Origin of the sequence: Ruminococcus sp. 5_1_39BFAA (assembly GCF_964240875.1) — a bacterium.
Classification (GTDB): Bacteria; Bacillota; Clostridia; order Lachnospirales; family Lachnospiraceae; genus Blautia_A.
Genome location: NZ_CAXSVO010000003.1, coordinates 1 through 115,343 on the forward strand (window position 1 = coordinate 1; position 115,343 = coordinate 115,343).

Below are 115,343 nucleotides of genomic sequence, written 5' to 3' on the forward strand. Positions count from 1 at the left end.
TTCAGAAGTGTGTATACATCTGCAACGCTACTAATGTTGTTTTCTGAGATAATCTGTCGAATTTGTTCCTTTGCAACTGCCATAAAAATACTCCTTTTCGATAAGAATTGTCATATCTGAATTCTTACCAAAAAAGAGTTATTTTTTACCAGAAACACAAACTATTTTACACTACCTCATAAATATAAAGCCGCCTTGGACTGCACCTCTAAGGCACACGCAAAAGCACTTGCTGCATTGGTCTTTTTCCCAAAACAGCAAGCGCTTTTTATGGCTCTTTTTATACGAGATTATCCTTTTTTCCTGTTCTCCTGCGTCTGGGATATCCAGAAAAACATCCCCTTTATTCTCCTTCCACCATATATCCAGTTCCATATACATTCTGTATATACCGCGGGTTTTTGGTATCATCCCCCATTTTCTTTCGCATGCGATGGATGTGTGCCATGATGTTCCTATCATCATAGATATACTCTTTCCCCCATACCGCCTCATAAAGTTCCTTATAAGAAAAAGCCCTATTCAGATGCAGAATCAGGTAATTCATGATAGCAAACTCTGTCTTCGTAAAAACAAGTTCTATCCCATCCATAAAGATCTTCCGTACCTGCGCATTGATCTGAAACCGTTTCCCACTAATATCCAAGGTAAAATTTCCTTTCCAGTGAACCCTCCGCAATAAGGCTCTCACACTGGCTAAAATTTCTTCATTCGTCTGTGGGTATGCCAGATATTCGTCTGCTCCAGAATCAATCGCATAGATTTTTTCCTCAATCTGCCTGATTCGGTCCTCTGCTCGGGAAATGAAAAGAATATATCCTGAAAATGAATATAATTGAATCTGTCTGACTATTCTAATGTTCTCGCTGAAACGGTCCTCTGTTTCTATAATTACAAGCATAACTCTATCGAGAACAGTCTGCAACAGCTTTTCCTTCTTGATATCCCATTCATTTTTCCTATAAGTCTCTACTTCATACTCTGCTTCAAAATGATGTATGAGTAAATGATATAGTTCCAACTTTTCCGAAAGAATTAAAAGTTTATTACGTGCAACCATATCTTCAATCCAATATTTAATCAAAGTTTTTATTCAAACTACACTTAGTTCTGTCTGCTTTCTCACAGCTACATGCTTATACCTCCGCATAGATTTCCCCATCTTCCACCGTAAAGAGAATCACCTCTGAATATGCACTGTCATTTCTGAAATCCACCAGTTCAAACATCATAGCAAAAGTTCCATCTCCCAGTTCTGCCTCTTCAAAAAAAGTATCTTCTGTAACAGTAAAGGTATCCACCTCTACCATCTGCAGCTCATCATCATCTGACAGACTGGCGCTGTAATGCAGCGTAGTAATTTCGTCTCCTGCTTTGAGCTTCACAAGGTTCCGATCTGGCATTCCATTGTCATCCAATCCTTTTCTTGCACCTAATATTTCGAACTCTTCTGTTGTATAATCGTAAACCACTCTGAGCTGGTATTCCTCACCATTTAGCAGGACAGGAACACTGTACAGATTATAATCCTCACCTTCATAGATAACCTCCATATAACACAGACAGCCGTCTATCGAGCCCCAGACACCCCGGAAATTATCTGTAAAAATGCCATTTTCCCAATCCATGCTGATATCATTATCGCGTCCAAGATAAAGCATAATATCCTCATCCTCATCAAAATAGGCAAGCTGGCAGTATACTCCCTTCAGCATATTTATAATCTCCTGCGAAAGCTCCATAACTCCGTATCCATCGTCATTGATATATACCGGATAGTCCTCTTCCCCGGAACTTTCAATGGCATCAATTTGAGGAATCTCCTCATATCCCATCTCCGCCACATATTCCTGCCCTGCCTCACTTAAGCTTCCGCTGAGTCCAAACGCATAAAGATAATTAAAAGCCTCACTTGCTCCAATCTCCGAATACGTATTAAAATCGTCAATGCTTCCATCATAAGAATAATAACAGGACAATCCCCCCGCCTGCTGTCTGTATATTCCATTCACCTTGTATACGACACACTCTTCCAATGCAGCCAGAACATCACCGCAAGTATCCGAAAGAATATCACTGTTATTCAGTACCAGATCCTGCAAATCTACCATATTTGTATAGCCGGTATCTTTTGTGTTTCCGCCATAGTTTTCTGCATTTTCCGCATTTCGTCCAAACCAGGAAAAAAAGGACGAATTCTCGCATGCACAGGAAAGCGCCTCTTTTCCCATGTTATCATAAGCAGTAAGAAGAGCCCCAATTTTCCCAAGATCCACCACAGACAATGTGATTTCTTCCTCTGTGCCATACATTTCACAGCCTTCCCTATAGGAATCACAGATTACAGTTCCCAGGGCAGCCCCATCCATCTGAGGATTTGCGGCAAGAGCACTGACCCAGCCCGAATAATTCCAGCCATTTCCCGGCTCGGTTTCTTCACTTGCTACCATGTAACGGGCAATGTCGGAAAAGGTATTGGCTGTATCTACAGTTGCCATAAGGCACGCATCAAAACCTGCCAGTTCCAGAGGCGGGTTTTCTTCGGAAAGTTCAAAAACAGAAGCAAAGGCAGCATAAATTTCTCCTAAAGACAGAGAATCGTATCCATACAATTCATCAAATGCTACTCCCTGAGAGCTTCCGCCTCCATGATTCCAGAAAATCACAGCCGTATGCTCTGCTGGATAATTATTATTGCAGAACTCCAGAAAGTCAGCCAAAGTGCTACTTTCTCCCATATTGGCTGAAGGAAGCTGCTCCACACATTCCATCCCTTCACTGCTGTACACATAACGCTCCAGATAATCTGCATCCACCACATCATTCTGCCATGCTGATGCACCCCCGGTTTCAATCACAACGGTTACGTTTTCCGGTAAATCTACTTCCAGAAGTTCCGCCAAATCTTCTGTAGCGCTTCCATACTCACTTTCCAGATCGCTGCCGCAAAGATACCAGTAAATTGACCAGCTATCCTCCCCGGCAAACACCTTAGTTGAAATCATCGGAATCAACGTAACCAAAACCAGTAATAATATCACCTTACATTTTCTGCCCATCCCTGTTTCTCCTTTTTTCAAAAGCAAAGGCAGGAATCTCCAAAGAAATTTCCTGCCTTTATTCCCAATTCGTTATGTGGCTATATTCAAGACCTTCTACTGTATCTGCTTTACTATATCCATCATTCTTCTGCCTGAATAGAAACCATCATAATCTGTGCAACAGCTTCAAAACCTTCATCGCTCATCGGGTAAAAAGAAAATTCAAGAATATATCCCTTTTCAGTGGCGATGCTGACACATGCCACATCATTTTCCGGCATAGAATATGTCACTACAGGAATGCCGTTAATAATTCCGGCCTCAACCTCATCAACATCCTCTTCTCCTTCCAAATATGCCTGATACTCGTCTAAACTCATTCCATCAACATCCACATACATGACAGATGCTGTAGCTGTCTCATCTTCCGTTGTAAAATAACCGATATAACCTGCCTCTTTATCTTCCTCGGTCAATTCAGCCGGAATCAATACATCAGGAACATACATCTTAATTGCAATTTCATCAAAATTAACAAAGTCGCCCTTCCATTCTGCTGCTTCTTCAACGGACGGAGCTACATCCTCCCAGTTAACCTCAGGAACAGCAGCTGCTTCTTCTGTCTGCAGCTCTGTATCTGCTTCTTCAGCAAATACGTTACAACTCCCGCCAAATGCCAGAATTCCAGCCAGCATCAACGATAAAAATCTTTTTTTCATTTTAAGTTCCTCCTTAAAGTAATTTTTGTGAAGCCTGTGAAGCCATACTACCAAAAAGTCAATTCAAAATCAATCTGCTATGCTTAATCAGCAGCTTTTTTGCAAATTCCGCAATCCTGTCATTGCTTAATCCGCAGTTTTTTTGCTTAATCCGCAATCCATCCTGCCTTCCTTCTGATATAATCAGAAAGAAGCGTAGACTACACTATTGAGACATGATACAATCAAACTATCTTTCAAAGCTTTGGAGGAATTTATGAATATAGCAATTATCGATGATCTCAAAGATGACCGGCTATGGTTGTCTGAGAAACTAAATCAATATATGAAAGCAAATGATCTGTTCTTTAACCTGTCCGAATTCGATAATGCAGAGCAATTTTTAAATGTCTTCGTATCGGGCAGTTTTGATATCATTTTCATGGATATTTACATGGATAAGATAAATGGAATGGATGCTGCTGTACGGATACGGAAACTGGATTTTGACTGCAAACTAATTTTTATCACAGTATCTCAGGAGCACCTACTGCAGGGATACTCTGTCAATGCTTGTCACTATCTGATCAAACCGGTATCCGATGAGAGTTTTGATCAGGCTATGAAATTCTGTCGCATCAAACCTACCTACGCAGTACCTTTTCTTAATGTTACATCCAGAGGAGCATCCATACATCTGAATACTGCTAAAATCTTGTACATTGACATCCAACGCAGAGTTGTCCATATACACACATTGTCCAAAAATATTTCCGTTTCTGGCACCTTCAGCAAAGTCACAGACCCTCTCCTATCCGACAGTCGTTTTTTACTCTGTATACAGGGTGTCTTGGTTAATATGGATATGATCATTGACCAGACGGACAATCTCTTTCTTCTGAAGAATGGTGAACAAATACCAATCAATGTGAGAAAACGCAGATCCGTGATCCGGTCCTGGCAAAATTATGTATTTGAAAATATGAACAAGTAATCAAGGAGGATTTATGCATTTTAAAAGAAAACATAAGGTAAGCCCGTATAACCGTAAAAGGAGCAGTTGTAAGCCGGCAATCGCTCTGATGCTTGGATTTGCTTTGCTGATAAACAGTCCCCTATCGACATTAGCTTCTGAAACCAATGAAATCATTACTGCTGAAACCATTTTACAAAACGATACCAATATGGAATCCAGTTCAGATGCCGCTTTTAGTGGCTCAGGTGCTGATACACAGCTCTGTGATACCGATACTTCCTTAAACATCAACGATTTTTCTTTGGAGGCAGAGACATCCGGCTCCGATATAATTATAGAAACAGAGGATTCAAATATAGAAACCATTGAATCCAGTTCTGAGATGATTTCAAGTACAGGGGAGAGAGAATTAGATGCGGAGGCAGCAGACTCCTATCCTGACGCAATTCAAAGTACTGACGGCTCGGACATTCAGCCAGGTACCGATGATACATATGAATATGAGATGGCTTTGGATATTGATACTGTACCTGCAACTGAATGCGTCCCTTCTGACGTTTGCGGAAATGAATCCCCCAATCTCTCCGAAAAAATAAAAATTGTCTCTATAATTGATACTGATTACCTGCAAAATATACCAGCCGTTACAATTATTCAAAATACAACCCAAAACAACCAGCCGCTGCTGGACATGATCATGCATCTGCTGAACGTAACCGCAATATCACAGCTTCCTGACGGAACCACAGAAACGGTAACACTGTCTGTTGACTGGAATGTCGGCAATTTCTATGCACCTCAGATTGATGTATCCGTTCCAGGCAGTTATGAAGAACATGGCCGCATTCTTTTGCCGGACGGTTATGAATTTGCAGATAACGTACTTCAAGAAATCATCATTCCTGTGGAAGTCATTGTTCCTCCTGAACCGATAGTCATCACTTCCATTGAAGCATTCCCCGAGCTGGCTGACGCCTATGCTTTTCCTTTGGGAACCAGCATTACCGAGATCATCGCTTCCTGCAGCCTGGAAAATTACTGGAATTGCTACGATGCATCAGGCACCCTCTATATCACCAATATCTATTGGGATTTCAGTAATATTGCCCCCATGACCGCAGGTATATACGAAATTATCGGACAAATCCAGCCTCCGGAGCACACCGTTTTTGCAGAAACACTGAATGTAGAAAAAATAGTGATTCCCATTTCCATTCAGAAACCGGGAAAGCCGGACATTAACTGCTGTTATGCAGGGCGCGGACGTTTTATTTTCCCATGGATCACGCCTCCCGGTTCCCTTGACGAGATAAAAGTATGGATTTCAGAAGAAAACAGCGCCTGGAACAGTTATTCTCGCGACGATTCCCAGGTATACTGGGATGCTTATACACTGATCCTCGACACCAGTTTGTTTACGGCAGGAAAAAGCTATCGCCTTCAAGTGGATTATGACGGCGGATCAACGCAAATACTCAGCTTTACTTATAATCAGTATCCCCAGATTCATTCTTATAATGAAGGGGATCGGGACGGCGGTGATGCCAACGGATATCCCAACGGCAATACTACTCAGACTACTCCGGAAATTCCGGCACAGTCTGAAGCAGATTCTGAACCTGATTCTGGGTCTGAGACTCTTTCTGAATCTGATTCGGAGCCTGCACAAACCGGTTCGGATTCTTACAGCAATGTGGAAACTTCTGGCAACGATGATTTAAATGAAAACAATACAGACAATACTTATCAGACTGCTCCAGGGTCTCCGACACCGTCTGTGGCAGAACCTGAGTCTGAGTCTGGTTCAGGATCCGAGTCTGTTTGGGAACCTTCACAAAACGCCCCGAACGCTGACAGCAATGCGAATACTCCAAACTCGTCCGGCAAAATTCTGGAATTTTCAGGAGAAGATTACGATATAATATCCGGGAAACGGCTTTTGATGATGCTTGACGCTTTTGGTATCGCTCAGTTTTCCAAGCATGGAATATCTGTTATTCTGTCTCGCTCAGCGGTGCTATCCACAGTTCCCTCTGACCATGACCAATTTTGTATTACTATTCTAAATAACAGTGACCATTCTTTCTCATTTTCAGTGACTCAGAATGATAAGCCCGTGGAAAACCTGGAAAATACGAAGCTGATGCTGCCATGGAACCCCCATTCATCTTCTTCCATTCTGTTTCTCCTGAATGAGAATTATACACTTGCGGCAATCGGAACTTATGCCCCTGATGCCTCCATCGCTACATTTACAGTAAATACATCCGGAAACTATATTATCTATGAAGCTTCTGAACTTACCGAAGCTATACGGATCTTTCTTTTAACTGTTTTTTCAATGTTCCTGAATACAATAATATGAGAGAAATATAAAATGAAAAACCTAACCAAAAAAATCCTGTTCTTTTCTCTGGCAGTAATACTTACCTCAGCACTTAGCATTTTTTTCTACCATTTTAATAACAAGTACACAAAAAAGTCTATACAGGCTTTTAATGGACTTCTTGTGTTATCAGAAAGCGATTTGGAAGAACCGCTTTATCTTATCGATGGCTGGGCCTTCTATCCTGATATATTATTGACTCCAGAAGACTTTGCTGGAGGCAACCCGGGGCATTATATGATTTATACCAGCATTGGAGAATATACGCAATTTATTAACTACAGCCAACCCGAAAGTCCTCACGGCTGTGGAACATACCTGCTGTATCTGTATCTTCCGGATCAACCTGCCGCTTATACACTTGACCTGCCTGAAATCTTTTCTGCTTACAGACTGTATCTCAACGATTCACTGATACTTCAAATGGGCGAACCGAATCCGGAAAACTACCAGTCATGTACCCAGAATCGTTCAATAACATTCGAAGGCTCCGGACAGGTCAGGCTTCTGATTGCGGTCAGCGACTATTCCCATTTTTACAGCGGCATCGTATATCCCCCTGCCATTGGTACCCCTCAGTCTCTGGCTGCAGTGCAAAACATACGATATGGACTATCAGTCGCTGTTATCACCCTCGGAATCGTCATCGCCTTATTGTCTCTGTATTTAGGCATTCGCATGAAAGACTCAAATGCACTCTTTTTCTTTTTGCTATGTCTTTCCATGTGCGGCTTTTCCTCCTACAATTTACTGCATACACTTTTTGCTCTGCCCATATTTCCATATTATGCCTTAGAGCTTATTTCCGGTTATCTAATGGCATTTTTCACCGTACTGCTGCACAGCCGCATCTGCCGCATCCATCGGCTGGTACAGCGGCTGTTCTGCGGAATGATTGTTTTTTTCTGTATTCTGGCTCTTTTTTATGGCTTATGCGCCTCTCAGCTTACCATATCCACAATACAGATATTTTCCAAACTCGTTTTCCTGTTCAAGACAGCGGTTGCCAGTTACCTGCTGGTCACTGCATGGCTGTTTTTTGACAGAAAGTCAAAATCTGGGCAGCCTCTTTTTTACGCTTCCATTATTTATGCCGTTTTCTTCATTTGGGATCGCATTTTTCCCAATTATGAACCAATTTATGGCGGATGGTATTCTGAATGGGGCAGCTTTATACTGGTGATTACCATCGGCTATATTCTGTGGCGCGATGTGGTTTCTGCCTATTCCTATGGGCTTGTTTTTACTGAGGAGCATCATCAGATCACCAGGCAGTTATCCATGCAGACCGCTTATATGAAAAAACTTTCTTCCCAGATTTCCGAAAACCGCAAGGTTGTACATGACTTTCGGCAACATTTACATACGATCACATCGCTTGCACAACAGTTGTCCACAAACGAGCAGCAGGAACCCGTACTCAATAAGTTACTTACATACCTGGAGACTCTTTCATCCCGGCAATTTTCCCAACATTCTCCTGTACACCATCCATTCTGTAAAAATATTGCCGTGGATTCCCTTCTCCAATACTACTATGCTGCTGCCATTGAAAATGGATTTAAAGTAAATTTCCAACTCACATTGCCAGACTCTCTTGCACTATCTGATGTAGAACTGTGCACAGTTTTGGGAAATCTGCTGGAAAACGCACTGTACGCATGCCACCGGGATACTGCAGACAACCGTTCAATCATACTCTCCTCTCGTGAAACAAAAAGTCAGTTGTTTATTTGCGTAGAAAATACCTACGATGGAAAATTCAGAGAAAAGGAAAACCGCTATCTGTCCCTAAAATCCACGGAAGACCGTTTCGGAATCGGACTGGAATCCATACGGGAAACCATAGAACGTTATGGTGGTGTTGTTTCTATCTGCCCTATGGATCATAATTTCCGCGTAGGAATTATCATTCCTCACCACTCAAAATAAAATGGCAGACAATGCAAATCATTGAACCGGAAAAAGAACAGTTTTTATATATCCATAGGATAGGAAAACGGAGCTGCAATTTAACGCGGCTCCACTTTTTCCGTATATCCGATTCTACTTTATATAAAACTACTTAAAACCCCATATCCAGATCGTCTAACCGAAACATTCTGACCTTCCCTTCCGGGGCAAGGATACATTTTTCATGGCGCAGGCAGATTTCCTTACTTTCTGCTCCCTGCCGTTCCAGACAAAGCACACTGCTGATCTTTTCCGCAAACTCGTTTTTCCACACGTTTCCCCGTTCGCCTCCCAGTCCGTCTGAGTATGCCATCAAAATCATAGCACATCCGCTTTCCTTTGCAAGCTGCGCCAGCTTATAAATAATCGGATAAACCATATCCGGTGTATCCTGATATATGTCATATTCCAAGTATTCTTGAATAGGATCCACAATCACCATCCGGATTCCAAAGCTTTCTATTATTTGTCCAATGCTGTCATCCCCCAGGGTGATCGGCAGCATATCGTTTATTGTATAAACCCTTGAAAGATCCGCCCCGGCTTCCATAAGCCTTGGCTTTATCAGTTCGGAGAGGTCATCATCTCCGGAAAAATATAAAACATTCCCTGGAGCAATCTCTTTCATATCTTCCATGCTTTTTTTATTTGTGCAGGCTGCCATCAGCCTGGAAGCAAAAATGGATTTACCGCAGCATTCCCTTCCATGCACCAAGGTGACCTTTCCAAAGGGTATGTATGGATACCAGAACCATGTTAAGGGCTGGTTTTCTACCTCATTCATATTTTTCACTCTTCTGCCTTTTTCTTTAAACTGAAACATCCTATTCTCCTTTTTTCTTCACTATTATTTGAGTAAACTGCCTGGTACCCAGACATTCCATGATTTCACATCCTACTTTGTTTCTGCTTCCTGTGTTTCTTTTGCTGCTCCCTTTTGTGCGGTCGCTGTTGTTTCTTCCTGTCCTGCCTCTATCTGGATTACCTCGCCTGCCGTTCCTTCCTCCATCTGCTTCTCATTTGTCTCTGTCACCTCTTTGCAAAGAATGAGATGCCTCCTGTTGGCATTTCCATTACAGGTAGAAAGCGTCAGAAGATGTTCCCCGCGTACAAGTGCATTTCCCGTATGGGCAGCAATCGTTTCGCTTAAGGAGGCAAAGTCCTCTGTACTGTAGACTGTCCGGAAATACTTCCCCTCACTCACATCTACCATCTGGTCATCGATGATCTGATAGATAAATTCCCCCTCCGGGGTATAGAGAAAAACCGTGGCTGTCTCCTCCATGAACTGGCTGAAAGAACCAAACATGCTCCCATCCTTCATGTTGTGCCCGTAAAGGATCGTATTATCATCCGTAAAATCCGGCTTATTTACACAGTCCATAAAGATGCAGCCCGAAATATGTTCTTCCCCTGAAAATGTGTGCGTCAGGTAATACGAATTATCCGTTCCCTGGACCACCGGGTAGTTAATCCCAAGCTCTTTACATTTGATCCATGCTACAATGTCTCCATTGATTTCTTTTAAAGAATCAAAATCTACTGCTGTTTTCTTTTTTACTACGCCAGAGTCATCGGCGTCTGCCTCACTTTCTTCCTCCGCAAATTCTTGCAGCCCCCTATATTCGCTGACACCCTCCTGATACATACACCAGATTCCAAAGAGTACACTGGCACTGAACCCCAGCACCATCAGGCAGATTGCCAGGATCATGATTTCCTTGATATACTTCATCACGCATTCCCCCCTAACTGAAAAAGGGCCATCGCATGTGCAACAACCCTTCGATTTCAGGCGGTCTGACCGCCTTCTATATTTTTTTGTTCTTTTCAGGTTACGGCAATCCTCCCGTTCCGGATTCCATAGGCTACAAAGCGATAACACTAATTTCCGCTCCGCGCTAAGCCAGGTGCCTGTCACGGCACCCGGCACTCTTTTGTTCCCTTTCTATTATGTTTCCATCTTATTTTTTCTTTTTCATATACCACACCACTCCTGCAATGCCTCCGATGGAAAGAACGGCCAGAAAAACAGGAAGCCAGATATTCGTGGAATCCCCGGTTCTTGGGGCAACGGCCTGGGTGGTGACTGCCGCTTTTTTGTTAGTGATCTCTTTTGTAATGGTAATCTCTTTCGTCTTATCGTCCACATACTCAAAACGGATCGGAATTTCCTCATCGGATGCCTCATAGCCCTCTGCTGCTTTTGTCTCAACGAGTACATACTCGGTGGTTTCCTCAAACTTTCCATCCTTGTAAAGTGCGGTCTGAAGTTCTTCACTTTTTGCTGTTCCCTCCTGATCAGTTACAAATTTTGCCACTAACTTTTTGGAACCTTTCTTCCTCAGTTCAAACTCCACACCCGCAATCGGCGCTTTGCTGTCCGCATCCGACTTTTTGATGATAAGGCATCCAACAGGGATGCCGTCCTTCATCTCCACCTTCTGGATTTCCCCGGTATCCTTTACTTCAAATTCCACATCTTCTGTCACAAGGTACCCCTTCGGCGCCTGTTCCTCCCGGAGTGTGTATTTGCCGATTGGCAGTTTTTCGATCAGATGCGGCTTTTCCTCCGATATCCAGCTTTCCACCACTTTTCCATCTTTATCGTAGATAGTCAGTTTTGCTCCCGGAACCTCTTTGGAATCCGTGATATCCGTTTTGCTGATCTCCACCTTTGTCACATCATCTTCCATGGTGTGTTTCTGCACGTCTGCAGTATTTTCAACCGTAAATTCTACGCTCTCTGCAGTAGCGTATCCATCTGCCGGAATCCGCTCCACCATTTTGTAGGTCTTTCCTGCCACCAGTTCTTTAATGACATGCGGTTCTTCCTCCGATACCCATTCATCCACGATTTCCCCATTTTCATCAATTACCGCAAGCGTTGCCCCCGGAAGCTCCTTCCCGGTAGTAATGTCCGCTTTGGTAAGCTCCACCGTGGTCGGGTCATCTTCAAAAATAATGGAATAGGATGCTTCCGCTGTCTTATCTCCCTGATATTCAAATACAAATTCCTGTGTTTCCTCACTGTTTACGAACCCATCCGGCGCATAAAGCTCTTTCACATAGTATTTTCCATCAACAGGAAGGTCTGCCACGAAATGGATTCTTCCATCCGCCTCTGTTGTCTTCAGCTCAATGACCGTATCCGCTTCCATCAGCACTTTCCCTTTGGCGGATAAGATATCTTCCTTCGTGAAAAGCCCGAAGATGGCACCGGAGAGTACCCGGTCCGTGCCATGTTCCTTTTTCAATACCTCTACCTGCACCCTCTGGCGGTTGTTCTGCCAGTTCTCGTCATATACGATCACGGGTGTGTCCTGGTCGCGGTAAGTAAGATCCACATATTTTGGTTCCTCATCCAAAACATATCCGTATGCGGTGCCTGTTTCTTTCACATAATAGCGCCCTGCCGGAAGTTCCTTTGCCTGCGCGATACCGTTTCCGTCAGTGGTAATCGTTGTCACTAATTCGTCTGCTGCATAATAATCTGCGCTTACACCGTCCGCGGCTTTGATCGCTTCCGCCGCATAAACCTCAAAGGTAACGCTCGTCAGATTTCCGGTAACATATTCAAAGAAATGCTCTACCACGCCTTTGGCGTTATCAAGGAGTGTCACTTTATCAAGGAACTCACCCTTTTTGTTGACGATCAGAAGGGCTTTCGGTACATCATCCTCCATTTGTACTTTTTGCACTTCCCGGGTGTCCAGAACCGTAAACTGGATTTCGTTGGCACGCAGGTACCCATAGGGCGCAAATTCCTCCCGAAGTGTATAGGTCTTGTCTGCGGTCAGGCGCTTTATCACATGCGGTTCCCCCTTGACAGAAGTCCAGGAATCCACCACATTCCCTTTTTCATCCAGTACCGTAAGGGAAGCCCCGGAAAGCTCCGCGCCGGCATCCTGCTTCTCTACGGTAAGCTCGACTTTCTGCCTTTTATCCGTAAAAAGAAGTTCTCTTTCTACTACCGGTGTGTTCTGCCCTTCGTAGATAAACTCCACTTCCCTGCTCATATCTTCAAGCACATATCCATAGGGCGCTTTTGTCTCTGTGATCCGGTATTTTCCAAGAGGCAGGTCCTCTACGGTTGCCGCTCCGCTCTCATCCGTCGTCACGGCCGTCACAAGTGTGTCCTTCGCATACTCCACATGACGGTTCCCCTGCTCATCCATCTGATGATCCGCGCTGTAAATATCCTCTGCCGCATAGACCTCAAACTGTGCTCCGGCAAGGCTTCCCTCTTCATATATGAAATCTTTCTTAAAGGATTTCAGAATCTCCCCGAACTTTTTTATCACCAGTTTTCCTTTTACCGGATGGTTTTCATAAGTGACGGTAATAATCGCGTCATTGCTCAAATTTTCCATTTCATAAGCGGTATTGCTATCCACCTTAATCTCCACATAACCGGTATTTAACGTATAGCCATCCGGTGCTGTCACCTCTTCAATCCGGTAATTTCCGCACTCCAACGCGTTTGGCCGGATCAGGTATCCGTTTTCATCCGTAAAGTAGGATTTATGCACCGTGGTCTCCGGATAGGTTGTCACCTGCTCCACATACTTTTCCTCATCCAGGTTGTAAACCTTAAACTCCGTTCCGGAAAGCAGCACGCTCTGCTTCGTCTCATCATCCTTTTTGACAATCTTAAGCTTTGCCATGAATTCATCATCAAGCAGGACCCTCCACACCTGCGGTTCTGTCCTGTTTTCTGAGATCGTCACTATAAAATCCTCTACCGGCGTAAAATTATGCGGTGTGGTAGTCTCCCGTACCACATAAGTCCCATAAGGGATCGCAATCGAGCAGGCATAGCCCTTTTCATCGGTAAACAGCTCCGTTTTTCCATCAGATGTCAGAACAATGGGATTTACGTTTGCAAAATCATAGCTGCCGTCTTTATTCTTCTTTAAGCTGCTCTTAAGATACGCAGAAAAACCGGCACCTTTTAAAAGATCCGCATCCGTTTTTCCATTATTTGCGGCTTTAATCAGTTGGAAAGGCTGTCTGATGACCTCCTCCAGGGACGTAGCGGTACGCTCCACCGTCTTTACCGTATCCCCCTCATAAGCGCATTCCAGGTCATATTCCTGCTCATCCAGAAGATACCCCGCGGGCGGAGTCAGCTCCTTGATATAATATTTGCCAAGATACAGGCCCGTAATTTCAGCATCCCCATTTTCGTCTGTTGTCAATGTCGCGACCTGTGCACCCGCTTTATATATCACTCCTGTCTTTCCATCCGGATGAAGGATGTCTTCCCGCGCAAACAGTCCATAAACAGCGCCTGTAAAGACCGCATCCCCCTGGCGTACATCGCCGGTCTCCTTATCCTTTTTTACCAGATGGATAGCCGCCTCTACACGTTTATTCAGGAAGGTATGGGTAAATGGTACCGTTGCCTCTTTATCATTAGTATAACTGAATGTAAAGGAATACCGGTCATCACTGTTTCGCAGATAGTTCTCCGGTGCCTTCAGTTCCTTTACATAATAGCCATATCCGATAGGCAGGTCGGAAGTAAATGTTCCCCGTCCATCCGGTCCTGTTGTCACCTTCTCAATCAGGGTATCTTTTACCACTGCTACGTTTCCGTCTGCATTCCTGATATCGGTTCCGGCATACAGGCCGTAAATTCCCCCTGCAAGCGGTACCTTTGTCATATCATCCTGCTTTTCCACCGTCACAGACGCTTTCTGGCGGGCATTAGTAAATGTCACGCTGCCCATCTGTTTTTCCACATAGGCGCCAGCATACTCCAGCTTAATGGTCTGGGATTCCCCGGTACAGATAAGGTTCTCCGGCGCTTTCATTTCTGTTACAACATAAGTGCCAAGGTACAGATCATCCAGCAGCGCACTTCCATCCTCCCCTGTTGTAATGGCCTCCTTTACCAGTGCGTCTTTCGTATAAATCAATTTGCCGTCCGGCGCCTTGATATCCGCTCCCGCATACACGTTATAAACGGCGCCTTTCTGGCGCTTTTTCTCATAGCGGAAGGAAACTCCCGCATCTGTGACATCCGCGCCCGTCAAGACTTCCCCTTCCTTATAAACGGTCAGGGATGCTTTTTGTTCCGCGTCTAAGACTTCCTGTGATACAGTTCCGCCTACCACAAGCTTGATGTTATATGCTTTCGCATCCAGGACATAACCAACCGGAACGGAAATTTCCTTTAAGTATACGGTTTCCACAGTCTTTGTAAGTGTCACGCTGGAATGCCCTTTTTCGTCTGTCGCCGGCATCTGGATGAGCAGGTTTTGGCAGGCTTCATCACTGTAAATACCATACACGGCACCCGCGATAGCCGCATTGCTGCCTTTACTCTTTTTTACGATCTCTACGGTAGACTGCTCAATCCAGTTTACCTTAAACTCCACATATTTCTCATCGGTAACTCCTTCTCCAAATACCAGCGCCAGATCCTGCGTGTCACTTCCGGTTGTGATCTTGTATGCGGAGAAATCCTTTGTAATGCTTCCTTTCATTTTTGAAGACCAGGAGCCGCTTACCTCTGCCACCTGTGTCAGCGGTGCGCTCAAATAAAACTTTGTACCTCCTCCGATCTCCACCTCAGCGCCTGCTTTGCTGGTTTTTCCCGTTGTGGTATTATGCAGCTTCACGCCTGCCGGCAGTTTCAAGGTGATCGTCTGAAGCGTGTCTGCCTGAAAGGTAATTTCCTTTGTCCTCTGGATATCACCTTCAATATAAGCCGTGGTATCCGCTTCTGAAAATGACATGGCAACATCCGGAATTTCCGGCTGGCTCACACAATAGTTATACAGCTCCATAGCAAGAGCCTGCCCGGTGCTGTTTGTTCCTGAAAACGCGTCACCGCTTCCGTTGGCATAAGATGCCGCCAGATGAGTGATAATAAATCGTTTCCCAGTGGAAAAATCCGGATATTTCTCAGCAAAAAAGCCTTCATCGCCGGATGCCTTTGTCCCATAGTAGCAGACTTTCGCAAGCACCTTGCTGTCCTTCAGCTTCGTGATCGTGTACTTTCCATCTCCCGGACCTGCCTTGGATGGCTGCACACAATAAGCCGTTGCCTTCACACTTCCAAACGTTACCGTGTACGGATAGGTCACATAGGAACCAAAGCCATAATCCGCATAATAATATGCGCTTCCTCTGGTGACATCCACATTCTGCGATGCTTTTGCCGCAAACAGCATGGGAGCCTCCGCAGTAAATGTAACTGTCTCGCCCTCTTCCAATTCCAGGATATCAACCTCCTGTTCTGCCGCCTGTTCCATGACGTCTCCCAGTGACAGGCCGCTTTCCTCATCATAGGTATCCTGTTGCTGCGCGGCTTCAAGCGCATCATCCAGTTCCGCTTCAGATAAAGGCGTCATTTCCGTCTGTATATCCATCTGCGTCTCGGTTCCTTCCTGCGCTGTTTCGCTTTCTGTTTCCGTCTGCTCCGATTTCTGATCCCCGGCCTGCCCTTCGTCATTTTGCGTCTCACTTTCCGCAATCTCTTCCGAAAGCTCTGTCTGTTCTTCCCCTTTCACAGGCATTTCCGTTTCCTGCTCCGCCGCTGGATTTTCTGTTGTACTTTCTGTCTCGTATTCCGTCTCATCGTTTGTCTCTGCCGCTGGCACCTCTCCTGTCAGGTCAGCAATCAGTTCCCCGATGGACAGCGTTCCCCATCCGGTCTGCGCTTCCGTCTCTGTCTGGGATGCCTCCGAGTCACTCTCCCCGTCATCTTCGCCGCCGTCTTTTGTATCACCACTGCCCTCTGCCTGACCACCGGATGTTTCCGCCTCACGGGGCGTAACCGTAATGTTCCGCGCGATCAGGTAGCCCTCTCCTTCTTTTGGTGTCACCTGATATACGCATTTATAGATTCCCGGAACATTTGGATCAAATTCCGTTCCATCTTCCATGGCCGCTTTCTTCAGTTCCGCTTTCTCATCCTCTTTTAGCTTCAGTCCTGTAAAATCCTTCTTGATTTCAAAGGCATCCCCTGCCGTAATGGTAAGGGCCAGTTCCGGATCGGCTTCTATCGCCTGAATAAGCTCCTCCTCGCTTTTCTCACTCTGATCCTGTGCCTGCTCCTGCTCCTGATATATTCCGTCTGTTTCGGCTGCTGCAGAAGTTCCTGCTGAAAAGAGCGTAGTGCAGCACATAGCAAGAGCCAGCGCACCCGCAATCCATCTTTTTCTACGATTTTTTTCCAAATATCGATTCTCCTTTCATGACCTGATACATTTTCTGGTTCCGGCTAAAAACGGTCTGTCGCGGATCCGCATCCTATCCCCCCTTTCTGCTGCCGGTCCTGGGCAGACAAAAAGAAAGCTGCAATACAGATTCCTTTTTGTCCGGCCACGGCCACAACGCAAAAGACAACTCCGGATGCAGACTTCTGAACAAAAAAGACCCCCTCTGTTAGCGAATCTGCTTCCAGAGGGAGTCCCTCGAATAAAATATTTCTCTACTACAATTTTCTTATCCTAAATGCTTATCTGTATCTCTTGCCCCATATATAAAGCGGCATCCTCATTTTTCAAAACATTTGTAATATAGTTTGCCGTACTAAATAAATCCTGTTCAAAAAGAGGCAAATATCTGAGCCGATAGGTTTTATTTTCCATGTACCGCACTTCTTATATTACCAAATACGGTCTCATGGGAAAGTCTTTCATCTGTCATGGCGGCCTGCCCGTCTGCTTCATCAAGTTTCATCTCAATATTATCTGTCAGTCTGGCATATTCTTCCAAACTCAAAACCACCATAGCACCATAACCGTTTTTTGTCAGATAGACAGGCTTTCCCTCATTTACAATTGCTTCAATCTCTGGGAATTTATTTCTGAGGTCGGAAACAGGACGAATTTGTATCATACTCATACGCTCCTTTCATATGATTTATTCTATCATAATTTTATCAGAATATTATCTTAAAAGTAATATTTCCTTTTAAAGCCGACCAACATTAAGCAGCCTCCTGCATCCGTTCCACAGTATCCCTCAGAATCCAGTCATCAATTCCTTTATACTCTCCGTTCCACATGCCATCATGACCCGCATCCCATGTCATACGGCGGCACTGCAGGTTCAGTTCCCTGCAAATTTCATACAGCTTCAGGCAGCCTTTGCGTATGTAATCACGTTTCTGCCTTTTTTTCGGGCACTCAAAACCTGAATAGGCATCTTTCCTCCACTCGCATTCCCTGCAGGCTCCATCATAATCCCCTTCACAGTCCAGGCGCAGCATCTTATCCATATCGTAGCATTCCAAAACTGTTTGAAGCCCCTGGGGTTTCAGTTCACACAGCATCTGATATAAGCCCCTGTAATTGGAGACTCCCGGATTTCCGATATACGCCAGGCCGGTGCACTGGTAGGCAATCTCTGCTTTTAGGATTCCTTCTGTAACACGGATCACGCTTCCAGTCATTTTTCCAGAAAGGCCGGCAGGGCTTTTACTGGATGTCCCGCCCTCAAGTCCGCTGCTGGTAAACCAGATATATTTCCGTTTTTTATATGGTCGATCCAGCCGGATCTGAAAACCGGCAATTTTTCCATCCGCCGCCCGCACCGGGCACAGGTATCCTTCATTTGACGGGTAAAACGCTGCTTCCCAGTCACCACTGCGGTTCATAAAAAAGCCCGGTACCCCTTTGAGGCAAAATCCCCGGGAAAGCAGCTTTCTTGCAATCCGCAGCGAATCGGAAGTTTCCGTGCTTCGGTAGCCTGACTGTTCCATACTGGCAATCTCTCCCTCAGACAGCCCCCGTCTTCTCAGATCCGCCTTATGGCGCTCCTTCAGTTTCAACATGGAAAGCATCTCACGGTAGACCGCATCCAGATGGGCAGTGTCTACTCTTAAACTCTCATCCACCTTTTCTTTCTTTTGCACCCGCTCCACACGCTTTTGACGGTAGAGCCTCATCCTCCGGTCTCCTGTATCAAGCTTTTCCTTTACCTGCCAGTAAGCTTCCTTATACCGGTCTGCCCCATAAAGCCCGGTAAGTTCCGCATACAGAGTGAGCATATTTCCTGCCGCGCCGCCCTCCAGCCTTCTTACAGAAAGGAGATCTGCCACATCCGCTATCGTAAAAGGTACTTCGTATCCCATGCCTGAACCTTCCTTTCTAAAATATTGATGGCACAGCCCTATGTGGGGCCATGCCATATCCTTTTACGCTGCTTTTGGCAGATAGGCATCTGCGTCTACCAGAATCCTTGCTGCTTCCTTCATCTCCTTATTCGCTCCCATATACCGCGCCGCGATCCATTTCAGGCTTTCCCATCCTTTCGGCGTCTCCAGCATCTCTCCTAATGTATGCCCTTTGAACAAACCGAAATTGCAGACAACCGCTTTGGCTTTTTCCACCTTATCATCCGGTGATTGATCGCTGTCCGCTTCTATTTCCTCCTCTTCATCGGTAAACGGGATCTCATCCTCATCTTTCACGCTGCGGAAACCATCCCCGGCATCTTCATCCGCTTTGTTCTCCTCTTCCGGTTCATCCTCATCTGAAAAAACGATATCCTCTTCCTTTGGTTCATCTATGCTCCGGGATGCTTCCTCCGGTTCAGATACGTCCTCCTTTCGGTCCTTCTCATGGGCACTATCTGCTGCTTGTCCGTATGAAAAAGAACGCACCGTCTGCTCCGTGAATTTATCTTCATCCTGATTTTCCTTTTTTTCACTGCTTGGAATTTTTTCCGGATTTTTTCCGGAATCTGCTGCCGCGTCTTTGCTTTCCCTCATCTGCTGGATCTTGGGATTCCGGTTTCCTCCATCAGTTACATTTCCTGCTTTAGGAGAAACGCTGTTTCCACTGCGGAGGGCTTTACTTACCGTACGCCTGCCGTCTGTATATTCCGGTGTTTCCCCAAGTCCTTCGCTTAAACTTCCCTGGGGTACAAATCCAGTCCTTTCTTTTTCTCTCCCTTCTTCCACATTCGGCCTTTTATTCTCATCCCCCATTGAGCAGATAATATTTCAGGCCATACGTCATAGCCGTTCCTTTCGCCTTGTCCGCCACATCATTCGTTCCGACCAGATGAACCATAGAGATACTCTTCTCATCCGGATGGTCTGCGTTCGTCCAGCAGATCTCCAGATCCGCCTCATACCTCCAGAGGTTTCCATCCTGGATCAGAAAAGCCGTATGACCGGATGCGTCCTTCTGTGTTGGTATCTCGCGCAGGATATCAAAATCCACGCCATACCGGTTCAGCGCCGGAGTCAAAAACTGGTTAATGTCATCCAGCTTCACAAAATCATAGTCCACCTCCTCACTGTATCTTTTCCGGATCAGCGCGGGGATTTTTTTCCTTATTTTTATCATCTTCTGGTTTAAGTTCAAATAACTGTATTTACCCATCTATTCGTTTCCTCCATTTCGTAAAATTCATGCGGATTTCTTTTCTGCGTCCTGTGTGTAAAAAGATCCGTTTCCGCTTTTTGCTCTGGCATATCCGGACTTTTCCATCTCCGTCATTTCCTCCCTCACGCATCCATAAAAAATCCGTTTCCTTGATATATCAGCCAGTGCCTTCAAAAGCCATATCTCCGTCACAAGTTCTACGGCGGCTGCTTCATCCTCCAAATACTGCAAAAATATCTCATCTGGCATTTCACGCTGTATCGCTGCAAATGAAAATCTTGGCAGATACAGGATATGCGTTGCACGCTTTCCCATCTGAAAATATCGCTTTGCCGTCATGCGGATCTGTTCCCGGTCTATGGCAGGTATCAGCTGCTCTCTTGTAAATCCTGATTTCAGCACAAGCTGATCCCATTCCTGTTTCATCCTTTCCCTTCCCCTTATTGTCACCTTTTCCTCCAACTCTTTTTGTATCTCGCTTTTATCCGGGAAATAGAATTCCTCCGGAATACCAACGGCCTGATAAAGAGCGGGGCAGGCTTCATAAAGTGTATAGTCCGTTTTCCGATAGATGCCGCATAACCTGCTGGCATGAAACCGTTCTGTTCTTTCCATTTGAAACGTGTCTTCCGTATAAATCAGCACACAGTTTCCAATCAATACTTTTATAAACAGACGGCCGGAAAATAATCTTATGCCAACCTCACCGTATTCCAGCCACTCAAACAAGTTTTTCGTTTCTTTTCCTGCAGTTACCCAGTCCGGCCATTGTTCTGTCATGTTCTATCCCCCTTCATGCGCTTAGATATAATGCAGGACATATTTGGGGAAAATCACGCCAGCAACTTCAAGAAATGGTGATTTTTCTTCTGCCTTGCGGAACCATTCCACAAAAAAGCGTGTCAGGTTCTGCTGGAGTGTCCGGTGCGTGCGCAGGGCGTAATCCACAAAACCGCCATATCCATTGCCACTATCCGCGGACAGATAGCTTGCCAAAAGCAGTGCCGTCTGCTCATCACTTCCGGAATCCACCTCCATCTCCATAACGCCGCGGTATGGAATTCTGTTAAGCCTGGGTTCCTGTTTTACATGCATACAAATATCATCGGCCAGAAGCTTTGATGCCTCATTCCTAAGATCATAACAGCTTACCTCTGACAGCCCTCTAAGCCATGCATACCCCAGATAAGTGCAGTTCTCGCGCACGATCCGCTCCTGCCTTGCCATGGTTTCCATAAAAGCGTCATGCCTTATCTGGAAATTATTGAGGTATTCATCTACCAGAAGCCTTGCAACGGCTTCCCCATCTGTAATTTTCGTCATATTCTTCCTCCTGATTGTAAAAAAAGACAGGTCTCCCTGCCCTCCTAACGATTCCCTAATATTTCACTTCTCCCGGAATATCATAATCATGCCAGCGTTTGGAAATACACTTTGCGATTTTTTCTTCCAGTTTCAGCAAGCTCCGCTCATCTTCTCCGCTCTGCCTTGCGATGGAAACCACCTCACAGATCCCGCAGTAAACCTCATAAGCGCTGCAGGGCTGATCGCCAGCTGCCGCTTTATAATTCTCAACGGTCTCCGCAATCAGTTTTTTTCCAAAACCTGCTTTATTCATGGCGCCTGCCATCGCATTTAACGGATAGTTGATATGAATGTTGCAAAGCCGCATGACATCACGCAGCACTTCTTTGTAATAATCAAAGATAGATTGTATATTCTCTTCAAAATCCTTGATTGTCTTACAGTCCTTGTGGCGTAATTTTAACGCTTCTCCCAGGATGACGATATGGTCCGCGCCTTTTAGTGAATAAAAGATATTTGCCCCGGACGCCCCCACATCGGAAGTCGTGATCCGCACGGCCGCACGCAATTTCTCATTGACCTGCTTTCCATACTGCTCCATCAGTTCCTGATAAGCTTTGGACATCCTCTCATCCTCTAGTTCCCATATAGCCACGGTTCTGTAATGATCCGCGTATCCCATCTGGAAAGCCGCTTTTTCATAATCGCCATTGATATATGCCGATGAGACCATGTATACTTCCGGCATCGAAAGGATTGCATAGTCTTTTTCATCCCCGGATAAGACAGCCCGAATTTTGCCTTCGCAAAAACGGATCAGTGCTTTTCCTTTGGACACCCTCAGGCATTTGTTCAGTATGTCCGCCAGCACATTCTTATCCACATCCGCCAATGCGTTGCCGTCAATCCTCGCGCGCCCTTTTAATGTTTTGATGGCCGTAGAACCTAGCTGGTATACACCCTCCGGTATCTTCAGCAAAAGCCCGGTATGCTCTTTCGTATCCTCTATCAGAGCTTCCATATCCGTATCGGCTACCGGGGTACACTCCTGTTCATTTTTTGCCACCGTAAGTACCTTCAGGCTTTTGCTCGGCACTCTCATCCATTCCCCGCGCCGCTCAACTTCATCCAGATATTTATGAAATTCCAGCTCATCGTGGAATTCCTTCTCAAAATCATCCTTGTAATACATATGCCCTCCTTTCCGTTCTTCAGAATGGCTGGCCTACCGTAACTCCAACACTTTGGATTTTACCGTCACTTACACAGAAACAGTATCCGTCCTTCGCCATCTCCAGCAGTTCCCCAATCTCCAGCATGTTTGCTTCTTCCCATTCTACCGTTATCATGTTTTTCCTCCTCTGTCTTTTTAATGTCTCCACGTTACAAACACTTTCTCAGCTTCCAATCTGTCCCGTTTTCTTCACTTTCGTTCCTCCTCTCTTTTTTGCGCACAAAAAAAGACACAAAAAGAATCTTTTCCTTTTTGCATCTTCCTATGCTTAGCGTCTTTCCTTGTTAATTTAGGGCTGCGCGCCCAAAAGTATTCTTCCGGAATGTCCGGAACAAAATTAAAATCCCAACCCTTTCAGGGGAGGCAAAGTTTTAATTCACTTTAAGACTACCACAAGATGATGTGGTTGTCAAATATAATATTTCTATATCTTGTGTTTTATATAGATATCATCACAAGATACAGGGCCAGGAATGGATAAGGATCGCTTCCCGGCCCTGACTTTTTACCGGATACAGCTATTCCTCTGCATCCTCCATTTTCCTCTCCTCTGTCGGTACGATATTGGTCGCCAGGCTGCGCCCATTCCCGTCATCCCCAATCTCAAAGGTTACCATCTGCCCGGCTGAGAGTTTTTTAAATCCCTCCTGCCGGATCTGGGAGAAATGCGCAAAATAATCGACTCCCTCAGTATCGGTAATAAAACCATATCCTTTGCGTGCGCTGAACCATTTGACTGTTCCGTTTACTGTTTTTGACATAATCATGATCTCCTCTCTATGCTTTTTTAATATATCCTTCCGGATTTCTTACCTTATTGCTTCATTTATCTTCGACTGTTACGCAGGGTGCCCGGATCCGTTTCATCCGAATCTCCTTTCATGAAACGTTTTTCGTTTTATTCAAAGCTGCAATACTTTTATACAGAATTTCTCTCTCTGCGTCTAAACAGCCATCTTTTTCCTTTTTCTACCAAATATCAGGATTCCTCCTGCCAGAAACGTTATAGCAACACCGATAAACCCATACTTCCAGCCTCCAAATCCGCCTGTCTGCGGAAGGCGGAACTGTGGTTCATTGGTAATCTCATACAGGCAGTCATAGAAGAACCACTTATTTGTATATCCAGCGTCTTCCTTTGCGCTTGTGAAATCCACGTTTCCGTATTTATTCGCTTCTTCTTTGGTCATGGTGATTGGCAGCTCAACGGTGATCTTATCTTTTAGCAATGTCTGGCCGGGTGCTGTTTTCACCTCCGTGATCTCATAAGTTCCCTGGGCAAGATTATCAAATGCAATCTCTCCGTTTTTATCCGTTGTCAGGATCTTTGTTTCCCCTTCCTTCAGCAGTCTGGTATATGCACTTGCCAGTTCCGTATCTGTCTCCGCTGCTTTCACAAATTTTAGTTCAAACTGGACTCCTGCCAGGGGCTTTGCCCCGGTTTTGTCATATTTCTTAAGACGGATTTTTCCCGGAACCAGGTCATTGTACAGCCTTTTCACCGTCACCATTTGTTTTTTTGTTGTAAATCCATGAACTGTATCATCGATCTGGTATTGCGCCGGTGCTTTCATCTCCTGCATGGTTACATAGCCGCCGATTGGAAGGATGATCTTTCCGGATGAAGGATCCGTATAAAAAGAATCACTTTTCATAGATGCGTCCCCATCATACAGATGCTGCTGATCCATATAAACCTTTCCCTGTTCATCGGATACCAGGTACCAGGTCTTTTTCAGTTGTCCCGCATTTGCAGAGGAATCATCGTAATAGCAGACCTTAAAGACAACTCCCTGTATAGGATTTCCATGCATGGAAAGTTTTTCTACCAGGGCATCAAGCTCCATAAAATCATACGGTTCGCTAAATCCCTCTGTAAAGGAAGCTGTTTTCAGTTTCAATGCATCATCCGGCATTGTGACGTTCACCGGTACAGGGCTGCCAGCAAGCTGATGTCCTTCCGGGGCAGTCAGCTCTTTGACATAATAAGCCGCGGATCCGGAGCCTGCCTTCAGATAGTAAAACGGGCATTTCCCGGAATCATCCGTCCGGAAGACGTTGTCCGCTACCTTTGCCGTCAGCTTTTCATCGGAATAAAGCTGCACAAGTTTTGTACACGCCTGGTCGGAAAATACAGCGAATGTGGCACCCGCAAGACTATATGATTTCAGCCCCAGTACCTCCGAACTTGCCTTTGATGCTTTTTCAACAGTCAGCTTCCAATAGCGCAGTTTGTCAACAGAAGTGGGAATATTCCCCTTTACGGCAAGTTTGCGTATCGTATATGCCCCGGCGGCATCTTTCTGCGCAACCAATTCAATGGTATACGTATTCGGGTCTACATCATAAATATCAGAAGGCGGCATAATCTCCTTCATACGCACAAAACCAAATGGCAGCATAGCTACTGTCTTGCTGGAATTTTCAATTATTGCGTCACTCTGATAGGTCTTTCCGTTATAAGTAAAGGATGATACATAATGCGCATGATCATAAGACAGGATTCCGTTTGCATCTGTTTTAAAATACCAGGTCCTTGTTGGAGAGAATGCGTCCGCACTTGTTTCAATACTGTACTCAACTTTATAAATCGCCCCCTCTACCGGTAATCCGGAATCATCTGTTTTCGTCAGGATCTTTCCATTAAAATACATCGGATAGTTATAGATCCAGTTGTTCGCTGCCATGGAGGCATAGTCCGCATTATTCACCTTTTCATGAAGTTTCACTACACCGCTGTCAGACTCCGAAATGACTACCGGTCCATAAATGTCTGTATTCTGGGTACACCCTGCAATACGTCTGGTTTCCACAACATAATAGGTTCCGGGATCCAGAATATCAGAATCTCCGTAAACGGTATCATCCTCTTTATCATTCAGGACAATCGTACCTTCCGGAGTCACCGTCGTATCGATCATTTTTGTAACCGGATTATAAGCGGATGCCGGATAAATCGCAAAGGTTGTCTTCAGATAACCATATTTGTTTGGGTTTATATCCATAAACTCAGGATATGCAAAACGTTTATAGACTCTTAATCTTGCCCCGTTCGTGAGGGATGTGTATGTCTTTGAACCATAAAAGTTCTGATAGTTTCCGTGACTGTCGCTGCCCGGATGCAGGCTGCAGGTAATCCTTAATCGGTAATCATCACCTTTTTTCTGGATGTAGCACTGAAACGTCGCGCCATAAGAACTATTGGGCCAGAGTCCGAGGTAATCATGGCCGCTGGAACAGCTGATATTGAAATTTGTCAGATCCTTGGAATCAATGTCATATCCCTTTTCTGTGATCCATGCGCCTATTGCGTCACGTTTCTCAGAAACCTGCGCGGTACCGGTATTGCAGCCTCCCACTCTTCCTGACACCCAGGAATTATTCGTGGTATTTGCGGAACCGGTTGTGACACGCCCGCTGATGTTTTTGCTTTCAACGGTCGTCCAGGTTGCTGCGATTTCCATATATTCGTCATCCTCTTCATCTACCTTCCCAAGAACGGTATCTTCCAGATGCTCCATATCTGTATCTGACAGCTGGTCCACCGCGAACTCTTCAATATTGAATTCCTCTCCGTCTGCCCAGCCTCCGCCTGTAAAGAACTTTGCGGACTGATATCCCGGACGGTACATGGATAAGATCACTGCTTCTGTCAATTCCTCCGGAACAGATACGGTCAGGTTCTTTGTACCATCCTCATTATCTGTCAGCTTGCAGATATCACCTGTTACCTGTTCAGAAGAGGATGAAAAATCCACTTCATAATCCGGATCAATGCAGGTGATGGTAAATATTTCATCAGGAGATTCCATCTTTACCAGATCCCCATAGCCGCTGTAATGGCTGTCCGTATCCTTCCGGAACATGAGCGTTGATTCTGAAGAAGTCAGATAAATACCTGGCTCAAGGCTTTCTCTTTCCACAACGTTTACTTTGTTGGCAACATACCAGGTATAATCCGGATAAAGGAAATATGACATTTCATAGGTAACGGTGTAAGTACCCGGCCTGGTGACATCAAAACCTCCGTCATCCGCAAGGTTGTTCACTTTAAAAGTCTCCGGATTGTAGTCGATCAGAAGGCCGTACACATCAAAATCTCCGTCATCCTTCAAAACTGTAAATTCCCTGCCATCCACAGTCGCTCCCATATACTCCGGAACAATGCCGCCATACCCTGCATTCCTTTCCTGGTTTACCACTGACGGCATCAGCTGCTCCAGCATGGAAGAACCCTCTGTTACAAGGCTCCTGTCCTCCGTATATTCAAAAGTCACAAACAGGTTCCACCTGTAATTCTCATCGTCTTTGAGGGAACAGGTATATTCTGCCTGGACCTTTTCCCCATTTTTTCCAGCATGCTCCGGAATCTCACTGACACAGGCTACAGATACATTTTCATCCTCATGGTATGGATTGTAAGCGGCAAAGCCATATCCGGTATCTCTGGTCCAGATTTTATGGGACTGGGAAATGGAGGAACCTTTTCCCGGGTACTTCCCATCTTCCTCCTCACCGGCCATGTCATTAAGTTCCTCTTTTGTGAAACTGTCATCCTCTGTTTCCGGGCTTTCGGTTTCTTCCTCATCCGGAGCCACAGCCACATAGTCTGTCGCATACACAATTCCTTCGTTTACCCTGACCGCGTCGACTCCTGCCTTGGAAACACAGCCGCTGAATTTTGCGGCAGCTTCCGACGTAGTGCCGGCAGTCACGTTGTAATCCACCGTTGTTCCATAGTTTGAAGAAGAAATACGGACACCATTCCCATTACAGGCACCGATGATATATGCTTCCTCTACGGAACTCGGCATATAATCCATGACATCAGCACCATTGTTTCCCGCAGCGCCAACTACAAGGATCCCCATCGAAGCTGCCTTCTGGATTTCGGCTTCCAGTACCGCATTCATCAGGTTCTTTTTCGATGACAGGGACAAGTTAATGATGGATGCGCCATGTTCCATAGCATACTCCATGCCTGCGACAATGGCGGATACAGTACCCCGTCCATTATTTCCCATTACTCTTACCGACAGGATCTTCGCATCCGGATTCTGTCCTGTGATCGCGGACACCATAGCGTTTCCATGTGAATGCCCTTCCAGGGCATCATCGATCAGGGATACCCTGGCAATCACATTTCCGGATGCGGAAGCGCCTGTATCCAGAAGTGCGATCACCCTTGTTTTTCCATCCGGCAGAAAAGAAGCGCCCTCCATATTGGAGAGCGCTGTTACCGGATTATTTTCCTTTTCCACAGAAATCTCTTCCGTTTCCTCGGCGGATGCGTCAGATGCAATCTCCATAAATACATCCGGCTCTACCGCGTCGGCAACACCTTTGTAATAGACGTATGCTGCCATACACCTTTCTACCGTCTCATATTCGATCAGATAAATGTCATCGTAACTGCCGATCACAGAATCAGATTCCAGTATCTTCTTTTCATCCTTTGCCATTACCAGAAGCCTTTTGGATGCAAAATCCTCTGCATTCAGATGTCCCGGAATGATTTCCGAAAAAGCATCTTTCTCCTGATCTTCCTGCTTCGTTTCATCTGGTTCTTTCTCAGAAGTGGCTGTTTCTTCTGCCGGTTCTGATTCCCGATTGGTTTCTGACTCCGTATCTGTTTCCCGAATCTCAGTTTCCTGCGATTCTGTTTCCTGCTGCTTAGGAACCGTTTCCTGCTCTTTTGCCTCTTCCTCTGGTTCCTTTGCTTTTTCCCTCCATGTGATGGCACATTTATCCAGCCGGATATCCGCACCTTCCGAAGAAATGTCCGCACTTACTACCACCGTTTCTGCCAGGTCATTGAGCACCGGAAACGAATCTGTGAAGGCATATCCTGCGGGAAGGTCCACTTCAAGATATCTTGCCATAAGCTGTTCTTCTTCCCTATCCTCCCGCAGATAGAATGCTCCATATGCCTCACTGCCGTTTTCCCCCGTCAGCAAAACCTGGAAACAGTTGTTATCTTCACAGGATGGAAACTCCACATCCCCGCATGCTTCTGTCAGCACTTCATCCGGTATCTTTTTCCCATCCGTTTCCTTGCCGCTGTAATCCCAGAAATAAAGTCGCAGTTCTGCGTCATCTTCCGTTGGATTTTCGGCAGATACTTTCAGCTTCTGCAAAAGACCTGCCTGCTCCGGATCCGGGCATTCTGCGGTGGGTTCAGAAGCTTCCAGTTCAAGTGTTACCTTTACCTCTTCCTCCACTTTGGTTTCCTCTTTTGGTTCTGCAAAACTCTCAGATTCTTTCTTCTCTGTCTGTTCCTCAGCTGCCTCTTCCTGTTTTATGGTTTCCTTTTTTTCATCAGGTTTTGTTTCAGGTGCCTGCGGTGTTTCTGCATTTACTGTTTCCGGCTGATCGGATTCCGTCAGATGCGGTCCATCTGCTGCTGTTTCCGTTTCAGCTTGCTCTGTCACTTTTTCCGGCGGCATGGCACTTTCTGCCGTTTCTGTATCTGTCTGGCTTTCCGATTCCGGCACTGCCATCCTGTATGCTTCCTCTGCTGTTTCCGTTTCAACTGCTTCTGTCTCCACAGCAGCCATCCCGCTTATTTCTGTTTCACTTCCATGTGCCATGACTGGCAGAGCTGGCGGTGATACTGCTGACAGCATCATAGAAGCCAGAAGTGTGACGGAAGTTATCTTGCTGACATTAAACCTCATTTGAATATTCCCCCTTTATTTTCGGCGTTTATGGATAAACCTGATTCCGGTAAGCAGGACGATTCCTGCTGCAAACAGTCCCAAACTAACCAGGACATCTCTTTTGTACTCCTGCATCCATTTTGACTCCACTGCTTTCGCCCTGAACAGTTCCTCATGATAAGAGTCCTCCATATCTGCGGTCCGCCGTCCCCTTACCAGAAGCCTGTGGGTATTTACTCCATAAGGCGTACAGGTTACTAAGGTGCAGTAATCTTCCCCCGGCGTAACGGCAAGCTCATCCAGTTCAAACGGCCGTACTGTTTTAATCTGGTCTACTTCATAGACCAGCTTTTCCCCATAGATACTCAGAATAAAAATATCTCCTTCTTTCAGTTCTACAAGGTCTGTAAATAATTTCGCGCTGCTAAGCCCTGTATGCCCTGTGATCACACTATGCGTACTGGGACCGCCTATGGGAAGGGATGTTCCCTGCAGATGTCCCGCTCCTGCCTCCAGCGTCTGCTCAGACGTTCCATGATATACCGGCAGGGACACTTCAATTGATGGAATCCTGATAAATCCCATCACGCCATCCTCCGTCATACACAGCAGGGAATCATAATTATCTGAAGAGCTATCGCCTGTTTCCGCGGCGAAGGGATCCTTAAGCTGGATATGTCCGCTTGCAATGATTTCATTGTATTGTCTGGCAAGGCTAAGCTGCGGCTGCCTTTTTGAATCATCGATTTCCTCCGCCATCTCCTCTACCGAATGAACCAGAGAATCCGTCCGGTGTTCAAACACATAGTTTGCGATGAATGGATACAGGATCAACGCAAAGGAGACCAGAAAAAGCAGGAGCACCAGCAGAAATTTTGCGATGCCCCGTTTTCTCATAAGGCTCATACCTCTTTCTTGGATTTTTTACCGAGCACAAGCACACCTGCAAATGCCACCGCACAGCCTGCAAGTGTAAAGAGGATGGTGCCGTATCCACCTGTCTGCGGCAGCTCAAAGGTGGATGTATTTACAACCGTCATATCTACACGCGCATTGGTTGAATTCACATTTTTCACTGCATCTACGCTCATGGCTGTATTTTTTCCATCCACAGTGGCGCTTGCCCGCTCTCCTGCAGCCTCAATCATCTTCTTATGCGCGTTTCCTGTAATGTCCTTGATATCATAGTGCGTGGTCTGTGAAGGTGTGAAATTATCTACCGTGCATTTAATATCAATCGTGATCGGCTCTTTCAAAAGTGAATATCCGGAAGACGTATGTGTTTCTGTCAGCACATAGGTATTCGCTTCCAGTCCATTGATGATCAGTTTTCCATTGCCATCCGGGCTGAATACCGTACCTTCCTCTTCTTTTACTCCTTTGGATGCGTCTGTTACATAGTACAGGCCTTCCTCTGCCTTCTTTGCGATGATATAGTGTCCGTCAGTTTCATTTTTCAGTACAAACTGAACCTTTGTGGGATCTCCCTTTGTTTTGGAATCCGTAAATTCTTTCTTGATATTCAGACCGAAGGTGTAAACACGGCAGCGATCCTCCAGCGTGTCAAGGTAATCCATGCTTGTCCGTTTCCAGGTAAGCGTTACGTCATTCGTATTGCCCGCGTCTCCTAGAACCGGTGTTGCATCAGAATTTACGGTTGCAGAATAAGAAACGACCAGCCAGCACTGGGAAAGTGACGGATCAATTTCTTTTAATCCTTCTTTTGTTGGAGAAACGGTCATCTGGTTATAATCGCTGTTGCTCCCCATGTAAGTTTCTTCAAAAGCAGTGCTTCCATGTGCCCATGATTTGATGGCATTTGCTGTGTTGTTTGCTCTTGCATCCGCCTCATTGTTATAGAAATAGATCGCTGCGTCTTTGTTATAAGTGAGGCCCTTATCAAGCTTATCCACAAAAGTATACTGTGTCAGGTAAGTGGATTCCGATGTGATCTTCGGCAGATGGCTGACAAAAATGTAATCCATCACATCCCCCTCGGAACCTGTTGCAATGTCCGCATATTCCGCCTTTCCATACAGTGCCGCATCGTCATGCTGTCTTACCAGCTTATCCAGATCCGGGATGTTCGTCTGATTCTTCGGGTACACATCCACATCATAAAACCAGTCATCCCCTTCATTATCTGTCATCGGCAGGGAAACAAAAAACGGATCCACAGTCGTATGTACATTTGCCGGAACCTTTGTTTCAACGAACATGTAAAGACCTACCGAAAGTCCGGTTGCGGAAGTTGTCCCATCCGCTTTGGTGAGCGGCATACGTGTGGAACCGCTCGCTGATACAATATAATTTTCCAGAATATTCTTCCCGGCCGTGTTATCGGTAAGGGTATCGGAAAGAGATTTATTCAGTTCATCCGATGTATGCTTATGATCCCCTCTGGAATCCGCCAGGTTCAGGGCTGCTTCCAGCGCCGAGGGAATATCATACAGAAGTTTTACGTTTCCGTTCACGCTCTCTGTATGGATATCACCAACTTTCACATAGGTGAATTCCACCCCTTCAATCACATAGTCCTTCAAAGTGGATTCTGCCCCGGCATCCTTTTTTCCGTTCGCGGTATACTGATAGATATCAATGCCGTCATTTGTAGCCGCTGTCATGTCATATTTATGGATTGTGACAGATGCGCTTCTTGACGTATCAATGATATCATTTGGTGCCGCCAGTACCGGCATCAAACAGGAAGCCGCACAGACAGCGGAAAGCATCATTGCGCTTAAATTCATAATAAATTTTCTCATAAGATGAAAGCTCCTTTCAGGATATTATTAATTTTATTTCTGGGAATACGGCTGTTACCTTCTTTTCTTAAAACGAAGCAGGCTGACAACAAGCGTGATCAGAATGCATGCTGCCGGGAGGAGCACCCGGATCAGGTCTTCCTTTCTGGAAACCTCTTCCGTAAAGCTCTCCTCAATGACAATCCCTTTTTCAGCCAGTTCTTTTTCAGCAAGCTCCTTCACTGCAGTTCCTTTCTGATATTGCGTATCCAATATCTGCTCATCTGTATCTTTGTTCTTTTCACGTTCGCAATAGATCACTAACCGGTACTTTGTCCCGGGTGACATGTACGGATAACAGGAAAACAATGTCACCATATCCTTCCCCTGCCGGATACGCAGGATGCCGCATTCTGTAGCAGGGATGATCTCTGTGCCGGTAACCTGGTAGGCAAGATCTTCCCAGAGATTATGAATATAGATTTTTGAACCGACTTTCAGCTGGTCAATATCCCGGAAATATGGACTTCCGCCCCATCCCCTGTGGGCAGCGATCACACAGTTTGTACTGTCTCCCCCAACCGGCATGCTTGTTTCTGTTAAAACAACTGCGCCATTGCTCATATTTGATTCCGTTGCCCCGATATAAAGCGGAAGCGACACGGAAATCTCAGGAATTTCAATATACCCCACCGCACTGGAGCCATGATTCAAAGCAGCTACATCCACCGGCGCCTGCCTGAAGTTCCAGGCGTCTGTGATGTCCTGTCCGTCCGTAATCAGACGGGCATTGTATTCCTGCAGTGCCGCAAAAAGTTCAGAAGAACCAGACTTAGATTCCGATTTACTGTCCTGCGTTGTTTTCTCTTTTGCTGTTTCTTTCTCCTCATCCGTACTTACTTTTCTTTCCGCCTCCTGATGTACGCTGTCAAACGTATCATCGTTTTGGAAGCCTTCTGTGATCCTGTTGATTTCTCTCCGGTTTTTCCACTCCCTGTAATTTGGATAAAGGAAAATGGAAATACCCATAACCAAAATCAGGATTCCAATGACCGTTTTTATTCTTTTCATCACATCTTTCCATCACCCCTCCCCTTACCGATCTCTTCCAGTCCATAGAAAGAACCGGTGCTCAATGCTGCGTCTACTGCTTTGATCCCAGACAGCACATCCTGCCTGCGTCTGAAATAAAACCGGTACCGGCTTCCCTGTTCCATATGGATATTTTTTTCCAGCAGCAAGTCTGTTTCCGCTCCATCCGCAAAACCGATCTTTATCTTTTGGAATTTTTTGAACGGGGATCTTGCAGTAATTTCCAAAACCATTCCCTCCACAACCTCATAGCCGCCCGTCCGGGCGGTATGCAGCAGCCAGAGCGCCTGAACAAATATCTCCACGCCTAATACCACAGACCAGAAGATAAAACCCGGACTTTCCATCTGTATCCCCATGAAGCTGCCAAGAAAAAGGATAGAAAAAGACAGGATACCCAGTTTCAGTATCCTGTCCGTAAAGATTCCCGGTATATTACAGCTGTCCCACTTCTTCTTTCGGATGCATGCCGGCAGCTGCGGCGCGTCATGCGCATCCTTCACTCGCATCAAAATACTCCTCCTTTCGAATGCTTTCAATCATCAGCTGCTTCCTTCCATAGAGAGCGATCACATCCGCAAGAAACTCCCGCTGTACACTTTGGGGAAATTTTGTATCACCGCCGTCTACAAGGACTGCCACCTGCTTTGCTTTATCCTCCAGTTCCTTTAAATGGCTTGCGATCCTTCCATCCGCTTCCAGTCGATGAAGCAGGCCCTCCTCTTTCTCGGTAAGCTGCGCCTTTCTAAATGCCCGCATGGAAAACCGCAGCCCTTTGCCCATCATAAGGCTGTTCAAAAAGAACCGCCACTGTTCTGCCCTGGTATATTTTGCGCGCACCATCGTAACCCGGCGCATCATTCCTTCCGCCGCGTCCTGTACAGTCTCACCTTCCCATGACGCGATAAGCCCTCTTACCTCCAGCCTGCGCAGGCAGTACCAAAATTCCCCCTCATCCGCCTTTTTCTGCGCTTCCTCCTCACCAAACGCAATACGCAACAGGCCTTTCAGCCGTCCATAAATATCTTTTTCCTCACAGAAAGCCCACAGCAGGGCGCTCCAGATCTGAATTTCCATCCCCGTCAGGATTTTTTCTTCTGCCGCGCTTCTGACAGAAAATCTTCCATCCGCACGGTCATTTTTGACTCCGATTGCTGTATACCACTTCATAAGCTTTTCCTCCTAAAACAATTTCATGACCTCTATGATTTTAGGGATAACGTAACCTAAAGCCATGCCGGACGCCACACAGATGCCGGCATGCGCTTTTCTCATATTCCAGACATTCTGATGCCTTGTACCGATGATACGAACCCTGCCTGGCACCATCCATCTCAGCTTTCGGTAAAATTCTATGAATTTCTTATGGTCGAATCCAAAAGAACGGACACAGAATATCCGGCGCCGCTGTTCCTCCTCATCCAGCAGAATAAAACTCTCCTGCCCCTCTTCTATTTCCCGAAGCACCACATAAAATTCCGGTATGCCGCGCCTGCTGCCTTCCACGATCTTGTCGATCTCATCATAGAAAATGCGGCAGGACTCATAATGCCCGTTCTTTTCCGGCTGGCGGACCGCCAGACTATCCGCCTCCAGCTCCATATAGCAGCTTTCCGCTTCCATAATCCGTCTGCCGGATTTCAGTACCTGCCGGATAAACAGTACGATCGCCGCTGCGAGTACGCCACACAGGTACGCCAGATCCCAGCACCGTTTCTGGTAGACCAGCAGATACGCGCAGATCCCCTCCGCAATACTGCATAGCGCCACTGCAATATAATACTGTTCGCGACGGTCCATCAGTCTGTAAACGTCATCTTTCGTTGCCTTTAGCCGCAATGCATTCCTTCCTTTCTACGCTGTAATCTGTGTCCTGGTTCCAATGCCTTTTCCTCCTTTCTCCAGTTCCTGATGCATTTCCATAAACTCCGTACATTCCCGGATCGTCTCACCGCAGAGGTAATCCGAGAACATGCCAATGTGCATGTCCCGTTCCCGCACATTCAGCCGGTTCTGCAGCCAGATATAGGCTCCATGCCTCGTCATATATCCCTGTTTCCATATGGCATCCAGCGCCCTGTGCGCTTTGATCCGCTTATTGCGCAGCGCCGCGTCAGCCAGGGTGCCTTTGGGACGCATGCTTTTCCGGTGCGCTCCCACATAGGCATCGCAGTGCCCGGGATATCCGCTGCATACATATAAATATCCTTCCGGGTCCAGATTGTCATCCCCATATACATAAGCAGTCGGGCGCAAATTTGCAGTGCGTCCGCAATAGGGACAGACGATCGGCTTCAAGTGGCTCTTTTTCTTTTTTGACATCCCATCATCCCTTCCTTTCCATTGGTCTGCGTGTGTATCCTGAATTTTAAACAATCTGATTTTTCTGTGACAACAGTATTTTGAAAATTTTTAAAATTTTTTTATCAGGGGTTCCGCTTAATCAGTCGGGTGATGATTCCCTCCGCCACCTCATAATTATCATTGATCCGGGTAACGACAAAACCAATCTTATCCCGCTTTGACGGCAGGCTCGCCATATTGCAGGAATGGGCCACCGCGTTCACCCCGATATCCAGACGGATAAAATAGGTTCCTTTATAAACATCGGTGATGGTGCCCACATATTTTCCCTGCCTATGGCATTTTTTCAGATTGTCCTTGTTGATATTTGCCGTGGCGCTCTTCGCGTCCACAGATACCGTGAGTTCATCCACAGATTTCCCATGAATCTCATTGACCGTCACCAGCACCAGATCCCCGATCTGGAATTTCTCCGCTGCATCCACCATCCATTCCCACGCCATATCCCTGGCACGCACAGACACTTCCACGCCGAACACCTCCAGCCGGACTGCCTTTGCCGCTACGGCGATCACCCTTGCCTGCACCACACGTCCCGGATAGAGCATCGGCTGTGTCCCGTCCTCTTCCGCAAAATAGAACATCTGGCGTTTCTTCAGCATGGCGTCCTTTCTGGAAGCGACCACGCTTTTTGTCTTTGTATCCAGATCCTTGATGATAAAATCAATCTCGCAGCCCAGCATGTTGTTGGCGATCCTGGTCTGCCGGTTTAAGGTATCCGCATTTTCCCGGCCGTCACCGCTTAAATTGATCATCATTTCATTCATCGGGATGATAATTCTAAACCCGTTAAAATAAGTAACCGCCACAACCCAGCCGCTCTCCAGCTTCTCTACGCCGCCCAGCTCACCGGTCAGTATTTTTCTGGTACGATGTGCGTTTAAAAGCGCATGCCATCTGGCATCCTCCTGTTCCTCCATGCTTTCTACGCGCGAATCCACGTCGATTGTCAGCACCCCGTCAAGCGCCGCCCTGGGCGCTTCCCTTTCTGCCGCCGGAGCGCCAGAAACTTTTTTTGTTTCCTCCATGTTTTCCCTCCAGTCTTTTTTAGTGAAAAAAGGCACAAAAAAACGGCTTCCCGAAAAAGCCGTTCTCATGTGCCTTCTTTTTACGAATATCATTGTATAATGGTTAGAATCGGATGTCAATATCATGCGTATCGCAATTCAGTTGCATAATATTCGCAATTTATTCGCATTATGCCGATTAGCAGTTTATTCCCTCTTATCCTGCTTTTTTCTACATTTCCATAGCGCCATCGGATGATTTGCCACATTGTTTAATTCAGAACTTTGTCCGAATATCCATTCGGGGTAATAATTACCCTCTGCAAATGCTCTCCAAAAACGCTCTTCTTCCTGTGTCGGTATCAATATGGGCGCTAAATAATCCCTCACTTCATTTTGTACAATGTCCAGTTGAAATTTCTCACCCTTCCGCAATACCGGATACAGATCCCTTTTGATTTGCTGTGCTGAAACCTTTCCAATATAATCCAGTTCAAACTTTACGGGCGGTTCTTCCGCCCCGATTGCGCTATAAAATACAGCACATTTACGGAGCATAACCGTCTCGCTCTCATCAAAAAGCCCATATTTGACCATGTTATAAATATCATACAAATCCCTGGATGCAGTTCTCGTAAGTAAAGCCACTGTCTTTGATGCAAATATTTCAAGCGGTGAAACAGAAAGCACTGTGAGTTTCTCTTGATTCCATGGAAGTTTTATTTCCCGTCTCTTCACAGGAAGCACATGACACCGAAGCATATAGTTAATCTCTATTTTCAGATTATCCTTTACTCCACCGACATTGACGTATTCATAAACAAATGAATCCAGTGCGTGATATTTTTTTGATTTAGGACTCAGTGTATAACCGTTCGCTATCATATATTTACTGATTCGCGCTGTAATGCTTTCTCTATCTTTCAACATTGCATCTCTTTCGATACTTTTACAATAGTCCAAATCAATATCTACCGAAAGTCTTGGCAAATCAAAAATAGTCAGATTAATGGCTGTACCACCTTTTAATGCAACGGAATCATTCAGAAGGTCGTCTTCCTCAATAAATCTCAGCACATCCGCAAGGCGACAGACCTTTTCAAGTGTATCCCGTACAAAGCCCATTTCTTTTGCCATTCGCCCCAGTGTCATTCTATCAAACTGCATCATAATCGCTCACTCCTTTATCTATCAGTCCCTTTAATGACAGCGGTGTATATAATCCCCATTTTTCATTAAAAACGTTCGCTCCTTCTGCTTTCATTAAATACCGCTTCGCACCTGATGAATTTCTCTGACATTCCTCAAAAAATCTATCAGACAAGCGAATTTCATTTTTTAACTCTTCAAATATATAACCACATTTTTGATATAAAAATCCGTTCTCATTCCGTTTCAGGCACGCAATTAATTTTTCTTCGTTTAATCCCGGCACCAGCATAAGGCAACGAACCACTTCTTCCAGTCCTGCTATTTTTTCGAAATCCCGGATGCTGTCTATGACAGTCTGTTCGATAGAAGTCATCCGAATTTTTCCCTGATGTACGATATCAATATCCTTTTTTTTCTCCACTCGGTGATAAATCACACCATCATACTCAAAGTCGGTAAAACGGCTATTTGTTGCTACATAGCACTCATAAAATACCTGGTTTCCGTATCCAAAAGCTTCGAATGCACTATGATGTGATATGCATGCATCCGGGAAAAGATTAGATCCTATCTGGTATCTTGAAAGTACAGGCTGCTTTGTTTCCATGCTGATTACCACGTAGAAATCCCGTTTCACTCTTTCAATATATCCTTTTTTCTGGTATGAATAGATAACCGTTTTTGCCGCAGATTCTGTTCCGATTAATTTCGTCAGCTCGTCTCGATTAAAGCATCCTTTTTCCAGTAGTTTTTCATAATGTTTCATACGATATCACCGTTCATTTTAATTATTTCATAATATGATTTCTATTTACATCATTATGCGCATTTTTTAAAATTTTCATTTTGATTTTATCATATAGTGATTCGTATTTCAAGCAGATTGTGTAATTTTTAAAAAGCATATCGTTGTAAGTTTCTCAATTATATTTCTTCACATATGACTACATTATCTTTTTTATCCCGTCCGCATACCGGATTCTGGAAAAATACCACACTTTTCCATTGACCATGCGGCAGATCCGCTCATTCTGCAGATATTGAAACTCCGAAATCTCCGGATTATCCCTTTTCCATCCGGTCTTGTCAAAAAATTCCTGCTCCGTTTCGTATATCTCAATACAGGTTTTTGCAAGTTCCAGCTTCTCTATGTCATCTTCATGAACATATAGGTCAAACTCCCGTTCCAGCAGATAACGAAACCCATACCGTACCAGAGAATTTTCTCTTATGTCAATTGTGGGTATCTGCAAGCCTAATCCCTCCCTTCCTGCGGAGAAAACAGATCCTCTACTTTCATGACTGCCCTGCCGCTCTTTTTGCTTCCTTTCTTTTCCTTCCTTGGCAAAACAGTATCCGCTGCCAGCACATCCCCAGGTTCCATGCTTTCCATTTCCATCTGATACTGCATGTCTCTTCTGCTTTCTTTCTCCCGCTCAGTACAGTCCTGCACACAAAACCTCGCCTTTTCCTGCTCCCATTTTTGATACCACTCCGGGATATGGTTCTCAACCTTTTCCATCTGAAGCTTTCCTGCATCTCTATGCTCCGTATAATCCATTTTCCGAAACCGCAGCACCTTCTGACCCCGAATGATAAGCAGCCCCTGGTCCAAGGGGTATCTAAGAACTTCATCCGGAAGCAGGAGCTGACGCTTGCCAACAGATGTGGATTCCGTATATTCCGGTACATAATCAGTTGCCCGGATTGTATAATAGTTCTTCCTTATAGAAGACACGGACACCGTGATCTCCCCGGTACGGTCGCTGAAATAAGAGGCTGTTGTCATATCGTTGCAGCCTAAGAAAATAGAAAAATCGCACCCTCCAAGGATTTCTTCCCATTGGTTATCCGGATAGCGGTTCTGGAGCTGGGGAATGTTCTGGTAGAGGATGCTCATTCCGATGGAGCGCGACCTCGCTGTTGCCAGCTTTTTCTTAAAATCCGGCACCACCCCGATATTCGGAAATTCATCCAGGATAAAGTTCATCGGGATCGGAAGCCGTCTTTCTTCTGTCCTGTCCGCAAACCGTACCAGTTTGATGCTCAAAAAAGACGTAAACAGCGTTGCCAGCATGTCATACGTGGAATCCTGGTCGGAAGTAATGCAAAAATATGCGCATTTCTCTCTCCCCGGCAAGGTTAAATCAATATCTGTGTGGCTGGTGATCTGCTGTACCAGTTTATTCTGCAAAATCTGAAGCCTTGTCCCAAGTCCAAGCACCGCGTTTCCCTTCACCTTTTCCGCCTTTGAAAACAACTGATACGGCCCCTTTGCCGGATGGTTTCCCGGCAGCCTCTCAAAAATGGAATCCAATGCCTCTACACTTTTGTTCAGCAGGAGCTTGTACGCTTCCGGAAATGTTTTCTGCTCTGGGGGATATTCCTCATATACATACAGGCAGAGTGCCTTTAGCAGATCCATCTCCACATTGTCATAAAAGTGATCGAATTTATCGGTCGTATTTCGGATAACCACATCACAGAAAACGTCAATCAATTCTCCCTCATCGATCTCAGCCAGACAATTCCACGCATCAGAATGCGTAAGCTGGATCAGGTTCAGCTGCTTGACCGTATACCCCTCCGTTTTCAGGTAGGCGCACAGATCTTCGTACAGTTCTGATTTTGGATCCGTTATGTACATGCTCTCTCCACGCCTTACACATTGTAGTGCCATAACCCTTGCAAAGGCCCGGGATTTCATGGAACCCTGGGATCCGCATACTGCAATATTCCGGTTCAGTCTGGAATCTACGGGCAGGCTGATGATATTTCCGGTATCCAGCTCTTTCCCAAAAATGATCCCGTCCACGCTTCCGGTATCTTTATCCGTCTTAAGGATCTCTGTAAGCTCATTCTTTTTCATGAATCCGGCAGTTCCGTATGTCCCCTGGTCCGATATCTGGAAATTCCGTTCATCCTGCTCCCCGCTTTCCCTTCCCTGAAGGACGATCAATACCGCCACAACCACAAACAGGATGATTGCCGCTACCGACCACTTGATCCCGGCAGATGTCATTACCCCGTTTTGGATGCAGATGACCGGATTTAGCTGAACCTCTGACTGTAAAAACAGTGTCGTTAAAAATCCTCCCACATACAAAGCCAGAACCACCGTTCCCGCCACAAATAACAGTTTTTTCCATAAATCCCATTTTCTAAGTTTTTCCGTCTTTCTCCTCCTCTCCATACTCCATATCCTGCGACTGACATTGTGACTGATGATACTGAAACAGGTTCCCATAGTAGCTGCTGATGGTGCTTGGCGAATTATAGAGCGCCGTAATAAGCACCGCCCGTATATTCCTCGCCTTTGTCTGGTTCTCATCCATACAGTGCAGAACATATTCCACATGCTGTTTCCCCAGCTTTGCAAACCGGCTCTTTACCACGGCAGCCGGTTTATTCTCTTTGTTCACCCGGATCTCCTGTGCAGTTGAGGTCATCACGTCAACCATAATTCCAAAAATCTCATCAATCCGTTCGTCATAGGGATTGTCAAATTTCAGTACATCATAGTCAATCTGCTCCCTGATGCGTTCTTCCACTTCCGGAAAAGATAAGATGTGGGAATCTCTGTTGTATTCTCTGTAGTTATTCTCTGTATTTGTCTCACCGGTTTGAGTGACACCTCTCTCTGTTTTCAATGGGAGGGTATCCCCCATTTCAGTGATACCTCCCTCTGATTTCGGGGATACCTCTCCCCTAAATCGGGGATACCCCCTGCATACTTCTCCCTGTCCCCTGTTTTCAAAGTTTTCCGGATAGGTAAGCGCCTCCAGTACGCCAACATCCAGATCAAGGAACAGGACATTGGATACCAGGTGCCCGCCTTTTTCTATTGTCCTGAATATCCACATAAAGGCCGCCGTCTGATTTCAGGAAAAAATTTGCCAGTACATCCAGCACATGCTTTTCCTCATAATTATCGTGGTCCCGCACTCTTCCAAGCGGCAGCGTCTCGTCATAAACATGTACAAAACATACGGTACATTTCATATATTCCGGTGTTCCCCCTCCCATTTCCGCCTGCTTGACGCACCAGTGCTGGCAAGCGGTATGCAAAGGCTTATACAGATAATCCGTATAGCTCTCTTTCCGGTGCGGAACCAGAACCGGCATAGAAACTTTCAGTATCCGATCCGCAAAGGTAATATCAATCCCATGTATCAATACCAGATCCGATTTGTAATCCTCATATTTCTGCGCGTCCAGAGTAACTTCCAATGTCAGCCTTCGAAGTTTTTCCGTAAGCTTTTCCGCATTTTTAGAGGATTCCAGAACCATATCGCAGAAATTCGTATACTGCAGGTTTGAATTTTTTCTTGTGTACGCAAGCAGAATACTTCTTGCTTCCGCCAGATGCTGCTCCACCCGCCCTGCTGTTTTCTGTGCGTCATCCAGTTGGGTTTTCAGCTTCCCAAGGACATCATTCTCACTCATCCTTGCGGTAATACTCGACTTCTCCATCCTCCTTTACCGTGCAAAAACCTACTACATCCGGAATCCGAATCTCCGGGATGCTCTCTGGATTTTCCACCACAACGATATGGCCGCAGCTGTCTATCCCCTTTCTTGCGAACAGGCTATTTGTGATCCCCACCTCCGCTTCTGAAACATACAGGATATCATAAATCTCCCCATCCCCGACAAATACAATGCGCACCGGATACTCTTCCTTAGCGGCGAGAAAATGTTGTTCCACTTTTTTCTGATCCATAATCCCAAGCAGCGCCCATACGCTCTGCAGCGTGCCATATTCCCTTGCCGCATAGGATTCCTCATTGACAGCGGCCAGCTTCAGTTCCTGGTTGATATAGATATCCCGTCCTTTTTCCAGTGCCTTTAGCGCGCGCCCCACAAACTGCTCCCTGCCATCCTTTGCAAAGAATTCATAAAGCTGGCTTTTATAAAGCGCATTGTATTTCTGGATCAATTCCTTTACCTCTCGTTCTACGGCTCTCTGTTTATTTTCCATTAGTTTTTGCATCCTTTCTGCTTTATTTTTCCGTGTCATAAATGACGTATTCTATGCGTATTAACTGCGCATTTTATGACGCATAACAGATTGAAAGCTTCCATTTTATGCTATTGCGCATTTTACACGTCATAATAGGCGTATTTTGTGACACATACTATACGCTTACAATCTGTCCTTCGTTTTCTTTTCCGGTCACCCCTTTCGCCCATATGCGTCTGCCCCATACTTCTGGATCCTGCTCTTTAATTCCTGCAGATCCCTTCGGTCAGTTGTAATCAGGTCTTTTTCCAGCTGGCTTGCCTTGAATTCCACGATCAGGTTATTGTTATTGGTAGATATCAAGCCGTTGCCCCGCTCAAAATGGATAATGGAAGTCATCTCTGCCTCTGACAGATCCAGCTCCTCCCGGATATGCTCCGCTTCCGCATTTTCCATATTCAGGATGATCTTTGTTTTTGAATTGTTCAGGATGCCCCGCCCAAGTTTTCCGCCCTTAAGCGCGAAAAAGTCCGCCAGGTCCTGCGTCGCACAGACAGCCGCCCCGCCATACGCACGTATGACTTTGAAAATCTCCAGAAGATATTCACCGGCAAGCTCATTGGACGCCAAAAGTTTCCACGCCTCATCCACAAAGATCGCTTTTTCCACGGTACGGTCTTCTTTCGCTTTTGTCCAAACAAAATCAATGGCAACAAACATGCCAAGCAGAAGATCTCCGGAAAGCTCCGAAATATCCAGTACAACATATTTATTATTTAAGTTCACATTCGTCTGCTGGTTGAAACTGGAAGCGGATCCGTTTACCAGCCGGTTCAAAATATTTGCGATCCGCCTGCATTCCGCTTTTCTTTGCAAAACCTCATGCAGATCCCCGAGGATCGGCATCTTTCGGTAATACCCCGGACGTTTGGGATCCGCAAGGCTCTGGTTGTCATGGGTAATCCCCTTTTCCTGATAGGTAATCACCAATGCCTCATCCAGCAGCTGCTTTTCCTCATGTGTCATATCCGGGATCAAAAGGCTGAAAAAAATATGGAGGCTCTGTATCTTCATCGCAAGTTCTGACCGCTCCGCCATATACCCATCCAGAATATCGCTGGTAGCGGTGTCAGTCGGGCGTATTTCCATTACATTGATACAATTATGGGAAGCCGGAGAGATCTGGATAAATTCTCCGCCGATATTGGTACATGCCCTTGCAAACTCATGTCCCTTATCCGGAGCTATGATAAATACCTGGATATTTTTCCGCCGCATCCTCAGCGCCATAAGCTGCATGGTAAATGTTTTTCCTGCCCCGGAAGTTCCCAGTATCGCGATATTGGCGTTCTTATAGATCTGCGTGTTAAAAATATCCACGATAACCAGGGAGCTGTTTGCTTTGTTTACTCCCATCATAATGCCATCCTTATCTGACATCTCATAGGAAGCAAAGGGATAGCATGCCGCTACACCGGAAGTCAGCACGTTCCTCTTCGCCCGCGCATAGATCTTTTTATTCAGATTTAAAAGCGGTAGCGTGGAAAGAAATGCCTGCTCTTCCCGGAAAATACAGCTTGCTGTACCGATATCCTGGGAATTTAAAAGCTTTGTCATTTCTTTTGCCCGCCATTCCACTTCCTTTGCGCTGTATCCGGTAATCGTGATCAGGGTGCTCATATAATAAAATTCCTCGCTGCCGCCAAGCCCCCTTTTGAGATAATATCCCGCATGGATGGACTCGCTTAAATTGTCAAAATCGCTGTTTGTATCATAAGTATCCTTGATCTTCGACCGGTTTAGGCGAATTCTCCTTCCGATACGTTCCATGCTCTTTGTCTTGTCCTGCTTGAAAAAGAATACGTCCACATCAATGCCCTCTCCCGCGTTAATCAATAGGGAAAGCCAGCCCGCGGGTACCCTTGTCCGGTATTTCTGTGAAGGTATGAACAGATAGGTGTGGTACACACCGTCGATCACCGCATAATTCCAGTTCCGAAACTCTATCGTTTCCGGCGCGAACAGTTCTGTTACCGGAATCATTGGGATACTGTCCCGCCCATTTTCCTCAAGGTAATAGTCACGCACTTTCCGGATACGGTCATCCAATGTCTCCTTCATACTGGTCTGCCGGTTCAGGATCTGATAAAACGTCTCCACAATAAACCGTGTCTCATTCTCATGCTCCAGTACCACATTTCCACACAGGGCAAGATATTTCTTTGCCGTCTGGACTGCGGATTTCATATACAGGAACACATCTTTTTCCTCCGGATTCTTGTTCCCATTGTAGGACTGGTACTCAAAAATCAGGAAAAAACGCCGGGTAATCGCCTCCTTTGTGCCCAGCGTTTTAATAAGACGCGCGTAATCCTCCTGTAAAAGCCTGCAGCGCTCATCCGTTTCTTTTTCCGCCTCTTCCCTGATCTTCTCAATATACTCCAGGATATCCGCTTTTTTGGACACTACCTTAAACTGGATCTTCGATGGAGCGATCTTCAGGTAAGACATAAAAGAAAAAATAATGTTGCGCTGCTCACCGGGGGAGCGCAAAAGGAAGTTAATTGGCAAAATTTCCACCAGCTTGACATAACGGTTATCGGATGTCAGAATAATCCCGTTCTTTACCTGCCGGATTGGCAGATAAGAAGCCGCCCATGTCACCGGCAGAAAATCCAGCGTCTGCTCCTTTCTTTTCTTCTGCGGCTTTTTATCCTCTTCCCTTGCTTCCCTGGGCATTTTCCGCTGTTCCTGCGCTTCCGGGATCTGGAACAGTTCTTTTTTCAGTGCCCGTTCTTCCACTTCCTGCTGCCGTATCCTTTTATATTCTCTTTTTTCATCCTCGCGGCGTTTCTGCGCTTCCTCCTTCATGCGTACGTTGTACCGTTTCCGCTCTTCTTTGTGCTTCTTCCTCGAATTTCTTTGCCCTTTCTTCTCTGCGCGCTTTGCGTCTTTCAGCTTCCTTTTTAGTTCCTTTACTTCGCTTTCTATGCTCTCCACCCCCTTTCCGCTTTGCCTGCCTCCGTTCTCTACGGTACTGTTTTTTCTGCTGCTTTCTAATCCTCCTGTTCCTTTTCAGACGGTACTGGCCGTTTGGTACGGTAAGCGTCCTGCGCCTCGCAAGATAACAGAAAAACTGAAAGATAAATGATGTAAGACTCTCACCCTGCACCCCGATCACCGCAAAGATGGCTACCGGAAGAATCACGATGATCCCGGCGTAAATCTTCCCCTTTACGCTTAAATCAACCGCCATCAGGAGCTGAAATAAAAGAAGGACCAGGGCTGCCGCTTCTACGGCATTCCTGGCCTCAACTCTTCCGGATAGGATCGTCCCTTCCTTTGCAAAATTCGGTGGTATGGTGTAGACATCTACCCGTTCTTTATGTGCCATGTCACACCTCCATTATTCTCTGTCCTTAGCTATATTTTTTCTGCCTTTTGCGCAGCAACAGGACACCAGCCAAACAGGCGGCGCCAATGCCGCCAAACAATGCCATTACCTTCTTTATCCCCATATCCCGCACTATGCCTTCCTCCTGTCAGGACAATAAAATGCCCGCTTCCGCTGCCGGTTATGGTATACGCCTCACAGATTTCAACTACCATCTTTCCTTCTTTCAGCGACTGAACCACATAGCCCATCCGGTCTTTTCCTACCCGCTCGCAGGTAAGCCCCCAATGGTGCGCCGCGTTCGTCGGGAAAGAATGTGCGGTTCCCACGCCACTCACATATTCTCCGTTGGCTATGGAGTAGGCGCAGGTCATCTGGGGATTTACTGTCTGCCCGGTCAGCGTTGAAATAACGATTGCCATAGAGGTCGGGCCGCAGCCTGCTCCCCCGATTGTACTGGTGCCATAACCCATGTTCGCCCACGGTTCTTCTCCCTGGTTATAGTACACAACTCTTTTCTGGCAGTTTGCCACCGTATCGTAAGTGATGATATCCCCGGATGCGTCAATGTTGCCGATATAGGAATCCTCTCCGCTGCTGCCTCCGGTAATAAAATCCGTCCAGCGGAACAAGGTAAAGAAGCCATTTTTTACCGCGTCAATCCCGTCCTGCATGAGCTTTAATAATTTGATCACCAGATTGAAAACCGTCTCGTTTGTCACAAACTTGTACTGGTAACCACCCCCGACATTCGTAAGCTGCGCATTCAGCATAAGTGCAAGGGTATATTCTATCCTTTTCGCCTGTACGGTCCTGCTCTCTTCCCATACATTGCCGCCCTCCGCCAGAAGCTGCTCGTACGCGGCCTTATCAATTTCCTTCCTGCCTTCCTCTGTCTGATGGCAGTATACCGTCTGTGTGGACTCTGTTTCCCTTTCATCCGTGACAGACCAGGAGAAAAAACGTTCCACATTTTTTTCCACTGCTTCCTTCAGGATCTCATATGATTTGCCCAATCCTTCATCCGGCTGCCCTGTATCCTGGGATACAGACGGAGCTGTCCTGCGGTCCTGAATCTCCACATATCCCAGCACTTTCTGCACATACGCCTGGGTTTCCGGATAAGGCGGGATCTGATACCCATAATCCACTACCGCGTTAGGGCCTGCGTTATACGCCGCGATTGCCAGCTCCAATCCATTTGAATGATTCTTAAACTGCTCTATGTTCTGCGCGATATATTTTGCCCCGCCCATGATATTCTGCCGCGGATCGTATGGATCAGATACGCCAAGCCCCGCCGCCGTCGCCGGCATGAGCTGCATAATCCCGATTGCGCCGGCACCGGAGACCGCATTCGGGTTAAACTCAGATTCCACCTTTGCCATTGCGATCAGAAGTGCGACGGGTACGTTATATGTCCTTGCAGCCTCTTCAAAATACGCGTCATACGGGCTGGAAAGGTTGGTAGACATATCAAGCCCCAGACTGTTTTGATAGCCCAGAAAAGAATACAACGTGCCGTTGTCACAGTTTTCCGCCATCATGACCGCAAGATAATAGCTTATGTTCCGCTTCAGCTTTGTCTCATATTCATCGACCACCACAAGCTCATGGCCTTCGTAATGCTTCTCTTTGTCCGCACTGATCTCCTGTATATTTGCGTCCCGCTCCGCTTCGATAACCGAAAGAATATTTTTTGCGTATTCTTCATTCGCGAATATCTCTTCCACCCTTGTCCGAAGGTTTGATAATTGTGCAGACTGGGCTTCGTTTGCGAAAGAATCCGCATTCGCAAATCCCAGATAACTTAAAATAATGCCGATCAGATTCGCAATAATAAACATCCACAGGAAGAGGAACAGAAAAATCCCGGCTATCACTTTCCAGAATGTTTTGCTGGAAACGAGTGTTCCCACAACAGTTCCCAGCGGTCCGGCAAGTGCCGTACCTGTGGCGGCCCCAGCTGCCGCTGTCCCGCCTTTCGCCGCCGCCCGGACTGCATAGGCGGCCTGTGCGGTATGGGCGGCCGTTTCCGCTCCCGCGTCAAGCGGCGAGGAATCCCATTTATCCCCCTGCATTCTCTCACCCCTTTCACTTCAGCGGTATCCCACTGCCTGTTTCTGTTCTTTCCTTTCCTGCTGCCTGCGCCTTAATTCCTCCCTTGTTTTTGGTACTTCCCGGAATTCCCGCGCCGGCTTTCTGTGCCCATCTCCCTTCTGGTTCTCTGCGGGAATCGGGCCTCCAGAGCGCATATGGTTCATTTGTCCGCCCATTTCCCCCATCGGTTCCATACTGTGATCCGCATTTTCCCGGGGCATTTGCGCATCTTTCTTCCTCTCATCCGCCATATACGGATTCTCCTCTGCACTGCTCCCATCCGGCATTGATGCTTCTTCCGATACACGGTTTGCCGCTTCATGGATCACGGGTGCCGCTCCGGTAATGCCGTTGCTTCCCTCGTCTCCATAATTTTTTGCGCCGTCCATATCAGAATCACCGTTTACCTTATCAGACATGCCACCCCTGTTCGCAGGCGGCGTGATACCGGATAATACATCTGCTGCATTTTTTCCTGATCCTATGTCATCTTCCAGTGTTTTTCCTACGGTTTCCGCCCCGGCTGCATCATATGGCGCTATACCGCTTCCACCAAGTTCTGTCTCATTCCCGGACATACCTCCGGTATCATCAAGCAAACCAAGATCATCTAACGCGCCGTTTTCGCCGTTTCCTGTTCCCATGTCGCTTTGCTGTGGATTCCCATTTATACCTGCCGCGCCAGATGTACTATACGGAGCTATGCCGCTGTTTCCAAGTTCCATATCATTTCCAGCGATATTTCCGCCGGCATCTCCAGACAAACCAAGATCGTCTAACGTACCGGTTCTGTCACTTTCTGATCTCATGACTCCTTCCTGTGGATTCCCACTACCGCCTGCCGCGTCAGATGAACCATGTGAAGCTATACTACCACTTCCAAAATCTGCGCCAACTTCACCGATGATGCCCTCCGGGCTTCCATACGAATCTATCCCCGGCATAATGCCCGTAGTTCCATTTGGATTTGAATCCGTTCCCCTGCCGGAAGCCCTGCTGCTTGCAAGGCTTGCATTCCCAAATGCGTCTCCAGCATTTCCGTAGGAAACACCCTCTGATTCCGGGCCGCTTCCCATACTGTCTATCGTACTGCCATCCAATTCCATAGCACTCTCATCCACGCCATCTGAAAACTCTTCTTCTACCGGATAATCACCAATTTCACTGATAATGCCGGCACTGCCGTTTCCATATCCAGTCTCCGAAGCGGTCCCCTCAGTTATTTCTTTTACGCTCATACTACCAGTACCAGCTCCGTCCTCAACCACCTGCCCGTCTGTAGTACCATACCCATCTGTAGTACCATACCCGTCTGCATACTCCGGGATACCGGATACATTCATATCCATGGATGTCCCGTCTTCCGAACCGGATACCTGAATTCCGTTATCTCCCGGAAGGTTCTCCGAAATGGAACCATTTTCCGCTCCCGTAACTTCTGTCCTTCCAATCCCTGTTCCGGCATCTGTCCTGATTCCAGGATCTGCACCCTCTTCCATCGTCTCTCCTGTCACTACGCCCAGCTCTTCTAACACACCGCTTCCGCCTGCCGCTTCTTGTTCAGGATATCCAGCCGCCCCAAATTCTCCGGAGCCTTCCGAAGTATCCGGCGCCTCATCAAAGCCTCCTTCCGATGAAATATCTGACATATCCATATCCGAAGCCGCTGTGTTTCCGGACATCATAGGAATAGGACCCGTAAATCCTTCGGACATACCGCCCTCTGCCGCTGTTGTGGCTGTACTCTCTCCTGACTCCGGGGCGTCTCCTCCAGCTCCGGCACTTCCTCTCCCAATCTGGGATAAAATCCGGCTTGCGGCCATGATCAGCCCCATTGCGCCCATGCCAGCGGACGGACGCCCAAGGTTAACCCCAAGGGACGCAAGGTAAGAATCCATTTTAAAAGTGATCTTACAGAATCCCACAAGGCAAAGCGTCGCTACAAAAAATTTAGTGAACCCATAACTGCTTGCCATCAGGTTTCCATAGCCCGACAGGAACATCTTCATGCACCATGCGTTAAGAATAATCAGGACAACCTGCCCGCCAAACATCTTCGACCATGACGCAAGTATGTTATTTGTGGATTTGGAACCTCCCGTTGAAAAAGCCAATGGCGCTGTGTAGGAAAAAACACCCAGCAGGACATAGCGCTCCGCTATAACAAACAGCATCTTAAAGTAATTCCATGCGACTACAAACTGCATAATCAGCATGAGAAAGGATATACTCAGCTTTCCTACCCCCAATGTTTCCGTAACACCTTCCAGAGCAGAGACAAAGCCCGAAAAACTCTCTACTTTAATTTCTGTCCCCACCACCCATTGATAGGGCGTTCCCGCAAATTTGAGAATATAATTCACAATCGGTTTTGCCGCCACTACAAAAAAGAGTGCGATTGCGGACCGGATCACCAGTTCAACCGGCTCCTCACCGTTCACACTCTTCCCAAACATGGATTTGAACAACTGCCACACCAGGATCAGCAGCAGCATAGCGATCCCCATTGGCACGATGACATTCTTATAAAGGGCGCTGACTACCGAAAATAATTCTTCAAACAGTGACAGGTTACAGGACAGCAATTCCGTAAACATTTCTGTTACCAGTTCCATCATATCCACGATAAACTGTGAACAGATTTCCCTGATCCCATCCAACAATAACTCTAATAACCAGCCCATGCGTTACCCATACCCTTAAAGGATACCCTCCTTTCTAAAGCCGGGAGAGCGCCGGCCATATAAATATCTGTTTTCAGCTATCAGCCCGTGAACATGCTCTTTGGAATGATCTTTTCCAGATATGTCACAATCGCGCCCAGTGTCATCAGGGCTGCCCAGCAGACCACTATGCGCTTCAGCCATGCCCGGGATTCGTCTACTGTCCTGCCTGATTTTGAGAAATTCATCAGGAACAGGCAGACAGCGGCGCACACAACAGCGGCCACCGTGGCAATCCCTGCCACATCTGTATAGACTGTCTGCATTGCATTCTTCGCGGTCCCAAATATATCAGACGCAAGCACCGGCATCCCGGTCATGGTAAAAAGTGTTACTGCCAGAAAGGTAATAAACGCGAACCGGGGAACCAGCACAAAACGCTGATTCCCCGACTGTGAACGCATCCTTTCCGTTTTCTCCTGTTTGATTTTTCCTGCCAACCAATCGCCTCCTTTCCACACGGAATTTTCTGCTTCCACATAAAAAAAGACAGCCACGCAATATGGTTGCCTTCCGGTGTAATGTTTTGCGGCTCCCCATGCGGGTTCACGCATGCACAAAACTTTACTTTACCATTGTATAAATTTCAAAATCATATGTCAATATCAGACCAGTCGCAATATAGACGCATATGTATCGCAATTTCGTCTAATGCTTTTTACATGATAAAATTCCCATTGTTGTCCAGATCATCTCTTTTAAAGCCTTTGATATGTACCTCTCATAAATCCCGCTTTTTTAAATGTAACGCCGTACTTTTTTCATGTATTGCTTATATGCCGTTCCAAATTTTTCCAAACACCATCTTTCCTCTGCAAGAATGATCCAATGAGCTGAAATTTGAAATATTACAATTATCCCGAATAGTACCATTGACCGGGTTAATAAAGATATTCCCACAAAACAAATAAAATAAGCGATATACATAGGATTACGGGAAAACCTGTAAATTCCATTTGTATTCAGCCCCACAGGATCAGGATCGGAGAAGTTTATTATTGTAATTACACATAAACATAGTCCTGCAAGATAACTAATCAAACCTAAGAAGAATTGCCATGAAAAGTCTATTTTTACTGATAAGAAAAACGGATATAACATTATTCCTGCGGTTGATATTTGATAAATGAAATAAGCCGCTTTTTCATTTTCCCACATAGGCGCAAAATGAGCAGCACGCTGTATCGATGCTCTATTCAAAACGGATAATAATATAAATCTTATTACTAAAAACGGTATCAATAATAAAAAACCATTCATCCTATTACAGCTCCATATTCTGATTTGAACTACACCACAAGCTGGAAGTTGTAAATTAAACAATAAACTCAAACAGCTTGTAATTCGTCCAACCTATATCCTCGTAAAACATTTGAATTGTATCAAGATATATAAATCCCATTTTGGTATATGCCTTTTCTGCCGGAATATTTCCTTCGAGAACATCCAACCGAATTGTCTTAATATTATTCTCATGGGCTATTTTAATAACTTGCTGAACCATTTGTTTTGCTATACCTTTACCAGAAAACAAAGAATTAACACCGAGTGCGTGAATTACAAAAAGTTCAGAGTCTTTTACTTCAACAGACCACTGAATGTCCTTGTAACTATCATTGTATTCATGATTCACCACCATACAGGAGACTATCTGTCCGTCCATCTCTCCAATATATAATTCATTGCTTTCAATAGACCTGATCAAAAACTCTTGTGTTGGATATATATCTTTTTCCCATCCTGGCTTATACTCGGCATCTTCCATCGCATCAATCAATAAATAGTAGAAATCTCTAACATTGCTATAATCGCTACTGTCAGCAGTTCTAATTTGCAACATAATTGCATCCTCCAAATCTCGATTTTCATATTTCCTTATTACTCAGTACCTTTTGTATCAGCAAATCCAAAGCATTCTCAAAATGCTCATCGTCTTCTCTGCTCCGTTTTTTCGGTCCTTTCAGATGATTTTTCTTTGTGGCTCTTCTGGCCTTTTTCGCTAGATGACGTTCCATGAGCATCCGGTCTATATTCTCATTTGTGTACCATTTTCCTGACTGATGAATCGCACAGGCACCTTTTCCAAGTGCCATTGCCGCCACACCATAGTCCTGCGTCACAACAATATCTCCTTTATGGCAAAGCCCGATCAGAGCATAATCCACTGCATCCGCTCCGGCGCCGATAATCTTTACTTCACTGTAATCGGATACAAGTACATGGTTAGTATCACAGAGTAAAGTTACCGGAATACCATATTTTCTCGCAAGCTTTTCTACAATACCTACCACTGGACAGGCATCCGCATCAACATATATCCGCGTTCCGCACTCATTTACCTTTTCCATATTTCTCCACTTCCGCCTGATAGATCTTCTCGGTACGCTCATCAAATAAGACCCACATAACCACATCCAGCTTATCCGGATGCTCCATAAGAAATCCCCTTACTGTCCGCACAGCGATCTGTGCCGCAAGCTGAACTGGGAAATGATATACCCCAGTGGCAATAGACGGAAACGCAATCGTCCGAATCCCATGTTCAACAGCCACCTGCAGAGAGTTTCTATAACAATCCGCCAAAAGCTCCGGCTCCCCATGGTTTCCGCCGTTCCATACAGGCCCAACCGTGTGGATCACATATTTACAGGGCAGCCTGTATGCCCTGGTGATTTTCGCCTCGCCGGTCCTACATCCGTGAAGTGTCCGGCATTCTTCCAATAACTGTTTTCCTGCAGCTCTATGGATTGCCCCATCCACACCGCCACCGCCCAGCAGGCTCGTGTTTGCGGCATTGACAATCGCAGTGACCGTATCAATCTTTGTAATATCTCCTCTGATTGTTAATAGCATCTATGTTCTCCCTCTTTCCAATCACGGTTTTCTCATCTTCAGCATGCTTACTTTCCTGCCCTGCTTTCTATCAGCTCATAGCTCCTGTCAAGGAAATCCAAAATCTTTATTTCACCAACCGTTCCATCCAAAAGAATGGAGATCCAGTTATTTTTATTCATATGGTATCCCGGAAGGAACCCTTGGACCTGACGCAGTGAGCCTGCCATTTCCGGATCACATTTCACATTTAGGATCTCAACTTCCCCATCGCCTTCTATTCCAAGTTTATCTCTGGACACATTCATAATGACCGCGTACCATTTATCCGTATCTTTCATCCGGAGGACAGCATAACCTGGATACTGTTTCCAGAGATATTCCGGTACCGTCCCGTATACTTTCTTTGCGTAATCAAAAATTTCCTGCCGTTTCAAAATAAATCATCCTTTCGTCATCTGCACTCCGATATGAAATACATATCACAGGAATTGCAGGAAAACTTGTATTTCCCGTTTTCTGCCGCAGTCATTGACACCATACCACCGCAAAATGGACAAACCGTTGTTTCGCCCGCTTTCAGTCTTTCCATCTGTCTGATGAATCCCTGCGCATCCATTTTCCCGCCGCATTTTTCAATCCAGTCATTTCCAAGTGCCTTTTTCAATTTTCCATCCATCAAAAATACTTCTGAACCCTCTGTAATATCCTGCTCATACAAGCTGGCATCCGGAACCTGTAATGTTATATTTTCTCCCGTAGTGGAACAAAGCCGCACCTGCACCAGGTCTTCCATTCCTTCCGGCCGTCCTTCACAGCCAAAATCCAATTCACATATCTCTGTCACTTTATATTTTTTACGCATATTCCGCTCCTTATATGATGATTCCCTGCAGATGGTCGCACTCATGCTGAATGATCTGGGCGATCCAGTCGGAATACTTCTGGCGCTGCTTCTTAAAATTGCCGTCCTGATACTCCACTTCAATTTCCCGGTATCTGGTACATTTTCGCACACCTTCCAGGGAAAGGCACCCCTCCTCTGTTTCATAGGCGTCTGATTTTTTCACAATCTTGGGATTATACATTATGATATTCACAAATCCCATATTTACGGCGATAATATTTTTCCTTATCCCTATCATATTCGCCGCCATTCCTACGCAGCCTGCTTCATGTGCTTTCAGAGTGTCCAGCAAATCCTCCGCCACCTGCTTATCCGCTATTGTGGCCGGCTCTGATTTCTGATTCAAAAAAAATATATCTTTCATAATTGGTCTGATCATCTTTATTTCCTGCTCTTCCATAATCTTATATAAAAAGGACAACATGGCTTTTCCGCACAACGCAGAACACAGCCATACTGCCCTAAGATAAAATGTTTACTACTCTGCGTATAACAAGACTTTCCACTGTATTGGACACATTTTACCGTATCCATTTCCCTGTTGTTCTGCCTGACCTCTTGCCCAATTCATTATAACAGACACGATTTAAAAAGCATACCGTTTTTTATCTGCATTTCTGCTCAAAAGTTACTACTCCAGTTCTTCCATGTTATCCGCCATTTGTACAACACCAACATAAGTGACCGTATTTTGTGGGAACCGGTTCTCACGGCAGAAATCTTTGAACAGGTTGCTCAGTTCTCCTTCATCGTATGCCATGATGTCCAACTGTGTTTGATCTTCCCTGTTTTCATCGTTAATAAAACCGATATTTACGCTCATTGCTCTGCACATTTGGGGATTACATTCTATCTCCCAGCCATATTTCTTAATATATTGTTTTATTGTCATATGCCATTCCTCCATCTGATAATAACTGCTTGTACTGTGCTCCTACTGGGTTTGATTTCGACAATTCAAAAAAGGCATCCGGAACCATGTTGATCCCTGATGCCTTTTTGTTATTTGCGGGGTGAGCTTAAATATATTCTCTGTTAATCTTACGCTTTGCCCTGTCCATTCTTATGAAATCCTCACCCGTCCTTAATCAGCTAATCTACTGCCGGGTAATTATATCACCACCGAAGCCTCTTTTTGAATTTTTCTCACAAAGTCCTCGGATTGTTTCAGTAACTTTGCGATTTCTTTTACCGAATAGCCGTCTTTTGTCCATTCACGAACTAAATCCCTGATATTTTCCTCGCGTCCTTCCTCGCGACCTTCCTGACGTCCTTCTTCTTTTAATCTTTCCAATGCTGTACACATATCACCCCCCCGACTGCTTCCCCATCCTATAAAGGAATCTTCCCTGCCACTTTCTGAACAAATGGCAGGGAAAATCAACAGTCTTATATCAATATTTTAGATTCGTCCTGAATTTTCTTAACAAATTCTTCCGGCCTCTTCAGCAGTTTTGCAATTTCTTGTACAGAATAGCCATCTTTTGTCCATTCAAGCACCAAATCCCGGATATTTTCCTCGCGACCTTCCTGACGTCCTTCTTCGCGTCCTTCCTGACGTCCTTCCTCGCGTCCTTCTTCTTTTAATCTTTCCAATGCTGTACACATATTAACCTCCTGACTGCTTCCCTGACGCATCAGTTCCGCTGAATCTGTAATCTTTCCAATTACTGTAATCAGTTCCGATTTTATTTCCTTGTCCCTGTACTTGGTTCTGATTTTATCAAAGTTTCCTTTAAAAATTTCCCTTGACACTTCAAATACTGTCTTTACGTCTTCATTATGGAACACATACTGATCACTTTCCCGCACCTGAACAAGATTCATCTTATAGTCCGAAAAGATACGTTCAATCTCCTCTGGCATCTCTACGATCATATCCTTCAGGCACATCGGGCCATCCCAGATATGTTCTGAATAGTATACCACAATCGAAATAATCGGATGCAGCCGGTCTTCCCTGCGCATCCCGGAAAGGAATTCATCCTCCGTCATATTCCCAGCTTCCGTTTTACGGGAACGGGAAATCTGCTGGTATTCTTTCAGATACCCCATCCCATCATATAACAGTGTGCGTAAAGGCATGGCATAATGAATCCGTTGCTGGGCTTCGATTCCCAAAACAGCAAACTCTACACCGAACGCCATCTTTTTTACCACATCCCTGGTCCGCACAAGGGATTCCTCATAATCCTTGAAGCGGATAATTCCCGATAGATCGGTATCCATTTCCTGAAGTGCTTCCGGTTTTAATACTTCTTTTCCCTGAAATACCACTGCATTGAATAAGTCCGCAAACCGTTCATTCTGGCGCCAGAAGTCTTTCAAAACTACATCCGTTTTTACTTTCTTTTTTTCTGCCATCCGGCTTCACCTGCCTTTTCTCCTGATTTCATTATATCAGATTTTTTTAAGCCTGCAACTATGAACTTTCTCCTATACATAGGCCGCATCCGACACTTTCACCTCCCCATTCTTTACCGTAAATGACTGATTGTATTCCAGCTCATTTATTACTGCCAGTATTGTCTCAAACGCAGCGCGCAGTTCCAGATACCGCATGATGAATCCGGTTACTTCTGTATACAACGCCATCTGCTGCTTTTTCGTCAGACGTTCTAATGCGTGTATCCGTTGCAATTTTTCCTTTCCAACATCAGAATATCCGTAATTCCCTTCATTTTCCAATAAGCAGGCCATATCTGTATCAGATAGCATGCAGGCTGCCGTATTCCACCATGATATATCTGTATGTCCGCCATTTGCCATGTCATCTTCACAGAATTCCAGATTCTTATACGGCAGATCATAATGATAAAACAACCGGTGGCGGATCTCTCCTAATTCCTCGTACTTCTCTCCAGCAATATTTGCCATTTCATTGATCTGTTCACTGTAGCTGTCCCAATAAATGCTGTTTTTCTCATTCCCGTTATCAAGATAGCCCATGATTTCATCCAGCCCATCGTAAACCGACCAGATATCCAGCTTTTTAAATAATCCCATTTTACACCTCCAACTTCACATATTCCGTTAGGGAGTATCCGGAAATATCCTCCGGAATACTCCCTCAGGATTACGCTGCTAATGCCATCTCATTTTCCTCCGCCATGTGGTACGCAATACAGTAGCAGAACCCATCCGTCTCAAATTTGATGTAATCCTCCGCCTGCTCTAAAATCCGCAATACTTTTTCTGTCACCTTCAGCATCCCATTCTGAAAATACCGGGCCTGCTTTCCTACATCCAGAGGCAGCATCACCGTTCCATATGTCCATATCATCCGTTTCTGTTTCATTGGTTTCCTCCTTTCCTTCTTCCTGATTACGGTTTGAACCTTTCCCACTCCTTTCTTATGTTCCAGCATCCTTAAACGCAAAAAAAGGCACTGACTATTCTTTCAAATAATCAATGCCTTTCCGCGTTTATGATATAAGACAGATTCCTGCCCAAAGTCAGCTTCCAGCCTCTGCCGGAACACAATCGGGTTTGCGATGCACATTTCCTTTGCCGCCATGTTGTTTTCAAACACAGCCTTGCCATGCAGACGAATCCACGCATAGGACGGACTGGAAACAGAAATCTCAATTTCAGGATTCTCCAGCATATCCTTGTAAACATCCTTTGTGTTGTTGGTGCAGAACCACAGCTTACCGTCCATTTCCCCCGCGAACATGAACGGGCGGCACTTTGCTTTTCCATCACGTCCTACGGTTGCCAGATACTGAACAGGATTCTCACTTAAAAACTCGATCACTTTCTTCATTGTACTTACCTCCAAATTTGTTTTATTTTGTTTGTGGGCTTTCGCCTTTGTTGATCATATTGTAGCAATCCTTCTTTTTTCTGTGAAGTACGCACAATATTGTGGTATAGTTACCAGCAGGAAACCATGCTTTTGCCGGACTGTCTTTTTCTGTTCGGAATTGCTTGCTTTTACTTCCTGATGATCCTATAATAAAACCGTACAGCCATTTTATAAGGTAAGCATAATATTGTACTATAGTCACCTATAAGATACTATGAAAGGAGTTCATTACATGGAAACCACAAAAGAAATTGCCGGTAAACCAGCAAAGGCATTACCGGATTGCCCGGTAGAGACAACTTTAACCTTGATCAGCGATAAATGGAAAGTGCTGATTCTGCGTGATTTGTTACCTGGAACCAAACGTTTCGGAGAATTAAAAAAATCCATCGGACATGTGACGCAAAAAGTTCTGACTGCACAACTTCGCCAGATGGAAGAAAGTGGTCTGGTGATCCGTACCGTTTTCCCGGAAGTTCCTCCCCATGTAGAATACACACTGACAGAGCTTGGTTACAGTCTCAAGCCCATTCTGGATGCTATGTGGGATTGGGGCGAAGATTACAAAGCTAAAAACTCACAATAACCAGCATCCGGCTAAACAATTGACGATAGAGGATATCTTCTATTAATCATAATTCTACTTTCGTCCCGTGGTATCCATTTCCCCAAATACCACGGAACAAAACCCTGTTTCTTCATATTTCTTTATTGCCATAAATCGTATCCTCCCGATAAGTAAGCAGACGGACATATATCTGTCCAAATGAGCTGTCAGATACAGAACGTGACTGTCCTGTGAAAAGAAAAAGGACTTCAATCAGCATCCGGCATTTCCGCCAGAGCGAATCAAAGTCCTATCTTTGTATCTTCTTTTAAAACCTTCCCCTTCTCCAAAGCCAGTACCTCCGCTATTCACAGAGTCCCATTTGACTTTTAGTATAGTAGGTGGTTATCATTTTTTATTGTCTTTAATATTGCCGGGTGAATTCCACGCCAATCACCTCTCCATTTAACATCCATGCCAATATAGCATTTAATTTCGTTATCAATGTCAAATTGAGTAACATCTAGAATATTTATTCATCAAACTTCAAATCGGGCTAATAGTAAGCCTTTTTATGAATTACACGAATCAAGTCACCCGTCCATACAATTTCATCTAATCTGGGTAGTGCTATTTCGTCCGTTATGCGTCAATTAATGCGTCACAAATGGACTAAACAGCATCAAATAACACCGTTTTCACAACTTTTCCGTAGTAGGAGACGAAATACTCCACCGCGTTCTCCGGGAAGAACTCCTTAAACTCGCCGTAGAGCTGTGCGGCGAGGGTTTTGTTGTGGGCTAAAATCAGGGTCGGCTTCTGCAATTGCTGGATGACATTTGCCATCGTAAAAGTCTTGCCAGAGCCCGTAACCCCTAGTAAAGTCTGGCATTGGTTGCCTTCTTTGAAGCCTTTGACGAGGGCTTCAATGGCCTGCGGCTGGTCGCCGGTGGGCTTGTATTCTGATACTAATTCAAAATGATCCATGATAAGTTCCTCTTCACACTACTTTAATAACACAAATAGCTTAATTTATCTATATAAGGCGCATAATTTGTTATTACTTCTATAATACGTGGTTTGCTGCAAAAGAGAAATATGCATCCTCTTATTTGTTTCCTTTAGTCGTACTTTAACCTTAATAAACAACAGTATTCCTTCTTCTGTTACGGCTGATATCCAAAAATTCTTAGTAACATTATCACTTGAGGCATTAAGAATGAGCCAAAAGTAACGATTTATATCTGCGTTTTTATTATTGTCCAACTCATTTGTTGGCTTCGTAGAGCAGTATAATGGAGAAGCATATGTAGTCCTCTCCAAATGCCATGATATTCTTTAAATTTGTACTTTTTTCTTTTGATGTGAGAAGCACAAATATCCATCTTCTCTGTTTTCTAGTGAAAAATCGTAATCCTTTTCATCATTAACTTCCACTACGATTTTGTCTCCACAAAATTCTTCTGTATAATCATCTTCTTTCCGTTGAAAAGCTAAAGTATAGTAACCAACTTCTCCGATTTTTATTTCATTTTCTCTTTCTATATCCTTTTCTTTAGAATACACTTGAAAAAAAGATTGTAATAACAATTCCAACCAATAAGACGCTGTAAGATCCAGCATTTTTTCCGACTAAACATAAAACCTTCCAAAATTCTTTAAATGAATACGGCGTTATTGCTATCCATAAAAAAGAAATTCCAATAAAAATCAATATTAACAACACAATTACAAAAATAGTACATTTCATAGCTGTTTGAAAATTCTGTCTTTGCTTGTCCATTTTCCACCTCAAAACACAATTTACATATTCTCACCTTTTAGGTATCTTTCCACTTCTCGATCAAATTCAGAAACATATTCTCGATCCTGTTTAACCCTAAAAACCTCATACTCCTTATTGGCCTTCTCTATAGCAGTATCATGAGATATATAACCCTTTCCTGATAATACCTTGCGACGATTATTCATCAAGAACTGATTTGTCTGATCAACCCAATCTTGCATACTCATTAATATCTCGTCTTCAGCCATCAATTCAGCATAGTCTATAAACATTGTTACCAACCTGTTTAAACGAGATAATTCTTTTTCATTTAAATAATTTTTAGCAATACCTATGTCCCTTTTTAGTACTTTTCCATTAGGAGCATCTTTCCACGTAGTAAGCCCCATTGCAGGCTTTTCTGAATCTGCCCGTTCATATATCAACTCTGCCGCTGTTTTCCCGGTAACTGCAAAATGGAGTTTATTCTGTACAAAAGCATAGAAATTCTTTGTTGTTTTACTGTCCTTATCATAATCATAACTACATTGTTCAAAAACATCGGTAATTTTTTGATAGGCTCTGCGCTCACTCGCTCTGATTTCACGAATACGCTCTAACAATTCATCAAAATAGTCTTTTCCAAAAGGCCTGCCATTCTTTAGCATATCATCATTTAAAACAAATCCCTTTGTAATATACTCTTTTAATGTTTTTGTAGCCCACTGTCTAAAGCGCGTAGCTTTTTTAGAATTCACCCGATATCCGACTGCTATAATAGCATCAAGATTATAGCATTTTACTTTTCTTTTAACGTTTCGTTGCCCCTCATTTTGAACTACCGAGAAATACTCGGTAGTTGCCACCTCGTTTAATTCTTCTTCCTTGTAAATATTTTTCAGATGTAAAGAAATATTATCTGTTGTACAATCAAATAATTCCGCCATTACTTTTTGTGTCATCCAAAAAGTATCCTCTTTGAAAAACACATTCACACATATATTGGTATCCTCAACCTGATATAGAACAATTTCATGCTCCTGATTCATTCGTATTTTCACCTCATTCAAATTCTCAATAATTGTACCAAGAATTGGGGAAATAAAATTCCTCTAATTCCGCCTACCTCCTACAGTTCTCCAAGCAGTATTCTCGTCTAATATTATCTCGTCCATTACACGAATGCAGGTCACAAATTCCATCCAGTGTTATTTAGTCCATATCAGCATTTTTTGTCCACAAAATATGGATAAATCAGCACCAAACAACACTAAATAACGCGATTTTTCTGTCCACATAAACTAGGACACCAAATACTCCACTGCGTTCTCCGGGAATACCCCCTTAAACTCGCCGTAGAGCTACGCCGCCAACGTCTTATTATGAGCCAATATTGATGTCGGCTTATTCAATGCCTGAATGATATTCGCCATGGTGAATGTCTTTCCAGACCCCGTAACCCCCAGTAAAGTCTGGCATTGATTGTCTTCTTTAAAGCCAGCCACAAGCTGGCAATCGCCTGCGGCCGGTCTCCTGTGGGCTTATATGGTGCTTCTAATTTGAATAGTTTTTCATTTGACATAGACCATTCTCCCAGTATTTTTATAGGTGAATTACACGAATTTTTCGTGTAAAACGAGATTTTGCCATGTTCCCCAAATGGTTCTGAACGAATTATGTCCTGATAGTTATTATAAAATACTCTGTTGAATTTCGTTCAGTAGAACAAATGTTCTTTTAGATTTTACTCCATATTCCTATCGGTGTCAATAAGTATTCACATATTTCCAACAGCATTTCCGTCTCATCCGGTTACGTTTAATTTAACAAAATCACCCTCACACTGGAACATTCCAAGGTGAGGGTAGATATTATACTTTATTTTGCATCTTTCCTTTTAACAACTCTTGCAGATAGCAAATCCATCCATGTAAAACCCCATCGCTACATCACTTACCTTCTCAAAACTAATTTTCCAATTTTTATGTTCCTCCAAAGAATTCAATAATCTGTTTTATCGATACGGGATAAAAGCCATTTGCATCCACACCCACATCATATCTTCTGATACCCGCAATTTTATTTTCCAAATTATACATTTCGTCACTATGAATATGTCCATGTAATTGAATACTGCCACTGTTCTTCTTAGGCCACGACAACATTGGATAATGCATCAATGCTAAATATATCCCATTTAATGAAATCGTCTTAAAATCACAAACTTCGTCAAATAGATTCTTGTCGTATATTTTGTCATGATTTCCCTTAACAAGTATTTTCTTACCTTTCATTTTTCCAATCAGTTCATTGGCTTGTTCTACCAACATATGATGACAGATATCACCTAAAATATATACTATATCATTCTTCCGTACTAGCGCATTGTAATTTCTAAGCAAAATATGATTCATTTCCTCCACATTCTCAAATGGACGATTTCGCATTTCTATTATTCCACGATGCCCCAGATGCAAGTCACTTGTAAAATAAATCACCGCGTCACCCCTCACTTTCACCCAAGAAAATTCTTCATAATCTCACCCCTTTGTTCAATTTTCCTCAAACGGTCAAAAATTTTCTCTAGATACAAATATTACATGGCTTATTATTTATCGTTCCCCATCCTATCTTTCTAGAGTATGACTATACCTTACTATTCTTGTAAAAAATAAATTTTCTTTTTTGTTCCACCGCTAGCGGTAATACTTCCTTCTAATACCATTTCCTTCAAAAGTGCTCTGGTTCTGGCTTCACTTAAACCAAGCATTTTGGCAATTTCGCTTGTTTTTGATGCCCCGTTATATTCAAGAAAAGCGCCTATTTTTTCTTTATTCTGCAACGTTTTTTTCGCTTGTTTTATTTCGCTTGTTTTATTTCGCTTGTTTTTTTCGCTTGTTTTTTTCGCTTGTTTTTTTACAAACGATAATGTTAAACTTGTTCGTGACGCATCGCCATATCTTTCTTCAATGATTGGCTCTACCCATTCTTCCTGCTCCCATGTATTAAAAATATCTGGTACACCGCTTCCTGCGCGTTCGCCAATATTAACCAGGTTGAACATTTTCATTAGTCCTTTATTTCTCGGATCAGACTCTCCACCTTTACGCATCTGCTCTTTTCCAGTGCGGATATACCCCGGATTTTCAAATATCAGCAAATCATTTTCTTTTTTGATAACCACACCCCGCGGCACATAAAAATCTGTATTCACAAGACAATTTGCCAGTGCTTCTCTAAGTGCCTTATGAACCGGCGTATCATCTATCCGTACACCACCTACCATTTTAAAAGGCACCTTCACATCTTTTATGATCTTATTATAAACTCGGAAATAAAAATCAAATACATTTCCTGACCACTCCCCAGAACTGGATTGTAAACGGTCCGTCCATCGGATTGTTGGATCAAGGTTTTCCCTGTAATCCAGAAAATATTCCGGAAACTCCCGGACAATATCATATTCATTTCCAAACATTAGCATTCCGGCTGCAGTGGGATGTATTTTTCCGTCTATTTTTGACCTGGCGGCAGCTCCGATATTTTTCAGGTACTCTTCATTTTCCAGCATTTCCCATACATGTCCAGGTTTCCAGCTTCTGTGAAGATTTCGATATGCCTGAACAGACTCCTGATTTAAGTCTGAAATTGACCAGTCTTCCAGAATTTTCATATCCATAGTCTGTTCTGTCTGATCACGAAGCATTGCTCTTATTTCACTGGGAGTACAATGATAATCACCTTCCCAATTCCGCCTAAATGTTCCTTTAAATATATCGCCATTAATATAGACCGGTCTCTGTTCCCGACTTGCCCTCGGTACAGTAATAGCCATGATCTTCGCTTCTCGTGTTCTCCGTAACCCCTAATAAAGTCTGGGTTTCCGACTTATTTTAACAGCTTTTCCTGCACTTGAAAAGGGATAGCCGCTATGCCATCCCTTTCCTTGTATTTTCCTGTCTCCATTATTTCCTTGCGATAATTTTCACCGCATGGCAGCTTCCTCTTCATTTCAGTCTCTCACATAAATTTCCCACACATTTTCCTGATATCCTGCCACCCCGCTCTTCCGAATCGCTTCTGCCAGATCCTCCAGGTCTGCATCCGTGATTCGCTCCAGCGCCTTCCTCCTTTTTTCCGAAATCCTTTCGCTCGAGCGGCTTCGCTCATACTCTTCCACCGACATATGCCAGTATACTGTCTCACCTTTATAATATTGCTTCACCTTCTGCGCGATCAGCAGTCCTTCCGGATCAAAATCTCCTGCATAGTATATCTTTATCCCTGCCTCTGCCAACAGATCCAACAACAGAACGGAACTCAGCCTCGGTTGTCCGTTCATGCACATACATGCCTTCTTTCCCCTCCATTTTCTACACAGCATCGCAAAAACAGAAGGATTTTCCACAATATAGAGTTCCCTGTCCGGACATTCCGTCCTCGTCCATCCTGCAACCACAGACAGGGGAACCTGTACCGGATCCCCCTCCCTTTGGAAACCATCCATACCCGCATGAGGATTTCCGTCCCTATTCCACGCCTGAATGCCGGAAATCATCACATAGTTTGACATATCATCCCGCAGTATTCCTGCTGCAAGATAGAGCCTCTGTCTTTGCAATGCCGGAAAGATATCTGAATTTTCAACCCGGATATTCCTGTGCTCTGTATCCCACTCAACCAGCATTCGAAAAAACGGTCCGTCTTTCGCTCCATCATCAAATGCATGTGGATTTCCTGTCATCATTGCCGCGAATACCGCCAGATACTCTATCTTATCCTGCCGATACGGAAAATGATTCAGAATTCGGATTCCCAACAGAAGAATACTGCGTACCTCCTCCATATTTTTTCCGGATTCCCGCCAGAGTTTCCGCAAGTATGAATACATACCGTTTTTTTGTTCTTCCATTTCTGTTATCCACTTCTTTGCCCAAGTTCCGGCGCACTGTTCCCGCAGCTTGGCAAAAATCTGCTGCCACTTCCGTTCTTCTTCTTTTTTCTGCTCCTTTTTTCCCGTCATCTCTTCCTGAAAATACAGCTCCAGTATTTCCTTCGGCTCCACACCGCCAAACCGGCTTTCCTCCAATGCTTTCTCAAACCGTGCTGCGGAAACGGAGATACTCTTCTGCCCATGATAATTTTTCTGAAAAAAGCCTTCCAAATCTGCCAGCTCTTCCTCCTTCGGATTTCTTACTGTCACCGTACCGGAAAAGGTTCCGTAGGATATATATTTTTCCCGAAAACCGCGCAATACCTTCTCAAATACCGGGCGCTCCCGGAAATATTCCACACACGCATTACACAGCGAATTCTGCGGCTCTTCGCTCCAGTGTTTCTTCATCCTCCACCATCTCCTTCATCTGTCCGTTCCACAGATATGGCATGACCGTTACAAACTTTGCATTTTCCGGACGGAGCAACTGATAGATTGCCAGCGCGTCCAATGTATCGCAGTCTCCCCAAAGCACCTGGGAGTTGATGATAAAATCAAACTGAAATTCCGTCATCAAACGGAACATGTCCCTGATATTTTTATTGTCCACTCCGGCAAATGCTTCATCCAGCGAAATCAGCCGCGGTGCATCTGCACGCCCGCCCTGATATTTTGCCACGACAGCCGAAAACAGAGGTACATACATAGCCATCGCTTTTTCTCCGCCGCTGAAGGTTCCAAAAGCACTGTTTGTCAGTTCTTTCTGCCGTTCCCCACTCTTCTGATAGAAAAGCTGGAATTCAAACCACTTCCGATAATCCAGTGTTTCCTTCATCACCTGATAAAAAGAAACCATACCGCCGCTGTCCTTTGCATGCCGTCTTGCCTCTTCTACCTTGGATCGGAAATGAAGGGAAAGGCGGGCCGCTTCTTCCTCCCGCATGAGCCGGTAATCCTTCTTCAACAGTCCGACCAGCTCCTTCGTGTCCAACTGGTCCTCATGCTCCGCTGTTTTACTTCTCCAGCGCAGACTCAGCTTCAGTCCGCTTGATGTATTCATTGCTTCCATCAGAACATTCATCTTTTCCACCCATGTATTCGAACTGTTGATCTTTCCGCGAATCTTCCGGCTCATTGTATTTGCCAGAATATCCTCAAACAATTCCCTGTCTCCGGCTTTAATTAATTCCTGAAGTTCTTCGATTTCCTCTTCCAGATGCAGCAAAAGCTTTCCAAACGGAATCTTCACCCCCTGATACCTCGCAAAAATATCAAGACGTTTTGCTGTCGGATATCCCGGACCTGCCTGCTCTTCCAGTTCTCCAAATATCTCTGTCTGTGTCAGATGATAATCATTTAGGAATCCGCGGTTTCCAAAATAAATCTCGTTCAGGTTACGAATTACCGTTTCTTTTTGCAGATTTTGGCAATCCGGTTCCAGAGAACTCCGTACCATTCCTGCATCTTCACCTGATTCCTCCGGCAGCCCTACATAGCCAAGTGCCCTTTCCGTTTCAAAACATCTCCTGAGATATGCTCCTTTGCTTTCGCAGCTCTGGATGATCTCCGCGCTTCTCTCTATCTGTTCCTGAAGATGCCTGATCTGCTGTTCCTTCCGTCCTTTTTCTTCCACACATTTCTGCAATTCATGCGGATACTCATTCAGCCATTTCATACAGGTATCCAGACGGTCCCTGATTTCTTCATAGTCTGTAAGCTTTAACTGCTCCTGCACGGATCTGTACTCGGCGCGTTCCCTTTTCAGGGCAGCTTCTGTATTTCCCATATCGTATCGGATTTGATCCAGATCTGCATCCAGATCATCCAGACGGAGTTTCAATTCGTTTTGATGATATACGATCTGCAGATATAATTCATGTCCCGCTTTTAACTGGGCAAAATGCTGTCCGTATCTTCCTGCCGCGGCATCTGCATTTCGGAACACTTCATAGCGGCAGACCAGATACAGCTTTTCCGCAATTTGCAGGGCTTCCTTTTTGAGTTCTCTCAGCTTTTCCGTTATGTCCTGAATCTGCGCATCCAGACGGCCGCTTTCCTTTTTCAACTGTTCCGCTTCGTGCTGTGCATCCAGCAGCATCCGGTACGCTGTCCGAAGATCTTCATCCGACGGAAGCGCTGCATATTCCTCACCAAGTACCCGAATCCGTTGTTTCTGCTTTTCCAGTTTCTCCTGCAGTGCTTTGATCTCTCCTGAAAGCACCTCCATGGCCTCTTTGCATACTTTGATCTTCATCAGGCGATTCTGTTCTCTTGCTCTCGTTCCAATAAATCCTGCTTCATAAGTACCAGTCACCGTACCGGTAAGCACACCGATCTGATAGACGCCATCCGCAGAAACTGCTGTGATTCCATCCGCATCATATGCAATATTTTCCAGAATCCCAATAATCCTCTGATTAAAGAAAATATCATTGACAGAATCATTCAGATCCAGCACATCCAGAATGCTCTTCTTTGCCCGCTGTTTTGTTACAAACAAATACTTGTCGCAGCAGCCGGGATCCATATGAAGCACCTGCTCTTTGTATTGTTCTTCTATCACAAGCGCATCCAGAATTCCCATAGAGAGCAGCGCTTCTTCTAATCTGTCGCAGGCAGTTTGATCCAGATTCTGTGCAAATTCGATTACTTTATAAAATTCCTGATACGGAATCTTTCTCTCGCGAAGCCGTTCTCTGTTTTTCAATACCGCCTCGCTGCGGAACGGCTCCGGTTCTCTGTGATTCTCCCATTCCTCCAATTCCTGCCGTTTTTCTTCGTATTCTTTCTGTAATCTGAGAATCTGCTCTTGATCCTGGCGGTTCTGCGACTCCAGTATACCCTTTTTCTCAATCCATACATCTGCTACCGCCCGCCGTACTCCTGCAAAATCAGACTGCTCATCATAATTCTCCGCAAACTGTGCCAGTTCTCTCTGCAATTCTCCGGATAGGATCAACTCCTGATTTTTTCCGCTCCAACTGTAGAATTTTTCTTTCCACTCATTCTGCGTCTGCACCAGGACCGCTTCCACTTCATTAACACGACGTTCAGCAGCGTCTGTTTCCCGCTGATACTTTTCACGCTTCCTGAGCAGTTCTTCCACCTGTCTCTGCTGCAGTTCTGCTTCCTGCAAAATCAGAAGACCCTGCCGGATTCCCTGTTGTGTTTTCTCAAACTGCTTCTGGTGCGTATCAAAGGAATAAGGCTTCCGAAAAGCCTCCTTCAATTCCATCTGGAAAAATCCATGCTCTTCAAACGCCATTTCATCTGCTTCATCCTGCATTTCTTCCAGCAGATCTGTCAATTCCTGCTCTTTTTGATACTCTTTGTCCTGTTCTTCCCTCTGTTTTGCTTCCGTCTCAATATACTGCTCCTGCTTGGCCGCAAGCTGAGTTTCCTTTTCCTTTAATGTCGTTTCTTTTTCCGCGATTCTCGATGCCAGATCTATTTCCTTCTGTTTCAATGCCACCGCATCACTTTTGCTCAAGGATTCGCGTTCCATCTCCAGCGCTGCTTTTTCTGCGTCCAGCTCACTTCTGTGCTGTTCCAATTCTCTTACGCGGATTTCACACTCCTGCAGATTCTGTTTTCTGCTCTTTTCTTCTCTTAATAATGCTGCAAGCTCCTTCTGGTTCTCTTCACAATGAACTGCTTTTTCATACAGTTCCAGTCGATTATACCTGTCTAATACCCTGTTGATTTTTTCTGCCGCCTGTTTTCCCTCCTGGCGGGCTTTCAGATTCATGCTCATGACATCCATATTTTCAATTGCCTCGGACATAGGACGTAAATCCTCATCCGATAAAGGCTGCAGAGAATCGCTCAGAATGTCATTGATAACAGAAGGCTTAAACCCCTTTGACAGCTTCGGCGTACGCAATTGAATCAGCAAATCCAGCATTTCCTTGTACTCTTCCACCGTCTCAAACCCGAAAATCTGGCGGTTTACATATTCCATATACTCGTTTTGCCGGTCGAATACTTTTCCTCCGCCCTGAATCCGATTCTCCAGTTCCTTTCTGGAGAGAGTCACCTTTTCATCGGTTTCTTTGTATAAATAAAAATCCTTTCCGATTCTTCTTCCGTCTGTCAGGCTGAAATACCATTTATCCAGAGGCTTTCCCCTTCTCGCCCGAATTCCCATTCCAATCGTGAACCAGGTCTCGCTTTCCTGTCTGCGGAATTCCAGATAAAGATAGCCGGTCCGCTCTTCTCTTCCGTCATCCTCTTCCAGAAGATAGCTGCTCATCTTCCGATCCCGGGAACCGAATGGGTCAAGACGTTCCGGGCTCATATTTCCATCCAGAAGAAGAGGGATCACACTCTGCATTGTAACAGATTTTCCGGCGCCATTGGAGCCGCGAAGCAGCATTCTCCCCTTCACAAAAGGAAATTCCTGTTCATCATAGTACCAGAAATTAATCAATCCGATTTTATTTGCCTGCCATCTACTGTTCATTTCTGCTGCCTCCCGCATAATCATTCGGATAACGCCCCTCCATCTTCCCTGCCGAAGGATAGATCACGATCCCGTGTTCCTTTTCTTCCCGCCTAATAAATGTCCATCGCTCCAGATGTTCCAGCATTTCCCGAACAAATTCTCCTTCCGGCATCTCCCGGTAATTCTTTGTAAAACCGCTTCCAAAATCTGTCTTCACCTCTTTTAGCATCTGTTCAAATTCCATGATTCCCACAAAGATTGTTTCATCATTCCGTATGTTCCAAACGCCCAGTTCTACTTTTTCCCTGATTTTGGCGCAGCAAAGCAAAAGAATATCAGATACTGCATTATTTCCCGGAAATGCCATTCCCATATGACAATCTTCCCCCATGAGCAGAAATGCACTTCCCTTGTGGATATGAACCCGACAATCAAAATTCTGTTCCAGATCTGCAGAAAGCCGTCTGCCATAATATTTTAGATATTCAAAGTCTTCCTCTGCACCGGCATCCCTGTACATTCCTACAGAAAACAGGAGCCGTTTATATACCCGATGCCGTCTTGCAATCCCCCGGTCCTCATCCATCTCAAACCAGTCGCTTTCCTGAAAATCTGCGGGGCTTCCATAGTCCATGATATCTCTGGAAAAGATTCTCATAAAGTATCGGGAAGCTCCGGTGTTCTCATACAATACTTCCCCGGACTGCTCATCCATAAATACATCGTCATTCCCATCCGTAACCCGCAAAATCTGCTGTGCTACTGCATAGCGCAGCACCTTCACCAGCTTTCTCCGGCTGGTGAACACGGTCCAGTCCACCGGCTCTCCCGGCATATTTGCCGTAATATATTCTGTAAGCTGTGAGAGCATAAACTGATCTTCCGCATCTCTGTCCTCCAAAAACATCAGCAAAATACAGAGAAACGCGTACTCTTCTTTTGATGTGAACTCTCCAATTCCCATAAAGGTTTCCGGAATCGCCGGAATCTTCTCCAGCTTCACCAAAAGAGAATTTTCAATCACCTGACAGCCCATCTTCTCCATTGCAAATTTGCGGATATCACCAATCGAATCCCGGATTTTATAGTATAGTTCTTTATCTTCTGATTTTAAAATCCAACGCCTGTCCAGCAGTAATTCCAATTCATTCATACTTTTTATCCTTATCAACACGTTTAATTCCTGCGCAATATTCTGATTTTAACCACTTTACATATCAGCCTGCTCTTTCACTCCTGAAATACAATACTTAATCCCGGCATCGTAAAATTTCCGTCTTCGCAGCGCACCACGCACTTCTCATTCGCATGCTCCATATCCAGCCTGTATTCTCTCCCATCGTCTGTCCTCGCAGAATATCCTGCATCTTCCAGCGCATCGGACAGCCACTTCAGCAGGATTTCCCGCACGCGCGGCTCAATCACGGGAAGCGTAGAGAAATCGATCCGCCCATTTTTCTCCAACAGCTCAATTTTCTTCCGGTCTTCCTTCATCTGCCGCATCATTTGATTCCGTATCGTTTCTTTTTCCCGACTGGCATCCGCAATAGAGCTTCGTCTCGACTTTTCTCTGTAAGTACGTACTCTCGGTTTCAGAATATACTCTTCCGCCATCTCTTCATAAACACTTTTATTCATGCTCTCCGTCTCGCGGGAAGCATCTCCCTTCAAATGATACGTCCGCTCCAGACCGAACACCACTGCTGACATTTTCTGCGCCTCCGCCAGATTTTCACATTTTAAGAACATCTCTGCCACCTTCCGGTATTCTTCCCTTCGATTGGCTCCAAACGCATTTTTCTCACTTAACTGTGTCGCATAGCGGGTAATTCTCCGGATGATTTCATTTGTCGCGTCAAATAACTTACCCGCCTCGTTTTCCTGTCCGTTCTCTGCCACAAACCAGTTCCGGATACTCTGATAACGTCCCCTTGTCTTATTTTCGATTAATTCAATCGATACTTCCACATCCATCCTTGGAATGGAAAGCTCATACTGATTGACCTTCTCCAATACCTGCTCCAGCACCTCCTCATCCAGCAGACGTAAACTTTCTTCAATCACTCCCACATTGCGCTGCAGCCCTTTGATGAAACTTCTCAGGTATTCCACCAGTTTATCCTTGAACACAAGAAATTCTCTGGTCCGCATCATTTCTTCTGCCTTCACACTGTTCAAATCCCTGATATAATCCTGATAATTCTGATTCAGCCGGATAAAATCATTATTCAGATCATTCCACCATGTATAAACTTCATCGGAATTTTGGGATGCCATGTCGGGAAGCTTCTCGATGCCCCGCCGTATTCTCTCCAAAAGTGTAGGTTCCAGCGAAGCCCCTTCAATAAAAAGATTCTCCAGACGCAGCACAAGCCTCTCAATCTCCACACTGTATTCCGACATCTGGTAGCGAAACTTTTTCTTTTTAAACTCATCGATAGAAGACGCATGTCTCGTATCCTGAATCGTCACCAAATTCTTCCATTCTGTTAATGCCGTAAGGTCCTGCTGGCACTGCTCTATACGGTATTCAGCAAAATACGGATCCTGTATCATCTCGGCATAAACTTCTTCCTGATACATCCAGTACTTCAATTTCTCATAATTTTCATAAAAAATGCGCATAATGCTCCGATACCGGTCCACATTATCCGCATTTAAATATCTTACCTCAGTCAGTGGTTTTATTAACTTTTCCGTTACATGCATATTGCCATATCCTCCAAATGCAGAACTCTATGGGTAGTATACTGCACTGTGCCGGGGAATGCAAAAGATTTTTCATCAAAGTCCTTTACTTCATCCCGGTCAAACACGATCCAAGGCATCCGATACTGCGCATCATAAGCCCGGATCCGCAGGTACTGATCGAACAGAGGCTGGATTTTTCCAGATGGGTCGAGAACGGATTCGGCACCGGTGACTGTAGTTCCTGAAGCACCAAACTCAGTTCGCTCATCTTTGACATGTTTTTCCTCCTTCCTTGACCTCACGGATGTCTACTGATTCCACCGCCTGCCCCGGCGATAAAAGATACATCTGTGTGAAATCTCCGAACAGGAACTTAAGAAGTCTTGTCAGAAGCTTCATGTCGGCACCCCTGAGCACGTTTGCCTTACGCCCGTTTGGATCAGAGACGTTGATGACAATCTTGTGTTTTCTCGCCATGCTTCTCACCTCGCTGCAGAAAGTTCCTCTCCCTTGCATATCCCATTCAAAGAAAGATGGGCTTTTTAAACCCCTCGAGGAAAAAACGCAAAAAAATAAGACTCAGAAGGAAATGATCCTTCCTGAGCCTTATGCTTTCAGCTTATTCAGTTGTCCGCCGCAGGTACTCTCCTGTTTTACGATGCCTTATCCAACATATCATGGATGTAAGTCTTAAGCCCTTCTTCCGTTCCTATCCCATATTTACGGTTTATAGCAACATAATACTTCATGATGCGATCCTTTGGCAGAAGTTCGCTCGAAGGAATACTGTCGCCATAGCCTTTCCTAGCTTCTTTCCACGGATCCTCGTTGTGCGTGATCCGCTCCAGTACCTTTCCGCCATACATGCCAAAGGTATTCACTACAAGATTAATCACATTCTTCTCTTCCTCAGTCAGCACATCCGCAGTTCCTTCAAGCAGTGCAAATCTCGCATCATCAATCGGATTATATTTGAAATCCCTGAACAGCTCATATACCTCCGGATAAACTGGACCATGCACCCATGCCCTGCAGTCCTCTTCAAAGATTGGCTTCCCATACAATGCGGAATAAACGCCCTGGATGAAATAAAGAAGCTTCTGCAACATCAACGGCGTTACCTCTTCCAGTTTTTCAAAGACATAAGCAATCACCCTGAGCATCTTTTCTGACACTGAAAACAGGCTCTCTATGCTGTCCACCGCCGTCATCGCCTTTTTATATGCTGCATCCGTCAGCTTCTCTCTATTTTCCATGAGTTTCTTCTTCATATATGCGGGAGATGCCAATGCAGCCCTCACAACATCCGAATACTCTTTTGAAGGAACCTGCCCTTCCAGATATCTCGGTATGGTTACCTCTCCAAATCCAAGAGCAAGGGACAGCGGAGCCTTACCAATCTTATAGATTTTCATTAGCTTCTCAATGTCATCAATCGACACAAGGCCTTCTGCCGCCCTGTACTGCTCATCGATTTCCTTAACATTCTTATCAATCAAACCCGGAATGCTCATTTCCTCTCCGCACTCGGAACAAACAGCCACTGTGATCCCGAATGTGTAATCCTTATCCCTTATATTTTTTACGATGTCCTTTTTCTGTAAAAGGTACTCCGTCTCTTTCCTGCACTCGATGCAGAAATCTTTTCTTCCCTTCTCTGTCATAATGACCACCTCCGATTTGCCTCCTGATTATTTGAAATAGTATGTAAGCGGATATTTCTGTTCATGGAACGATATCACGATCACAAAACAGTTTTCCAGCTTGTTGAACTTGATATACAGAGAAACCGTCTTCTCTTCCGTTCCGTTTCTCTCCAACAGAACTACATCCTTGCCAAATACATACAACTTTTCGTGTTCAAAGCCTTTATGCTCGTTCTGCAGGATCTCTGAAAAATCCATTACGGTCAGGTTTAATATGATATCCTTTGCCTTCGCTTCGTCAATAACATAATCCAGGAACAGATTGATGTTATCCTCCGCAGAGTCAGTGATATGATTTTCTAATTTTTCTATCATCATAGCTCATTGATCGGATTTTGTCAATATTCAATCATTAAAATGAGCAACAGAAAACAATTTCTGCCGCCCGCCCAGCTATCTCATATGAGCATCCGTATCCACCCCCCTATCTGCATTTTCTCTATTATCGCCATATCCCCTGAATCGCACGAGGAACCCCAGGTTGCCCAAAACACCCTGAAAATGGGCGAAAAACAAGGCCTGCAGTGACTATTTCAATCACTACAAGCCTTTGGGATAGGGAAGCTACGGTTGTCCTGAGTTTTTAATTCCCAGGAATTTCTTCATATCCTCCCGCTTTTAACACCATGTTCCATTGGTCGATATCTCCATCCATGTGATATCTTATCAGTTTCCGGTACAATTTATCTAAGTCAGAATCACTCAGGTGACAGAAAAATAATGGTTCATGAAATACACATTCTAGGCAAACTGCCCGTTATGCCTAAAAATCAGGCATTTTCCTATTGTTTGCCTAAAGACCTCGCTGCTTTGTTTATGCTATTGTGAAACCACCAAATAAATAAGATCGCAGATTTTTATACACAAAGGGGAGGATGGAGATGAATTTACCGAATAAGCTTACTATATTACGTGTTTGCATGGTGCCACTGTTTGTATTTCTGATGCTATGGGATGATCTCGGTAAAAATGGAAATTATGCAGCGGCCGCAGTCTTTATCCTCGCAAGTGCCACTGACTGGCTGGACGGATACATTGCGCGAAAAAACAATCAGATAACGGACTTCGGAAAGTTTATGGATCCAATCGCAGATAAGCTTCTCGTTTGCTCTGCAATGATCTGCCTTGTAGAACAGGATGCACTACCGGCATGGATGGTGATTATTATCATCGGGCGTGAATTCATTATCAGCGGCTTTCGCCTTGTAGCTTCCGATAAGGGGACTGTGATCGCAGCGAGTATCTGGGGAAAATTCAAAACTGTATTCCAGATGCTCATGGTAATTCTTTTAATCCTCAATCTTGGCGGGGCATTTGACATAATCGCCAGGATCACTACCTGGATTGCTCTCATTCTGACTGTTGTATCTCTTATAGATTATCTATGGAAAAACCGGAATGTATTGAGCGGGCAAATGTAAATCCCCCATAATCCATTTGTTTTCTCTGTGATCGCACCAACACAAGTACTGCCGCGAAAGAACCTTGTCGTTCAATTGCAGCAGATGATTCGTGAAAATTCAACAGAAATTTTTATACAAATATTTATATTTATAGGAGGGATTAAAAATGGCAAAATTCTCAGATTTTTATTTTGACTCTTCAACAGGTCAAAACAAGATCCATGCACTCAAATGCGAACCAGATGGACAGGTACGGGCTGTCGTCCAGATCGCACACGGCATCGCGGAACACATCGACAGATACCGTGATTTTATGGCATACCTGGCAAACAACGGCTTTGTTGTCGTTGGGAACGACCATCTTGGCCACGGAAAAACAATCACCAGTGAAAAAGACAAGGGTGTGTTCTTCCCTGAAGATGGATGGAACCATGTTGTTAAAGACCTCGTATGCCTGCACGACATCATGGCAGCCCAGTATCCTGGCATAAAATATGTGATGTTCGGTCATTCCATGGGGAGCTTCCTGGTGAGAACTTATATCGTGGATTATCCGGACAAGTACGATATGGCAATTATTTCCGGAACCGGTCATCAAGGCAAGCTAATTGTCGATGTAGGAAACAGGATGGCAAAGAAGACGATCAAAAAGAACGGATATGACTCGGATGGCACCAAGCTTAACGATTTGTCGATGGGCAGCTACCTCAAGAAGATTGAAAGTCCCAGAACACCGTGTGATTGGCTGTCGAGAGACACTGCACAGGTAGATAAATATATGGACGACGAGTTATGTGGGTTTACAGCCAGGGCAGGTCTTTACGGTGACATGTTAAAGGGTGTCAAATATGTGACAAACATGTCCAACATCTCCAGGGTCGATCCTAATAAGCCGATTTACTTTATGAGCGGCAGCGCAGACCCAGTCGGCGATTACGGCAAGGGCGTCAAAAAGGCCTACGAGTGCTTCCAAAAAGCCGGTGTACAGGATGTAAGTATGAAGCTGTATGACGGCGGTCGCCATGAAATGCTCAATGAAATCAACCGGGACGAGGTTTATAAGGACATACTCACCTGGCTCAATAAGCGGATATAAAGAAAAAGGAGCACGCAGATGGGAAAATATATCTTATCTTTTGATGCCGGAACGACAAGTAACCGCGCAATACTTTTTGATAAAAAGGGTAATATCTGCTCCGTGGCGCAAAAGGAGTTTAAACAGATTTTTCCCAAGGCCGGATGGGTCGAGCATGATGCCGATGAAATCTGGGCGGGTATGCTGGGCGTAGCGGTGGAATCTATGAACATGATAGGTGCGACGGCAAGTGACATAGCTGCTATTGGTATCACCAATCAACGTGAAACAACCATTATCTGGGATAAAGCAACCGGAATTCCTATTTATAACGCCATCGTCTGGCAATGCAGACGCACCTCCGATTACTGCGACAGCTTGAAGGCCGCGGGACTTACAGAAGAAATCCGCAAAAAGACCGGACTCGTGATCGATGCATACTTTTTGGCAACAAAAATCAAATGGATTCTGGATCATGTTCCCGGCGCAAAGGAAAAAGCGGAAGCCGGCAACCTTCTGTTTGGAACCGTGGAGACCTGGCTCATCTGGAAGCTCACAGGGGGACGAGTCCATGTAACGGACTACTCCAACGCCTCCCGAACGATGCTTTTCAATATCAATACGCTCACATGGGATGACGATATCCTGCAAACACTTGGTATTCCCAGGATTATGTTGCCGGAAGTCAAGCCTTCAAGCTGCATATATGGAAAAACCGATCCAGCCTTTTTTGGTGGAGAAATTCCAATCGCCGGAGCAGCTGGAGACCAACAAGCTGCGCTTTTTGGGCAAACCTGTTTTCAGCCAGGTGATGTAAAAAATACATATGGCACAGGCGGATTCCTGCTGATGAATACCGGAGATAAGCCTGTCTTTTCAAACAACGGACTCGTAACCACTATCGCGTGGGGGCTGGACGGCAAAATTACTTACGCGTTGGAAGGTTCTATCTTTGTGGCGGGCGCTTCCGTACAATGGCTCAGAGACGAGCTGCGGCTGATTGACAGTGCCGAGGATTCTGAGTACATGGCGTGCAAAGTCAAGGATACGAACGGCTGTTATGTAGTGCCGGCCTTTACGGGCCTGGGTGCGCCTTACTGGGATCAGTATGCACGCGGAATAATCGTGGGAATCACCAGAGGCGTAAACAAGTACCACATTATCAGAGCCACACTGGAATCTCTGGCGTACCAGACTTATGATGTGCTGAAAGCGATGGAGGCTGACTCCGGTATCAGGCTTTCGGAGTTGAAGGTGGATGGCGGTGCCAGCCACAACAACTTTCTTATGCAGGATCAGGCAGATATCATTCAAGCGCCTGTTGAGAGGCCGTCCTGCGTAGAAACAACGGCAATGGGTGCGGCGTATCTTGCCGGGCTGGCGGTTGGATATTGGTCTGATAAGGAAGATGTCGTTAGAAACAGAGGCGTAGACAGGATTTTTGTACCAAAAATGGATACAGAAATTCGGGAAAAGAAAATTGCCGGCTGGAAAAAGGCAGTGAAATACTCCTTCGGCTGGGCAAAAGACTAGTAAAAAGAAAGAAGGTAAATTACATGGAAACAAGACCTTATATATCCTGGGAACTGATCAACAATTTCATGATCGACGTATTTAAAGCATACGGTGTGCCTGAAGAAGATGCCAGAATCTGCACGGACGTTTTATTGGAGTCTGACCGCCGCGGTATTGAGAGTCATGGTTGCAACCGCTTCAAACCCATCTATCTCGACCGCATCAAAAACGGTACGCTGCTTCCGGTGACGAAGCTGGACATCATGAAGGAAACCCCAACAACCGTCGTGATGGATGCCAACAATGGCATGGGCATGGTCGCCAGCTACAGGATGATGGAAATGCTCATTGAAAAAGCCAAAAATTACGGTATGGCGGGAGGCGCCATCTGTAATTCCACCCACTACGGCATTGCCGGCTACTGGACAACCATGGCAGAAAAAGCCGGTATGATCGGCATCACAGGTACCAATGCCCGTCCTTCTGTGGCACCTACCTTTGGCATAGAGCCTATGATGGGCACGAATCCCTTTACATTCACTATGCCCACAGATGAGGAATTCCCCTTCAATTTTGACTGTGCCACTTCTATCGTGCAAAACGGGAAACTCGAATTCTATGAACGCTCCGGAAAACCCACCCCCGCTGGCCTGGTCGTCACGAAGGACGGCAACACCATGACGGACTCCGGACAGATCCTCAGGGATATGCGTGCAGGCAAGTGCGCACTGCTTCCCCTGGGTGGTCTCGGCGAGGAAACCGGCGGCTTCAAGGGTTACGGCTTTACCAGAAGGAATATCTGGCCTGGCAAGACCGCAAAGACAAGGGTGTACCTGTGGGTGAAGCTATTCAGAAGGAGTTTATCGCCCTGCGTAACGAATATGGACTTGATTACCACTTCCCGTTTGAGGATTAAGGAGGATTTGAAGAATGGATTACGCAAAAGAATCCCTGCGGCTCCACAACGAGTGGAAAGGAAAAATTGAAGTAGCAGCCACCGTACCTGTGGCTACCAGGGATGACCTGTCTCTGGCCTATACCCCCGGCGTAGCACAGCCCTGCCTGGAAATCCAGAAAGATGTTGAGAAGTCCTATGACCTGACCCGCCGTCACAACCTCTGTGCTGTTATCACTGACGGTACTGCTGTTCTGGGACTGGGCGATATCGGCCCTGAAGCTGGTATGCCAGTCATGGAGGGCAAGTGCGTGCTTTTCAAGTCTTTTGGCGGAGTTGATGCCTTCCCGCTTTGCATCAAAACTAAGGACGTGGATGAATTTGTGGAGACAGTATATAACATCTCCGGGTCCTTCGGCGGAATCAATTTGGAGGACATCTCCGCACCCCGCTGCTTTGAGATCGAACGCAAGCTGAAAGAAAGGTGCGATATTCCCATCTTCCATGATGACCAGCATGGCACTGCCGTAATCACCCTGGCAGGTCTCACCAACGCACTAAAAGTGGTGGGGAAAAAGAAAGAAGATGTGAAGATCGTCACCTCCGGTGCCGGTGCTGCGGCTATCTCCATCGTGAAGCTGCTCCTTTCCGCCGGTTTCCGACACATTACCATGTGCGACCGTAAAGGCGCGATTTACGCTGGCCGTGAAGGTCTCAACTGGATCAAGGAAGAGATGGCCCAGGTCACCAACCTGGATAGAAAGACCGGTACTCTCGCCGATATGCTGGTGGGGGCTGATGTCTTTATTGGCGTGTCCGCTCCCGGTATGGTCACAACTGACATGGTCTAAACCATGAATCAGGATGCTATTATCTTCGCCTGCGCTAACCCCACACCCGAAATCTTCCCCGATGACGCCAAGGCAGGCGGCGCAAAGGTCTTTTCCACAGGCCGCAGCGATTATCCCAACCAGATTAACAATGTGCTGGCGTTTCCTGGTATTTTTCGTGGCGCCTTTGATGTGCGGGCCAGAGACATTAACGAGGAAATGAAAATGGCTGCGGCCCAGGCTCTGGCAGGTTTGATTTCTGACGAAGAACTGTGTGCTGACTATATCATTCCGAAAGCCTTTGATCCCCGCGTGGGTCCTGCTGTGGCCAAGGCTGTGGCAGCAGCGGCCTGTGATACCGGTGTGGCAAGAATTAAATATGGTGAGGACTGATTCTGACATAATCGATTTCCTGGAATTGAATATTGATGAAAATCTTTCTGCCACCAGATGCAAAAGCTGGTGGCAGTTTTTATGCCGCCATTAAATATTTTAAAAATTCAAAATATCAGAATGAGCATAATGAAAATAATGGCAGCCACCACACTTCCAAGCAAAAATTCCTGAACCGTATGACGTTTCAACCTAATCGATGCCCAAAATTCAGCCAAATACAGCAGGCCACAAATTATGGCTGCTTTCATCCCGAACCAATAACAAAAAAACAAATACGGCAAGGCACAGCTGCAGGCATGGCCGCTGGCCCTGATCTTAAATACTTTATTGATGACCGTTAAAACCACCACTGCTATAAAATACCCTGTCAAAATGATTTGAAGCATCTGGCTGCCCCTGTTGATAATACCAGCCAGAAGTGCAAGCGCATATCCCGAAAAATTCATAATAAATGCCAGTCTTCTCTGCTGTTCCCTTGCATTTTTTCCCTCCTCTTTTTTTAAATTTGAAAGGGGATATGCACTGACTGGAACGATCACTAAAAACAGTATTTCTAAGATCAGTACCGGAATTGTGGCAAATTCATTTCCATACGTAAATCGAAAAATCAGTAACATCGCTATTGCCAGTATCGGCGGTACCGTTACAGTTCTGATAGCTTTTGCAATTATATCTTTCATCGTAATCCTATCCTTTTACATCCACTTTTTTCATCAACAGAAAGTGCTGCCAATGCTTCATACATCGGACAGCACTTCTTCTATTCCTATATTCTATATCCAAGATCAAATATTTCTGACCAGCTCATAAGCGTTCCAAATGGAATACATGATATTATGTACCTTACTGGAGTCGCCAATATTATAAACCGCCCAACAATGGCAAAGGCTTTCCACGGCTGTTTCCAAACGCGCTGAAATACAAAATCATGAAACCTCTCCCTCCTTCAACTCCTTTACATTTTGTAAGGATATTTTCGGATGATGGTATTGCGGCCGTTTGCTTAATGTGGGTACTTTCAATTTTACTGCATGTTTCGGGCACCAATGGAGACAGGCATAACATGCTGCACATTGCTCCTTATGCACTGCTTTTCCACCGTTTATGACGATATTGTCTGTCGGACAGACCGAAGCACATACCCCACAGCCTATACAGTCTTTGGTAACCCTAAAATTTTTCATAAGCGTCAGACGTTTCAGGGAATGGGTTCCGTAAAAATAGCTTTTCTCAACAAAACCGGTTTCAGCCTTTTTGCCTGATGGCTCATAAAGCATGCGCTTCCTGCATATTGTCTCACTAATTTCCTTTATGACAGATGGGGCCTGAGCCAGCCTCTTCTGATTTTCTTCTGCAGAACTGATCAGACAGTTTCCTGGCATCTGCAGATCAAATCCTGCACATAAGTGACCACCGTTTATCTGCAGGGCCTCATCCACGCTTTGAAAAGATCTGCCGCTCTGTCCATTATTGGAAGTCATTACAAGGAACACATAGCTGTCTGTCCTGACTTTCGCCTTCACAAGAATCTCTTTTACAATCCATGGAATATCTCCCATATAGGTAGGGAAAACAAAACCTACCATATCATCCTGGCATTCTAATGGCATGTTCCTGTACTTTATAAGCCCTTCAACTGGTGTCCCCAGGATTTTTCCAAGCTCTTTTGCTGCCCAGAGTGAATTTCCGGTTCCTGTAAAACAATAAATCATATTCTACCTTCTTTCTCACAATATAATCTTATGCGGTTTTATTTCCGGATCATGGGTTGCCAAAATCTCCATACATTCTTTTTTCTGTGACATGTCATGAACCCATTTTAATGATTCTTCTGCCTTGCCTCTGTTTACCGTAATGCCTGGTAAACGCATCTGTTCCCATGACTGGCGGTTGTAACGAACTGCACCGTTCCATCCTGAAAGACATCAACGCATCTCCCATGTGGGCCTAATCCTGTATTTCCCATATGAATCGGCTGAATGGCTATGTTTTCCCACAACTTGCAGCACTGGCACAAATACACTTTGCATCTTTTCTATCATAGGTAATTCTCTGTTTCCTTTACATTTTTACAAATTTTCACCACTCCGGTCCGGCAACTGTTCCATAATACGCTTCGCATGTCCTAGCATTTGCAGAAGTCTGTTCATTGCTTCTGTATCCGCATCAAAGTAATAATAATTCTTTGTTCCCTCACGCCGCATTTTCAAGATACCGGCATCTTTAAGTATCTGTATATGGTGAGACACGGCAGGACGGGAAAGGTGGGTTCTCTCCGTGATCGTGCCTACCCGAACGCCGCCGCAATGCTCCATCCGCATCATTTCCAGCATAAGATGCTGACGATTCTCATCCCCAAGGGCCAGCAGAATTTTCTGGCAGCCTTCAAATTCCTGTGCCAGCCGATTGATATCTTCTCTGTGTTCAGACATAAGCGCAACCTCCTTTGTTCATTTACTCAAACCATTGTACTATACTTTTTTGAAAAATACTCATTTGTAAAGAAAATCGAGACGATTAATATACGCGGTATCGCTCTGCTGATTTGCTTCTTCCGCCCAAATACAAACTTCTCCGGCAGGAGGTGGATATAGTAAGCCGTGGTGGAAAGCTCCTTATGTCCCATGTAGGTGCGCAGATACTGCCTGGAATTCAGATCCTTTTTCTCGTTGAATATGGCTTCCATCCAGTCCTAAGTTTCTCTTAAAAGATTCCTGCATCTCTTGTTAGTATGATGCTCCTGAATATTAATGTAAATCAACGGTAACTTGAAGACACTCACTCGGAGAAATCGTAATCCTTAATAAAATCAAATGCCTTTTTTACGGACGGGGATAAATCGTACACATCGCTGACGGACACACCGATGATACGCTTTTCGGGCGGCATAATCCGCAGCATCTTGACTTCCTGCTCAAAACCATACATTGTCAGCAGGGGCATGATTGCAAATCCAAAACCAGCTTTTACCATTTCTATGGTCGTTTTATCGTCTACCACATGGCACACGGTGCGGACATCCAGATTCATCTGATCCATGATCCGTCTGGCATCTGCGTCGCAGGATTCCCGCTGCATGACAAAAGGTGAGGTCGCAAGACTTGCCAGAGGGATCTCTGTTTCAGATGAGGTTTCAGTTTCTTTCTTCAGAATGCACATCAGCGGATCGGAAAAAATCTCATAAAAAGGGAAACCCGGATTTACAGTCTTTGATAAAAAGCCAATATCAACCACTCCGGTTTTCAGCCAGTCAATAATGTCCTCATATGATCCTTGATAAATTTCAAAGGTGATATGGGGATAAATTTTGTTAAAGTTATGAATCAAAGATGGAAGGTATTTGCACATGGAATTAAAAATACCAAGACGGACATGACCTTTTTCGAGACCGTTAATCTCGGAAACGAGTTGGTGTAATGCGTCCTCTTTTTTTACAATGTCTGAGATAATCTGCAAAACATTTTCGCCGGAAGTAGTAAGCTTAACACCACGGCGGTTTCGTATGAATAAAGAGAACCCAAATTCGCGCTCTAACTGTTTGACTACGTGGCTAATAGCCGGAGGGGTTACATTATGAAGTTCAGCAGCCTTTTTACCTGGCAGCGAAGGATGGAGGCGGGGTATTTCTGCTCATCTATCTGGTATTGATCGTCACAGTTGGCTTTGCGCTGCTTACTACCGACATTGCAATCGGACGCAGAACCGGAAAAAGTGCTATTCACGCATATGAAAGCATGAATCGGAAATGGAAGTTTCTGGGTGTCATAACATTTTTTGTGCCGGTACTCATCATGACTTACTATGCGGTGATCGGCGGTTGGATCCTGAAATATATTGTTCTTTTTCTAACGGACGGAACACAGGCAGCAGCGCAGGATAATTGTTTTACAGGTTTCATTACATCACCCCGTTCCGTATGGTATGGCCTCGCTTTTATGATGCTTACTGCATTTATTGTGTATAAGGGTGTGGAAAAGGGAATCGAAAGAGTCTCGAAGACCATGATGCCGTTACTTCTGATCCTGGTGATCGGGATCGCATGTTATTCCCTGACGCTCAAAAACGGCACTGATGGCGAAAGCGTTCGAACCGGACTTCAGGGACTCAAAGTATATCTGACACCGGATTGGTCTGGAATGACAGTTTCAAGGTTTTTACAGATCACACTGGATGCCATGAGTCAGTTGTTCTTTTCCTTGAGCGTATCCATGGGAATCATGATTACTTACGGCTCCTATGTGAAGCCGGATGTGAATCTGGGAAGATCGGTTTCATTGATTGAAATCATGGATACAGGCGTTGCCCTTCTTGCCGGCGTGATGATCATTCCGGCGGTATTTGTCTTCTTTGGAGTAGATGGCATGTCCGCAGGCCCCGGACTCATGTTCATATCCCTGCCGAAGGTATTTGATCGCATGGGAACAGCCGGGAGAATCATCGGCTTGCTGTTTTTCATACTGGCAGCTTTTGCCGCACTGACATCCTGTATATCTGTATTGGAGTCCATTACGGCAAACTGCATGGAAATCTTCCATACAGAACGGAAGAAGACAACAGGCATCTTAACTATCATATATCTGATCGCAACAGCGGTCATTGCGTTGGGATATAGTATAGTAACAGCTTTATGATGCCGTTTATCGCCCTGCTATCATCCATTTTTGTCGGTTGGATCATGAAACCGTCCTGGATTGCAGAGGAAATGGAACGCGGTGGGACAAAATTCAGAAGAAAACAGTTATATGTGGTGATGGTAAAATATGTCCTTCCAATTGTTATGCTGATCCTGTTCCTTCAATCTACGGGCATTTTGAATCATCTATAAGTATTAGCAAAGGGGTGGGGATAGCTGCCGCCTGCCTGCATCCGTCTGTCTTGTCAATATCCCCGGCATTATAAACACTTCCCATTGGCGGTCACCTCATTTCTGAAATCAGATTTTGTTACCGTGGCAAAAAGGAGTATCGTGCCAATCAGCGCCATGATAATTCCGGCAATCAAAATGGCATCCACCCCAAATACCAACAGTTGACCGCCTGTAAAATTCCCAGCGGAGCAGCCCAGTGCATAAGCCGCGGTACTGAAAGCCTGTCCTTTGACCATATCTGCCTGGCGAACCTTCGCCTGTGCGTAATACACCTGGGTTGGCGCCAGAAAGGCATAGGAAGTGCTCTGCAGCAACTGTAATAGATAAATCATACCAATGCTTTTGGCAAAATAAAACAGAACAGCTTTTAACAGGAAAGAGCAGGCTGCAATCTTCAAAAGCCTGGTATTGGACAATAATTTGCGAACCCGCTGAAAGCAGAAAATCACAGGAGCACCAGCCATCGCAGAAATAAACAGAGCAGTTCCTACATGGCTGCTATCGCCGCCCAATCGCCCCAAAATGGCAATCAGATAATTTTCCGTCATGGCGTGGTACATTCCCAGGAAAAGGATTCCTGCCAGAGATGCACAGTACCAGCGGTAGCGAAAAAAGAAAGCCCAAATGGAGCAGCTGTGAGCGGTACTGCTTTGCTCTGCTTTTGGTTTTTCGATTTTCGGATAGCCAAACAGAGACAGTATACACAGAAGCCGAAAGCCAATGAGCAGCAGGATCATCCACGTACTTCCAAGCTGTGCGATCACATACCCCAGTACCAGTGAGGAAATGGCTGAAGCGGCTGATCCGATGCCGCGTCCGGCACCGTAGTTGATCTGGAAGCCTACTTCGGTATAGGAAATGTACAGGGCGTTTGTAAGAGGAATCATGGCATCCGAACTCCAGACGCCGACCATATAGCAAATTCCTGCAAGCGCCACGGGGACACTGGGAAACAATTGGATGCAAAAGCTTACAACCCCAACAAAGGTCATTCCGATCAGCATTTTTAACAGTTGAAACCGCCGGGATTTATCAGCGATTCCTGCAAGGACAGGCTGCGTTATACAGGAAAGAACCCCCGCGGCGGCAAGTAAAGCCCCTACAGCACCGGAAGAAATTCCGCAGTTCAGCAAATAGGTGGTTGCAAAGCTGGCAGCTCCGGTGGATGCCGCCCAAAAGGTAAATTGAGTAATACTGTAACGTAAAGTCAGATTTTTCATCCTGATATCCCTCCTCGCTGCCGAGGGCTGAGGTTGGCTTTCGCCACCTCGCCTGAAACTCAAAAGAGACCGCAAGCTTGGATCTTTTCTATCTCTTTACTGACAGTATAGTGCAAAAATGACACAATAGATATACGATTAACGCCTGTTTTTCTCACAATCGTGCCAATGTCTGCGGTATTCCAATGGCGTACAGTTGAATTTATTCCGAAAAATCTTTCCGAAATAGCTGCTGGAACCAAGTCCGCAACTGTGTGCGATCTGTGTGACAGGCACGTTGCTCTGAGCCAGCATTTGACATGCCTTTTGCAAACGGCAGCTTCGGATATATTCTACAGGCGTCATATGTAAATTATCTTGGAAAAGGCGAAAACAGGCCCGTTTGCTCATATGGGCCGTCTGTGCCAACTGTTCTACAGGAATTTCTTCCTGCAAATGCTTGTGGATATAGACTAACAGAGCTTTGATCTTTTCGTCAGATTCCTTGCTGCCGCTCTTTTCCATGTCCGCACGGGCCAATTCAAAAAGCTTCATCCAGATGCGGGTAAGCAGCTCCCGCAGCTTCAATTCATAGCCCCATTCCTGCTCGGAAAGTTTAAAGGCATTTTTGATATCCTGCAAGACCTCCGCTTGTGCAGGGTCTTCCGGAAAAAGAGGGATCATCTCCACGCCGGGAGCTGTTGTCAGCGGCAGAATGTATTTCGTTTCAATCCGGCTCCCGTGTTCACCTGAAAGGAAGGTAGGGTCGAACAGATGCAGCAGTTGGATATTGCTGTCTTTCCTTCGCTGAAAGCGGGAGGTGTGCAGTACATTGGAATTGACCATTCCTCCGGAACCGGCAGGAAATACCCATTTTCCATTGGGAGTGCTGTACTCCAAAGACCCGCTTTTGATGTAGAACAATTCCACCGTTCTGTGCCAATGCCAGGGCGTAAAAGGTTCCAGATACTTGTCCAGTTCAGCGCAGGTGGCAATGTAAGGAAAATCAGGTGTAAAGCCCGGAAGGATCTCTTCTTTGCTTTCCTCGATCAGTTGTATACTTTGAATATTCTTCATAGCTTTTCCCCCGCCGGAGTGATCTCCCTGTTAATTCCCAAGCCATAACGACTCTAATCTGCTGTATAGTATAGCATATTATCGGCAATAAATCATAGAAGTAAGCGAACTTATCGGCAGCGGAATATAACGCGCCTTCTTTATTTTTAATTTCTATATGGTGAAATCTAAAATATCATGGTAAAATGTCTATAGAACGGAGGTCCAAAATGAAAGAAAAAAATAATTTTCGCATAATCGAAAAATTCCTTTTGTCCTTCGCCTGTATTGCCATGCTTGTGTTGCTGTTCCAGCAGATCAATGTAGGGCTTTATGCCACACCGGGATCTGTCAACGAACTGAATACCGGCTGGTATTATTTAAAAGACGGAGAACGCGTACAGGTGCAGCTTCCTGCTGTCATAGAGACCACGGAGGGTTCTTCCCTGACTCTGTATCATGACAGCATCCCGGCATCAGCTACGCCGCAGACCCTCTCAACCAGAAGTGCACTGTATCATCTGAAGGTGACCGTAGGCGATCAGGAGCTTTATGCCTACGATGATTCCACCTTTCCCAGAAACCAACAGATGGCATCCAAGGTAAACTGCATAGTGGATCTTCCCGGGGGACTGACAGACGAAACAGTAGCTTTCACCTATACCGATATCCATAACGGCATTTACAAGATTCCTTCTGTATATATAGGAAGTAGCACAGCAATCCTGCTCCACAACTGCATGCGGGATCTATTTCCTCTGCTCAATGTATTTATTATGGTAATTTTGAGTATACTTACCATCTGGATTTCAATTTACCTAAAGCGCCTGCGGATGGAAGAGAAACGTTTTTTGGATATTGCTGTCTTTTTATTGCTGTGCGGCTGCTGGTTTTTAACCGATTCCTCCACAGCACAGACCCTGGGAGGCTCCTCTCCTATTATTCGGTATATTTCCTTTTACGCTTTCATGCTCCTGGCAATACCGATGCTGCATTTTGTAAAAAATACCAAGAACATGAAAAACTACCGTGTGATTGATTTCTTTCTTGCAGCCTTTTATATCAATGCCATACTCCAGAGCATTCTCAATTATCTTGGAGTCTTTGATTTTGTTCAGATGCTGTTTGTCACGCACTTCTTACTGGCTTTCGGCGTTGGAGCACTTGGCATGATACTGTTTAAAGAATATAAAAAGACTGGCGAAAAACAAATTCTAACGATTCTTCAGTCCTTTGGCATAGTTGGCGGAAGCGGTGTAATCTCACTGATATTCTACTGGCTCTTAGGCCTTTCCTATTATGAAATATTTTTTGAAGTGGGAATCATTATTTTTATCCTTCTTCTGATAAAAATCCTTATTCTCACTGTTGTGGAAAACTTCCACTTTAAGGCGGAAATGCAAGTTTATCAGCGCCTGTCTAAAGAAGACAGCCTTACAGGATTGAAAAACAGACGGGCGTTCGACGAGTTGGTGACTGAGATTGCAGTCAAAGCCTCCTCCTACAGAAACGTTTTTCTTGTATTCATGGACATAAACGCATTAAAGTATACGAATGATAATTATGGACATAATGCGGGGGATGAGATGCTCATTTCCGCTGCCAGATGCATTGAGAAAGCCTTTGGTGAGCAGGGAATCTGCTTCCGGATCGGAGGAGATGAATTCTGTGCAGTTATCATCAATTCCCCCGACAGCGAAGATAAACTATCACAAAATCTGGACGCTGCCATTGAACAGTACAATGTTTCCGGAAGATATCCCCTTTCAATCGCAAGGGGTATCAGTAATCTTCGAAAACCGGACGGAACCCTTCAGCGCATCAGTGACTGGAAACATACAGCAGACCTAAATATGTACGCCGACAAAGGCTGGATCAAAAAGTAGCAGCCTGATAACCAATAGTAAAGGACAGCCATTATGGAATATAATATGAGCTTTTTGGCAGCAGCCCTCGTGTTTTTGCTGATCATCCTATATCATTTTTCAAACCAGAAAAAAATAGACAACAATAGAAACCGGCTTTTCCGCTTTTTTCTCTATATCGGCATTATGGATATCGCCTTTGACATCATATCCTCACTGTTGATCATGCAGAAAATACCCGGAACCAGCGGTTTGTTAAAGCTGATCCTTACAATATTCTATATGCTGCAGGCAGCTTTTCCCTGCATATTGCTGCTCTATATCACAACTCACCGTAAAAAGATGACTGAACATGGCACTGCCTTTTATCTTTGTATCCTCCCGTCAGCGCTCATGGAGATTCTGGTGTTGTTCAACACAATATCCGGTATCTTTTTTCAGGTAACATCGGATGGAGATTATATCCACGGTCCTTTTTACGAAGGAATGTATTTCTGCGCCATTTTTTACGCCCTTCTTATCGTGGCAGACAGCATCATCCATTACAAAGAATACGGTAAGATGCGCTTTTACATTATCTGGGAGTTTATCCTGATCACAGTAATCTGTGTGGGAATCCAGGCTGTATACAATAACCTGCTGATGACCGGCTTTGGCTTGGGTCTTGGGGTCACAGTATTATATCTGACCATCAACAATCCGACCCAGTATATCGATGGCCTTACAGGTGTTTTCAACATCCAGGGCATGCAGGAATGGGGCATGCAGGCTATGAAAAAAGGAAGCCTCCATGCCATCGCTATAGATCTTCATCAATTAAAAAAGATCAATATGGTGCTGAGCAAAGAGTTCGGAGATCTCGTTTTAAAAACTACTGCCAATATGCTGCAGGAAGCAGCGGAGACACCCTATATCTTCCGAACAACAAGCAAGCGGTTTATCGTATTTACCTATTCTCTCTCAGAATACGAGAGAGTCCTGGCCAAAATACAGAATTTCTTCCGTCAGACTGTCAATATTCAGCAGCGTGAATACCATCTTTCAGCCATTATATGCGGTGTGATCAATACGCATACGTTAAACAGCCATGACACACTGCTCTCCTACGTGGATTATCTGATTTCTCTCGTCCCGCCAAGTGATGAGACCAGCACGATCCAGGGCAGTGAGAACACCTGGAAGAGGTTTCAGTTTAATAAAGAAGTAGAGCGTTATCTTCCTGATGCCATTGCGGAAGATCTTTTTGAGGTATATTATCAGCCGGTGTTCTCTTTGGAAACCCAAAACTATGTCACTCTGGAGGCTCTAAGCCGTCTGCATCATCCTACTTTGGGATATGTTCCTCCGGATATTTTTATCACTGCCGCAGAAAAAAATGGTTTGATCTCCCAGATCAGTTATCTGCAGTTTCGCAAGGTATGTCGCTTTATAAAAGAAAATATCTATATGATGGATAAGATCCAGAACATAAAATATAATCTTTCACCCGCACAGTTCCTGAAGAGCGGTCATATTCAGGAACTGGTAGATGTTATTCACGAATACGGACTTCCGGGATCATATTTTCAGTTTGAAATCACAGAAACTGCAGCAACCGAATACAGTAATAAGCTGTACGAGGCTATTTCCATCTTCTCCAAGCATGGTATCGGGTTATGCCTGGATGATTTCGGTTCCGGATACGCGAATCTGGACACAGTGCTGAGACTTCCTTTTTCTGTTATCAAATTGGACCGCTCTCTGCTCCAGGGAATTCTGATCAATGAAAGAACCCTTGTTTTTTATAAAACAATCGTTTCCGTGCTCCAGAGCATGGGCTACAAAGTAGTTGCTGAGGGTGTGGAAACCCAGGAAGAACGGGATCTGCTGGCGAAATGGGGTGTGAATATGATCCAGGGCTACTATTTTTCCCGTCCTCTGTGTGAAGCAGATCTGCTTAAGAAGCTTGCATAAAATGCCCTGCAAATTCTCGAAGGGCGGACGTTGACTCGTCGCAGATCAGGAGCTTCGGACGTACCAGCAGTGCCAAGCCCCACTAACCGCAGTAATTCCTCACTGCGCCCATCGATTGGCAACCTTTTAAGCATACAATCAACCGTCAGGAAATAATGACAGTTGTTTTCCCGCCTGCTTGTCCTCAAACTGATGCATATACTCGAACAACGTCTCTGTCCGCCATTCCATCCCGGCTTTTTGGCACTCCCGCCGCACCAGCTCCATCAATTCCTTTTCCCTCGGCACTGGCAATTCGTAGGCGTTTCCATAGGTTCTGATATACCGCTCTTTCATACCTGGAAAATGCTCATCCAGTTTCTGATAGAAATACTGCCGGTCTCCGTCCCGAAGCGTTACACCAATGCCGAAAGTCATGATTCCATATACACCTGCTTTCCGGCATTCATTCAGCAGTCCGCAGATATTTTCCTCTGTGTCATTGATAAACGGCAAAATGGGTGTCATCCAGACAATGGTCGGGATTCCCTCATCCCTCAAAATGTTCAGCACTTCAATCCTCCGCGTTGTTGTACAGACATGTGGCTCCAGTATCCGGCAAAGAGGTTCATCATAGGTCGTCAGCGTCATTTGCACCACACATTTCGTTTTCCGGTTGATACGTTTCAGCAAATCCAGATCCCGCAAGATCATATCCGATTTTGTCTGAATTGAAAGACCGTACTCATATTCATCGATCAATTCCAGACACCGCCGTGTCAGACGCAGCTTTTTCTCCAGATGAAGATATGGGTCGCTCATGGCTCCGGTGCCGATCATACATTTTTTCCGTTTCCGGCGAAGTGCCTGCTCCAGCAGCTCCGGTGCATTGACCTTGACTTCTATATCTTCAAAAGCATGCTTCATCTGATAGCAGGTGCTTCTGGCATCACAGTAAATACAGCCGTGTGTACATCCCCTGTATATATTCATGCCGTTTTGCGGGGATAGAATCCCCTTTGCTTTTACCTCATGCATATCCTTATCTCCAATATTTTCCTTGCTTCCCATTTTCAGCTATAATAGCCAAAAATGAAAGGACCGACCACTGCATCGCTGCACTGATCGGCTCTGCGTCCCGCTGTCCTTCAAGGTTTGGCAGCTTTATATCAGTAATTACGCCTCTCCACTCTTTCCCATATTTTCAATTACATTCCATGCTTCATCATCGAATTTTCTCTGTCTAAAATAAAATTCCTTATCTGCATCTGTAATTTTCCGTATAACCTTGCATGGGTTTCCTGCTGCGATCACCCAATCCGGTATATCCTTTGTCACAACGCTTCCTGCCCCGATTACCGTATTGCTTCCGATGTGAACTCCCGGAAGGATTACCGTATTCCCGCCAATCCATACATTATCCCCAATGGTCACCTCAATGCCGTACTCATACATGGAATTTCTGGATACCGGATGCACCGGATGACCTGCCGTATAGATTGCCACATTGGGAGCCATCTGACAGTTGTCTCCGATTCTCACCTTTGCCACATCGATAATGGTACAGTTATAATTCGCAAAAAAATTCTTCCCCACTTCGATATGGCTTCCGTAATCACAGTAAAACGGAGGATTCAAAAAAGCCCCCTCGGATTTTCCAAACAGTTCCTTAACAATCCTTCCGATTTCATCAAAATCGGAACGGTCTGCAGTATTCAATCTCTGCAAGATCCTTCTGCAGCGTTTCTGCTCCTCCATAACCGCTTCATCCGAAATATACGGAAGTCCTAAATCCCTGCGCTCTATGTTATCCATTTTCAATTCCTCCATCCCGTACTTTTTCCATTTCATATTATTCGAGCTCGTGCTATAATGATACTATATATTTATCGGGTATTCTATCACTATTATAGCTGTTTTTTATAACAATTCTATTAAAAAAATGAGGAACACTAAATGATCGATGCAGAACATGTGATGCCTGACGCATCGGAAGTCATTCAATATAACCAGGTTCAGATTCCGCTTTATGTCCGCTCCAGCCGCCTGTCGGACTATCCTGGCAGACGTGCCCTGTGTCACTGGCACGAGGATTTTGAATTTATACGGATTCAAAAGGGCGCCATGAATTACTACATAAACGGAAAAAATATTGCACTTGCCCAGGGGGATTGCCTGATGGTCAACTCACGGCAGCTCCATTATGGCTATGGCACTTCCCAAAATGAATGTGAATTTATCTGCGTCTTACTCCACCCACAGCTATTCACAGCAAACACTTTGCTGCAGCAGCGCTATATTCTTCCGGTTATTCAAAATCCCAATGCGGAATTTATTCATATGAAAGCCGGCGGGGACACCGCAGAACAAATAAGCAGTCTGTTGGACACCATTGCTGAGATACAGCTTCAACAGCCAACCGCGCATGAATTGGAAATTATCGGTATTCTAAATATTCTGTGGAGCAAGCTCCTTCAAAGGTATCCGGAGCTTTTTTCTGGTGCAGCGGGACCCGGGGCCGATCATCCTGATCTTACAGCGCAGAAAAGTATGGTGGCTTATATCCAGCAGCACTATGCAGAAAAGCTCACTCTTTCTGATATTGCTGCCTCCGGTAATGTATGTGTCAGCAAATGCTGTCTTCTTTTTAAATATTATCTTCAGCAGTCACCTATTGATTTTTTAAACCATTACCGTTTAAAGGTAAGCTGTGATCTTTTATCCAATACTTCCTGGAAAATATCTGAAATAGCAACTGCCTGCGGCTTTAATCACCTGAGCTATTATTCCAAGTTATTTGTAAAGCATTACGCCTGTACTCCAGGCGAATATAGAAAAAAGCACGCTCTTAAAAGCAAGCGCTTTTAGCTGAACATCTTATTTTCTATAACTGTTTCTAGTGCCTGAATAGCCGTTTCATATGAAACGTTTTCCTCCAAAAGCCCTTCTGTCAAACTTTGATAGTCTGCTTTATATACTGCCTCTGTAATGATTTTTTTAATTAGTTCCGGAACATCAACGTCATCTTGGGCAGAGGGGCAAATAGAGGATGCTTTCCTCACATTTCTCACCTCCTGAACCAATCTGTGGTATTCTTCATCCTGTGGCACCAGCGGCAGCAATTTATAGATATCATATATATGTCTGGAATGCTTTTTGACTTTGTCCTGCAAATAATAATCACATATAGCAAATATTTTATCTGCTAAGGTACGTTCCAAGCCTTGTACCTTCATCTCAAAGGGTCCCAGACCATATACGGTCAAAAACTCTGGTGCTTCTGTCTCCATCATTTTTCCGATGTAATTACTTACCGGTAATAAAACGGTTGGAAATGATACCACTGTATATGATGTTTCCACTAACACGGTTGGCTGTACTACTGCACCTGTTCCTGGTAATACTGACTGATATGCAATTACATATCTGTTATAATCACGGCGGCTTCTTGTTTCTTCCAGATTTATAATTCTGACACCTAATGTTTCCACAATCTCCACGATAGCTGCTTTTACCTTTTTCTTCTGTCCCTGTGACAATGACATATCAATCGTTACATCAATATCTTCCGAAAAACGCTTTATAACGTGATGGCATTTGGACAAAGATGTTCCACCTTTAAAAACAATAAAAGAAAGGCTTTCAGATAGATGCTTCAGAATCATTGTGACATAATAATCTTTTTCTACCGCTTCTGCAGATATCCCAGTCTGGTATACAACCAAATTGATTGCTTCAAAAAATCTCTCTCTGTCATTATGAAGGTACTCCATGCAACAACCTCGCTTCAAACAAATTTTTGTAAATCTTATCCGGATAATATCTTAAATACTTCTCCAGGTCTGAAAAACATATGGAATTCGCTTCCAAATATACGCACAATCTTTTTTGCAATTCTTCTCCTGTAATTTCCGCATAATGATCAATATCCTTCACCAAATCCAAAAACTGCAGAATGCGATAATTTTGTTCATTCACCGGGACTTTGGGCCGCCGGATAATCACTCTTGATTTTGCAAGTGTCGTCTCCCTGTAATCATTAGTTGCCTTATTCGTAACCACTTCACAAGCCATAGGAACCTGAGTAGTAATACCCAACTGATTAGCAAACGCAACCCCGCTAATATAGCCACATCGTTGATTCCTTTCCTGAAGATATTTCTTCTCTATGACTGTCTTCATAGAAAGCTGTGTTCCTGATTTAAATATACTTTTCTTTGGTATGAAATAGATGCCTGTATCATATCGTTTCAATAAACCAGTATCTGTCAACTTTTTTATCTGCTGACGTATATTGTTTTCTGACATATCCGCATATTCAATATCTGAAACAAAAATAGGCACATTTTCGCCATATGTCCCTTTTAAATATTCATATAACACATTCATCCCTCCAGCCAAAAATATTTCCGAAGTATTCTTTTTCTATTTTATTATATCACGTTTTTCTTTAATTACAATAGGAATAAGTTCTCCAAAACGTTGAATTTCCATCAGCACATATGTTAAAATGAAAAAAATCACTTTGCCATTATCCGGCGGCAGAGTGACTTTTTTTAAGTGAAGCAGGGAATCACGGAAATTCTTCCTAAAGACATGAGGTAAAAATGAATAAACATTCTGAACAGATCAAATCTACTGAAGATATAATTTTTTATGCCAAAAGCAATGCCGACAGATCCATTGTCCGGTTAGCAGAGGAAAAGCTAAAGGTAAATGCCATCCAGGAACCGTTTACGATTTCACCGGATGATTTTTATTTACTGGCAGATAAAGATGGGCTTTCCTTTGCAGAAAATGGGCATGTGCTGCGCGGCGATTTCACCAAACTGCTGCCCAGGCTCATTCCCAATAACCTGAATCATGAGCTTTTGGTAAAGGCATCTAAATTAAAGGGCATCCCAGGCCCTCTGACGGCAGTTGACGCTACCGCAGGATTGGGCGAAGACGCCTTTCTGCTTGCGGCGGCAGGTTTTCAGGTACAGCTCTATGAGCGAAATCCCATTATTGCTTTGCTTCTTTATGATGCGCTTCGCAGAGGCCTTGAAAATCCGGATCTGGCTACTGTGATCGGACGAATGGAATTGCATATGGAAGACAGTATCGCAATGCTGCCCCAGTTGACTCCTCCACCGGATATCGTTGTCCTTGACCCGATGTTTCCAAGCCGTCAAAAAAGCGGACTGATCAAGAAAAAATTCCAATTGCTGCACCAGCTTGAACAGCCCTGCTCTGAGGAAAAAATTCTGCTCGATGCAGCAATGTCATGCAGTCCCCGGAGGATCGTGATAAAACGCCCTATGAAAGGTTCCTATCTGGCAGGCGTAAAGCCCAGCTATACCCTCAAGGGAAAATCCATTCGTTACGACTGTATTGTCGTACCGCAGCGCAATTGAAAATCCTGATAAACCGCATCGTAAAATTTTTCCAGCATTAAAAAAGTGTGCGCCTTGGCGCACACTCGCGCCAAAGCGCGGTTGCGCCAGCAACCATATTACACTTACGAGGTATTTTCGAGCTTAGTGTAATAGCGTGCAAAGCAGTGCGCATCCTGCTCTTTTACCACCTGGTTCCCGCCTTGCTGCAGGCAAGCACGATGCTGTCAATTCCAAGAAGGATCAGGTAGATTCCTATAATATAGTTCATGGTTACCAGAGAAAAACCTGGAAACAGAAGCATGAGGCAGCCGCAAAGCAGACCGATCACATTGATCACCAGCGCCACCATATAATATCCTGTCCCTGCCAAACCCCTCACAAAATTCAGATGGGAAAGCCGGGAGATGCAATGGGCGATAAACCACATGGGAAAGAAAATTGCCATGGCCCATTTTCCGACTCCAGGATAGAGAAACAGCATCAGGCCTGACAGGATGCTCAAAATGCCGGAAACCAGGGATATCGTAGGACCAAATCCCATGTGCCGTTCGGTTTTCACATAAAATATGATATCGGAAATTCCGGTAAACATTGCCAGCAAGCCGTAAAACAGGATGAGCCAGGTCAGAACACTGCCCGGACGCAGAAGGGTGAATAACCCCAACAGGACAAGCAGAACGCCAATGATCAGCTCCATCCATCCGAAATGTGAATATCTTTTCATATGCCTGTTCCTCCTTCCCCTGTCTCACGATCCAGGATTTCCATAAATTCTTCTCCTGTGATTGTTTCTCTTTCGTACAGGAACTGTGCCAGTTCATCCAGCTTGCCGCGGTTTTCCGCCAGGATCTGCTTTGCCTTTTCATGCTGGGCTCTTACCAGTTCCACAACCTTTTTATCAATATCGCGCTGTGTCTCCTGGGAGCAGGCCAGCGAGGTATCTCCCCCAAGGTATTCGTTGCTCACGGTTTCCATTGCCACCATATCGAAATCTTCACTCATTCCATAACGTGCGATCATCGCTCTTGCCAGCTTTGTCGCCTGCTCAATATCATTGGAAGCTCCGGTAGTGATCTCCCCAAATACCAGCTCCTCCGCAGCACGGCCTCCGGTGTAGGTGGCGATCTTATTCTCAATCTCCCGCTTTGTCAGCAGGTATTTGTCGCCCTGCTCAACCTGCATGGTGTAGCCCAATGCGCCGGAGGTGCGTGGGATAATGGTGATCTTCTGTACAGGAGCGGAATTGTTCTGCTTTGCCGCCACCAGAGCATGTCCGATCTCGTGGTAGGCAACCACCTTTTTCTCCTGATTGGAGAGGACCGCATTCTTTTTCTGGTAGCCTGCGATCACCACCTCCACGCTTTCCTCCAGATCAGACTGGGTGACCACTGAACGGTCATTGCGGACTGCCCTCAGAGCCGCTTCGTTTACCATGTTGGCAAGCTCCGCGCCGGAAGCGCCGGAAGCCATCCGCGCGATCGTATGGAAATCCACATCGTCCGCCACCTTTATCTTTCTGGCATGTACCTTCAGGATTTCTTCCCTGCCCTTCAGATCCGGCAGCTCCACAGGCACCCGGCGGTCAAAACGCCCCGGCCGGGTCAGTGCCGGGTCCAGGGATTCCGGACGGTTGGTTGCCGCCAGAATGATCACTCCGGTATTTCCCTCAAAACCATCCATTTCCGTCAAAAGCTGGTTCAGAGTCTGCTCACGCTCATCATTGCCGCCCATTTGTCCGTCACGCTTTTTGCCAATGGTGTCGATCTCGTCAATGAATACAATGCAGGGTGCTTTTTCCTTTGCCTGCTTAAAAAGATCCCGCACCTTAGATGCGCCCATGCCCACGAACATTTCCACAAACTCAGAGCCTGAGATGGAAAAAAACGGCACATTTGCTTCGCCTGCCACCGCCTTTGCAAGCATAGTCTTGCCTGTTCCGGGAGGTCCCACCAGCAAAAGTCCTTTGGGCATCGCAGCTCCAATGTCTGTATATTTCTGAGGATTATGCAGATAATCCACGATTTCCGCCAGGCTTTCCTTTGCCTCATCCTCTCCCGCTACATCATCAAAATGAATGCCCTCCGTAGACTGCACATAGATCTTTGCATTGCTTTTTCCCATGCCAAAGGAAAGGGAATCCTTGCCGCCCATCTGCTCCATCAGTTTCTTGCTCATATACTGCCCCAATGCGATAAAGATAAGCATGGGGAGGATTACGGTAAGGAAAAAGCTGAGAAGAGGCGAGGTTGTCTGCTCAATATCCTTCGCAAAGACCGCGCCGGAATCATACAAACGCTCTGTCAGTCCCGGGTCGTCCATGACACCTGTTTTATAGATATTTTTATTGTCCTTGTCGCTGAACAGGATCTGGGTGTTTTCCACCTGAACCTGCCCTATTTCCTGTTCCTCGATCATGCGCATAAAGGTACCGTAATCCACTTCCGTTACCGGCTGTCTCATCAGTATGGGAGAGACAAACAGGTTAAACAAAACCAGCACCAGAAGCACAATGCCATAATAATAAATAAGCGGCTTTTTCGGCGATTTTACTTCTTTCATTGTGTATTTCCTCCTTTTCGTAATGTAATCCTATTCCAAACCGATCGCGGAATCTACTGGCAGTGAAAACACTATTCCTCTTGCCTCACTATGCACGCCGCATTTTTCCCCAATTTCCTTCATGATCGCCAGCTTGTCTTCCCGGGCAGCAAGGATGATAGTAATTTCTCTTTCCGGCTGGATCTGGATTCCCCAGAATTTCATTGTCTCCTCATTTACCGCCTGTCTGGCATGAAATACTGTGCCTCCCCCTGCACCTGCCGATCTGGCCGCATCCATAACCTCCTCGCTGTAGCCCTGGTCCACAATAGCCATTATGAGCACATAATCCCGCTCTCCCCTTCTTGCTGTTTCCTGCTTTCCTGCCGAATGACTGCTTTCGTCCTGCAGCTCATTTAATTTATTGACCACCATACTGCTTCCTCCCGACATAATAAGGCTGAACACAATTCCGCTGTTAGGGGTATTTAATTTCAATTCCTTATACATTTTCTGCATCAGCCTGTCTGCAAAAATTTTAGGCATAATACTCATCAAAACCGTTTTTTCCGTATTTCCCAGTCCCAGCATAGCCTTCATTTCACTGGGCGCCGTTCCCCGTCCATAAAACTGATAATAGCTCGGAACTGCCCCGCCCTGGAATAAGGCGGCTGCCTTTTTCGCTTTTTTCGATGTGGTGACCAGCATAAGCATCCTGAGAGGCGGGCGTTTATTCTCTATTTTCATCTTTTTCATTTTCCTCCATCTCAATAATATCGTCCGCGTCCTCTGATATTATCATTTCTTTCAAAACAGCTTTTTCCGCCTTCTTCAGCTTCTGTTTGTACCGAAGCCCCATGATCTGGATCGCGATCAAAGGTGTCAAGGCAACCAGGGCTACTACCCCAAAAGCATCTGTCATAATATTTCCGCCCAAAGCCTCACATGCCCCAATACTGAGCGGCAGCAAAAACGTGGTTGTCATCGGCCCGCTCGCCACTCCTCCTGAGTCAAAGGCAATACCGACAAATATGGACGGAACAATGCGGGAAAGGATCAACGCCGCCCCATACCCGGGAATCAGCAGCCAATAGATCGGAAAACCCAGCAGGATCCGAAGCATGGCAAGCCCAACGCTGATGGAAACGCCAACAGACATGCAGCGGTTCATCTGTTTTTCCTGGACAATTCCATCTGTCACTTCCTCTACCTGACGGTTTAAAATCTGAATGGCAGGCTCCGCTTTTACAATATAATAACCGATCAGCATTCCCACAGGGATCAAAAGCCAATGCCAGCCCGCCGATGCCATTTCCTGCCCAAGGACAGATCCAACCAATGAAAATCCCACATTGACGCCGCATAAAAACAGCACCAGTCCTACATAAGTATATCCAAACCCTACTAAAATACGCTTCACATGCCGTTTCCTGTACCGCCTGCTTATGAGCTGAAAATGAAAAAGACAGCCAGCACAGGGATCAGGGAAACAAAAACCTCTTTCGCATAATGCGGTATTCCGATCAAAAACTCCCGTGCCACATCCCTGGTCGTGGTAACGTCCGGCACGTAAAATATCTGATGGGAAGCCTCCTCCGGCCGGAAAAAGCATCCTAAGATCAACACTGCCAGTACCGGACCGATACTGGATAAGGCAACCAGTCCAAAGCTGTCATCTGCAGCATTTTTGTCTCCCCTGACTGATGCCATACCAACTCCCATTGCCATAATAAAAGGTACCGTGATCGGCCCTGTCGTAACACCGCCGGAATCAAAGGAAACGGCTAAAAAATCCCTTGGGGTAAAGCAGGCAGCTATAAACAAAAGTCCATACAGCCCGATCAGTAAAACTGACAGATTAATATGCAGCAAAATCCTCAGGATCGCTATCACAAAAAATATGCCTACCCCCACGGCCACCGCCAAAGTCAGAATATGGTTTGGAACGGAGGGGATCTGCTCTGCCAATACCTGCAGATCCGGTTCCGCTATAGTGATCATGGTCCCCATGAGAAAACCCATTATGATTACCACTGGCAAGCTCCGGGTTTTTGAGATCATGACACCGATCCCTTCTCCAAGCGGTGTCATCGCCATCTCTGCCCCTAGCTGAAAGAAGCCCATTCCGATCACAAGCATAACTGCTCCGGTGAGAAACATAACAATATTACCCAATTCCATTGGGATCAGAAAAACACTGATCGCCAATACGATTCCGGTAATCGGCAAAACAGCCGCAAAAGCCTCCTTTACCTTATCCTTTATTTTTTGCTCCACTCATTCACCATCCTTTTCGCATATGCCTCCCTTCTCTTTCATTTCTCTTCCGTTTCCCTGCTCTCATTGCTGTTTCTGCTGCAATTTCAAATAATACCGGTCAACATATGCAGCATAGATGATCCCGCCTATCACATAGGCAGCCGCCGTAACTGCAAACCCTGCGGACAAGCCGATACTTTCCTGAAACATACCCATTACAAAGGAACCGATCCCGATCCCAATATCATAGGATAACAGATAAGTGGCATTGGCAGTTCCGCGCTTTGGACCCGGAGTCGTACCTGTTACAAAGGACTGGAATAGAGGCTGCAGGATACCATAACCGATCCCCAGCAAAAATCCTGCTGCCAGCAGATGCACTGCTGTCGCCATAAAGAAATAGCTTCCCATTGTAATAAACAAAACAACCAGGCTGATCACAACCAGGATCTTATGCTTTCCGGCATCGATCATCTTCTGCGTGGAAAATTTTGAGATCAGCATTCCTGCCACCAGGAAAATATAAAAATACGGGATCACGTTTGACAATCCCTTTTCCTTTGGGATCAGCACCTCCATGAATACTTCCAGTGCCGTAAACAAGGGAGTCAGCATAGATACTTTTTTATATTGCTTTACCTGCCCAAACAGTGTTTTTACCATGTCTTTCCCTCCTTAGCTTTCTACTGTCTGTTTCAGATTCATAATCATTTTATTCAGTGTATTTTCCAATTCATACAGTTCCTTGTCTGATATGCCCTTATAGATGCATGCAGAGCTTCTTTTCAGGCCCTCTTCAATGATATCCTGCATTTCATACGCCTTTTGAGTCAAAACGACCTTTCGCTTCCGGTCGTCTTCTGAATCGCTGTTCACCTGCAGATACCCCTTCTCTCTTAAAGCTTTCAATATAACGGATCCCGTAGCCTTTGATACTTTTGCTTCCATGCAGATATCCGTGAGGCAATATTCCTTCTTGTTCTGGCTTAACAGATATTTCAGCATCCTGCATTGTGCCGGAGTCAGATCAAGATCCTCCATATGCTCCCTTCCGTACCGGATCAGACCTGCATTCACCTGCCTTAACAAACATCCGATTTTCATTTCATTCACTTTTTGTTACCCCCGTATCCCATTCAGAAGCCATTCCTTCTGCACATTTTATCTCCCGCCTTTGCCGGAAAACTGGTATGTTCCATAACAATTTGTCAGCGAACAAATCCCATAAAAATAAAGGGATAGCTCTGCAACCATCCCTCTATTGCTTTATCAGTACATTTCCTGATTTTCCGCAGCAGCCGGTGTTTTTTCTTTGATATCTGCCACAGCCGCCTCTGTTGTAAGAAGCGTGGATGCCACGCTTACCGCGTTGTTTAAGGCACTTCTTGTAACCTTTACCGGATCAATGATCCCTGCTTTTATCATATCCGTATATTCTTCTTTTGACGCATCAAATCCGATCCCCGCTTTGGCTTCCTTTACCTTGTTGATCACCACAGCTCCATCAAGCCCTGCATTTTCCACAATAGCGCGCAGAGGTGCTTCCAGCGCTTTCTCCACGATCTGGGCGCCTGTCTTTTCATCGCCGCTCAGAAGGTTGATCACTTCCTTCAGCTCCTTCTGGGCATGGATATATGCGGAGCCGCCGCCTGCTATGATGCCTTCCGCAACGGCTGCCCTGGTTGCATTCAGCGCATCCTCAAGACGGTATTTTGCTTCCTTCATTTCTGTTTCCGTAGCAGCGCCGATCTTAATGACTGCCACACCGCCGCTCAGTTTTGCGATACGTTCCACAAGCTTTTCTTTATCATATTCGGAGGTCGTTTCTGCAGCCTGTCTGCGGATGAGGTTTACGCGATCATTGATCTTTGATTTTTTGCCCTCTCCGCCAACAATAACCGTATCGTCCTTTGTCACCTTTGCGGACGCGGCACGTCCAAGCATATTCATGGTAACATCCTTCAACTGTATTCCAAGGTCGTCCAGGATCGCCTGCCCGCCTGTCAGGATCGCGATATCCTCCAGCATTTCCTTCCTGCTGTCTCCATATCCCGGAGCCTTTACTGCCACAACATCCAGAGTTCCTCTTAATTTATTCAGGATCAATGTGGTAAGAGCCTCGCCCTCAACATCCTCCGCGATGATAAGCAGTCTGCTTCCTGCCTGCATGATCTGCTCGAGCAGCGGCAGAATATCCTTGATATTGGAAATCTTTTTGTCTGTGATCAGGATGTACGGCTTTTCCATATTTGCCGTCATTTTCTCTTTGTCATTGCACATATATCCGGAAAGATAGCCTTTGTCAAACTGCATTCCTTCCACGACTTCAATTTCCGTATTCATGGTCTTGGATTCTTCGATGGTAATAACGCCGTTCTCTCCAACCTTTTCCATGGCGTCCGCGATCATCTGCCCCACTTCATCGCTTCCGGAAGAAACTGCAGCTACTCTTGCAATATGATCTTTGCCTGTAACCGGATGGCTCATGCCCATAATAGATCTTTCCACAGAATCTGCAGCTTTTTTCATTCCCCTTCTCAGAATGATGGGATTTGCCCCGGCAGCGATATTTTTCATGCCTTCATTGACCATAGCCTGTGTCAGAACTGTTGCGGTGGTGGTTCCATCTCCGGCAACATCATTAGTCTTTGTGGCCGCTTCCTTTACCAACTGCGCGCCCATATTCTCATAGCGGTCTTCCAGTTCGATTTCCTTTGCAATGGTTACGCCGTCATTAGTGATCAGAGGGGTTCCATAAGATTTATCCAGAACCACATTCCGTCCTTTCGGTCCCAAAGTGATCTTTACTGTATCCGTAAGCTTGTTCACACCTGCTTCCATTTTCTTTCTTGCATCTTCGTTAAAATTAATATCTTTCGCCATAATCCTTATCCTTCTTTCCTGATCATTCTACTTTTGCGATAATATCGTCCTCAGAGACAATGGTATATTCTTCGTCTCCAATCTTGATGGTCGTACCTGCATATTCTTTATAGATAACCGCGTCCCCTTCCTTAACGGAAACAGCCGTCAATTTCCCATCTGTATATTTTCCCGGTCCCACTGCTACCACAAGCGCTTCCTGCGGTTTTTCCTTTGCGCTGTCCGGGATGAGGATTCCTGATCTTGTTGTTTCCTCTGCTTTCTTCTGCTGCAGTACAACTCTATTTCCCAATGGTTTTATCGTCATTTTTTTCACCATGCCTTTCCAATGATCACTGTATAAAATCCATGCTTTTTTCAAAGTCATATGTTCGTGCGAAATCGGGCGCCTGTCTCGCTGCCCGCGGGAATAAATTTAATAAGGGGGCTGCGTACATCTGATCTGATCAGTCTGTACAACAGCCCCAACCTTTAGGAGGAACCTGCGGCAAAGCCTGCGGTCCTGTGGAGGACGCTCCTTATGGAAATGCCCTCCGGTGTTAGTTAGCCTTCAATTGCGATACAATTTTCCTGTTCTACTTTACGATTTTCTGCCTTTGGCAGGGTCAGTTTCAGAATTCCATTCTCAAACTTCGCGTGGATGTCACCTTCTGTTACCTTCTCTCCCACATAGAAGCTCCGGCTCACCGCTCCTGAGAACCGTTCTCTTCTGATGTATTTTCCATCCTCGTCCTTCTGGTCGTTGTTCCTGTTCTGTGCTGCCTGGATGTTCAGGTAACCATTCTTCAACTGTACCTTAACATCTTCCTTTTTAAATCCCGGGAGATCGATATCAAGCTCATATCCCTGATCCGTCTCCTTCACATCGGTTCTCATCACATTCTGTGTGTTTCCTCCGTGAATAACTCTGGTTGTTCTCGGGAATGAAAAATCCATCAGGTCATCAAATAAATCTTCTCCAAAAATACTAGGCATTAACATAAGTCATTTCTCCTTTCATCAAATCAACTATTTATTCATCAGCACTATGGAACAGTTCCATAATGTAGGGTGCAATGAACTTTGGATTGAACTTTTTTGTTTTGCTCTGTTCCTTTGTTCTATATGTACTATAACATATGTTGTTAGCACTGTCAAGAGTCGAGTGCTAATTTATTTGTGAAGAATCTGTGTCCGCTAAATGTGTATGAATAAAAGCTGTCGATGAACCGAACCCTATAACTGCTTTTTCAGGTTTCTGATATCCCGCTGTATTCTTCTGCACACTCCCTGACAGTCTTTTCCTCTGGCTGTGATCGTCTGTAATCTTGACTCAAGTAATTTTATTTTTGCATTTGCATCCATATTTATACCACCTTTCCTGTATATCCTTTTTTTCATCATAAGCCTTATTAGAATAATAAGGTCAAGCACAATTTTTCCTGCTCCTTTTCTTCACAAGAAAAATACGGTTCATTCCAGGCTGCCATTCATATGGAAATTCCACGTACCGTTCCACCTCGCCCACTTCTCCAAAGACCTTCATCCAATAGGGCGTGGATTCCTGCTTCAGATGCAGAATTCCTTTTTCCCCGTACATATGCTCTCCCATTTCTTCATAGTTCATGGCCTGCAATTCTTCCTTGGAGTAGAATGGATTCAGCTTTATAAACCAATATCCTCCATCGCACAAAACACGGTCCAGATTAACTAATGTATGGTATCCCACATCCTCGGTCATAACATCCAGCACATTTGAGAGGATAATCCCATCAAACCGTTCTTCCTCAAAGGTATCAAGAAAGTTTTCATCTCCTTCAAAAAAATGAACATTCCGGTAACCACTCAATTTTGCAGTCTTTTTTTGCAAAATTGATTCCATTCTCCGCCACATCAACGCCAACACCCCGACCTTTTTTGCTGCACTGGACATATTGAAACAGAATATCCCCTGTCCCGCATCCAAAGTCCAGTACCCTGTCTGTTTTACTTGCAAGCATCTTTAAACATGTATCAAACAGCGGTTCTACACGAAGCGTTACATTTCTCAGGTCAACCGGCTCACTCTCAGAATAAACCATATTCCACATATCTTTTTCACAGCTGCACGTATTCATTCTTTTCACCAACCTTCCTTATCGTTTACTTTCTGTCGCATATTACCTGGTAATGCCGTATACGCAGACATTTACTTTTATAATAAACCTTGTTATAATAATAAGGTCAAGAAAATATGGGCTGATTTTTATGTCACAAGGAGATACGGTGAATGAAAGATTATCTAACAATTAATGAATTTGCCAGACTAAGAAATGTAAATGCCAACTCAATCCGATATTACGAAAAGCTGAAAATTCTGATGCCGGCATGGATCGATCCGCAGACCAAATACAGATATTACCTGCCGGAGCAGCTTGATCTGCTGGATACCATTACCCTCTGTATCAAGCTTGGCATACCTCTGAAAAATCTAAAGCATTATATTGATGAAAATGGCAGATTAGATGGAAGAAAGATCTTTGAGGACGGCAAACGTGTCATGCAGGAAAAAATTGCCGATATGCAGACTGGTCTGGAATTGACACAATTCAATTTAGAGGCTCTGGAGCGGAATCAACAGTACAGCGATCATCAGGGGATTTACTCACATGAGATCGAAGAACGCTACTTTTTTATAAAAACATTTTGTGGAAACTGGAATGATCTGTTACAGAAAGAAAAAACAGCTATGGATTTATTTCAATATGCTCAGGATCTGAATATGGTCCCGGTATTTCCCGCCGGAATTTTAGTTGACGGTGAAGCATCACCTGCATCGTTCTCCTTTTTTGTCCAGGTTCTTCACCCAGTTGAGAACGATAGCCGGATACTTCACCTTCCCAAAGCCAAATATTTCTGTTTGCAGGTCGATCTGACCTCCAAAACAGATCTCTCAAAGCTTCTTGCTGAAAACTTTCCTCAGTTCAGCAAAAGAAATGTCATCATATCCAATATGCTGCTAAATAAGATGTATTTAAACGGCAGGCACAGTGAAATACAGATACCGGAGGCGTTACCCTGAAGCGGGAGCCGCACGCCGTATCTTGGGTTTTCATTCTCATTTTTATAATCCTGCAGCCGCCTTGTATTCCCTCAGCTTTTGCTGCGCGGCCGCGTTCAGTGTCCGAGGGACCTGGATCTGTACGGTTACGTATTCATCCCCTTTTACGGAAGGATTATTCATGGAGGCAACACCTTTTCCCCTGAGCCGGATCTTGGAGCCGGACTGGGTTCCTGCCTTGATGCGGCAGCTAACATTTCCGTAAAGGGTGGGTACCAGGGCTTCTCCGCCAAAAACTGCGGTTGTGTAGGGGATCTGTACACTTGTGTAAATGTCGTTGCCTTTCCTTTCGTATCCGTCTTTCGGCGCAACTGAGATTTCAAGTAAAAGATCCCCTGTCTCACCGCCATAAAGACCTTCTCTGCCTTTTCCCTTCAGTCGGATCTTCTTTCCATTGTCAATGCCTGCAGGGATGTGGACCTTTATAGACTGGGCACGACCATTCTCATCCTGGAAAGAGATCACCTTATCACATCCGAAGACAGCTTCCTCAAAGCTCACCTGCAGGGATGCCGTAATGTCTGCGCCTCTTGCGCCGGTGCCGAAGCCGCTTCCTCCTGTGCCAAAGCCCCCCTGAAAGCCGCTGTGGAAGCTGCCTGTTCCTCCGAATCCGTCTCCGAAGAATTCTTTGAACAGGTCATCCATATTTCCGCCTTCAAAATGGAATTCCCGGTAGCTTCCTCCATTGTTTCCTGCTGACTGATATCCAGCATCTCCGGCACCCATAGTGCCGTCAAATGCGGCGTTTCCAAACTGATCGTACATTTTTCTCTTTTCCGCATCCCCTAATACCTCATAGGCTTCTGTCACTTCTCTGAATTTCTCCTCTGCGGCAGTATTTCCTTTATTTGTATCTGGGTGATATTTTTTTGCCAGCTTACGGTATGCCTTTTTAATGGTCGCTTCATCTGCATTTCTATTTACTCCCAAAACTTCATAGTAGTCTCTTTTTGCTCCCATACGTCATTCTCCTTTCACAAATTTTCTGCAATTCTCCTGATGGATTACTTTCCTTTGAAATAAAAAGACTGCATGTTACATTTTGTAATCATGCAGTCCCATATATAAAGAGGTGCCAATTAACCCTCCATGGCAATGTATTTCTTTTTCTGCTTCCGGTTTCTTTGGTTCTTTTTCGGGATTGCAGGGTAAGCACTCAGCTTCTTTTGTTCTACTTGTACTATAATAACTCCATTTTTAGCACTTGTCAAGTGCGAGTGCTAATTCATTTGTGAACTATATGTGAAATGTTTACTTTTGCAGGCTTGTCCGGCTTGCAAAACAGTAAGCCTATTTTCCGAAAATCTCCTTTGCCGCCTTCATGTTTTCCATAATGGGAACACCAAAGGGGCACCGTGTCTCACAGGAACCACACTGTATACACTCTCCTGCATGATGAGCCAGGACTTCATAGTGCTCACGGACAGTTTCCGGCACTTCCTTCTGCGCCTTTGCCAGATTCAAAAACTTTGTCACATCTGCAACGTCTATCTTCTTTGGACAGGGCGCACAATGGCTGCAATACATGCAGTGACCTTTCCAACTGATTTTCGGGAACGCGGCAAATGCCAGAGCGTAATCCTTTTCTTCATCAGGGGCATCTTCATAGGCAAGACTGGTTTTAAGCTGTTCTACGGAATGGGCTCCGGCAAGAACGGTTGACACTCCGGGACGGGTGAGCGCGTAATGCAGGCACTGGTTCACAGTCAGGGCTTTTCCGGCTGGTGACAATGCTCCGTCCAGCAGGTCGCCGCCCCCGAAAGCCTTCATCACGGTGATCCCCACTCCCATACGCTGACAGACCTCATACAGCTCCTGACGTTCCGGATCCATGTTCACCAAAGGGGCCTCATAATTCTTTTCCTGCCACAGTTCTTCCACATCCTCACTGGCAGGCTGCAGATCATAGCAGGGATTCACACTAAACATAAGAACCTCGATGGCACCGCTTCTTACCGCCTCCAGTGCAACTCTGGGATTATGGCTGCTCATTCCTATATGCCGGATCACTCCTGCTTTTTTCAGGTCCCGCACATACTGCAGCACCGGGCCGTTTGCAATGTTTTCCCAGTCTTTCATGGAATCCACGTAGTGGATCATTCCCACCTCAATATGATCTGTCTGCAAAAGAGCAAGCAATTCCTGAAAGCCTGCTTTTACCTCCTCAATATCCCGTGTTCGCTTATACTGTCCGTTTTTCCATATGGAACAGATATGCGCCTGAATGATAAACTTGTCTCTTCTTCCCTTCAGTGCCTTTCCCACGCTGGCTCGTATTGCAGGATCAGATGTATAAAGGTCAAAATAGTTAATGCCGCTTTCTTCCGCCGTATCAAACAGAAGCTGCGCATTTTCGCAGTTATTTTCCCCAAAGCCTTCACATCCCATGCCAATCTCGCTTACCTTTAAACCAGTGTTTCCCAAATCACGGTAATTCATAGTTGATTTCTCCTTTTTTTCATGATCGTTTTGTATGAATTGCTTTAGCGCATAAAGCCGTACATTTTTCCTTTACTACTGTACCATTTATCTGCTTTCATGTAAACAGCGCCAGTGAAAAATGGGGAGCTGCAGCAGCTCCCCGTTTTTCGTTATCCCTTCTTTATCTAATGCATCTTAAGATTCTTCCGCACGCATCCTTGCACCTGCACCGGATGGAGCGTTTCATCACACGGAAGATTCCCCACATGCCGGATTCCACATCCCATCCCAGGCTTCCGGAGCGGTACAGATAATCTCCCGGACAGGAGGCGCCGCCTTTCAGCTCCATGTCAAAGCGATTGCCCACACTGATCCCTCCCTGGAGGGGAATCTCTCTTGAGAACGCATCGTTCGGCTGTTCTCTCCACAAATGCCCATGAATCGTCAACGACACATTTCTGGGTTTATCCGCTGGCATCATGGTCCGGAAAATCACCCGGTCACCGGAATAGGCTTTCCATATCGGTGTGGCGGGATCACCGTGGATCCTGCTGCTGAACACCTTCCACACCCGCGAATCCCTCTTAAGACGGTTTGCAAACCGCTCTGAACGATAGTTGTAACCCTTTTCTCCTGTATCCTCCGGATCAACGGGCTCCTCGCTGTTCGCAGCCGCAGTCTGGATGAGATTGCCCTGCGCATCCAAAAGACGGATTCCGTTCTGGATAAACAGTACATATTCCCGGAAGCTTTCTGTTCCCGGTGCCGTGATCACCGCCTGCTCCGCAAAAGTATTCCTTTTTCCCGTAAAATTCTCGTACCAGCTTGCTCCTGCAGGCTCTACGATCACAGCTCCAAACAGTCCGTGATACCTGTGATTTCGCATATCCCCAAAGGACTGCAAAATACATGCTCCGTATTCACGGTCAGCCTTCCAGAGATAACGCTTGCTCTCACCGGGCCCAACTGTCTGCTCTTTTGGGTTGTATCCCACATTGATCCCCGAATCGCTGACCGGGTCATACTGAAGAAACTGAGGATTCAGAGAAACCCTGTTAGAGGGCTTGTGCCGGAAGTCCAGCGGCACCCTTGGATAATCGAAATAGGGTACCGGATGGTCCGGATTCCATACATTATGCAGCGTAACCTCCAGCCAGTCTCCCACATTTGCGCGCAATATCAATGGCTTCGGCTTATATTTCCCGGCAAATACCAGATCCACATCCTCCAGCGGGACAAAGATCAGTCCGTCCGGGTCATGATCCCCATATCGGTTATATACCAAATCAGTCTGAACCGCAGCCACTTCATACCGCCTTACCACGTCATCCTTTCCCGGGCACGGTGGAAGGGGACAAAGCATATCCTTTCCTTTGCAAAGGGGCTTTAAATGCTTCTGATATTTATCATAAGCCCGGATGATTCCCCAAAGTCCAAGCCATACATCGTCAGTGCCGCCGAAATAGTACAGATAATCGCCTGCCTGATAGGGCTCTTTGATATTTAAGTTAAATGCCTCCGAGACACCAATCGTCTGGGACGCAGCCAGCGGTGACTGCTCATCTGCCAATTCCTTTCTCCATGACATTCCGGTTACATTAAACACATGCTGCTCCTCATGGGCACCATCAATCAGCCGGATCATGATCTCGTCTCCCGGATAGGTTTCCAAAACAGGCGTTGCCGGGTCGCCATGCACAAAGGAGCTGAAAATATAAGCCGGGTCCTCATGCTTTTTCAGCCTTTCCCTCATGGGCTCCGCACGGTAGTTGATCCCCATCACTCCCGGATCATCATGAGAACCCGGAACCTCCGGAGGATTCAGAGGTTTTCCGTCCTTATCAAATAGAAAGGCAAAATCGTGGACAAAAAGCGCAAACTCACGGAAGGATGTGCCGTCTCTCCTTCGGATGACTGCCTGAGTTCCAAAGCGCAGTTCTTTTCCATTTCGTATATTGTGGAAGGTGGCGCCTGCCTCCTCTATTATCAACGCACCGAATACTCCGTGCAGCTGATGTGCGTTGGCATACAGATGGTCATGGAAAAATACGGTCCGCAATTCCTCGTCTGCGAAAAAGCGCTCTACCAGGGTTTCGCATTTTCTTGCTCCTGCAATGTTGTTCCAGCCGTTTGCCGCTCCATCGGAGGTAATGGTGTCAAATTTCACCAAATGCACATGATGCCCGGCAATGTCTGTTATGGTCCTGAGCTGGAATGCATTCGCTTCCAGAAATTCCGGCAGCAGGTTTGTGGTGCGCAGTTCGATACAATCTCCTGCATTTGCACGTATTACAAGAGGTTCTACCTTAATTTTCTGTTCTTCCACCATACGGATATAGGAATCCAGGCCTCCACACCGCTCCAGCTCTTCTTTCAGGACAAAGAATCGTCCCTCCCGGTCGTGCCACCCATATCGGTTGTAAGTGAGCTTCGCCTGCACCAGGGCGATCTCAAAGACTCTCACGTTTCTGCACTGTTCGCATACTTTCGGACAGTTTTTGCAGTCATCGCATTTGCACTCTATATCATGTGCACTCCCCATATCTCCTTCCTGCTCTTTGTCACACTCCTCTTCTTTCCCGCATTCCTGCTTCTTCATGTATTCGCACTCCTTCTTGCATTCCTTCTCGCACTTCTTCTCGCACTCTTTCTTGCACTCCTTCTCGCACTCTTTCTCGCACTCCCATTCTTTGCAGCAGTCACAATCTCCCACAGTATGGCAGGGGCAAGTGTCTGTGTACAATGCGCCGGGCGCGGCATTTTCCACGAAATTTGCTTTTTCCAGAGGAGTCGGGCATTCCACGATATTTCCCTCCGCATCCAATACACCGCAAGGCGGCTGACGCGGTGGTTTTCCTACCTCTCCGCAGATAAAATTGGGGTATCCCGGATGAAGTTCATCCTTCTTCGGCGGCTGCTTACGGTCCTTCAGCGGCAGGAGCGGCGGGACAGGAGTTCCATCCGGCAATTTTCCGCTTCCATCTTCCAAACGGTCATGGATTCTCCACAAAGTCCACATTCCCTCATGAAAATGAGGATACAGATGGCAATGAAAAATCACATCACCGATGACCCCGTTCCTGCTTCCTGCTCCATACAGGATATCCAGCGTATAGCATTCCTGCGGACTTATGGTAATGGAGTCGATGATCGTAGAAACCGGGTTTTCTGGCTCCAGCCTCCACTGGTGATTGTGAAGATGGAACACATGTGTTTCCTTAATTCCCCCGTGTACCAGACGGATTTTTGCCGGATCTCCCACATAAGCCCTGAGAATGGGCGGTGCCGGATCACCATATACCCAGGAGCTCATAGATATATCCTCTCCCGAATCTGCCGGATCGTGGGTAAGCGGCATCCGGTTTCTCATAGGCTCCGAGCGGTAGCTGATCGCCGTCGTAGACGAAAGCAGATGCGTCCGGTGGTCCATGGGCTGATTTCCGTCCTTATCCAGGATCTCCAGTTCATCATGGAAGAACACGGAATATTCCCGGAAGGCCGGTTTTCCAGGCTGATAAATATCCGCCATCAGACCGCTTTCCATTTCTTCTCCTGTCTGTGGATCAAACCATTTTGCCCCGGGCGGCTCTACGATCACCGCTCCGAACAATCCATGAACATTTGTGGCATCTTCACTGCTTCTGGCGTCCGCCATATCATGGAATAAAAATACACCTTCCGTATCTGCATACCATGTGTAAAGGATCTCCCGGCTTGTGGTACTGTCCTGATTAAATCCCGTACTGGTGCCGTCCGAAGTCATCACATCATACGACAGCCCCTGCACATGGATGGACAGCCTGCGGTTCAGAGAATTGCGGAAGCATACCTTGACCGTATCTCCGAGATTCACGCGGAGTACCAAAGGCTGCACTTCCTCATAGGGCTGGGGCGGTGACTGCCGGAATCTTCTGGCAGCTTCCTCCTGAATCCTCCGGGCATCCTTTTCCAGCACATACATCAGACCGTTTGGGTCATGATCACCGTACCGGTTATATACAATAGGAAGCTGTATCGCTTCTATGGTGAAATTCCTGGTCTTATTTGGGTTGGGATATTGACATAATTCCATTGCTTATACCCTCCCTTTCCCTGTATTTTCCAGGATGCGAAGATAATGATTTGCCTCCCGGAGCACATGATCTGCCAGAAGCGGCAGTGTCACGGAGCGTATGCCACAGCCTGTGATCCCTTCCGCACCTGCAGTCTTAAAATCCCGGTACTTCTCCGTTGTTTCCAATGTCTTTCTCGTCAATTTGTCCATGGTCCGGCAATCCTGCTCTCTCGCTTCCTCCAGCAGACGGCAGTAATCCCCGGCAAAAGCATCCGCTGTTTCTATAAGCTCACATTCTGTCGGATCAAGCAGCCCCCTGATAAACAATGCGTGCTCCATCATGATCCGGTTCCAGAACATTTCTGCCTCTTTTAAATCTTCGTGAGGCATACATCCTTTTTCCTCCAGCACCGTGATGATCTGCCGATAGAGCTTTGCTTCCCGGAGAATGTGCTCGATCAGCAGCGGATAGTTCGACGTATACAGTGTGCATGCGGAAACTTCCCGCAGAATCTGCTCTTTTAACATGATCAGACCGTTTAAAAGCTGCAGGACATTTTGATTCAGCTGTCGTACCTGCTGTACCATTCTTCTGTCATGACATTCTGCAAAGCCTGCCCGCAGCCGCTTTTCTGCCCGGGTGATCCGGATATCAATGGGTATTTTTGTCAGCCTTCTCGTCTGCTGTTCCGCCATTTCCGTAAACTCCGTCGTGACTTCTCCGGAGCGCAGGATTTCACTTCCCACCATTCCGTCAGCAAGCCGGACCGCACGCTCCAGCGCTCTTTCGAACTGCATGCGGAACCAGTCTGCTCTGCTTCTATATGCCGTCTCCCCTGCCGGAAAAGCCGCCAGAAGAAACAATGCATGCTCTTTCATAATTCTTCCGAAAAACAAATGAGTTTCCAAAGAAACTG

General features: G+C 45.4%; 101 protein-coding genes and 6 pseudogenes (1 of these 107 running past the window's edge). 16 read left to right on the forward strand and 91 right to left on the reverse strand.

What is annotated here, in order from left to right:
* Nucleotides 1-343: 343 nt before the first annotated feature.
* The 3 genes from ACESZH_RS04945 to ACESZH_RS04955 all read right to left on the reverse strand — a co-directional run bounded on the left by ACESZH_RS04945 (nucleotide 344) and on the right by ACESZH_RS04955 (nucleotide 3,760).
* The gene (locus tag ACESZH_RS04945; protein WP_373213668.1) at nucleotides 344-1,060 is read right to left on the reverse strand and encodes a winged helix-turn-helix domain-containing protein; all 717 of its coding nucleotides are present in this window, start codon (nucleotides 1,058-1,060) and stop codon (nucleotides 344-346) included.
* A gap of 76 nt (nucleotides 1,061-1,136) precedes the next feature.
* A complete protein-coding gene (locus ACESZH_RS04950) occupies nucleotides 1,137-3,059 on the reverse strand; it encodes a clostripain-related cysteine peptidase (RefSeq protein ID WP_373213665.1) in 1,923 nt (640 codons plus the stop codon).
* A 122-nt stretch (nucleotides 3,060-3,181) separates the two neighbouring features.
* Nucleotides 3,182-3,760 (reverse strand): hypothetical protein, encoded by a 579-nt coding sequence (locus ACESZH_RS04955; RefSeq protein WP_373213662.1) that lies wholly within the window; start codon nucleotides 3,758-3,760, stop codon nucleotides 3,182-3,184.
* A 256-nt stretch (nucleotides 3,761-4,016) separates the two neighbouring features.
* Here ACESZH_RS04955 and ACESZH_RS04960 point away from each other — a divergent pair, with 256 nt between their 5' ends.
* Genes ACESZH_RS04960 through ACESZH_RS04970 form a run of 3 tightly spaced genes read left to right on the forward strand, consistent with a single transcriptional unit; the run spans nucleotide 4,017 to nucleotide 9,033 of the window.
* Nucleotides 4,017-4,733, forward strand: coding sequence for a LytR/AlgR family response regulator transcription factor (locus ACESZH_RS04960; RefSeq protein WP_373213660.1), 717 nt, complete (start codon nucleotides 4,017-4,019; stop codon nucleotides 4,731-4,733).
* A 13-nt stretch (nucleotides 4,734-4,746) separates the two neighbouring features.
* On the forward strand, nucleotides 4,747-7,080 hold the full coding sequence (locus tag ACESZH_RS04965) for a hypothetical protein (RefSeq protein WP_373213657.1): 2,334 nt from the start codon (nucleotides 4,747-4,749) through the stop codon (nucleotides 7,078-7,080).
* Between the two features lie 12 nt (nucleotides 7,081-7,092).
* Nucleotides 7,093-9,033 carry a sensor histidine kinase gene (locus ACESZH_RS04970; protein ID WP_373213655.1) on the forward strand — a complete coding sequence of 647 codons (1,941 nt, stop codon included), beginning with the start codon at nucleotides 7,093-7,095 and terminating at the stop codon, nucleotides 9,031-9,033.
* Nucleotides 9,034-9,166: 133 nt separating this feature from the next.
* On the opposite strand, the gene ACESZH_RS04975 is transcribed toward ACESZH_RS04970, so the two are convergent.
* The 46 genes from ACESZH_RS04975 to ACESZH_RS05200 all read right to left on the reverse strand — a co-directional run bounded on the left by ACESZH_RS04975 (nucleotide 9,167) and on the right by ACESZH_RS05200 (nucleotide 58,650).
* Nucleotides 9,167-9,877, reverse strand: a complete 711-nt coding sequence (locus ACESZH_RS04975) for an AAA family ATPase (protein WP_373213653.1) — start codon at nucleotides 9,875-9,877, stop codon at nucleotides 9,167-9,169.
* A gap of 72 nt (nucleotides 9,878-9,949) precedes the next feature.
* Nucleotides 9,950-10,789 (reverse strand): class B sortase, encoded by an 840-nt coding sequence (locus ACESZH_RS04980; RefSeq protein ID WP_373213651.1) that lies wholly within the window; start codon nucleotides 10,787-10,789, stop codon nucleotides 9,950-9,952.
* A gap of 229 nt (nucleotides 10,790-11,018) precedes the next feature.
* On the reverse strand, nucleotides 11,019-17,246 hold the full coding sequence (locus ACESZH_RS04985; RefSeq protein WP_373213649.1) for a SpaA isopeptide-forming pilin-related protein: 6,228 nt from the start codon (nucleotides 17,244-17,246) through the stop codon (nucleotides 11,019-11,021).
* 403 nt (nucleotides 17,247-17,649) lie between these two features.
* Nucleotides 17,650-17,910, reverse strand: a complete 261-nt coding sequence (locus ACESZH_RS04990; RefSeq protein WP_373213646.1) for a type II toxin-antitoxin system Phd/YefM family antitoxin — start codon at nucleotides 17,908-17,910, stop codon at nucleotides 17,650-17,652.
* A gap of 91 nt (nucleotides 17,911-18,001) precedes the next feature.
* Complete coding sequence (locus tag ACESZH_RS04995) at nucleotides 18,002-19,147, reverse strand: hypothetical protein (protein WP_373213643.1); 1,146 nt, start codon at nucleotides 19,145-19,147, stop codon at nucleotides 18,002-18,004.
* A gap of 63 nt (nucleotides 19,148-19,210) precedes the next feature.
* A complete protein-coding gene (locus ACESZH_RS05000; RefSeq protein WP_373213640.1) occupies nucleotides 19,211-19,978 on the reverse strand; it encodes a hypothetical protein in 768 nt (255 codons plus the stop codon).
* A 16-nt stretch (nucleotides 19,979-19,994) separates the two neighbouring features.
* Nucleotides 19,995-20,405: an ERF family protein gene (locus ACESZH_RS05005; RefSeq protein ID WP_373213637.1), complete on the reverse strand. Its 411-nt coding sequence runs from the start codon at nucleotides 20,403-20,405 to the stop codon at nucleotides 19,995-19,997.
* A gap of 27 nt (nucleotides 20,406-20,432) precedes the next feature.
* Nucleotides 20,433-21,188, reverse strand: coding sequence for a hypothetical protein (locus ACESZH_RS05010; RefSeq protein ID WP_373213634.1), 756 nt, complete (start codon nucleotides 21,186-21,188; stop codon nucleotides 20,433-20,435).
* A gap of 21 nt (nucleotides 21,189-21,209) precedes the next feature.
* Entirely contained in the window at nucleotides 21,210-21,731 is a 522-nt protein-coding gene (locus tag ACESZH_RS05015) for a hypothetical protein (protein WP_373213631.1), read from the reverse strand.
* 55 nt (nucleotides 21,732-21,786) lie between these two features.
* Nucleotides 21,787-22,905, reverse strand: coding sequence for a hypothetical protein (locus ACESZH_RS05020; RefSeq protein ID WP_373213629.1), 1,119 nt, complete (start codon nucleotides 22,903-22,905; stop codon nucleotides 21,787-21,789).
* Nucleotides 22,906-22,924: 19 nt separating this feature from the next.
* Nucleotides 22,925-23,062, reverse strand: a complete 138-nt coding sequence (locus tag ACESZH_RS05025; protein WP_373213627.1) for a hypothetical protein — start codon at nucleotides 23,060-23,062, stop codon at nucleotides 22,925-22,927.
* A gap of 403 nt (nucleotides 23,063-23,465) precedes the next feature.
* A complete protein-coding gene (locus ACESZH_RS05030) occupies nucleotides 23,466-23,708 on the reverse strand; it encodes a cold shock domain-containing protein (protein WP_373213624.1) in 243 nt (80 codons plus the stop codon).
* A gap of 183 nt (nucleotides 23,709-23,891) precedes the next feature.
* Nucleotides 23,892-29,624, reverse strand: a complete 5,733-nt coding sequence (locus tag ACESZH_RS05035) for a SpaA isopeptide-forming pilin-related protein (RefSeq protein ID WP_373213621.1) — start codon at nucleotides 29,622-29,624, stop codon at nucleotides 23,892-23,894.
* Nucleotides 29,625-29,639: 15 nt separating this feature from the next.
* Nucleotides 29,640-30,503: a class C sortase gene (locus tag ACESZH_RS05040; RefSeq protein ID WP_373213618.1), complete on the reverse strand. Its 864-nt coding sequence runs from the start codon at nucleotides 30,501-30,503 to the stop codon at nucleotides 29,640-29,642.
* A gap of 5 nt (nucleotides 30,504-30,508) precedes the next feature.
* Nucleotides 30,509-32,371 (reverse strand): SpaH/EbpB family LPXTG-anchored major pilin, encoded by a 1,863-nt coding sequence (locus ACESZH_RS05045; RefSeq protein WP_373219863.1) that lies wholly within the window; start codon nucleotides 32,369-32,371, stop codon nucleotides 30,509-30,511.
* A 54-nt stretch (nucleotides 32,372-32,425) separates the two neighbouring features.
* On the reverse strand, nucleotides 32,426-33,421 hold the full coding sequence (locus ACESZH_RS05050) for a class C sortase (RefSeq protein WP_373213614.1): 996 nt from the start codon (nucleotides 33,419-33,421) through the stop codon (nucleotides 32,426-32,428).
* Nucleotides 33,421-33,954, reverse strand: coding sequence for a hypothetical protein (locus ACESZH_RS05055; protein ID WP_373213611.1), 534 nt, complete (start codon nucleotides 33,952-33,954; stop codon nucleotides 33,421-33,423). The genes ACESZH_RS05050 and ACESZH_RS05055 overlap by 1 nt, the downstream gene beginning before the upstream one ends.
* Nucleotides 33,929-34,612, reverse strand: a complete 684-nt coding sequence (locus tag ACESZH_RS05060) for a hypothetical protein (RefSeq protein WP_373213609.1) — start codon at nucleotides 34,610-34,612, stop codon at nucleotides 33,929-33,931. The genes ACESZH_RS05055 and ACESZH_RS05060 overlap by 26 nt, the downstream gene beginning before the upstream one ends.
* Nucleotides 34,613-34,624: 12 nt before the next feature.
* The gene (locus tag ACESZH_RS05065; protein WP_373213607.1) at nucleotides 34,625-35,281 is read right to left on the reverse strand and encodes a hypothetical protein; all 657 of its coding nucleotides are present in this window, start codon (nucleotides 35,279-35,281) and stop codon (nucleotides 34,625-34,627) included.
* Between the two features lie 15 nt (nucleotides 35,282-35,296).
* Nucleotides 35,297-35,764 carry a zinc-finger-containing protein gene (locus ACESZH_RS05070; protein ID WP_373213604.1) on the reverse strand — a complete coding sequence of 156 codons (468 nt, stop codon included), beginning with the start codon at nucleotides 35,762-35,764 and terminating at the stop codon, nucleotides 35,297-35,299.
* A gap of 104 nt (nucleotides 35,765-35,868) precedes the next feature.
* Nucleotides 35,869-36,834 (reverse strand): RNA-binding protein, encoded by a 966-nt coding sequence (locus ACESZH_RS05075; protein ID WP_373213601.1) that lies wholly within the window; start codon nucleotides 36,832-36,834, stop codon nucleotides 35,869-35,871.
* A gap of 186 nt (nucleotides 36,835-37,020) precedes the next feature.
* Nucleotides 37,021-37,983: a nucleotidyl transferase AbiEii/AbiGii toxin family protein gene (locus tag ACESZH_RS05080; protein WP_373213599.1), complete on the reverse strand. Its 963-nt coding sequence runs from the start codon at nucleotides 37,981-37,983 to the stop codon at nucleotides 37,021-37,023.
* Nucleotides 37,970-38,731, reverse strand: coding sequence for a transcriptional regulator (locus tag ACESZH_RS05085; protein ID WP_373213597.1), 762 nt, complete (start codon nucleotides 38,729-38,731; stop codon nucleotides 37,970-37,972). The genes ACESZH_RS05080 and ACESZH_RS05085 overlap by 14 nt, the downstream gene beginning before the upstream one ends.
* A 178-nt stretch (nucleotides 38,732-38,909) precedes the next feature.
* On the reverse strand, nucleotides 38,910-39,218 hold the full coding sequence (locus ACESZH_RS05090; RefSeq protein ID WP_373213595.1) for a hypothetical protein: 309 nt from the start codon (nucleotides 39,216-39,218) through the stop codon (nucleotides 38,910-38,912).
* Between the two features lie 2 nt (nucleotides 39,219-39,220).
* Nucleotides 39,221-41,158 (reverse strand): VirD4-like conjugal transfer protein, CD1115 family, encoded by a 1,938-nt coding sequence (locus tag ACESZH_RS05095; protein WP_373213592.1) that lies wholly within the window; start codon nucleotides 41,156-41,158, stop codon nucleotides 39,221-39,223.
* Nucleotides 41,127-41,828, reverse strand: a complete 702-nt coding sequence (locus tag ACESZH_RS05100; RefSeq protein ID WP_373213589.1) for a DUF6017 domain-containing protein — start codon at nucleotides 41,826-41,828, stop codon at nucleotides 41,127-41,129. The genes ACESZH_RS05095 and ACESZH_RS05100 overlap by 32 nt, the downstream gene beginning before the upstream one ends.
* Entirely contained in the window at nucleotides 41,767-42,438 is a 672-nt protein-coding gene (locus ACESZH_RS05105; protein ID WP_373213587.1) for a DUF6100 family protein, read from the reverse strand. Before ACESZH_RS05105 ends, ACESZH_RS05100 begins: the two co-directional genes overlap by 62 nt.
* Nucleotides 42,404-42,946, reverse strand: coding sequence for a DUF5697 family protein (locus tag ACESZH_RS05110; protein WP_373213584.1), 543 nt, complete (start codon nucleotides 42,944-42,946; stop codon nucleotides 42,404-42,406). The genes ACESZH_RS05105 and ACESZH_RS05110 overlap by 35 nt, the downstream gene beginning before the upstream one ends.
* A gap of 195 nt (nucleotides 42,947-43,141) precedes the next feature.
* Entirely contained in the window at nucleotides 43,142-45,799 is a 2,658-nt protein-coding gene (locus ACESZH_RS05115) for a helicase HerA domain-containing protein (RefSeq protein WP_373213580.1), read from the reverse strand.
* A complete protein-coding gene (locus ACESZH_RS05120; protein WP_373213578.1) occupies nucleotides 45,765-46,322 on the reverse strand; it encodes a hypothetical protein in 558 nt (185 codons plus the stop codon). Before ACESZH_RS05120 ends, ACESZH_RS05115 begins: the two co-directional genes overlap by 35 nt.
* A 29-nt stretch (nucleotides 46,323-46,351) precedes the next feature.
* Nucleotides 46,352-48,403 carry a transglycosylase SLT domain-containing protein gene (locus tag ACESZH_RS05125; RefSeq protein ID WP_373213576.1) on the reverse strand — a complete coding sequence of 684 codons (2,052 nt, stop codon included), beginning with the start codon at nucleotides 48,401-48,403 and terminating at the stop codon, nucleotides 46,352-46,354.
* A gap of 18 nt (nucleotides 48,404-48,421) precedes the next feature.
* Complete coding sequence (locus tag ACESZH_RS05130; protein WP_373213574.1) at nucleotides 48,422-51,106, reverse strand: hypothetical protein; 2,685 nt, start codon at nucleotides 51,104-51,106, stop codon at nucleotides 48,422-48,424.
* Between the two features lie 80 nt (nucleotides 51,107-51,186).
* Nucleotides 51,187-51,585, reverse strand: coding sequence for a hypothetical protein (locus ACESZH_RS05135; RefSeq protein ID WP_373213572.1), 399 nt, complete (start codon nucleotides 51,583-51,585; stop codon nucleotides 51,187-51,189).
* A 298-nt stretch (nucleotides 51,586-51,883) separates the two neighbouring features.
* Nucleotides 51,884-52,405, reverse strand: a complete 522-nt coding sequence (locus tag ACESZH_RS05140) for an isoprenylcysteine carboxylmethyltransferase family protein (RefSeq protein WP_373213570.1) — start codon at nucleotides 52,403-52,405, stop codon at nucleotides 51,884-51,886.
* Nucleotides 52,406-52,460: 55 nt separating this feature from the next.
* Nucleotides 52,461-52,985 carry a GNAT family N-acetyltransferase gene (locus ACESZH_RS05145; protein WP_373213568.1) on the reverse strand — a complete coding sequence of 175 codons (525 nt, stop codon included), beginning with the start codon at nucleotides 52,983-52,985 and terminating at the stop codon, nucleotides 52,461-52,463.
* A 25-nt stretch (nucleotides 52,986-53,010) separates the two neighbouring features.
* Nucleotides 53,011-53,493, reverse strand: a complete 483-nt coding sequence (locus tag ACESZH_RS05150; protein WP_373213565.1) for a YaiI/YqxD family protein — start codon at nucleotides 53,491-53,493, stop codon at nucleotides 53,011-53,013.
* Complete coding sequence (locus ACESZH_RS05155; protein ID WP_373213562.1) at nucleotides 53,477-53,998, reverse strand: O-acetyl-ADP-ribose deacetylase; 522 nt, start codon at nucleotides 53,996-53,998, stop codon at nucleotides 53,477-53,479. Before ACESZH_RS05155 ends, ACESZH_RS05150 begins: the two co-directional genes overlap by 17 nt.
* A 47-nt stretch (nucleotides 53,999-54,045) precedes the next feature.
* Nucleotides 54,046-54,414, reverse strand: coding sequence for an MmcQ/YjbR family DNA-binding protein (locus ACESZH_RS05160; protein ID WP_373213559.1), 369 nt, complete (start codon nucleotides 54,412-54,414; stop codon nucleotides 54,046-54,048).
* Nucleotides 54,415-54,431: 17 nt separating this feature from the next.
* Complete coding sequence (locus tag ACESZH_RS05165) at nucleotides 54,432-54,842, reverse strand: hypothetical protein (protein WP_373213555.1); 411 nt, start codon at nucleotides 54,840-54,842, stop codon at nucleotides 54,432-54,434.
* A gap of 10 nt (nucleotides 54,843-54,852) precedes the next feature.
* Nucleotides 54,853-55,263, reverse strand: coding sequence for a peptide deformylase (locus ACESZH_RS05170; RefSeq protein WP_373213552.1), 411 nt, complete (start codon nucleotides 55,261-55,263; stop codon nucleotides 54,853-54,855).
* A 252-nt stretch (nucleotides 55,264-55,515) separates the two neighbouring features.
* Nucleotides 55,516-55,776, reverse strand: a complete 261-nt coding sequence (locus ACESZH_RS05175) for a hypothetical protein (protein ID WP_373213549.1) — start codon at nucleotides 55,774-55,776, stop codon at nucleotides 55,516-55,518.
* A 219-nt stretch (nucleotides 55,777-55,995) separates the two neighbouring features.
* A complete protein-coding gene (locus ACESZH_RS05180) occupies nucleotides 55,996-56,190 on the reverse strand; it encodes a hypothetical protein (protein ID WP_373213546.1) in 195 nt (64 codons plus the stop codon).
* A gap of 83 nt (nucleotides 56,191-56,273) precedes the next feature.
* Entirely contained in the window at nucleotides 56,274-57,248 is a 975-nt protein-coding gene (locus tag ACESZH_RS05185; protein WP_373213544.1) for a hypothetical protein, read from the reverse strand.
* A gap of 72 nt (nucleotides 57,249-57,320) precedes the next feature.
* Nucleotides 57,321-57,890, reverse strand: coding sequence for a hypothetical protein (locus ACESZH_RS05190; RefSeq protein ID WP_373213541.1), 570 nt, complete (start codon nucleotides 57,888-57,890; stop codon nucleotides 57,321-57,323).
* A gap of 70 nt (nucleotides 57,891-57,960) precedes the next feature.
* Nucleotides 57,961-58,182, reverse strand: a complete 222-nt coding sequence (locus ACESZH_RS05195; RefSeq protein ID WP_373213538.1) for a hypothetical protein — start codon at nucleotides 58,180-58,182, stop codon at nucleotides 57,961-57,963.
* A 102-nt stretch (nucleotides 58,183-58,284) separates the two neighbouring features.
* The gene (locus tag ACESZH_RS05200; RefSeq protein WP_373213535.1) at nucleotides 58,285-58,650 is read right to left on the reverse strand and encodes a pyridoxamine 5'-phosphate oxidase family protein; all 366 of its coding nucleotides are present in this window, start codon (nucleotides 58,648-58,650) and stop codon (nucleotides 58,285-58,287) included.
* A 274-nt stretch (nucleotides 58,651-58,924) separates the two neighbouring features.
* On the opposite strand from ACESZH_RS05200, the gene ACESZH_RS05205 reads away from it, so the two are divergent.
* Nucleotides 58,925-59,278, forward strand: a complete 354-nt coding sequence (locus tag ACESZH_RS05205) for a winged helix-turn-helix transcriptional regulator (RefSeq protein WP_373213532.1) — start codon at nucleotides 58,925-58,927, stop codon at nucleotides 59,276-59,278.
* 672 nt (nucleotides 59,279-59,950) lie between these two features.
* On the opposite strand, the pseudogene ACESZH_RS05210 reads toward ACESZH_RS05205, so the two are convergent.
* The 10 genes and pseudogenes from ACESZH_RS05210 to ACESZH_RS05255 form a co-directional block, all read right to left on the reverse strand.
* A pseudogene (locus tag ACESZH_RS05210) lies at nucleotides 59,951-60,226 on the reverse strand (DEAD/DEAH box helicase family protein); the annotation flags it as partial.
* Between the two features lie 351 nt (nucleotides 60,227-60,577).
* The gene (locus ACESZH_RS05215; RefSeq protein WP_373213529.1) at nucleotides 60,578-60,862 is read right to left on the reverse strand and encodes a hypothetical protein; all 285 of its coding nucleotides are present in this window, start codon (nucleotides 60,860-60,862) and stop codon (nucleotides 60,578-60,580) included.
* A 180-nt stretch (nucleotides 60,863-61,042) separates the two neighbouring features.
* Nucleotides 61,043-62,053 carry a virulence RhuM family protein gene (locus tag ACESZH_RS05220; RefSeq protein ID WP_373213528.1) on the reverse strand — a complete coding sequence of 337 codons (1,011 nt, stop codon included), beginning with the start codon at nucleotides 62,051-62,053 and terminating at the stop codon, nucleotides 61,043-61,045.
* A gap of 315 nt (nucleotides 62,054-62,368) precedes the next feature.
* Nucleotides 62,369-62,586: pseudogene (locus ACESZH_RS05225) on the reverse strand (DEAD/DEAH box helicase family protein); the annotation flags it as partial.
* 400 nt (nucleotides 62,587-62,986) lie between these two features.
* The gene (locus ACESZH_RS05230; protein ID WP_373213525.1) at nucleotides 62,987-63,502 is read right to left on the reverse strand and encodes a metallophosphoesterase; all 516 of its coding nucleotides are present in this window, start codon (nucleotides 63,500-63,502) and stop codon (nucleotides 62,987-62,989) included.
* Between the two features lie 158 nt (nucleotides 63,503-63,660).
* A complete protein-coding gene (locus tag ACESZH_RS05235) occupies nucleotides 63,661-64,839 on the reverse strand; it encodes an ATP-binding protein (protein ID WP_373213522.1) in 1,179 nt (392 codons plus the stop codon).
* 177 nt (nucleotides 64,840-65,016) lie between these two features.
* Complete coding sequence (locus ACESZH_RS05240; RefSeq protein WP_373213519.1) at nucleotides 65,017-66,348, reverse strand: TIGR02679 domain-containing protein; 1,332 nt, start codon at nucleotides 66,346-66,348, stop codon at nucleotides 65,017-65,019.
* Nucleotides 66,305-70,402, reverse strand: coding sequence for a TIGR02680 family protein (locus ACESZH_RS05245; RefSeq protein WP_373213516.1), 4,098 nt, complete (start codon nucleotides 70,400-70,402; stop codon nucleotides 66,305-66,307). Before ACESZH_RS05245 ends, ACESZH_RS05240 begins: the two co-directional genes overlap by 44 nt.
* On the reverse strand, nucleotides 70,392-71,537 hold the full coding sequence (locus tag ACESZH_RS05250; protein ID WP_373213514.1) for a TIGR02678 family protein: 1,146 nt from the start codon (nucleotides 71,535-71,537) through the stop codon (nucleotides 70,392-70,394). The genes ACESZH_RS05245 and ACESZH_RS05250 overlap by 11 nt, the downstream gene beginning before the upstream one ends.
* Nucleotides 71,538-71,614: 77 nt before the next feature.
* Nucleotides 71,615-73,093, reverse strand: a complete 1,479-nt coding sequence (locus ACESZH_RS05255; RefSeq protein ID WP_373213512.1) for a TIGR02677 family protein — start codon at nucleotides 73,091-73,093, stop codon at nucleotides 71,615-71,617.
* Nucleotides 73,094-73,236: 143 nt separating this feature from the next.
* Between ACESZH_RS05255 and ACESZH_RS05260 the strand changes: the two are divergent.
* Nucleotides 73,237-73,311, forward strand: a pseudogene (locus ACESZH_RS05260) (DUF2800 domain-containing protein); the annotation flags it as partial.
* Nucleotides 73,312-73,339: 28 nt separating this feature from the next.
* Here ACESZH_RS05260 and ACESZH_RS05265 read toward each other — a convergent pair.
* The 3 genes from ACESZH_RS05265 to ACESZH_RS05275 form a co-directional block, all read right to left on the reverse strand.
* The gene (locus ACESZH_RS05265) at nucleotides 73,340-73,552 is read right to left on the reverse strand and encodes a hypothetical protein (protein WP_373213510.1); all 213 of its coding nucleotides are present in this window, start codon (nucleotides 73,550-73,552) and stop codon (nucleotides 73,340-73,342) included.
* A gap of 176 nt (nucleotides 73,553-73,728) precedes the next feature.
* Entirely contained in the window at nucleotides 73,729-74,739 is a 1,011-nt protein-coding gene (locus ACESZH_RS05270) for a type II toxin-antitoxin system antitoxin SocA domain-containing protein (RefSeq protein WP_373213507.1), read from the reverse strand.
* A gap of 27 nt (nucleotides 74,740-74,766) precedes the next feature.
* Nucleotides 74,767-75,096, reverse strand: coding sequence for a hypothetical protein (locus tag ACESZH_RS05275; protein ID WP_373213504.1), 330 nt, complete (start codon nucleotides 75,094-75,096; stop codon nucleotides 74,767-74,769).
* Between the two features lie 566 nt (nucleotides 75,097-75,662).
* Between ACESZH_RS05275 and pgsA the strand changes: the two genes are divergently transcribed.
* The 5 genes and pseudogenes from pgsA to ACESZH_RS05300 all read left to right on the forward strand — a co-directional run bounded on the left by pgsA (nucleotide 75,663) and on the right by ACESZH_RS05300 (nucleotide 80,892).
* Nucleotides 75,663-76,202, forward strand: a complete 540-nt coding sequence (gene pgsA, locus ACESZH_RS05280) for a CDP-diacylglycerol--glycerol-3-phosphate 3-phosphatidyltransferase (RefSeq protein ID WP_373213502.1) — start codon at nucleotides 75,663-75,665, stop codon at nucleotides 76,200-76,202.
* A gap of 148 nt (nucleotides 76,203-76,350) precedes the next feature.
* Nucleotides 76,351-77,280 carry an alpha/beta fold hydrolase gene (locus ACESZH_RS05285; protein ID WP_373213500.1) on the forward strand — a complete coding sequence of 310 codons (930 nt, stop codon included), beginning with the start codon at nucleotides 76,351-76,353 and terminating at the stop codon, nucleotides 77,278-77,280.
* An 18-nt stretch (nucleotides 77,281-77,298) separates the two neighbouring features.
* The gene (glpK, locus tag ACESZH_RS05290; RefSeq protein ID WP_373213497.1) at nucleotides 77,299-78,792 is read left to right on the forward strand and encodes a glycerol kinase GlpK; all 1,494 of its coding nucleotides are present in this window, start codon (nucleotides 77,299-77,301) and stop codon (nucleotides 78,790-78,792) included.
* Nucleotides 78,793-78,815: 23 nt separating this feature from the next.
* Nucleotides 78,816-79,760 (forward strand): Ldh family oxidoreductase, encoded by a 945-nt coding sequence (locus ACESZH_RS05295; protein ID WP_373213495.1) that lies wholly within the window; start codon nucleotides 78,816-78,818, stop codon nucleotides 79,758-79,760.
* Nucleotides 79,705-80,892, forward strand: a pseudogene (locus tag ACESZH_RS05300) (NADP-dependent malic enzyme). The gene ACESZH_RS05295 and the pseudogene ACESZH_RS05300 overlap by 56 nt, the downstream one beginning before the upstream one ends.
* Before the next feature lie 107 nt (nucleotides 80,893-80,999).
* On the opposite strand, the gene ACESZH_RS05305 reads toward ACESZH_RS05300, so the two are convergent.
* The 6 genes and pseudogenes from ACESZH_RS05305 to ACESZH_RS05330 all read right to left on the reverse strand — a co-directional run.
* Nucleotides 81,000-81,575 (reverse strand): hypothetical protein, encoded by a 576-nt coding sequence (locus ACESZH_RS05305; protein ID WP_373213492.1) that lies wholly within the window; start codon nucleotides 81,573-81,575, stop codon nucleotides 81,000-81,002.
* 246 nt (nucleotides 81,576-81,821) lie between these two features.
* On the reverse strand, nucleotides 81,822-82,607 hold the full coding sequence (locus ACESZH_RS05310; RefSeq protein ID WP_373213489.1) for an EFR1 family ferrodoxin: 786 nt from the start codon (nucleotides 82,605-82,607) through the stop codon (nucleotides 81,822-81,824).
* A 357-nt stretch (nucleotides 82,608-82,964) separates the two neighbouring features.
* On the reverse strand, nucleotides 82,965-83,327 hold the full coding sequence (locus ACESZH_RS05315) for an ArsR/SmtB family transcription factor (RefSeq protein WP_373213486.1): 363 nt from the start codon (nucleotides 83,325-83,327) through the stop codon (nucleotides 82,965-82,967).
* 26 nt (nucleotides 83,328-83,353) lie between these two features.
* Nucleotides 83,354-83,581: a hypothetical protein gene (locus ACESZH_RS05320; protein ID WP_373213483.1), complete on the reverse strand. Its 228-nt coding sequence runs from the start codon at nucleotides 83,579-83,581 to the stop codon at nucleotides 83,354-83,356.
* 92 nt (nucleotides 83,582-83,673) lie between these two features.
* Entirely contained in the window at nucleotides 83,674-84,351 is a 678-nt protein-coding gene (locus ACESZH_RS05325) for a LysR substrate-binding domain-containing protein (RefSeq protein ID WP_373213480.1), read from the reverse strand.
* A gap of 18 nt (nucleotides 84,352-84,369) precedes the next feature.
* A pseudogene (locus ACESZH_RS05330) lies at nucleotides 84,370-84,519 on the reverse strand (LysR family transcriptional regulator); the annotation flags it as partial.
* Between ACESZH_RS05330 and ACESZH_RS05335 the strand changes: the two are divergent.
* Nucleotides 84,489-85,720, forward strand: a pseudogene (locus ACESZH_RS05335) (sodium-dependent transporter); the annotation flags it as partial. The pseudogenes ACESZH_RS05330 and ACESZH_RS05335 overlap by 31 nt on opposite strands.
* A 68-nt stretch (nucleotides 85,721-85,788) precedes the next feature.
* On the opposite strand, the gene ACESZH_RS05340 reads toward ACESZH_RS05335, so the two are convergent.
* Both ACESZH_RS05340 and ACESZH_RS05345 read right to left on the reverse strand, forming a co-directional pair.
* A complete protein-coding gene (locus tag ACESZH_RS05340) occupies nucleotides 85,789-87,057 on the reverse strand; it encodes an MFS transporter (RefSeq protein WP_373219865.1) in 1,269 nt (422 codons plus the stop codon).
* Nucleotides 87,058-87,120: 63 nt separating this feature from the next.
* On the reverse strand, nucleotides 87,121-88,038 hold the full coding sequence (locus tag ACESZH_RS05345; protein WP_373213475.1) for a helix-turn-helix domain-containing protein: 918 nt from the start codon (nucleotides 88,036-88,038) through the stop codon (nucleotides 87,121-87,123).
* A 209-nt stretch (nucleotides 88,039-88,247) separates the two neighbouring features.
* Here ACESZH_RS05345 and ACESZH_RS05350 point away from each other — a divergent pair, with 209 nt between their 5' ends.
* Nucleotides 88,248-89,903, forward strand: coding sequence for a GGDEF domain-containing protein (locus tag ACESZH_RS05350; protein ID WP_373213472.1), 1,656 nt, complete (start codon nucleotides 88,248-88,250; stop codon nucleotides 89,901-89,903).
* A gap of 33 nt (nucleotides 89,904-89,936) precedes the next feature.
* Nucleotides 89,937-91,835, forward strand: coding sequence for an EAL domain-containing protein (locus tag ACESZH_RS05355; protein ID WP_373213470.1), 1,899 nt, complete (start codon nucleotides 89,937-89,939; stop codon nucleotides 91,833-91,835).
* 138 nt (nucleotides 91,836-91,973) lie between these two features.
* Here ACESZH_RS05355 and ACESZH_RS05360 read toward each other — a convergent pair whose 3' ends face one another.
* Together ACESZH_RS05360 and ACESZH_RS05365 are read right to left on the reverse strand one after the other, a co-directional pair.
* Complete coding sequence (locus ACESZH_RS05360) at nucleotides 91,974-92,852, reverse strand: radical SAM protein (RefSeq protein WP_373213467.1); 879 nt, start codon at nucleotides 92,850-92,852, stop codon at nucleotides 91,974-91,976.
* Between the two features lie 138 nt (nucleotides 92,853-92,990).
* Entirely contained in the window at nucleotides 92,991-93,629 is a 639-nt protein-coding gene (locus ACESZH_RS05365; RefSeq protein WP_373213465.1) for a sugar O-acetyltransferase, read from the reverse strand.
* Nucleotides 93,630-93,770: 141 nt separating this feature from the next.
* On the opposite strand from ACESZH_RS05365, the gene ACESZH_RS05370 reads away from it, so the two are divergent.
* Entirely contained in the window at nucleotides 93,771-94,682 is a 912-nt protein-coding gene (locus ACESZH_RS05370; RefSeq protein WP_373213462.1) for an AraC family transcriptional regulator, read from the forward strand.
* Here the strand turns inward: ACESZH_RS05370 and ACESZH_RS05375 are convergent.
* Both ACESZH_RS05375 and ACESZH_RS05380 read right to left on the reverse strand, forming a co-directional pair.
* Nucleotides 94,679-95,587 carry a nucleotidyl transferase AbiEii/AbiGii toxin family protein gene (locus tag ACESZH_RS05375; protein ID WP_373213459.1) on the reverse strand — a complete coding sequence of 303 codons (909 nt, stop codon included), beginning with the start codon at nucleotides 95,585-95,587 and terminating at the stop codon, nucleotides 94,679-94,681. The two genes, ACESZH_RS05370 and ACESZH_RS05375, sit on opposite strands and share 4 nt — an antisense overlap.
* Nucleotides 95,571-96,197 (reverse strand): DUF6088 family protein, encoded by a 627-nt coding sequence (locus tag ACESZH_RS05380; RefSeq protein WP_373213457.1) that lies wholly within the window; start codon nucleotides 96,195-96,197, stop codon nucleotides 95,571-95,573. The genes ACESZH_RS05375 and ACESZH_RS05380 overlap by 17 nt, the downstream gene beginning before the upstream one ends.
* Nucleotides 96,198-96,421: 224 nt before the next feature.
* On the opposite strand from ACESZH_RS05380, the gene ACESZH_RS05385 reads away from it, so the two are divergent.
* Nucleotides 96,422-97,210 (forward strand): class I SAM-dependent methyltransferase, encoded by a 789-nt coding sequence (locus ACESZH_RS05385; RefSeq protein ID WP_373213455.1) that lies wholly within the window; start codon nucleotides 96,422-96,424, stop codon nucleotides 97,208-97,210.
* 163 nt (nucleotides 97,211-97,373) lie between these two features.
* Here ACESZH_RS05385 and ACESZH_RS05390 read toward each other — a convergent pair whose 3' ends face one another.
* From ACESZH_RS05390 to ACESZH_RS05450, 13 genes are all read right to left on the reverse strand, one after another.
* Nucleotides 97,374-97,916 carry a DUF308 domain-containing protein gene (locus tag ACESZH_RS05390; RefSeq protein WP_373213453.1) on the reverse strand — a complete coding sequence of 181 codons (543 nt, stop codon included), beginning with the start codon at nucleotides 97,914-97,916 and terminating at the stop codon, nucleotides 97,374-97,376.
* Nucleotides 97,913-99,751 (reverse strand): ATP-dependent zinc metalloprotease FtsH, encoded by a 1,839-nt coding sequence (ftsH, locus tag ACESZH_RS05395; RefSeq protein WP_373213450.1) that lies wholly within the window; start codon nucleotides 99,749-99,751, stop codon nucleotides 97,913-97,915. The genes ACESZH_RS05390 and ftsH overlap by 4 nt, the downstream gene beginning before the upstream one ends.
* A 30-nt stretch (nucleotides 99,752-99,781) precedes the next feature.
* Nucleotides 99,782-100,486 carry a hypothetical protein gene (locus tag ACESZH_RS05400; protein ID WP_373213448.1) on the reverse strand — a complete coding sequence of 235 codons (705 nt, stop codon included), beginning with the start codon at nucleotides 100,484-100,486 and terminating at the stop codon, nucleotides 99,782-99,784.
* Nucleotides 100,461-101,150 carry a DUF1538 domain-containing protein gene (locus ACESZH_RS05405; protein ID WP_373213446.1) on the reverse strand — a complete coding sequence of 230 codons (690 nt, stop codon included), beginning with the start codon at nucleotides 101,148-101,150 and terminating at the stop codon, nucleotides 100,461-100,463. Before ACESZH_RS05405 ends, ACESZH_RS05400 begins: the two co-directional genes overlap by 26 nt.
* A 23-nt stretch (nucleotides 101,151-101,173) precedes the next feature.
* Nucleotides 101,174-102,007 carry a DUF1538 domain-containing protein gene (locus ACESZH_RS05410; RefSeq protein WP_373213443.1) on the reverse strand — a complete coding sequence of 278 codons (834 nt, stop codon included), beginning with the start codon at nucleotides 102,005-102,007 and terminating at the stop codon, nucleotides 101,174-101,176.
* A 63-nt stretch (nucleotides 102,008-102,070) separates the two neighbouring features.
* Nucleotides 102,071-102,652, reverse strand: coding sequence for an MFS transporter (locus ACESZH_RS05415; RefSeq protein ID WP_373213440.1), 582 nt, complete (start codon nucleotides 102,650-102,652; stop codon nucleotides 102,071-102,073).
* Nucleotides 102,653-102,664: 12 nt separating this feature from the next.
* Entirely contained in the window at nucleotides 102,665-103,093 is a 429-nt protein-coding gene (locus tag ACESZH_RS05420) for a MarR family winged helix-turn-helix transcriptional regulator (protein WP_373213687.1), read from the reverse strand.
* A 165-nt stretch (nucleotides 103,094-103,258) separates the two neighbouring features.
* Nucleotides 103,259-104,872 (reverse strand): chaperonin GroEL, encoded by a 1,614-nt coding sequence (groL, locus tag ACESZH_RS05425; protein ID WP_373213438.1) that lies wholly within the window; start codon nucleotides 104,870-104,872, stop codon nucleotides 103,259-103,261.
* Nucleotides 104,873-104,894: 22 nt separating this feature from the next.
* Nucleotides 104,895-105,179, reverse strand: coding sequence for a co-chaperone GroES (locus ACESZH_RS05430; protein WP_373213435.1), 285 nt, complete (start codon nucleotides 105,177-105,179; stop codon nucleotides 104,895-104,897).
* 236 nt (nucleotides 105,180-105,415) lie between these two features.
* Complete coding sequence (locus ACESZH_RS05435; protein ID WP_373213433.1) at nucleotides 105,416-105,853, reverse strand: Hsp20/alpha crystallin family protein; 438 nt, start codon at nucleotides 105,851-105,853, stop codon at nucleotides 105,416-105,418.
* Nucleotides 105,854-106,087: 234 nt separating this feature from the next.
* Entirely contained in the window at nucleotides 106,088-106,216 is a 129-nt protein-coding gene (locus tag ACESZH_RS05440) for a hypothetical protein (RefSeq protein WP_373213431.1), read from the reverse strand.
* Between the two features lie 61 nt (nucleotides 106,217-106,277).
* Nucleotides 106,278-106,733, reverse strand: a complete 456-nt coding sequence (locus tag ACESZH_RS05445; RefSeq protein WP_373213429.1) for a hypothetical protein — start codon at nucleotides 106,731-106,733, stop codon at nucleotides 106,278-106,280.
* The gene (locus tag ACESZH_RS05450) at nucleotides 106,669-106,968 is read right to left on the reverse strand and encodes a methyltransferase domain-containing protein (RefSeq protein ID WP_373213426.1); all 300 of its coding nucleotides are present in this window, start codon (nucleotides 106,966-106,968) and stop codon (nucleotides 106,669-106,671) included. Before ACESZH_RS05450 ends, ACESZH_RS05445 begins: the two co-directional genes overlap by 65 nt.
* Nucleotides 106,969-107,120: 152 nt before the next feature.
* Between ACESZH_RS05450 and ACESZH_RS05455 the strand changes: the two genes are divergently transcribed.
* A complete protein-coding gene (locus ACESZH_RS05455; protein WP_373213423.1) occupies nucleotides 107,121-107,912 on the forward strand; it encodes a MerR family transcriptional regulator in 792 nt (263 codons plus the stop codon).
* Nucleotides 107,913-107,954: 42 nt separating this feature from the next.
* Here ACESZH_RS05455 and ACESZH_RS05460 read toward each other — a convergent pair whose 3' ends face one another.
* From ACESZH_RS05460 to ACESZH_RS05475, 4 genes are all read right to left on the reverse strand, one after another.
* A complete protein-coding gene (locus ACESZH_RS05460) occupies nucleotides 107,955-108,911 on the reverse strand; it encodes a DnaJ C-terminal domain-containing protein (protein WP_373213420.1) in 957 nt (318 codons plus the stop codon).
* 330 nt (nucleotides 108,912-109,241) lie between these two features.
* Nucleotides 109,242-110,390: an aldo/keto reductase gene (locus tag ACESZH_RS05465; protein ID WP_373213417.1), complete on the reverse strand. Its 1,149-nt coding sequence runs from the start codon at nucleotides 110,388-110,390 to the stop codon at nucleotides 109,242-109,244.
* A gap of 163 nt (nucleotides 110,391-110,553) precedes the next feature.
* Nucleotides 110,554-114,444: a multicopper oxidase domain-containing protein gene (locus ACESZH_RS05470; protein WP_373213414.1), complete on the reverse strand. Its 3,891-nt coding sequence runs from the start codon at nucleotides 114,442-114,444 to the stop codon at nucleotides 110,554-110,556.
* Nucleotides 114,445-114,447: 3 nt separating this feature from the next.
* Nucleotides 114,448-115,343: the 3' portion of a DUF2935 domain-containing protein gene (locus ACESZH_RS05475; protein ID WP_373213411.1), read on the reverse strand. 16 nt of this gene lie beyond the right edge of the window; only the last 896 of its 912 coding nucleotides appear in the window; the start codon falls outside the window, past its right edge — the gene reads right to left on this strand; its stop codon occupies nucleotides 114,448-114,450.

Coding starts and splice junctions, on each gene's coding strand:
- ACESZH_RS04945 (WP_373213668.1), bottom strand. CDS start 1,060: ATGGTTGCACGTAATAAACTTTTAATTCTTTCGGAAAAGTTGGAACTA.
- ACESZH_RS04950 (WP_373213665.1), bottom strand. CDS start 3,059: ATGGGCAGAAAATGTAAGGTGATATTATTACTGGTTTTGGTTACGTTG.
- ACESZH_RS04955 (WP_373213662.1), bottom strand. CDS start 3,760: ATGAAAAAAAGATTTTTATCGTTGATGCTGGCTGGAATTCTGGCATTT.
- ACESZH_RS04960 (WP_373213660.1), top strand. CDS start 4,017: ATGAATATAGCAATTATCGATGATCTCAAAGATGACCGGCTATGGTTG.
- ACESZH_RS04965 (WP_373213657.1), top strand. CDS start 4,747: ATGCATTTTAAAAGAAAACATAAGGTAAGCCCGTATAACCGTAAAAGG.
- ACESZH_RS04970 (WP_373213655.1), top strand. CDS start 7,093: ATGAAAAACCTAACCAAAAAAATCCTGTTCTTTTCTCTGGCAGTAATA.
- ACESZH_RS04975 (WP_373213653.1), bottom strand. CDS start 9,877: ATGTTTCAGTTTAAAGAAAAAGGCAGAAGAGTGAAAAATATGAATGAG.
- ACESZH_RS04980 (WP_373213651.1), bottom strand. CDS start 10,789: ATGAAGTATATCAAGGAAATCATGATCCTGGCAATCTGCCTGATGGTG.
- ACESZH_RS04990 (WP_373213646.1), bottom strand. CDS start 17,910: ATGATACAAATTCGTCCTGTTTCCGACCTCAGAAATAAATTCCCAGAG.
- ACESZH_RS04995 (WP_373213643.1), bottom strand. CDS start 19,147: ATGGGATACGAAGTACCTTTTACGATAGCGGATGTGGCAGATCTCCTT.
- ACESZH_RS05005 (WP_373213637.1), bottom strand. CDS start 20,405: ATGGGTAAATACAGTTATTTGAACTTAAACCAGAAGATGATAAAAATA.
- ACESZH_RS05010 (WP_373213634.1), bottom strand. CDS start 21,188: ATGACAGAACAATGGCCGGACTGGGTAACTGCAGGAAAAGAAACGAAA.
- ACESZH_RS05015 (WP_373213631.1), bottom strand. CDS start 21,731: ATGACGAAAATTACAGATGGGGAAGCCGTTGCAAGGCTTCTGGTAGAT.
- ACESZH_RS05020 (WP_373213629.1), bottom strand. CDS start 22,905: ATGTATTACAAGGATGATTTTGAGAAGGAATTCCACGATGAGCTGGAA.
- ACESZH_RS05025 (WP_373213627.1), bottom strand. CDS start 23,062: ATGATAACGGTAGAATGGGAAGAAGCAAACATGCTGGAGATTGGGGAA.
- ACESZH_RS05030 (WP_373213624.1), bottom strand. CDS start 23,708: ATGTCAAAAACAGTAAACGGAACAGTCAAATGGTTCAGCGCACGCAAA.
- ACESZH_RS05035 (WP_373213621.1), bottom strand. CDS start 29,624: ATGAGGTTTAATGTCAGCAAGATAACTTCCGTCACACTTCTGGCTTCT.
- ACESZH_RS05040 (WP_373213618.1), bottom strand. CDS start 30,503: ATGAGAAAACGGGGCATCGCAAAATTTCTGCTGGTGCTCCTGCTTTTT.
- ACESZH_RS05045 (WP_373219863.1), bottom strand. CDS start 32,371: ATGAGAAAATTTATTATGAATTTAAGCGCAATGATGCTTTCCGCTGTC.
- ACESZH_RS05050 (WP_373213614.1), bottom strand. CDS start 33,421: ATGAAAAGAATAAAAACGGTCATTGGAATCCTGATTTTGGTTATGGGT.
- ACESZH_RS05060 (WP_373213609.1), bottom strand. CDS start 34,612: ATGAAGTGGTATACAGCAATCGGAGTCAAAAATGACCGTGCGGATGGA.
- ACESZH_RS05070 (WP_373213604.1), bottom strand. CDS start 35,764: ATGTCAAAAAAGAAAAAGAGCCACTTGAAGCCGATCGTCTGTCCCTAT.
- ACESZH_RS05075 (WP_373213601.1), bottom strand. CDS start 36,834: ATGGAGGAAACAAAAAAAGTTTCTGGCGCTCCGGCGGCAGAAAGGGAA.
- ACESZH_RS05080 (WP_373213599.1), bottom strand. CDS start 37,983: ATGATGCAGTTTGATAGAATGACACTGGGGCGAATGGCAAAAGAAATG.
- ACESZH_RS05085 (WP_373213597.1), bottom strand. CDS start 38,731: ATGAAACATTATGAAAAACTACTGGAAAAAGGATGCTTTAATCGAGAC.
- ACESZH_RS05095 (WP_373213592.1), bottom strand. CDS start 41,158: ATGGAGAGGAGGAGAAAGACGGAAAAACTTAGAAAATGGGATTTATGG.
- ACESZH_RS05100 (WP_373213589.1), bottom strand. CDS start 41,828: ATGTGGATATTCAGGACAATAGAAAAAGGCGGGCACCTGGTATCCAAT.
- ACESZH_RS05105 (WP_373213587.1), bottom strand. CDS start 42,438: ATGGAGAAGTCGAGTATTACCGCAAGGATGAGTGAGAATGATGTCCTT.
- ACESZH_RS05110 (WP_373213584.1), bottom strand. CDS start 42,946: ATGGAAAATAAACAGAGAGCCGTAGAACGAGAGGTAAAGGAATTGATC.
- ACESZH_RS05115 (WP_373213580.1), bottom strand. CDS start 45,799: ATGAAGGAGGAAGCGCAGAAACGCCGCGAGGATGAAAAAAGAGAATAT.
- ACESZH_RS05120 (WP_373213578.1), bottom strand. CDS start 46,322: ATGGCACATAAAGAACGGGTAGATGTCTACACCATACCACCGAATTTT.
- ACESZH_RS05125 (WP_373213576.1), bottom strand. CDS start 48,403: ATGCAGGGGGATAAATGGGATTCCTCGCCGCTTGACGCGGGAGCGGAA.
- ACESZH_RS05130 (WP_373213574.1), bottom strand. CDS start 51,106: ATGGGCTGGTTATTAGAGTTATTGTTGGATGGGATCAGGGAAATCTGT.
- ACESZH_RS05140 (WP_373213570.1), bottom strand. CDS start 52,405: ATGAATGGTTTTTTATTATTGATACCGTTTTTAGTAATAAGATTTATA.
- ACESZH_RS05145 (WP_373213568.1), bottom strand. CDS start 52,985: ATGTTGCAAATTAGAACTGCTGACAGTAGCGATTATAGCAATGTTAGA.
- ACESZH_RS05150 (WP_373213565.1), bottom strand. CDS start 53,493: ATGGAAAAGGTAAATGAGTGCGGAACGCGGATATATGTTGATGCGGAT.
- ACESZH_RS05155 (WP_373213562.1), bottom strand. CDS start 53,998: ATGCTATTAACAATCAGAGGAGATATTACAAAGATTGATACGGTCACT.
- ACESZH_RS05165 (WP_373213555.1), bottom strand. CDS start 54,842: ATGCGTAAAAAATATAAAGTGACAGAGATATGTGAATTGGATTTTGGC.
- ACESZH_RS05170 (WP_373213552.1), bottom strand. CDS start 55,263: ATGATCAGACCAATTATGAAAGATATATTTTTTTTGAATCAGAAATCA.
- ACESZH_RS05175 (WP_373213549.1), bottom strand. CDS start 55,776: ATGACAATAAAACAATATATTAAGAAATATGGCTGGGAGATAGAATGT.
- ACESZH_RS05180 (WP_373213546.1), bottom strand. CDS start 56,190: ATGTGTACAGCATTGGAAAGATTAAAAGAAGAAGGACGTCAGGAAGGT.
- ACESZH_RS05185 (WP_373213544.1), bottom strand. CDS start 57,248: ATGGCAGAAAAAAAGAAAGTAAAAACGGATGTAGTTTTGAAAGACTTC.
- ACESZH_RS05190 (WP_373213541.1), bottom strand. CDS start 57,890: ATGGGATTATTTAAAAAGCTGGATATCTGGTCGGTTTACGATGGGCTG.
- ACESZH_RS05195 (WP_373213538.1), bottom strand. CDS start 58,182: ATGAAACAGAAACGGATGATATGGACATATGGAACGGTGATGCTGCCT.
- ACESZH_RS05200 (WP_373213535.1), bottom strand. CDS start 58,650: ATGAAGAAAGTGATCGAGTTTTTAAGTGAGAATCCTGTTCAGTATCTG.
- ACESZH_RS05205 (WP_373213532.1), top strand. CDS start 58,925: ATGGAAACCACAAAAGAAATTGCCGGTAAACCAGCAAAGGCATTACCG.
- ACESZH_RS05215 (WP_373213529.1), bottom strand. CDS start 60,862: ATGCTGGATCTTACAGCGTCTTATTGGTTGGAATTGTTATTACAATCT.
- ACESZH_RS05220 (WP_373213528.1), bottom strand. CDS start 62,053: ATGAATCAGGAGCATGAAATTGTTCTATATCAGGTTGAGGATACCAAT.
- ACESZH_RS05235 (WP_373213522.1), bottom strand. CDS start 64,839: ATGGCTATTACTGTACCGAGGGCAAGTCGGGAACAGAGACCGGTCTAT.
- ACESZH_RS05240 (WP_373213519.1), bottom strand. CDS start 66,348: ATGAAGAAACACTGGAGCGAAGAGCCGCAGAATTCGCTGTGTAATGCG.
- ACESZH_RS05245 (WP_373213516.1), bottom strand. CDS start 70,402: ATGAACAGTAGATGGCAGGCAAATAAAATCGGATTGATTAATTTCTGG.
- ACESZH_RS05250 (WP_373213514.1), bottom strand. CDS start 71,537: ATGAATGAATTGGAATTACTGCTGGACAGGCGTTGGATTTTAAAATCA.
- ACESZH_RS05255 (WP_373213512.1), bottom strand. CDS start 73,093: ATGCATGTAACGGAAAAGTTAATAAAACCACTGACTGAGGTAAGATAT.
- ACESZH_RS05265 (WP_373213510.1), bottom strand. CDS start 73,552: ATGGCGAGAAAACACAAGATTGTCATCAACGTCTCTGATCCAAACGGG.
- ACESZH_RS05270 (WP_373213507.1), bottom strand. CDS start 74,739: ATGACAGAGAAGGGAAGAAAAGATTTCTGCATCGAGTGCAGGAAAGAG.
- ACESZH_RS05275 (WP_373213504.1), bottom strand. CDS start 75,096: ATGATAGAAAAATTAGAAAATCATATCACTGACTCTGCGGAGGATAAC.
- pgsA (WP_373213502.1), top strand. CDS start 75,663: ATGAATTTACCGAATAAGCTTACTATATTACGTGTTTGCATGGTGCCA.
- ACESZH_RS05285 (WP_373213500.1), top strand. CDS start 76,351: ATGGCAAAATTCTCAGATTTTTATTTTGACTCTTCAACAGGTCAAAAC.
- glpK (WP_373213497.1), top strand. CDS start 77,299: ATGGGAAAATATATCTTATCTTTTGATGCCGGAACGACAAGTAACCGC.
- ACESZH_RS05295 (WP_373213495.1), top strand. CDS start 78,816: ATGGAAACAAGACCTTATATATCCTGGGAACTGATCAACAATTTCATG.
- ACESZH_RS05305 (WP_373213492.1), bottom strand. CDS start 81,575: ATGAAAGATATAATTGCAAAAGCTATCAGAACTGTAACGGTACCGCCG.
- ACESZH_RS05310 (WP_373213489.1), bottom strand. CDS start 82,607: ATGATTTATTGTTTTACAGGAACCGGAAATTCACTCTGGGCAGCAAAA.
- ACESZH_RS05315 (WP_373213486.1), bottom strand. CDS start 83,327: ATGTCTGAACACAGAGAAGATATCAATCGGCTGGCACAGGAATTTGAA.
- ACESZH_RS05320 (WP_373213483.1), bottom strand. CDS start 83,581: ATGGAAGCCATATTCAACGAGAAAAAGGATCTGAATTCCAGGCAGTAT.
- ACESZH_RS05345 (WP_373213475.1), bottom strand. CDS start 88,038: ATGAAGAATATTCAAAGTATACAACTGATCGAGGAAAGCAAAGAAGAG.
- ACESZH_RS05350 (WP_373213472.1), top strand. CDS start 88,248: ATGAAAGAAAAAAATAATTTTCGCATAATCGAAAAATTCCTTTTGTCC.
- ACESZH_RS05355 (WP_373213470.1), top strand. CDS start 89,937: ATGGAATATAATATGAGCTTTTTGGCAGCAGCCCTCGTGTTTTTGCTG.
- ACESZH_RS05360 (WP_373213467.1), bottom strand. CDS start 92,852: ATGCATGAGGTAAAAGCAAAGGGGATTCTATCCCCGCAAAACGGCATG.
- ACESZH_RS05365 (WP_373213465.1), bottom strand. CDS start 93,629: ATGGATAACATAGAGCGCAGGGATTTAGGACTTCCGTATATTTCGGAT.
- ACESZH_RS05370 (WP_373213462.1), top strand. CDS start 93,771: ATGATCGATGCAGAACATGTGATGCCTGACGCATCGGAAGTCATTCAA.
- ACESZH_RS05375 (WP_373213459.1), bottom strand. CDS start 95,587: ATGGAGTACCTTCATAATGACAGAGAGAGATTTTTTGAAGCAATCAAT.
- ACESZH_RS05385 (WP_373213455.1), top strand. CDS start 96,422: ATGAATAAACATTCTGAACAGATCAAATCTACTGAAGATATAATTTTT.
- ACESZH_RS05390 (WP_373213453.1), bottom strand. CDS start 97,916: ATGAAAAGATATTCACATTTCGGATGGATGGAGCTGATCATTGGCGTT.
- ftsH (WP_373213450.1), bottom strand. CDS start 99,751: ATGAAAGAAGTAAAATCGCCGAAAAAGCCGCTTATTTATTATTATGGC.
- ACESZH_RS05400 (WP_373213448.1), bottom strand. CDS start 100,486: ATGAAAAAGATGAAAATAGAGAATAAACGCCCGCCTCTCAGGATGCTT.
- ACESZH_RS05415 (WP_373213440.1), bottom strand. CDS start 102,652: ATGGTAAAAACACTGTTTGGGCAGGTAAAGCAATATAAAAAAGTATCT.
- ACESZH_RS05420 (WP_373213687.1), bottom strand. CDS start 103,093: ATGAAAATCGGATGTTTGTTAAGGCAGGTGAATGCAGGTCTGATCCGG.
- groL (WP_373213438.1), bottom strand. CDS start 104,872: ATGGCGAAAGATATTAATTTTAACGAAGATGCAAGAAAGAAAATGGAA.
- ACESZH_RS05430 (WP_373213435.1), bottom strand. CDS start 105,179: ATGACGATAAAACCATTGGGAAATAGAGTTGTACTGCAGCAGAAGAAA.
- ACESZH_RS05435 (WP_373213433.1), bottom strand. CDS start 105,853: ATGTTAATGCCTAGTATTTTTGGAGAAGATTTATTTGATGACCTGATG.
- ACESZH_RS05440 (WP_373213431.1), bottom strand. CDS start 106,216: ATGGATGCAAATGCAAAAATAAAATTACTTGAGTCAAGATTACAGACG.
- ACESZH_RS05445 (WP_373213429.1), bottom strand. CDS start 106,733: ATGGAATCAATTTTGCAAAAAAAGACTGCAAAATTGAGTGGTTACCGG.
- ACESZH_RS05450 (WP_373213426.1), bottom strand. CDS start 106,968: ATGAATACGTGCAGCTGTGAAAAAGATATGTGGAATATGGTTTATTCT.
- ACESZH_RS05455 (WP_373213423.1), top strand. CDS start 107,121: ATGAAAGATTATCTAACAATTAATGAATTTGCCAGACTAAGAAATGTA.
- ACESZH_RS05460 (WP_373213420.1), bottom strand. CDS start 108,911: ATGGGAGCAAAAAGAGACTACTATGAAGTTTTGGGAGTAAATAGAAAT.
- ACESZH_RS05465 (WP_373213417.1), bottom strand. CDS start 110,390: ATGAATTACCGTGATTTGGGAAACACTGGTTTAAAGGTAAGCGAGATT.
- ACESZH_RS05470 (WP_373213414.1), bottom strand. CDS start 114,444: ATGGAATTATGTCAATATCCCAACCCAAATAAGACCAGGAATTTCACC.